The sequence below is a fragment of the Mesorhizobium sp. CA14 genome, from assembly GCF_020165195.1.
GTDB lineage: Bacteria > Pseudomonadota > Alphaproteobacteria > Rhizobiales > Rhizobiaceae > Mesorhizobium.
This window is the reverse complement of record NZ_JAIUHR010000008.1, coordinates 1-113,283: the sequence shown is the minus strand read 5'-3', so window position 1 is coordinate 113,283 and position 113,283 is coordinate 1. Positions and strand designations below refer to the sequence as shown.

110 protein-coding genes and 1 tRNA gene (1 of these 111 only partly in view) are annotated in these 113,283 nt (G+C 63.5%); 47 read left to right on the top strand and 64 right to left on the bottom strand.

Annotation, left to right across the window (positions count from 1 at the left end):
- The 17 genes from fliF to LB565_RS11790 all read right to left on the bottom strand — a co-directional run.
- Positions 1-70: the start of a flagellar basal-body MS-ring/collar protein FliF gene (gene fliF, locus LB565_RS11870; protein ID WP_224584046.1), read on the bottom strand. It extends 1,577 nt beyond the left edge of the window; the window shows 70 of its 1,647 coding nt (coding positions 1-70); the start codon lies at positions 68-70; its stop codon lies beyond the left edge, outside the window.
- 180 nt (positions 71-250) lie between these two features.
- The gene (locus LB565_RS11865; RefSeq protein ID WP_224584044.1) at positions 251-1,321 is read right to left on the bottom strand and encodes a flagellin; all 1,071 of its coding nucleotides are present in this window, start codon (positions 1,319-1,321) and stop codon (positions 251-253) included.
- A 360-nt stretch (positions 1,322-1,681) separates the two neighbouring features.
- A complete protein-coding gene (locus LB565_RS11860; RefSeq protein WP_140842058.1) occupies positions 1,682-2,677 on the bottom strand; it encodes a flagellin in 996 nt (331 codons plus the stop codon).
- A gap of 247 nt (positions 2,678-2,924) precedes the next feature.
- Positions 2,925-3,656 (bottom strand): flagellar type III secretion system pore protein FliP, encoded by a 732-nt coding sequence (gene fliP, locus LB565_RS11855; protein ID WP_095766375.1) that lies wholly within the window; start codon positions 3,654-3,656, stop codon positions 2,925-2,927.
- Complete coding sequence (gene fliL, locus LB565_RS11850; protein WP_224584043.1) at positions 3,653-4,147, bottom strand: flagellar basal body-associated protein FliL; 495 nt, start codon at positions 4,145-4,147, stop codon at positions 3,653-3,655. Before fliL ends, fliP begins: the two co-directional genes overlap by 4 nt.
- Before the next feature lie 18 nt (positions 4,148-4,165).
- A complete protein-coding gene (flgH, locus tag LB565_RS11845) occupies positions 4,166-4,870 on the bottom strand; it encodes a flagellar basal body L-ring protein FlgH (protein ID WP_224584040.1) in 705 nt (234 codons plus the stop codon).
- A complete protein-coding gene (locus tag LB565_RS11840) occupies positions 4,867-5,430 on the bottom strand; it encodes a MotE family protein (RefSeq protein ID WP_224584038.1) in 564 nt (187 codons plus the stop codon). Before LB565_RS11840 ends, flgH begins: the two co-directional genes overlap by 4 nt.
- 50 nt (positions 5,431-5,480) lie before the next feature.
- A complete protein-coding gene (locus tag LB565_RS11835) occupies positions 5,481-6,569 on the bottom strand; it encodes a flagellar basal body P-ring protein FlgI (protein ID WP_224584195.1) in 1,089 nt (362 codons plus the stop codon).
- A 149-nt stretch (positions 6,570-6,718) separates the two neighbouring features.
- On the bottom strand, positions 6,719-7,240 hold the full coding sequence (flgA, locus tag LB565_RS11830) for a flagellar basal body P-ring formation chaperone FlgA (RefSeq protein WP_224584037.1): 522 nt from the start codon (positions 7,238-7,240) through the stop codon (positions 6,719-6,721).
- A gap of 6 nt (positions 7,241-7,246) precedes the next feature.
- Positions 7,247-8,035, bottom strand: coding sequence for a flagellar basal-body rod protein FlgG (gene flgG / locus LB565_RS11825; protein ID WP_224584035.1), 789 nt, complete (start codon positions 8,033-8,035; stop codon positions 7,247-7,249).
- A gap of 7 nt (positions 8,036-8,042) precedes the next feature.
- Positions 8,043-8,372 carry a flagellar hook-basal body complex protein FliE gene (locus LB565_RS11820; RefSeq protein WP_224584032.1) on the bottom strand — a complete coding sequence of 110 codons (330 nt, stop codon included), beginning with the start codon at positions 8,370-8,372 and terminating at the stop codon, positions 8,043-8,045.
- On the bottom strand, positions 8,372-8,788 hold the full coding sequence (flgC, locus tag LB565_RS11815; protein WP_224584030.1) for a flagellar basal body rod protein FlgC: 417 nt from the start codon (positions 8,786-8,788) through the stop codon (positions 8,372-8,374). The genes LB565_RS11820 and flgC overlap by 1 nt, the downstream gene beginning before the upstream one ends.
- Positions 8,789-8,790: 2 nt before the next feature.
- Positions 8,791-9,171, bottom strand: coding sequence for a flagellar basal body rod protein FlgB (gene flgB, locus LB565_RS11810; RefSeq protein ID WP_224584028.1), 381 nt, complete (start codon positions 9,169-9,171; stop codon positions 8,791-8,793).
- An 86-nt stretch (positions 9,172-9,257) separates the two neighbouring features.
- The gene (locus tag LB565_RS11805) at positions 9,258-10,037 is read right to left on the bottom strand and encodes a hypothetical protein (protein ID WP_224584026.1); all 780 of its coding nucleotides are present in this window, start codon (positions 10,035-10,037) and stop codon (positions 9,258-9,260) included.
- Positions 10,018-11,424 (bottom strand): flagellar protein export ATPase FliI, encoded by a 1,407-nt coding sequence (gene fliI / locus LB565_RS11800; protein WP_224584024.1) that lies wholly within the window; start codon positions 11,422-11,424, stop codon positions 10,018-10,020. The genes LB565_RS11805 and fliI overlap by 20 nt, the downstream gene beginning before the upstream one ends.
- A 4-nt stretch (positions 11,425-11,428) precedes the next feature.
- Entirely contained in the window at positions 11,429-12,151 is a 723-nt protein-coding gene (gene flgF / locus LB565_RS11795; protein ID WP_224584023.1) for a flagellar basal-body rod protein FlgF, read from the bottom strand.
- Between the two features lie 7 nt (positions 12,152-12,158).
- Positions 12,159-13,280 carry a DUF1217 domain-containing protein gene (locus tag LB565_RS11790; RefSeq protein WP_224584022.1) on the bottom strand — a complete coding sequence of 374 codons (1,122 nt, stop codon included), beginning with the start codon at positions 13,278-13,280 and terminating at the stop codon, positions 12,159-12,161.
- 147 nt (positions 13,281-13,427) lie between these two features.
- Here LB565_RS11790 and motA point away from each other — a divergent pair, with 147 nt between their 5' ends.
- The 6 genes from motA to LB565_RS11760 are packed head-to-tail and all read left to right on the top strand — an operon-like array spanning position 13,428 to position 18,315.
- Positions 13,428-14,303 (top strand): flagellar motor stator protein MotA, encoded by an 876-nt coding sequence (gene motA, locus LB565_RS11785; RefSeq protein ID WP_095766389.1) that lies wholly within the window; start codon positions 13,428-13,430, stop codon positions 14,301-14,303.
- A gap of 34 nt (positions 14,304-14,337) precedes the next feature.
- Positions 14,338-15,276, top strand: a complete 939-nt coding sequence (locus tag LB565_RS11780; protein ID WP_318012149.1) for a FliM/FliN family flagellar motor switch protein — start codon at positions 14,338-14,340, stop codon at positions 15,274-15,276.
- Positions 15,277-15,306: 30 nt separating this feature from the next.
- On the top strand, positions 15,307-15,687 hold the full coding sequence (fliN, locus tag LB565_RS11775; RefSeq protein ID WP_095766391.1) for a flagellar motor switch protein FliN: 381 nt from the start codon (positions 15,307-15,309) through the stop codon (positions 15,685-15,687).
- Between the two features lie 43 nt (positions 15,688-15,730).
- On the top strand, positions 15,731-16,753 hold the full coding sequence (locus LB565_RS11770; RefSeq protein WP_224584020.1) for a flagellar motor switch protein FliG: 1,023 nt from the start codon (positions 15,731-15,733) through the stop codon (positions 16,751-16,753).
- 24 nt (positions 16,754-16,777) lie between these two features.
- Positions 16,778-17,860 (top strand): flagellar biosynthesis protein FlhB, encoded by a 1,083-nt coding sequence (flhB, locus tag LB565_RS11765; protein ID WP_224584019.1) that lies wholly within the window; start codon positions 16,778-16,780, stop codon positions 17,858-17,860.
- A gap of 17 nt (positions 17,861-17,877) precedes the next feature.
- Positions 17,878-18,315: a hypothetical protein gene (locus LB565_RS11760; protein WP_224584018.1), complete on the top strand. Its 438-nt coding sequence runs from the start codon at positions 17,878-17,880 to the stop codon at positions 18,313-18,315.
- 160 nt (positions 18,316-18,475) lie between these two features.
- Here the strand turns inward: LB565_RS11760 and LB565_RS11755 are convergent, their stop codons facing one another.
- From LB565_RS11755 to LB565_RS11740, 4 genes are all read right to left on the bottom strand, one after another.
- Positions 18,476-19,246 (bottom strand): helix-turn-helix transcriptional regulator, encoded by a 771-nt coding sequence (locus LB565_RS11755; protein WP_224584017.1) that lies wholly within the window; start codon positions 19,244-19,246, stop codon positions 18,476-18,478.
- On the bottom strand, positions 19,243-19,953 hold the full coding sequence (locus tag LB565_RS11750; protein ID WP_224584016.1) for a helix-turn-helix transcriptional regulator: 711 nt from the start codon (positions 19,951-19,953) through the stop codon (positions 19,243-19,245). Before LB565_RS11750 ends, LB565_RS11755 begins: the two co-directional genes overlap by 4 nt.
- A gap of 438 nt (positions 19,954-20,391) precedes the next feature.
- The gene (locus tag LB565_RS11745; RefSeq protein ID WP_224584015.1) at positions 20,392-21,423 is read right to left on the bottom strand and encodes a histone deacetylase family protein; all 1,032 of its coding nucleotides are present in this window, start codon (positions 21,421-21,423) and stop codon (positions 20,392-20,394) included.
- A gap of 42 nt (positions 21,424-21,465) precedes the next feature.
- Complete coding sequence (locus tag LB565_RS11740; RefSeq protein ID WP_224584014.1) at positions 21,466-22,119, bottom strand: TetR/AcrR family transcriptional regulator; 654 nt, start codon at positions 22,117-22,119, stop codon at positions 21,466-21,468.
- Between the two features lie 252 nt (positions 22,120-22,371).
- On the opposite strand from LB565_RS11740, the gene LB565_RS11735 reads away from it, so the two are divergent.
- From LB565_RS11735 to LB565_RS11700, 8 genes are all read left to right on the top strand, one after another.
- A complete protein-coding gene (locus tag LB565_RS11735) occupies positions 22,372-24,039 on the top strand; it encodes an amidohydrolase (protein WP_224584013.1) in 1,668 nt (555 codons plus the stop codon).
- Positions 24,040-24,179: 140 nt separating this feature from the next.
- Positions 24,180-25,280 carry an ABC transporter ATP-binding protein gene (locus LB565_RS11730; RefSeq protein WP_224584012.1) on the top strand — a complete coding sequence of 367 codons (1,101 nt, stop codon included), beginning with the start codon at positions 24,180-24,182 and terminating at the stop codon, positions 25,278-25,280.
- The gene (locus LB565_RS11725; protein WP_224584011.1) at positions 25,280-26,242 is read left to right on the top strand and encodes an ABC transporter permease; all 963 of its coding nucleotides are present in this window, start codon (positions 25,280-25,282) and stop codon (positions 26,240-26,242) included. Before LB565_RS11730 ends, LB565_RS11725 begins: the two co-directional genes overlap by 1 nt.
- On the top strand, positions 26,235-27,047 hold the full coding sequence (locus LB565_RS11720; protein WP_224584010.1) for an ABC transporter permease: 813 nt from the start codon (positions 26,235-26,237) through the stop codon (positions 27,045-27,047). The genes LB565_RS11725 and LB565_RS11720 overlap by 8 nt, the downstream gene beginning before the upstream one ends.
- A gap of 45 nt (positions 27,048-27,092) precedes the next feature.
- Positions 27,093-28,121: an extracellular solute-binding protein gene (locus tag LB565_RS11715; RefSeq protein WP_224584009.1), complete on the top strand. Its 1,029-nt coding sequence runs from the start codon at positions 27,093-27,095 to the stop codon at positions 28,119-28,121.
- Between the two features lie 67 nt (positions 28,122-28,188).
- Entirely contained in the window at positions 28,189-29,385 is a 1,197-nt protein-coding gene (locus tag LB565_RS11710) for a serine hydrolase domain-containing protein (protein WP_224584008.1), read from the top strand.
- A 28-nt stretch (positions 29,386-29,413) separates the two neighbouring features.
- The gene (locus LB565_RS11705) at positions 29,414-30,592 is read left to right on the top strand and encodes a serine hydrolase domain-containing protein (protein ID WP_224584007.1); all 1,179 of its coding nucleotides are present in this window, start codon (positions 29,414-29,416) and stop codon (positions 30,590-30,592) included.
- 122 nt (positions 30,593-30,714) lie between these two features.
- The gene (locus LB565_RS11700) at positions 30,715-33,036 is read left to right on the top strand and encodes a Tex family protein (RefSeq protein ID WP_224584006.1); all 2,322 of its coding nucleotides are present in this window, start codon (positions 30,715-30,717) and stop codon (positions 33,034-33,036) included.
- Here the strand turns inward: LB565_RS11700 and LB565_RS11695 are convergent, their stop codons facing one another.
- Positions 33,037-33,948 carry a LysR family transcriptional regulator gene (locus LB565_RS11695; RefSeq protein ID WP_224584005.1) on the bottom strand — a complete coding sequence of 304 codons (912 nt, stop codon included), beginning with the start codon at positions 33,946-33,948 and terminating at the stop codon, positions 33,037-33,039.
- Positions 33,949-34,053: 105 nt separating this feature from the next.
- Between LB565_RS11695 and LB565_RS11690 the strand changes: the two genes are divergently transcribed.
- From LB565_RS11690 to LB565_RS11640, 11 genes are all read left to right on the top strand, one after another.
- The gene (locus tag LB565_RS11690) at positions 34,054-35,250 is read left to right on the top strand and encodes an acyl-CoA dehydrogenase (protein ID WP_224584004.1); all 1,197 of its coding nucleotides are present in this window, start codon (positions 34,054-34,056) and stop codon (positions 35,248-35,250) included.
- A gap of 93 nt (positions 35,251-35,343) precedes the next feature.
- Positions 35,344-36,471 carry a hypothetical protein gene (locus tag LB565_RS11685; protein WP_224584003.1) on the top strand — a complete coding sequence of 376 codons (1,128 nt, stop codon included), beginning with the start codon at positions 35,344-35,346 and terminating at the stop codon, positions 36,469-36,471.
- A gap of 155 nt (positions 36,472-36,626) precedes the next feature.
- Entirely contained in the window at positions 36,627-39,977 is a 3,351-nt protein-coding gene (locus LB565_RS11680) for a DUF2126 domain-containing protein (protein ID WP_224584002.1), read from the top strand.
- Between the two features lie 6 nt (positions 39,978-39,983).
- Positions 39,984-42,395, top strand: a complete 2,412-nt coding sequence (locus tag LB565_RS11675) for a circularly permuted type 2 ATP-grasp protein (protein ID WP_224584001.1) — start codon at positions 39,984-39,986, stop codon at positions 42,393-42,395.
- 124 nt (positions 42,396-42,519) lie between these two features.
- Positions 42,520-43,404 carry a transglutaminase N-terminal domain-containing protein gene (locus LB565_RS11670; protein ID WP_224584000.1) on the top strand — a complete coding sequence of 295 codons (885 nt, stop codon included), beginning with the start codon at positions 42,520-42,522 and terminating at the stop codon, positions 43,402-43,404.
- Between the two features lie 106 nt (positions 43,405-43,510).
- Positions 43,511-44,446 carry a glycosyltransferase family 2 protein gene (locus LB565_RS11665; RefSeq protein ID WP_224583999.1) on the top strand — a complete coding sequence of 312 codons (936 nt, stop codon included), beginning with the start codon at positions 43,511-43,513 and terminating at the stop codon, positions 44,444-44,446.
- On the top strand, positions 44,446-45,318 hold the full coding sequence (locus LB565_RS11660) for a glycosyltransferase family 2 protein (protein WP_224583997.1): 873 nt from the start codon (positions 44,446-44,448) through the stop codon (positions 45,316-45,318). The genes LB565_RS11665 and LB565_RS11660 overlap by 1 nt, the downstream gene beginning before the upstream one ends.
- Before the next feature lie 170 nt (positions 45,319-45,488).
- The gene (locus LB565_RS11655; protein ID WP_224583995.1) at positions 45,489-46,580 is read left to right on the top strand and encodes a DNA topoisomerase IB; all 1,092 of its coding nucleotides are present in this window, start codon (positions 45,489-45,491) and stop codon (positions 46,578-46,580) included.
- Positions 46,581-46,690: 110 nt separating this feature from the next.
- Positions 46,691-47,065 (top strand): YciI family protein, encoded by a 375-nt coding sequence (locus LB565_RS11650; RefSeq protein WP_095766415.1) that lies wholly within the window; start codon positions 46,691-46,693, stop codon positions 47,063-47,065.
- Positions 47,062-48,336 carry an RNA polymerase sigma factor gene (locus tag LB565_RS11645; RefSeq protein ID WP_224583993.1) on the top strand — a complete coding sequence of 425 codons (1,275 nt, stop codon included), beginning with the start codon at positions 47,062-47,064 and terminating at the stop codon, positions 48,334-48,336. Before LB565_RS11650 ends, LB565_RS11645 begins: the two co-directional genes overlap by 4 nt.
- Positions 48,337-48,521: 185 nt before the next feature.
- Entirely contained in the window at positions 48,522-50,036 is a 1,515-nt protein-coding gene (locus LB565_RS11640) for an aldehyde dehydrogenase family protein (protein WP_224583991.1), read from the top strand.
- A gap of 81 nt (positions 50,037-50,117) precedes the next feature.
- On the opposite strand, the gene LB565_RS11635 is transcribed toward LB565_RS11640, so the two are convergent.
- The 6 genes from LB565_RS11635 to LB565_RS11610 all read right to left on the bottom strand — a co-directional run bounded on the left by LB565_RS11635 (position 50,118) and on the right by LB565_RS11610 (position 56,292).
- The gene (locus LB565_RS11635) at positions 50,118-51,194 is read right to left on the bottom strand and encodes an ABC transporter ATP-binding protein (protein WP_224583989.1); all 1,077 of its coding nucleotides are present in this window, start codon (positions 51,192-51,194) and stop codon (positions 50,118-50,120) included.
- On the bottom strand, positions 51,181-52,119 hold the full coding sequence (locus tag LB565_RS11630) for a PfkB family carbohydrate kinase (RefSeq protein ID WP_224583987.1): 939 nt from the start codon (positions 52,117-52,119) through the stop codon (positions 51,181-51,183). The genes LB565_RS11635 and LB565_RS11630 overlap by 14 nt, the downstream gene beginning before the upstream one ends.
- A complete protein-coding gene (locus LB565_RS11625; protein WP_224583985.1) occupies positions 52,119-53,135 on the bottom strand; it encodes an SIS domain-containing protein in 1,017 nt (338 codons plus the stop codon). The genes LB565_RS11630 and LB565_RS11625 overlap by 1 nt, the downstream gene beginning before the upstream one ends.
- Before the next feature lie 2 nt (positions 53,136-53,137).
- The gene (locus LB565_RS11620; protein ID WP_224583983.1) at positions 53,138-53,983 is read right to left on the bottom strand and encodes a carbohydrate ABC transporter permease; all 846 of its coding nucleotides are present in this window, start codon (positions 53,981-53,983) and stop codon (positions 53,138-53,140) included.
- Positions 53,983-54,867: a carbohydrate ABC transporter permease gene (locus tag LB565_RS11615; RefSeq protein WP_224583981.1), complete on the bottom strand. Its 885-nt coding sequence runs from the start codon at positions 54,865-54,867 to the stop codon at positions 53,983-53,985. Before LB565_RS11615 ends, LB565_RS11620 begins: the two co-directional genes overlap by 1 nt.
- 186 nt (positions 54,868-55,053) lie before the next feature.
- Positions 55,054-56,292 carry an extracellular solute-binding protein gene (locus tag LB565_RS11610; RefSeq protein WP_224583978.1) on the bottom strand — a complete coding sequence of 413 codons (1,239 nt, stop codon included), beginning with the start codon at positions 56,290-56,292 and terminating at the stop codon, positions 55,054-55,056.
- Between the two features lie 222 nt (positions 56,293-56,514).
- On the opposite strand from LB565_RS11610, the gene LB565_RS11605 reads away from it, so the two are divergent.
- Entirely contained in the window at positions 56,515-57,717 is a 1,203-nt protein-coding gene (locus LB565_RS11605) for an ROK family transcriptional regulator (RefSeq protein WP_224583975.1), read from the top strand.
- A gap of 14 nt (positions 57,718-57,731) precedes the next feature.
- Here the strand turns inward: LB565_RS11605 and LB565_RS11600 are convergent, their stop codons facing one another.
- A complete protein-coding gene (locus tag LB565_RS11600) occupies positions 57,732-58,595 on the bottom strand; it encodes a hypothetical protein (protein WP_224583973.1) in 864 nt (287 codons plus the stop codon).
- 101 nt (positions 58,596-58,696) lie between these two features.
- On the opposite strand from LB565_RS11600, the gene LB565_RS30035 reads away from it, so the two are divergent.
- The 4 genes from LB565_RS30035 (at position 58,697) to LB565_RS11585 (ending at position 62,004) form a co-directional block, all read left to right on the top strand.
- Positions 58,697-58,897: a hypothetical protein gene (locus LB565_RS30035; protein ID WP_411970638.1), complete on the top strand. Its 201-nt coding sequence runs from the start codon at positions 58,697-58,699 to the stop codon at positions 58,895-58,897.
- A 109-nt stretch (positions 58,898-59,006) separates the two neighbouring features.
- Positions 59,007-59,777 carry an SDR family NAD(P)-dependent oxidoreductase gene (locus tag LB565_RS11595; protein WP_224583971.1) on the top strand — a complete coding sequence of 257 codons (771 nt, stop codon included), beginning with the start codon at positions 59,007-59,009 and terminating at the stop codon, positions 59,775-59,777.
- Positions 59,778-59,854: 77 nt separating this feature from the next.
- Complete coding sequence (locus tag LB565_RS11590) at positions 59,855-60,610, top strand: SDR family NAD(P)-dependent oxidoreductase (protein WP_224583968.1); 756 nt, start codon at positions 59,855-59,857, stop codon at positions 60,608-60,610.
- Positions 60,611-60,822: 212 nt separating this feature from the next.
- Positions 60,823-62,004 carry an RsmB/NOP family class I SAM-dependent RNA methyltransferase gene (locus LB565_RS11585; RefSeq protein WP_224583967.1) on the top strand — a complete coding sequence of 394 codons (1,182 nt, stop codon included), beginning with the start codon at positions 60,823-60,825 and terminating at the stop codon, positions 62,002-62,004.
- A 42-nt stretch (positions 62,005-62,046) separates the two neighbouring features.
- On the opposite strand, the gene LB565_RS11580 is transcribed toward LB565_RS11585, so the two are convergent.
- On the bottom strand, positions 62,047-64,080 hold the full coding sequence (locus LB565_RS11580; protein WP_224583965.1) for a YgiQ family radical SAM protein: 2,034 nt from the start codon (positions 64,078-64,080) through the stop codon (positions 62,047-62,049).
- 473 nt (positions 64,081-64,553) lie between these two features.
- Between LB565_RS11580 and LB565_RS11575 the strand changes: the two genes are divergently transcribed.
- Positions 64,554-66,503: an AAA family ATPase gene (locus LB565_RS11575; protein ID WP_224583963.1), complete on the top strand. Its 1,950-nt coding sequence runs from the start codon at positions 64,554-64,556 to the stop codon at positions 66,501-66,503.
- A gap of 268 nt (positions 66,504-66,771) precedes the next feature.
- Here LB565_RS11575 and LB565_RS11570 read toward each other — a convergent pair.
- Positions 66,772-66,848 (bottom strand) — tRNA-Met (locus LB565_RS11570).
- A 251-nt stretch (positions 66,849-67,099) separates the two neighbouring features.
- Here LB565_RS11570 and LB565_RS11565 point away from each other — a divergent pair.
- The gene (locus tag LB565_RS11565) at positions 67,100-68,065 is read left to right on the top strand and encodes a Gfo/Idh/MocA family protein (protein WP_224583962.1); all 966 of its coding nucleotides are present in this window, start codon (positions 67,100-67,102) and stop codon (positions 68,063-68,065) included.
- A gap of 18 nt (positions 68,066-68,083) precedes the next feature.
- On the opposite strand, the gene mnmA is transcribed toward LB565_RS11565, so the two are convergent.
- Positions 68,084-69,274, bottom strand: coding sequence for a tRNA 2-thiouridine(34) synthase MnmA (gene mnmA / locus LB565_RS11560; protein WP_224583960.1), 1,191 nt, complete (start codon positions 69,272-69,274; stop codon positions 68,084-68,086).
- Between the two features lie 253 nt (positions 69,275-69,527).
- Between mnmA and LB565_RS11555 the strand changes: the two genes are divergently transcribed.
- Positions 69,528-69,803 carry a DUF1153 domain-containing protein gene (locus LB565_RS11555; RefSeq protein ID WP_006203587.1) on the top strand — a complete coding sequence of 92 codons (276 nt, stop codon included), beginning with the start codon at positions 69,528-69,530 and terminating at the stop codon, positions 69,801-69,803.
- A 66-nt stretch (positions 69,804-69,869) separates the two neighbouring features.
- Here the strand turns inward: LB565_RS11555 and LB565_RS11550 are convergent, their stop codons facing one another.
- Complete coding sequence (locus LB565_RS11550; RefSeq protein ID WP_224583958.1) at positions 69,870-70,796, bottom strand: NADP-dependent oxidoreductase; 927 nt, start codon at positions 70,794-70,796, stop codon at positions 69,870-69,872.
- 91 nt (positions 70,797-70,887) lie between these two features.
- Here LB565_RS11550 and LB565_RS11545 point away from each other — a divergent pair, with 91 nt between their 5' ends.
- Complete coding sequence (locus tag LB565_RS11545) at positions 70,888-71,289, top strand: winged helix-turn-helix transcriptional regulator (protein ID WP_224583956.1); 402 nt, start codon at positions 70,888-70,890, stop codon at positions 71,287-71,289.
- 83 nt (positions 71,290-71,372) lie between these two features.
- On the opposite strand, the gene LB565_RS11540 is transcribed toward LB565_RS11545, so the two are convergent.
- Positions 71,373-71,750 (bottom strand): flagellar export protein FliJ, encoded by a 378-nt coding sequence (locus LB565_RS11540; protein WP_040989842.1) that lies wholly within the window; start codon positions 71,748-71,750, stop codon positions 71,373-71,375.
- Between the two features lie 448 nt (positions 71,751-72,198).
- Between LB565_RS11540 and ctrA the strand changes: the two genes are divergently transcribed.
- The gene (gene ctrA / locus LB565_RS11535) at positions 72,199-72,894 is read left to right on the top strand and encodes a response regulator transcription factor CtrA (RefSeq protein WP_006203583.1); all 696 of its coding nucleotides are present in this window, start codon (positions 72,199-72,201) and stop codon (positions 72,892-72,894) included.
- A 69-nt stretch (positions 72,895-72,963) separates the two neighbouring features.
- On the opposite strand, the gene LB565_RS11530 is transcribed toward ctrA, so the two are convergent.
- Both LB565_RS11530 and chpT read right to left on the bottom strand, forming a co-directional pair.
- Positions 72,964-73,332, bottom strand: a complete 369-nt coding sequence (locus LB565_RS11530) for a response regulator (RefSeq protein WP_224583954.1) — start codon at positions 73,330-73,332, stop codon at positions 72,964-72,966.
- 222 nt (positions 73,333-73,554) lie between these two features.
- Entirely contained in the window at positions 73,555-74,184 is a 630-nt protein-coding gene (chpT, locus tag LB565_RS11525) for a histidine phosphotransferase ChpT (RefSeq protein WP_224583952.1), read from the bottom strand.
- Positions 74,185-74,565: 381 nt separating this feature from the next.
- Between chpT and LB565_RS11520 the strand changes: the two genes are divergently transcribed.
- Both LB565_RS11520 and LB565_RS11515 read left to right on the top strand, forming a co-directional pair.
- On the top strand, positions 74,566-75,102 hold the full coding sequence (locus LB565_RS11520; protein ID WP_224514585.1) for a DUF1134 domain-containing protein: 537 nt from the start codon (positions 74,566-74,568) through the stop codon (positions 75,100-75,102).
- A gap of 134 nt (positions 75,103-75,236) precedes the next feature.
- Positions 75,237-76,379, top strand: coding sequence for a hypothetical protein (locus tag LB565_RS11515; protein ID WP_224583951.1), 1,143 nt, complete (start codon positions 75,237-75,239; stop codon positions 76,377-76,379).
- 40 nt (positions 76,380-76,419) lie between these two features.
- On the opposite strand, the gene LB565_RS11510 is transcribed toward LB565_RS11515, so the two are convergent.
- From LB565_RS11510 to LB565_RS11485, 6 genes are all read right to left on the bottom strand, one after another.
- On the bottom strand, positions 76,420-77,217 hold the full coding sequence (locus LB565_RS11510) for a TrmH family RNA methyltransferase (RefSeq protein WP_224583949.1): 798 nt from the start codon (positions 77,215-77,217) through the stop codon (positions 76,420-76,422).
- Between the two features lie 52 nt (positions 77,218-77,269).
- On the bottom strand, positions 77,270-77,608 hold the full coding sequence (locus tag LB565_RS11505; RefSeq protein WP_224583947.1) for an ArsR/SmtB family transcription factor: 339 nt from the start codon (positions 77,606-77,608) through the stop codon (positions 77,270-77,272).
- 158 nt (positions 77,609-77,766) lie between these two features.
- On the bottom strand, positions 77,767-78,537 hold the full coding sequence (locus LB565_RS11500) for a HugZ family protein (protein ID WP_224583945.1): 771 nt from the start codon (positions 78,535-78,537) through the stop codon (positions 77,767-77,769).
- 36 nt (positions 78,538-78,573) lie between these two features.
- Positions 78,574-79,761, bottom strand: a complete 1,188-nt coding sequence (locus LB565_RS11495) for a CaiB/BaiF CoA transferase family protein (RefSeq protein ID WP_224583943.1) — start codon at positions 79,759-79,761, stop codon at positions 78,574-78,576.
- Between the two features lie 5 nt (positions 79,762-79,766).
- Positions 79,767-80,528, bottom strand: a complete 762-nt coding sequence (locus LB565_RS11490; RefSeq protein WP_224583941.1) for a 3-hydroxyacyl-CoA dehydrogenase — start codon at positions 80,526-80,528, stop codon at positions 79,767-79,769.
- Between the two features lie 27 nt (positions 80,529-80,555).
- Entirely contained in the window at positions 80,556-81,161 is a 606-nt protein-coding gene (locus LB565_RS11485; protein WP_224583939.1) for a GNAT family N-acetyltransferase, read from the bottom strand.
- A 306-nt stretch (positions 81,162-81,467) separates the two neighbouring features.
- Here LB565_RS11485 and LB565_RS11480 point away from each other — a divergent pair, with 306 nt between their 5' ends.
- Positions 81,468-82,454, top strand: coding sequence for a glutathione S-transferase family protein (locus LB565_RS11480; protein ID WP_224583937.1), 987 nt, complete (start codon positions 81,468-81,470; stop codon positions 82,452-82,454).
- 6 nt (positions 82,455-82,460) lie between these two features.
- Here LB565_RS11480 and LB565_RS11475 read toward each other — a convergent pair whose 3' ends face one another.
- Together LB565_RS11475 and LB565_RS11470 are read right to left on the bottom strand one after the other, a co-directional pair.
- Positions 82,461-82,943, bottom strand: a complete 483-nt coding sequence (locus LB565_RS11475) for an ABZJ_00895 family protein (RefSeq protein WP_224583935.1) — start codon at positions 82,941-82,943, stop codon at positions 82,461-82,463.
- 65 nt (positions 82,944-83,008) lie between these two features.
- Entirely contained in the window at positions 83,009-83,512 is a 504-nt protein-coding gene (locus LB565_RS11470) for an NUDIX domain-containing protein (protein WP_224583933.1), read from the bottom strand.
- Between the two features lie 170 nt (positions 83,513-83,682).
- On the opposite strand from LB565_RS11470, the gene LB565_RS11465 reads away from it, so the two are divergent.
- Positions 83,683-84,618: a metallophosphoesterase family protein gene (locus LB565_RS11465; protein WP_224583931.1), complete on the top strand. Its 936-nt coding sequence runs from the start codon at positions 83,683-83,685 to the stop codon at positions 84,616-84,618.
- Here LB565_RS11465 and LB565_RS11460 read toward each other — a convergent pair.
- The 4 genes from LB565_RS11460 to leuA all read right to left on the bottom strand — a co-directional run bounded on the left by LB565_RS11460 (position 84,608) and on the right by leuA (position 90,045).
- Positions 84,608-85,225 carry a hypothetical protein gene (locus LB565_RS11460; protein ID WP_224583929.1) on the bottom strand — a complete coding sequence of 206 codons (618 nt, stop codon included), beginning with the start codon at positions 85,223-85,225 and terminating at the stop codon, positions 84,608-84,610. The genes LB565_RS11465 and LB565_RS11460 overlap by 11 nt on opposite strands.
- A 157-nt stretch (positions 85,226-85,382) precedes the next feature.
- Positions 85,383-86,186: an alpha/beta fold hydrolase gene (locus LB565_RS11455; protein WP_224583924.1), complete on the bottom strand. Its 804-nt coding sequence runs from the start codon at positions 86,184-86,186 to the stop codon at positions 85,383-85,385.
- A gap of 207 nt (positions 86,187-86,393) precedes the next feature.
- Positions 86,394-88,175 (bottom strand): tetratricopeptide repeat protein, encoded by a 1,782-nt coding sequence (locus LB565_RS11450; RefSeq protein ID WP_224583923.1) that lies wholly within the window; start codon positions 88,173-88,175, stop codon positions 86,394-86,396.
- 193 nt (positions 88,176-88,368) lie between these two features.
- Positions 88,369-90,045, bottom strand: a complete 1,677-nt coding sequence (gene leuA / locus LB565_RS11445) for a 2-isopropylmalate synthase (RefSeq protein WP_411970640.1) — start codon at positions 90,043-90,045, stop codon at positions 88,369-88,371.
- Between the two features lie 505 nt (positions 90,046-90,550).
- Between leuA and LB565_RS11440 the strand changes: the two genes are divergently transcribed.
- The 3 genes from LB565_RS11440 (at position 90,551) to LB565_RS11430 (ending at position 92,861) form a co-directional block, all read left to right on the top strand.
- Positions 90,551-91,702 carry an ATP-grasp domain-containing protein gene (locus tag LB565_RS11440; RefSeq protein WP_224583921.1) on the top strand — a complete coding sequence of 384 codons (1,152 nt, stop codon included), beginning with the start codon at positions 90,551-90,553 and terminating at the stop codon, positions 91,700-91,702.
- Between the two features lie 5 nt (positions 91,703-91,707).
- Complete coding sequence (locus LB565_RS11435) at positions 91,708-92,484, top strand: esterase family protein (protein WP_224583920.1); 777 nt, start codon at positions 91,708-91,710, stop codon at positions 92,482-92,484.
- Positions 92,485-92,546: 62 nt separating this feature from the next.
- Positions 92,547-92,861: a nuclear transport factor 2 family protein gene (locus LB565_RS11430; RefSeq protein WP_224583918.1), complete on the top strand. Its 315-nt coding sequence runs from the start codon at positions 92,547-92,549 to the stop codon at positions 92,859-92,861.
- A gap of 15 nt (positions 92,862-92,876) precedes the next feature.
- Here LB565_RS11430 and LB565_RS11425 read toward each other — a convergent pair whose 3' ends face one another.
- The 7 genes from LB565_RS11425 to LB565_RS11395 all read right to left on the bottom strand — a co-directional run bounded on the left by LB565_RS11425 (position 92,877) and on the right by LB565_RS11395 (position 96,427).
- Complete coding sequence (locus LB565_RS11425) at positions 92,877-93,641, bottom strand: SDR family NAD(P)-dependent oxidoreductase (RefSeq protein WP_224583916.1); 765 nt, start codon at positions 93,639-93,641, stop codon at positions 92,877-92,879.
- Between the two features lie 148 nt (positions 93,642-93,789).
- Entirely contained in the window at positions 93,790-93,996 is a 207-nt protein-coding gene (locus tag LB565_RS11420) for an AbrB family transcriptional regulator (RefSeq protein ID WP_318012151.1), read from the bottom strand.
- 12 nt (positions 93,997-94,008) lie between these two features.
- Positions 94,009-94,395, bottom strand: coding sequence for a type II toxin-antitoxin system VapC family toxin (locus LB565_RS11415; RefSeq protein WP_224583914.1), 387 nt, complete (start codon positions 94,393-94,395; stop codon positions 94,009-94,011).
- On the bottom strand, positions 94,392-94,637 hold the full coding sequence (locus LB565_RS11410) for a type II toxin-antitoxin system Phd/YefM family antitoxin (protein WP_224583912.1): 246 nt from the start codon (positions 94,635-94,637) through the stop codon (positions 94,392-94,394). Before LB565_RS11410 ends, LB565_RS11415 begins: the two co-directional genes overlap by 4 nt.
- Positions 94,638-94,786: 149 nt before the next feature.
- Positions 94,787-95,098 carry a putative quinol monooxygenase gene (locus LB565_RS11405; RefSeq protein WP_224583910.1) on the bottom strand — a complete coding sequence of 104 codons (312 nt, stop codon included), beginning with the start codon at positions 95,096-95,098 and terminating at the stop codon, positions 94,787-94,789.
- Positions 95,099-95,150: 52 nt separating this feature from the next.
- Positions 95,151-95,924, bottom strand: a complete 774-nt coding sequence (locus tag LB565_RS11400; RefSeq protein ID WP_224583907.1) for an SDR family NAD(P)-dependent oxidoreductase — start codon at positions 95,922-95,924, stop codon at positions 95,151-95,153.
- A 68-nt stretch (positions 95,925-95,992) separates the two neighbouring features.
- Positions 95,993-96,427 carry a DsrE family protein gene (locus LB565_RS11395; protein WP_224583905.1) on the bottom strand — a complete coding sequence of 145 codons (435 nt, stop codon included), beginning with the start codon at positions 96,425-96,427 and terminating at the stop codon, positions 95,993-95,995.
- Between the two features lie 192 nt (positions 96,428-96,619).
- Here LB565_RS11395 and LB565_RS11390 point away from each other — a divergent pair, with 192 nt between their 5' ends.
- Positions 96,620-97,720 (top strand): hypothetical protein, encoded by a 1,101-nt coding sequence (locus LB565_RS11390; RefSeq protein WP_224583904.1) that lies wholly within the window; start codon positions 96,620-96,622, stop codon positions 97,718-97,720.
- 113 nt (positions 97,721-97,833) lie between these two features.
- Here LB565_RS11390 and LB565_RS11385 read toward each other — a convergent pair whose 3' ends face one another.
- The 5 genes from LB565_RS11385 to LB565_RS11365 form a co-directional block, all read right to left on the bottom strand.
- Entirely contained in the window at positions 97,834-98,763 is a 930-nt protein-coding gene (locus tag LB565_RS11385; RefSeq protein ID WP_224583902.1) for a cation diffusion facilitator family transporter, read from the bottom strand.
- Between the two features lie 31 nt (positions 98,764-98,794).
- Positions 98,795-100,984, bottom strand: coding sequence for an anthranilate synthase (locus LB565_RS11380; protein WP_224583900.1), 2,190 nt, complete (start codon positions 100,982-100,984; stop codon positions 98,795-98,797).
- A gap of 235 nt (positions 100,985-101,219) precedes the next feature.
- Positions 101,220-102,275, bottom strand: coding sequence for a succinylglutamate desuccinylase/aspartoacylase family protein (locus LB565_RS11375; protein ID WP_224583897.1), 1,056 nt, complete (start codon positions 102,273-102,275; stop codon positions 101,220-101,222).
- Between the two features lie 189 nt (positions 102,276-102,464).
- The gene (locus tag LB565_RS11370; RefSeq protein WP_224583895.1) at positions 102,465-103,841 is read right to left on the bottom strand and encodes an FAD-containing oxidoreductase; all 1,377 of its coding nucleotides are present in this window, start codon (positions 103,839-103,841) and stop codon (positions 102,465-102,467) included.
- Complete coding sequence (locus LB565_RS11365; protein ID WP_224583893.1) at positions 103,838-104,299, bottom strand: DUF4126 domain-containing protein; 462 nt, start codon at positions 104,297-104,299, stop codon at positions 103,838-103,840. Before LB565_RS11365 ends, LB565_RS11370 begins: the two co-directional genes overlap by 4 nt.
- A gap of 132 nt (positions 104,300-104,431) precedes the next feature.
- Here LB565_RS11365 and LB565_RS11360 point away from each other — a divergent pair, with 132 nt between their 5' ends.
- Positions 104,432-104,989, top strand: coding sequence for a sugar O-acetyltransferase (locus LB565_RS11360; RefSeq protein ID WP_224583891.1), 558 nt, complete (start codon positions 104,432-104,434; stop codon positions 104,987-104,989).
- On the opposite strand, the gene LB565_RS11355 is transcribed toward LB565_RS11360, so the two are convergent.
- Positions 104,976-105,962 (bottom strand): helix-turn-helix domain-containing protein, encoded by a 987-nt coding sequence (locus tag LB565_RS11355; protein WP_224583889.1) that lies wholly within the window; start codon positions 105,960-105,962, stop codon positions 104,976-104,978. The genes LB565_RS11360 and LB565_RS11355 overlap by 14 nt on opposite strands.
- A 127-nt stretch (positions 105,963-106,089) precedes the next feature.
- On the opposite strand from LB565_RS11355, the gene LB565_RS11350 reads away from it, so the two are divergent.
- The 3 genes from LB565_RS11350 to LB565_RS11340 all read left to right on the top strand — a co-directional run bounded on the left by LB565_RS11350 (position 106,090) and on the right by LB565_RS11340 (position 108,429).
- Positions 106,090-106,731 (top strand): cysteine hydrolase family protein, encoded by a 642-nt coding sequence (locus LB565_RS11350; protein ID WP_224583886.1) that lies wholly within the window; start codon positions 106,090-106,092, stop codon positions 106,729-106,731.
- Between the two features lie 162 nt (positions 106,732-106,893).
- On the top strand, positions 106,894-107,109 hold the full coding sequence (locus LB565_RS11345; protein ID WP_140543548.1) for a hypothetical protein: 216 nt from the start codon (positions 106,894-106,896) through the stop codon (positions 107,107-107,109).
- A 15-nt stretch (positions 107,110-107,124) separates the two neighbouring features.
- Positions 107,125-108,429 (top strand): hypothetical protein, encoded by a 1,305-nt coding sequence (locus tag LB565_RS11340; protein ID WP_224583884.1) that lies wholly within the window; start codon positions 107,125-107,127, stop codon positions 108,427-108,429.
- A gap of 68 nt (positions 108,430-108,497) precedes the next feature.
- On the opposite strand, the gene LB565_RS11335 is transcribed toward LB565_RS11340, so the two are convergent.
- The 3 genes from LB565_RS11335 to LB565_RS11325 all read right to left on the bottom strand — a co-directional run bounded on the left by LB565_RS11335 (position 108,498) and on the right by LB565_RS11325 (position 113,128).
- A complete protein-coding gene (locus tag LB565_RS11335; RefSeq protein ID WP_224583883.1) occupies positions 108,498-110,177 on the bottom strand; it encodes a formate--tetrahydrofolate ligase in 1,680 nt (559 codons plus the stop codon).
- 308 nt (positions 110,178-110,485) lie between these two features.
- Positions 110,486-111,610 (bottom strand): DUF2333 family protein, encoded by a 1,125-nt coding sequence (locus LB565_RS11330; RefSeq protein ID WP_224583881.1) that lies wholly within the window; start codon positions 111,608-111,610, stop codon positions 110,486-110,488.
- Positions 111,611-111,829: 219 nt separating this feature from the next.
- On the bottom strand, positions 111,830-113,128 hold the full coding sequence (locus tag LB565_RS11325) for a DUF6638 family protein (protein ID WP_224583879.1): 1,299 nt from the start codon (positions 113,126-113,128) through the stop codon (positions 111,830-111,832).
- Between the last annotated feature and the right edge of the window lie 155 nt (positions 113,129-113,283).

Here is a 113,283-nt window from a genome sequence, read left to right as displayed (position 1 = left end):
CCATGAGCGCCAGACGCTTCACGCCGAAGCTCTTCAAATTCGCGATGATGCTCTGGATCTGTTCCGGCACGTTTCAACCGCTCCCAGCATGACTGTCCGCCGGAAGACTAGACCGCGAAGCTTGTGCGAGGATGATAGGGCATGCCGCCGAGGGCCAGCAAAGTATTGAACGGGTAACTTCTTCCCCACCAACGCAAAAAAAGGCCGCGCTTCGGACGCAGCCTTTTCGTTGATCGAGCTATCAGGCGGCTTAGCCGTTCTTGAACAGCGCCAGGATCGACTGAGAGGAGCTGTTGGCGATCGACAGAGACTGGATGCCGAGCTGCTGCTGCACCTGAAGCGCTTGGAGGCGGGTCGATTCCTTGTTCATGTCGGCATCGACGAGCTGGCCGACGCCCCGGTCGATGGAGTCCATCAGGCTTTGGGTGAAGGTCTTCTGCAGGTCGATCGAGCTCTTGGCGGCGCCGAGCACGGTGGCGGCGTCAGTAAGCTGACTCATGACGTTGTCGATCTTGGTGACCATCTGCGTGATGATATCGTCGGTCACGCCCGTCGCCGTGATGTCGAGATTGAAGGCGGAGACGTTGTCGATCTTGATGGGCGTGCCCGACACAGCGGCCTGGCCCGCGGTGTTGGCGGCGATGTCGGTGGCGCCGCCGGCGATCGAGGCGGCATAGGCGGCGTCATATGCCGACTGGTCCGCAGCGGTGGAATAGATCGAAGTCTTGCGATCGAGAATGCCCTGGTTCTTGACGGCCGTCGCGAGGCCGGAATCGAACAGCTTGGTGCTCTCGACATGGATGTCGATAGTGCCGAGCGAGATGGCGCCGGACGAGGAGCGATTGAACGAGGAGACGATCTTGGCGTCGGGCTGGACGCCGTCATTGGCGGCCGCGACCTGCGTGGACGTCACCGAAAGATAATTCGAGCCCGAGAAGGTGGCGGCGTCGGCGAAGGATTTCATCTGCGCCTGCAGCGTGGTGATTTCGGTCTGCGTCTTGGCCTTGTTGGCACCCGACTGGCCGACAGCCGACAAAAGCTTGGTCTTGATCTGGCCGATCGTCGAAAGGACGTTGTTCATGCCGGTATAGGCGGTGTCGACCTTCGAGGCGCCGAGGCCGAGCGCATCCTGCACAGTCGACAGCGCCGAATTGTCGGAGCGCATCGTGGTAGCGATCGACCAGTAGGCGGCGTTGTCGGAGGCCTCGGAGACCCGGTAGCCGGTGGAGATCCGGGCCTGCGTCTGCTCGAGCGATTTGTTGGTGGCGTTGAGGCTTTGAAGTGCAGTCAACGCCGCAGCGTTCGTCATGATGCTCGCCAAGAAACTCGCTCCTTCTCAAAAGCCTGCATGCCACACAGGCCGGGTCTCGGCCTGCCCATCGGTTGCGATCGTGCCGGTCGGGCCGATTCGACAACCTAGTGATTGGTTAACCATACCTAGCGCGATATGGTTAATGGCCTGTTAAAAGTGGGCTTCGGAGAGGTTAAGGAACGAGGGTTGCGCGAGCCTTGAGCTAAGCAATTCCAGGAAAAGTGTGAAACGGTTTTCCGTACGGAATTGCTTCAAGCAAATAGAGATGGGGCGGTTCATCGTTTCCGTGAAACGGCGAACCGCTCCAATGAAAAATCGGGCCGCGCTTTTGGCGCGGCCCGACGCTTTGGTCCGGTCAGTATAGAGCGATCAGCCGCGGAAGAGCGACAGGATCGACTGCGACGAGCCGTTGGCGATCGACAGCGCCTGGACACCGAGCTGCTGCTGAACCTGCAGCGCCTGGAGGCGGGTCGATTCCTTGTTCATGTCGGCATCGACGAGCTGGCCGACGCCGCGATCGATGGAGTCCATCAGGCTCGAGGTGAAGGTCTTCTGCAGGTTGATCGAGCTCTTGGCGGCGCCGAGCTTGGTCGCGGCGGTCGTCATGTCCTTCAGCGCGGCGTCGACGACTTTCATCATATCCGCGATCTGGGTATCGCTTGCAGCGGTGGTGCCGGAGAAGATCTTCATCGTGGCGACCGAATAGGTGTCGCCCGCCGCAGCTGCCGCACCCAGGGTCGGGTTTTGCGCAGTGGTGGTGACAGCGCCAGTCGCACCGACGCGGTCGGCGTCGAGGATACCTTTCGACACGCCAGCCGCGGTGCCGGCTTCATACAGCTTGATGCTGTCGACCTTGACGTCGATCGTCGAGATCGAAACTGCGCCGGTGGCATCGCGGTTGAAGGCCGAAACGATCTTGACGTCGGCTGCGCTCGTGGCGGTGGCGCCGCTGTTGACCGACAGCATGTTCGTGCCGGAGAACGTGGCGCCATCCGCGTAGGCCTTCAACTGGTTCTGAAGAGCGGCGATTTCGACCTGGGTCTTTTCCTTAGAAGCATCGGTCTGGCCGTAGGAAGCGGTCAGCTTCTGCTGGATCTGGTTGATGGTCGAGATCGCGCTGTCCATGCCGGTGTAAGCGGTGTCGACCTTCGAGGCGCCGAGGCCGAGCGCGTCAGAAACGGTGGACATGGCCTGGTTGTCGGAACGCATCGTGGTGGCGATCGACCAGTAAGCGGCGTTGTCCGAAGCCTGCGAGACGCGATAGCCCGTCGAGATACGGGACTGGGTGGTGTCGAGGTTCTTCTGGGTGGCGTTCAAGCTCTGCAGAGCGGTCAACGCCGAGGCGTTGGTCATGATACTGGCCATGGTACTCGTACCTTGTTTTTACACGGATTTTTTTGACATACCGGCATGTCCGGTATGACGGTGCGGCATCATGCCAATGACCGCTCAGTTGGGTCACCCGCCATCTGCGAGCGACTATGGCGGCAAGTTGCTACCAAAGAGCTAAATCGGACGGTTAATCGAAAATAATGTTGGAAGGCTTGCGCGCACCTTCCTCAAGCCGTCGAGACGTGACGCGGGACGCTTGCGCGCGGTCCGGCGGAAACGATCAGGTGAAGGATCGTACCAGGCTGCCGACCAGAAGGTTCCAGCCGTCGATCAGCACGAAGAACAGGATCTTGAACGGCAGCGATACCACTGTCGGCGGCAGCATCATCATGCCCATGGCCATGGTGACGGTGGCGACGATGAGGTCGATGACGAGGAAGGGCAGAACGATGAGGAAGCCGATCTCGAAGCCGCGCCGGATCTCCGAGATCATGAAGGCCGGCACCAGGATGCGTAGGTCGACGGTCTCGCGCGACACGGTCTGGCCGCGCTCGCGGGCGAGGTCGGCGAAGAGGTCGAAATCCTTGTCGCGTACATTGTGCAGCATGAAGTCGCGGAACGGGCCGGAGATCTTCTCGAACGCCTCGCCCTGCGTGATCTGGTTGTCCATCAGCGGCTTGACGCCGGTATTCCAGGCCTGGTCGAAAGTCGGCGCCATGACATAGAAGGTCATGAACAGCGACAGCGAGATCAGGATCAGGTTGGCCGGCGTCGATTGCAGGCCGATGCCGGCGCGCAGGATCGAAAAGGCGATGACGAAGCGGGTGAAGCTCGTCACCATGATCAAGAGCCCGGGCGCCACCGAAAGCACGGTGAGCAGGCCGAACATCTGGATCAGATAGCCGACCGTCGTGCCGTCGGCCTTGCCGATGCCCCCAAGATCGAGCTGCTGGGCCGCGGCGACGGAGGTGGTGACGACGATCAGCGCCGTGGCTATGAGGAACTTTCTCATTCGAGCAGCATCGTCCTGACGAGAACCTGTTTGACGTGGCCGCCGCTGCGCAGCGCCGCGCGCTCCTCGAGATCGGCCTTGAGATGCTGGTAGCCGCTGGCGCCCTCGATCTGGTGCAGCTTGAGGGTGCGCACGAATGCGAGCAGATCCTGATGGACCTGCTCGGCCATCTCCGGCGGCTGGGGAGCATCATAAAGCAGCGACGCCTCGAGGCGGATCCAGACGTCCGACGGCGAGGCGAGATTGGTGGTGATCGGCGCCAGTTGCACCAGCGTCGGTCCGGCGGCGGCCTTGCCGCCCTCGGCGGGCTTTTCGGCGGTGCCGGCGTTTTCCGGCGCCGCGGGCACCGGCGCCGGCGTTTCGCCTTGCTTGAGATAGCCGCCGGAAAGCCAGCCCAGGCCGAGCGCCGCGCCCGTCATGACCAAGAGCATGGCGATCTGGATCACCAGGGAAGGTCCCTTCTTGGGCTGGACCTGCTCGACATTCGCCACGGCAGCGCTCTCCCGGCCCTAGAAAGGAAGAACCTGATCGAGGACCTGCTGGCCATAGGCCGGCTGCTGGACCTCGCTCACACGGCCACGGCCGCCATAGGAGATGCGCGCCTCGGCGATGCGCTCGTAGGGGATGGTGTTTTCCGCGCCGATGTCGGACGGACGAACCATGCCGGCGATGGTCAGCACCCGAAGCTCGTAGTTGACGCGAACCTCCTGCGAGCCCCTGATCATCAGGTTGCCGTTGGGCAGCACCTCGGTGACGACGGCCGCAACATTGAGCTCCAGGTTCTCCGAGCGTTTGATCTCGCCGTCGGCATTGGTCTCGGTGCTGGAGCTCAGGCCTGCGTCACCCTTGCCGCTGGTGCTCCTGCCGTCCCATCCGAGCGTGACGTCATAGCCGAGCTTGCGCGCGGCGGTGCGGCTGCGATCGTTCTGGTTCTTGAAATTGGCCTTGTCGTTGAGCTTGATGTTGACGGTCAGGATGTCGCCGGCGCGCAGCGCGCGCGGATCGGTAAACAGCCGGCTCTGGCGATCATCCCACAGCGAGAACTTCTTCGGCCGCGAGGCTGGCGGTTCGGGATAGCTGTAGGGGCCGGAACCGCCTTCACCGATGCCGGAACCGACGGGCGACAGAGCGGGTTCCCGGCCGATCTCCTTGAAATTGGTGCCGCAGCCGGACAGCGCCGCAACCGCGACAAGGACGAAGAATTGCAACTTCATGACGGATCAACCCTTCGCGCCGCGCTGGCCATGATGCCGGTGAGCGTCGCCGCCGCCTTCTGGTCCATTTCGTTCAGGATGACGCCGGCCTTGCGCGAATCGAGCTTCATCAGGATGGCGGCCGCGAGCTCGGCATTGACCATTGCCAGACGTTCGGCGGCGGCATCGGGCTTCATGCCGGCATAGATCTTGACGACGCCGTCCTCCGCGCGCGCCAGGAACACTTCGCGCCGCTTCAGCCATTCCTCGTACTCGGCCCGCTTCGCCTCCAGCGCCTTCATGCGTTCGTCGATACCGGCCTGCAGCTGCTTCAATTCCTCGGCCTGAAGAGCGTAGCGGCGGTCGCGCGCGGCGTCCGCAATATTGGAGCAGAAGCGCTGGACCTCGCTTTCGTCGGGCGCCTTCCCGGCCGCAAGCGCGGCCGGCTGAGCCGGCTTCCTCTCGCGGGTGAGTTCGGCCGGCTGGAGCGGGGCCTGCCCGCCAGGCAGAACCTGCCGAACTTCCTCTGCGCGGACGGAAGCGCCGCCAAGAAGTGCTGCCGCTGCCGCGGTAGCGATCATTGTGAGGAGGCGACGTGTTTTCGAGGAAAAAAGCGCGATCATCGGCGTGCCTATTGGAGAACCAGGTCGGCCTGCAAGGCGCCGGCCGATTTGATGCCTTGCAGGATGGCGATGATGCCGTCGGGCTTCACACCGAGGCGATTGAGGCCGGAAACGAGCGTTTCGAGGTCGGGGCCGTCGAGCACGGCGACGCGCGCGTCGGGCCGGCTCGCTTCGATGGCGGTGAAAGGCTCGACAGCGGTTCGACCCCTGGAGAAGGGTTCCGGCTGCACCACCTTCGGCGCTTCGGTGATGCGCACGGTAAGCGTGCCGTGGCTGATCGCAACGCGCGAGATCCTGACATTGCTGCCGATGACGATGGTGCCGGTGCGCTCGTCGATAACGACGCGGGCAGGGGCATCGGACTCGACGACGAGGTTTTCGATCTCGGCGTAGAAGCGCGCGGCGGAGACATTTTTCGGTCGCCTGATCTGCACGGTGCGAGCATCGCGCTCGGCGGCGACCCGCATGCCGAAGCGCTGCGAGGTATAGTCGTTGATGGCGTCGGCGATGCGGATGGCGGTTGAGAAATCCGGGTTTCGCAATTGCAGCGTCAACACGCCCTGGTCGTCGAACTCGGCCGGCACCGCGCGCTCGACGATGGCGCCGTTCGGCACGCGGCCGGCGGTGGGCACGCCTTGCGTCAGTTGTTCGGCCTGACCCTTGGCGGTGAAGCCGCCGACGATCACCGATCCCTGGCCGACGGCATAGATCTCGCCGTCCGCCGCCTTCAGCGGCGTCATCACCAGCGTGCCGCCGGCGAGCGAGCTGGCGTCGCCCATCGAGGAGACGTCGATGTCTATGCGAGCGCCCGACTGGACGAAGGGCGGCATGTTGGCGGTGACGATGACGGCGGCCACGTTCTTGGCGCGCGCGCTGCCGCCTTCTGTGGCGATGCCGAGATTCTCCAGCATGGCGCGGATCGACTGTTCGGTGAAGGGCGAGTTGCGCAGGCTGTCGCCGGTTCCGGCAAGGCCGATGACCAGGCCGTAGCCGACGAGCTGGTTGTCGCGCGCGCTCTGCAGCTGCGCGATATCCTTGATGCGGGCGGCGACCTGGCCGGGCGGCAGCGTGCTTGGGCCGCTCGAGACCCGGAACATGCGCTGGGTGGTGGCCGGATCATATTCCGGATCGTCGTAGACGCCGCCGTTTTTCTGCGCCAGCTCGCGCTTGGCCTTGGGCGTCAGCCCATCTGCCAATGCCGGCTGAAGGCCGATGGCGGCGCTCAGCAGAAGAACAAAGGCGCGCATCACGAAGCGCCGACCTTGATGCTGCCGTCGGCCATCACCGTGCCCGAGATGATCTTGCCGCTGTCGATGTTGCGGATCTTGATCTGGTCACCGGCCGCGCCTGGTTGCAATGTGACGCCGGCCGCCGAAATGGTGAGCGCGCCTGCGGTGAAATAGACCTGCACGGAAGCGCCCTGCTCGACCAGCCAGGCGTCGCGGATGGCGGTGACCGGGATGTAGCGTCCAGGCAGAAGCGTGCGCTTGGCGACCTTGCCCTGAAGCTCCTCCGAGCGCGTTGCCATGCCGTCCGGCTTGTGCTTGCCGGGGATGAGCGTCACCTGCTTGAGCGAGGAGGACTGGATGGTCTCGCCGGGATAGATTACCCGGTTGGGGATCAGCACGGCCTCGCCGACGGGCTGGCCGGCGGCGATCTGGCTCGCCGACTGGCCCGTCGCGTCCTGCGCGAAAGCCGGCATGCCGGCGGCCACCAGGGCGGTGGCCAGCGCGGCGCGACGGAGTGCGGAGGAGATCGGCCAGGCCATCATCCGTTACCTGATGTTCTTGGAGACCACGGAGGCCATGTCGTCGGCGGCCTGGATGACCTTGGAATTCATTTCGTAGGCACGCTGCGCCGAGATCAGCTCGGTGATTTCCTTGACCGGATCGACGTTGGAGGATTCCAGATAACCCTGCTGGATCGTGGCGAAGCCCGGATCGCCGGGCACGCCGACATTGGCCGGGCCTGAGGCAGCCGTCTCCTGGAAGAGGTTGTCGCCGAGCGGCGCCAGACCGGCTTCATTGGCGAAGTTGACGATCTGAAGCTGGCCGAGCAGCTGCAAATTCGTCTGACCGTCCAGGCGGGCAAAGACCTGGCCGGTCTTGTTGACGATGACTTCGACGGCGTTGGTCGGCACGGTGATGGCGGGGACGACGCTGGCGCCATCCACGGTCACCAGTTGCCCGGTGGCATTGGTGTTGAAGGCGCCGGCGCGCGTATAGAGGGTGCCGCCGTCGGCGCCCTCGATCTGGAACCAGCCCCTGCCGGTCAAGGCCAGGTCGAAGCTGTTGCCGGTGCTGGCCAGCTCGCCCTGCGTGTGGACGTTGCGCACCGCCGTCGTCTTGACGCCAAGGCCGATCGAGACGCCTTCCGGCACCAGCGAGGTGTTGGAGCGGTTGGGCACGCCTTGCGTGCGGTCGACCTGGTAGAGCAGATCGGAGAATTCGGCGCGCGCCCGCTTGTAGCCGGTGGTGTTGATGTTGGCGATGTTGTTGGCGATGACTTCCAGATTGGTCTGCTGGGCGTTCATGCCGGTGGCGGCGATGGCAAGGGCTTTCATGACGGTCCTAAATGCTCATGCGACTGATTTCGAGATAGGCCGAGACGACCTTGTCGCGGATGGCGATGGTGGTCTGCAGCGCCTGTTGGGCGCTCAGCACCGCATCGACGACCTGGCGCGTGTCGGCATCGCCCTTCAGCGCCTGTATCGACATCTGCTCGGCGCCCTGCAGCGTGTTGACGGTTTTCGTCGCCGCCTGGCTGAGGACTTCGGCGAAGCTGCTGCCGACGCTTTCGCCGGCCTGCGTTCCGATACCGCCCTGCAGCAGATTCGGTGAAGCCTGCTCCGCTCCGTCGACCGCCGTCTTGAATTGTATTGCCCCGATACCGCCGATCATTACTGGTTCCTCATCAGGTCGATGGTCATGGAAATCAGATCGCGAGCCTGCTTGATGACCTGCAGGTTGGCTTCATAGGAGCGGTTCGCCTCGCTCATGTCGGCCATTTCGACCAGCGTGTTGACGTTGGGCATCTTGACGTACCCCTTGTCGTCGGCGGCTTCGTTGCCGGGCTGGAATTCGATCGGGAAGTCCGAAGGATCGCGGGAGATCGCGCCGATTTCCACCAGCGAGCCGCCCGTTGCACGGTCGACCTCGGACTGGAAGGTGATCGTCTTGCGGCGATAGGGATCGGCGCCCGGCGTGTTGCCGGTCGACTGGGCGTTGGCAAGGTTTTCCGAGACCACGCGCAGGCGCTCCGACTGGGCGCCAAGGCCGGAGGCCGCGACTTTGAGGGCTGCGGTGAGGGCGTCCATGGTCAGCTCTTCACCACCATCGTCATCATCGAATGGAAGGCCTTGACGATCGCCGTGTTGAGCTCGAAGGAGCGGCGGACCTCGCCGGCCTTCATCAGCTCCTGTTCGAGGACCACGGTGTTCTTCGACGGCATGATCGCGCCATCGGGGTCCTGAGGCTTGACGTTGAAGCCGGCATTGGCCGTTTCGGCGCCGAGGTGGCCGGCCTGCGTGGCGGCAAGCGTCACCGCGGTCCGATCGAGGAGCTTTTCGAAGGGCTCGACGTCATTGGCCGTGTAGCCCGGCGTGTTGGCATTGGCGATGTTGGAGGCAATCGCCGACTGGCGCACGGCCAGCCATTGCGACTGCCGCGTGGCGAGATCGAAAAGATTTACGGGTTCCATGGGAATCTCCCGGGCAAGTACGCACAAGACTAGGCGGCCAGTCTTGCGCGGACCTTGCGCGGGGCGGGCCACTCGGCCCGGCATAATTACCTCGAGAGCTGGATCACCTTGTCGGTGCTGGTGACGATCACCCACTTGCCGCCGCGCTGCTCGATCGAGGCGACGCGGCTGGAATCCGGCAGGACAGAGCCGCGCTGGACGAGCCACAGACCTGTATCGTCCTCGATCATGGCGCGGCCGTTGGCGACATGCACCATCTTGAACTCCGACACGGCCGCGGGGAAGGGCTGGTCCCCGGGCGGCAGCGCAGGGTCGTTCTGCACCGTTCCGGTGGCAAAGAGGTCGATGTCGGCATTGGGAAGGTCCTTGGCCGTCAGCGGCCCGCCGCGTTCGGTCACGACGCCGCCGCCCTCGCGTCCGGAGTTGCTGCCGCTGCCGCCGAACTTGATGGCCTGAACACCGAACTGCTCCTGGTTGAAGAAGATGTACCAGGGAAACAGCGCGCAGATCAGGCCGAGCGTGATGCCGAGCGCGGCGATGACGAAATCGCTGCGGCGGTCGGCCCTCCTGTCGGCCAGGCGCGGGAACTGGGCTTTCGGCGGCTCCGGCCACTCGGTGCGGGGGAAAAGGCCGTCGAGCAAGGAATCGCGGCTGGTCTGCGCGACATCGGCGGTCTCGGCGGCGGATGTCCGCGGCGGATGCGGCCTGTCGGCTCTGGCCAGAAGCGCCGCTGTCTTCGGTGTCTTGGCACGCGTGGCCTTGTCCTTGGCAGTTCGTGCCGCGTCGGCCTCGGCCCTCTCGGCCTCGGCAAGCATGTCGCGCAACATGCGTTCGGTGTATTGGAGCTCAGTCTCCTTGATCGCCATTCAGCTTCCCCTTGAGATGGCGGGCGAGGTCGGCGAACGGATCGGCCGACGCGCGGTCCCTCGGCGATTGCGTGAGCGCCTCATAGATCAACGGCACCTGGCGCACCGCGTTGTCGAGCTCGGCGTCGGCGCCGCTCTGGTAAGCGCCCAGCAGGCGGATGTCGCGCGTGTCCTCGAAGCGGGCGATCATCGATTTCAGCTTTGTCACCAGCATGCGCTGCTCGGCGCTCCAGGCTTTGTCGGCAAGGCGTGAGATCGACGACAGCGGATTGACCGGCGGATAGCGGCCCTGCTCGGCGAGCGCTCGGTCGAGCACGACGTGGCCGTCGAGGATGCCGCGCACCGAATCGGCGACTGGATCATTATGGTCGTCACCGTCGACCAGCACGGAAATGATGGCGGTGATCGAACCCTTGCCCTCGGCTCCAGGCCCGGCGCGCTCGAGCAGCTTCGGCAGGTCGGTGAAGACGGAGGCCGGATAGCCGCGCGCGACCGGCGGCTCGCCCGTTCCGGTCGCCACCTCGCGCAGCGCATGCGCAAAGCGGGTGACGGAATCCAGCACCAGGAGCACGCGATGGCCCTGGTCGCGGAAATGCTCGGCCACGCACATGGCGGTGTCGGGCGCGCGCCGGCGCATCATGGCGCTTTCGTCGCTGGTGGCGACGACGGCGACGGTCTTGGCCATGCTCTGGGCGCCGATCGTATCCTCAAGGAATTCGCGCACCTCGCGGCCGCGCTCGCCGATCAGCGCCACGACCACCGTATCGAAGGCCGCGGCGCCGGCGAGCATGGCAAGCAGCGTCGACTTGCCGACGCCGGAACCCGCGAAGATGCCGAGCCGCTGGCCGAAGCAGAGTGGGGTGAAGATGTCGATCACCCTGACGCCGGTGAGGAAGCCGGTGCCGACGCGCTGGCGCGCCAGGGCGCCCGGCGTCGCGCCATGCGCGACCTCGGCGGCGTTCGGCCTGATCAAGGGCGGGCCGCCGTCGATGACACGGGTCAAGGCATCGATGGCGCGCCCGCGCCAGGAGACATGCGGGGTGATCGCGAGCGGGCCGCGGCGAAAGACGGCGTCGCCGATGCCCGCATCTGCGCTGCGTTCGAAGGGCGCGACCACCACCTCGTCGCTGCCGATCTTGACGATCTCGCCGCGTCGCGCGCCGGCCTTGCCGCGCTGCTCGACGATGTCGCCGAGCCTGGCAATCCCGGACAGGCCCCGGACCTTGTAATGCGTCGGCGATATCTCGGCGACGCGGCCGCCGCGTGCAAGCAGCGCCTGCGGATCGTCGAACCGCCGCCAGACGCGTTCGAGCGCGGCCAGCCTGTCGGTCCGTTCGGTATCCGGCGGGTTCTCGGAGGCGCGCAGCAGGGACGAGCCGGTCGTCATGCGGTCACTTCGAGCCGAGCGTCTTGATCGCGTCGTCGGTGGAGGAATCGGTCTGCCGCATCAGCGCCGCCGTGTTTTCGAAAGCGCGCTGCACCTGGATCAGCCGGGTCATTTCCAGCACCGGGTTGACGTTCGATTCTTCCAGAAATCCTTGAGCGATACCGACATCCGAACGATCGGTGACGGGTTCGGGCGTGCGCGCCGGAACGATGCCCGAATTGCCATAGCGCACGAAATTTTCGCCGGGGTCGAAATTGTAGAGGCCGATGGCGCCGACCAGCTGGTCGTTCTGCCTGAGCGAGCCGTCGGCGCCTGCCTTGGGCGGGCCGTTGCGCGGATCGAGCTGGATCGGAGCGCCGCCGCTGTCCAGCACCGGGTAGCCTTCGATAGACATCAATTCGCCGTTCTCGTTCATGGAGAAGCGGCCGTCGCGCGTCATCACCGTGCCGGCGGGCGTGTCAATGGCGAACCAGGCGTCGCCCTGCACGGCAAAGTCGAACGGGTTGCCGGTTTCGGTCAGCGCGCCATGCGCGCCGGAAAGATAGGTCTTGCCGGACGAGGCGAAGGAAACCGACTTCGGCCCGGTGCCCGAGACCACGTCCTCGAACTTCACGCCGGTGGCGCGAAAGCCGATGGTCGAGGCGTTGGCAACGTTGTCGGCTATGGTGTCGAGACGGCGCTCGAGCGCGATCTGAGAGGAAAGGGCGACGTAAAGGCTGTCCTGCATGATCTTCTCAGAACTTCAACTGCTGCATGGCCATCATCAGGTCGGTGGATATGCCGACACTGGTCGGCTGCGCGAAGAGCACGCTGACCGACGTCACCGCCGTCGAGGTGGGGTGGTTGATCTCGTACATGCTGGTGAAACGGGTCAGGAATTTGCTGAGCTTGTCGGGATCGGTGAAGTCCTTGATGTCGAGCTTCTGCTCGAACAGCTGCGCCTGCTTGTCGATGTCGGCGGTAGCGAAAGAGTCGGGCAGGCCGAGCGCGGTACGCGCCACGCTGGCCAAAGCGGTGTCGGCCAGCACATCGTACCAGCTGGTGATGTCCGGCGCCTTGCGCTGGAAATAGAGCGCCAGCCGCACGCCTTCGTTGGTCTGGCCGGCGTCCTCTTCCAAGGTCTGGCGCAGGTATTTGTCGACGGTCGGCTGCTGCGCTGGAACATAGGTGGTGGCATTTGCGCCGTACTGCTCGAAGTTGAGGGCCGAGGCCAGCCCGGTATAGGCCTTGTTGGTCTGCTTGTTGGCGACGCTGTCCGGATCGCGCACGCCGCCCTCAAGGACCTGCTTGATCAGGTCCTTGTCTTCGGTGGCGGAATCGAGACCGAATGCGGCCAGCGCGTAGGTGTAGAGCCGGTCGTTCGACATCAGGTCGTCGACCGATTTCACCTTGGTGATGTTGGCGAGATAATATGTCGTCTCGCCCTTCACATAGTCGGAATCCGGGTCGAGGCCGGCGATCTCAGCCTGGATTGCGTAATTCTTCGTGACCAGCTGCTGCGCCGGATTGTAGACCGTCGCATCGGCGCCATCCGCCGCGAAGTTGAATGCGCGGACGAATTGGGCGTAGCGCTTGTCGGTCAGCTTGTTGGCGAAGCTGTTGGGGTCGGAGACGCCTTCCTTGAGCGCCTTGACCATGAAGGCCTTGGCATAGTCCATGTTCTCCAGCCCGTAAGCCTTCATGGCGTATTTGAACAGGCGGTCGTTTTTGACGAAATCGTCGATCGATTTCACCTTGGTGATGTTGGCCAGATAGTATTGGGTGTCGCGATCGACCGTCGGCTGCTGCTCGATGCGGGCGATGGACTTGGGGATGTCTTTGGCGATCAACTGGTAGCTGAGGTAGGTACTAAGCAAAGGGCATGCCTCCGGCCGAAGCTATCCCCGCACAATAGCGTCACTTCCTTGCGCGAAGCTGAATCGCTTCCGCTGCCTGCGATTCAAGCCTCACACAAGGCACGGCGACTATTCCTGATCACGACGTGACATGCGGAAGGACCTGTCGTGGGCATTCTGATTGGACTTGTGGTGACGCTCGGCTGCGTTCTCGGCGGCTTCATGGCCATGGGCGGGCATCTGCATGTGTTGCTGCAGCCTTGGGAAGCGGTGGTCATCTGCGGCGCGGCGCTCGGCACCTTCCTCGTTGCCAATCCGATGAAGACGGTCAAGGACACCGGCAAGGGCATTCTCGAAGCCTTTAAGCAGGCCGTGCCGAAGGAGCGCGACTATCTCGAGACGCTGGGCGTGCTGCACAGCCTGATGCGCGAATTGCGCTCGAAGTCGCGCAGCGAGGTCGAGGCGCATATCGACAATCCGGAAGAGTCCGCAATTTTCCAGGCCTTCCCGACCGTGCTCAAGAACCATGACTTGACGCATTTCATCTGCGACTACTGCCGCATCATCATCATCGGCAATGCCCGCTCGCATGAGATCGAAGCGCTGATGGATGAAGAGATCCAGACGATCCGCACCGACAAGCTGAAGGCCTATCACGCGATGGTCGCGGTCGGCGACGGCCTGCCGGCGCTTGGCATCGTGGCGGCCGTGCTCGGCGTCGTGAAGGCGATGGGCGCGCTCGACCAGTCGCCGGAAATCCTCGGCGGCCTGATCGGCGCGGCGCTCGTCGGAACCTTCCTCGGCATCTTCCTGTCCTATGCGGTGGTCGGTCCGGTCGCCACCAAGATCAAGACGGTGCGCGAGAAGAAGAACCGCCTCTACATCATCGTCAAGCAGACGCTGCTTGCATATATGAACGGGGCCCTGCCGCAGGTGGCGATCGAATTCGGCCGCAAGACGATATCCTCCTACGAACGTCCGACGATCGATGCCGTGGAGCAGAGCACCATGAACGCCGGCACCGCCGAGAAGAAGGCGGCCTGAGCATGCAGCATCCGAGACAGGGCCGCCTGCCGTCATGACCAGTCCGGCCAGTCCGCCAGAAACGCGGGCCTTGATCATCGAGCGGCTCGTCGGCGACAGCGGCGAGGCCGCGCAGGTGATCGGCGCCGGCCGCGGCATGGCCGAGCGGGCGCTGCCGGTGCTGCAGAAAGCGCTTGCGGGCGAGCTCGGCGCGCCGGTGACGGTCGATCTGCAAGTGGTGGAGGTCGGCCGCGTTCCCGAGGCGCGTTCGCGCGCCGGCGATGCCTTCGCCCTGACCATCATTTCCTCACCTTCTTCGGCCGACGCCATGACACTGGTGATGGATGCACAAGCGGTCGCCGTCATGGTGAGCGCGCTGTTCGGCGGCGACCCCGACCAGCCGGTGGCGCCGATCGAGCGCGACCTGTCGCAGATCGAGGCCGATGTCGCGACCAGCGTGTTCCAGGAGGTCGCGACGGCGCTCAACGGATCCGGCAAGCGCTCGCTCGAGCTGCGCCTGCCGGTGCCGAAAGCCATGTCCGGCAACGAGGCGAGGCGGCGCGTGTTGCGCGACGGCGCCGCCGTGCGCATCGTCTATGGCCTGTCGATGCCGTCCGGAAGCGGCACGCTCACCGTGATGATTCCGCAGCGTCTGCTGCTTTCCTCGCGCAGCGGCGAGACCAGCACGGGCGAGGAGGGCGGGACCACGGAATTCGACTGGCGGGCCCGCTTCTCCGAAGAGGTGATGCGCTCGACCGTCAGGCTCGAAGCGACGATGCCGCTCGCCCGGCTGACGCTCGGCGACCTCGCCGCGTTCGAGCCCGGCCAGGTGATCGAATTGGAGGAGAACGCCCAGCTCAATGCCAGGCTCAGCGCCCGCGACAAGACACTGTTTGTCTGCGAGTTCGGCAAGTTGGGGCAGAACTACACCGTCCGCGTCAGCCATCCTCATGACGCCGGACAGGATTTCATCGACGGACTGATGCCGGGCTGAAGCCAGGCACGGGATTCATGGAGACGACAGATGGCAAAAACCAAGGTGGAAGCCGAACCCGATCAGCCCGACGAGCAACTCGACCGCGCCATCGAGGAACTGCGCGGCGTGCTGCGCGAAGAGGAAAGGCGTCCGGACGCCGCCCTTCAGTCGAGCGCCAATTCCTCCATCATCATGACCATTCCGGTCGACGTCCAGATCATCCTCGGCAGCACGGAGATGCCCGTGTCGGAGCTGATGGCGCTGCAGAAGGGTTCCACGGTCGCGCTCAATCGCCGTATCGGCGAACCGGTCGACGTCGTGGTCAACGGCCGCAGAATAGCGCGCGGCGAGATCACGGTGCTGGAAAGCGATCCGACGCGCTTCGGCATCCGGCTTACCGAGATCATCGCGGCGACGAAGAGCGCCTGACAATGGTCGGCGGGCGGACCAATCGACAGCGAGGGCAACACGCATGACGACGGCATTGGCGCTGACACGTCCGCAAAAGGCGGCAGCCATATTGGTGGCCATGGGCAAGCCCGCGGCCAGCCGCCTGCTCAAATTCTTCAAGCAGGACGAGCTGAAGGCGCTGATCGAGGGCGCGCGTCTCTTACGCACCATTCCGCAGGCCGATCTGGAGCGCATCGTCGCCGAGTTCGAAGCCGAATTCACCGAGGGCGCCGGTCTGCTCGATTCAGCCGACCGGATGGATACGATCCTGAACGAATCGCTGTCGCCCGAGGAGATGAGCGCCATCATGGGCGAGAGGAAGTTCGAGCCGGTCCCGGAAGGGCCGCCGCCGATATGGCCGGACCTCGAGAAGCTCGAGCCGTCGCGGCTCGGCAGCTTCCTTGCCGGCGAGCATCCGCAGACGTCGGCCATGGTGCTGTCGAAGCTGGCGCCGCAGACAGCCGCCAATGTGCTGCTGACAATCGAGAAGCCGATGCGCAGCCAGATCATCAAGCGCATGGTGACGATGGCCAGCATCCCGGACGTGGCGTCCAGGATCGTCGAGAACCAGCTGCGCGTGAGCGTGCTGTCGCAGAAGGCCAGCCGGGACACCACGGCCGGCCAGGAGCGCGTCGCCAGCATGCTCAACGAAATGGCGAAGCCCGAACTGGACGAACTGATGCAGGACCTGGAGCAGGCCGGCACGCCCGATCTCGCCGGCGTCAAGTCGCGGCTGTTCGCCTTCGACGATCTGCCGCTGCTGCCGCAGAAAGCCCGCGTCCTGCTGTTCGACGGGCTGTCGACCGAACTCGTCACGCTGGCGCTGCGCGGCGCGCCACCGGAGCTCGTCGAATCGGCGCTGTCGGCGATCGGCGCGCGTTCCCGCCGCATGATCGAATCCGAACTGGGACAGGGATCGGAAGGCATTGCGCTTGCCGACATCATGGCGGCGCGCAAGAGAATATCGGTCGCCGCCATCCGGCTGTCGCGCGAAGGAGCTTTCGAGCTGCCCTCGACGCAGACCGCCACCGCCGAAGCCGCCTGACGATAACCACCCGGTCAGAGCGCCATGGCTGAAGCGGTCGACAAGGATTCCAAAACCGAGGAAGCCACAGAAAAGAAGATCCGCGACACGATCGAACAGGGCAAGCTGCCCCATTCGCGTGAGACCGCGATCTTTGCTTCCTTCCTCGCCATATTGGTTTTCGCCGTTTTCTACGCCAAGGATGCGATCGTCGATCTCGGCATGTTCCTGTCGACGTTCCTGGAAAAGCCGGAAGCCTGGCCGATGGATACCGAGACCGACGTCATCTCGCTCTACAAGCAGGTGATGACCGAGATCGGCCGCGCCGTCGTCAGCCTGCTGGTGCTCTTGACGGTTGCCGGCATCGGCGCCTCGGTCTTCCAGAACATGCCGCAAATCGTCGGCGAGCGGATCAGGCCGCAGCTGTCGCGCATCTCGATCGCCAAGGGATGGAGCCGGATGTTCGGCATGCAGGGGTGGGTCGAGTTCCTGAAGTCGCTGGCCAAGCTCGGCTTTGCCATCGCGGTGCTGAGCTTCACGCTCTCGGAAGATCATCGCAAGCTGCTCGCCGGCATGATCACCAACCCGGTCTCGTTCGGGCTGGTCATCCGCGGCATCTTTGTCGACATCCTCGCGGCAATCGTCTTCGTCATGGGACTGATCGCGGTGGTCGACATCGTCTGGTCGCGCTTCCACTGGCGACGCGACCTGCGGATGACCAAGCAGGAGGTCAAGGACGAGTTGAAGCAGTCGGAAGGCGACCCGATCGTCAAATCGCGGCTGCGCTCGCTGGCGCGCGACCGGGCGCGCAGACGCATGATGACGGCCGTGCCGCGCGCGACACTGGTGATCGCCAATCCGACGCACTATTCGATCGCGCTGAAATATGTGCGCGAGGAGGATTCCGCGCCGATCGTGCTGGCCAAGGGGCAGGATCTTGTGGCGCTCAAGATCCGCGAGATCGCCAGGGAGAACAACATCCCGATCTTCGAGGACGTCGCGCTCGCGCGCTCCATGTACAAGCAAGTTTCGGTTGATAGCGTGATCCCGTCGCAATTCTACCAGGCGGTCGCCGAGTTGGTGCGGATCGTCTACTCGAAGAAGGCCGCGCGCAAAGCAACCCAATGAACGGACGCCGCTAACCCATGGACCGGCAACCACACGCCAACTCCCGCGAGCTGATCGTCGCCAGCGCCATCGAGCCGGTGGTGGGCGAATTGAGGCTCATCGACGTTGCCGACTATATCGCCTTCATCCGGCTCGAGCATCTCGCCTGTCTGTCGGACCTCGTGGATTCGGCGGTCGAGCTTTACTTCCGGCCGGGGACGCTTCGGCTCGGCCATGGCGCAGAGGCGCATGTCGACTGGAGCGGCAGCCCGCGCATCGTGCTCGATCTGGAGCTGCGGCCGCGCGGCGTGACGGTTTACTTCCAACTCACGCTGACCGAGCGCGAAGCATCCGTGACGGTCAATTACGTGTCGTTCGAAAAGCCTGGCGAGACGCCGGAGCACAACACGGCCTTGCTCGAGGACGCGATCGAAGAGGCTCGCATCCGAAGGACCGAGACGCTCGCATTCCCCTGAGATTTGATTGCAGGCGAGCCGACCTAAGCGCGTCGCGATCTTTCAGATTCGCTCCCTGCGCTTTAGGCTTTTGATTTGCGCATGTCTTTGCGCCGAAACCGGTTCCCACTTTCGGGAGACATGCTTTAGCCGCGGCACGTTCAGCGCCGCGGGCGTGACGTCACTCGATCAGGCCGAGCCGCAAAGCCTTGGCGACAGCCTGGTTGCGGTTGACCGCGTTGAGCTTCTGCGTCGACTGCGTGAGATACTGGTTGGCGGTATGCACCGACAGCTTGAGGAGCTTGGCGATCTCCTCGCTGGTGTTGCCGTTGGCGGTCAGTTTCAAGCATTCGAGCTCGCGCTTGGAGATCGAGCGCATCCGGCCGGTATCGCCGGGGCGGATGCGCGCGACGGCCGCGAAGAGATCGAAGGAGCGGGCGTGGATCTCGCAAAGCGTGTCGTCGGACAGCGCGATCTCCGAGCCCAGGAAGACGACCAGCCCGCATTGTCCGCGATCGGCATGCACCGGCAAGGCGATGCCGTTGGTGCCGGGCGCCAGCGGCGCGGTCGGCTCAGCCCAGGCGAGCGACTGAAAGGCCTGCCGCGATCCGGCGGCGCCGTCGTCGGCCCACCAGAGCGGCGCCGTCGAGAGGCGGCTGTGGCGCACCATATCCTCGCCATTGGCGCCGGAGATGAACTTCGTCGCGACCGCGGTGCCGGGATAGTCGGAATCGAAACACGCGACCAGCCGCGCGCGCTCGGGCGAGGGGCTGACGAAATAGAGGCCGAAGGCTGAGGCATTGATATCGACGGCGATCCAGCGGCAGCGGCGCACGGCATCGGGAATGGTGACGGCGTGGTGGGTCTCCGAGCCGAGCGAGAAGGCGCCGAAGGGATTGTGCTGATCGTTGAAAAGGGCGGCTGCCGCCTCTTTGACCTGTGCGTGCTTCAAATGATGCCGCTCCTGATCGCCGTCGCGATCGCCATCGCGCGGTTGCTGGCCGCGAACTTCTGGATGGCGTGCGTGATGTAGCTGTTGACGGTGTTCGACGAGACGCCGAGGATGACGGCCACCTCATCGGTGGTCTTGCCTTCCGAGACCCAGAACAGGCATTCGCGCTCGCGGTCCGACAGCGGATCCTGCATGGATGCCGCCGCGATCAACTGCGGAATGCTGGAAAGTGCATAGCAGCACTTGATCTGCGCCTTCATCAGGGCGGCCAGGTCGATCTTGCCCGCCTCGGCGGCCGAGAACAGCACGAACAGGCGCTGCCGGCCGACATTGAGCCGCAGCGAATAGATTTCGGCGTGGCCAAGCACGTCGAGCAGGCGGGCCTCCTCGCCGGTCAGCAATGCGCCGGCGTCGGGCGCGTGCGCGGCCACCAACGGTTTCGGACGCACGCCCGGTGCCACGGTCAAGGGACCCAGCGCCAAATTGGCAATCAGCCTTTTGCCGATCAGCTCTATGGCGTCGAAGATCCAGTTCGAGGACACGATGCGCGCATCGTTGCGGTCCTGGTCGTGCACGATGGCGACCAGCATGTAGCTGTCGGCGCCGATATCGGCGGCAAGCTGCATGAAGAAACTGGTGAGATCGCCGCGGGACGCCAGGCGCGAGCCTGAAGCGTCGGGTTGGAGAAGCGCGGCGGGACTGCTCATTTTAATTCTTGGGTTCTTGCCGGAATCGATCCTTGTGCCCGGTGCTGGCAAAAACCAACAGCCGGACCCGAAACGCGTCACGTTTACGAAGACACACTCACGGGCGCGAACGGCGCCCAACCGCGCCGAATCCTTCTAGGGAACGCGAAACCGTCCGCGTCTGGTACCGGCCTGGCGCCGGAACTTGAGACTTTGCGTGGTTGCCGCGCCCCCCGTGGACCGGCTGATTCGGGTCTAATCTACCCGCAGATGAATCTGACATCAAACGCGATTTGACAAAATCGAATCCGATGGACTCGCATTGCGACTCAGCAGCCGGTCTTCGCGTTATTTGGCGGTGGTTCAAGGCTGAATTGAGCCGATGATTTCGAGGCGAGGTCGTAAAAAAATACGCCCCCGGTTGCATCCGGGAGCGTACGGCCTTGAACAGGAGACGGCTTAGCGATCCTCGAAGCCGGTCAGCACGCCGACGGCGTTGAGGCCGATCTCTTCCACGGCGTAGCCGCCTTCCATGACGAACAATGTCGGCAGGCCGAGCTTGGCGATGCGGCGGCCGATCTTGGGATAGTCGACGCTCTTCAGCTTGAACTGGCTGATCGGGTCCTTCTCGAAAGTGTCGACGCCGAGCGAGACGATGACGACATCGGGGCCGTAGGCGGTGAGCTTGGCGCAGGCATCCTCCAGCGAGGCGCTCCAGCCGTCCCAATCGGTGCCGAAAGGCATCGGGTAATTGATATTGAAGCCTTCGCCTTCGCCTTCGCCGCGCTCGTCGGCATGGCCGAGGAAGAACGGGTACTCGATCATCGGGTCACCATGCAGGTTGAGCACCTGGACGTCGCCGCGGCGATAGAAGATCTCCTGCGTGCCGTTGCCGTGATGGTAGTCGACATCGAGGATCGAAACGCGCTTGGCGCCCTGGTCGCGGAACCATTGCGCGACCACGGCGGCGTTGTTGATGAAGCAATAGCCGCCCATGAAGGCAGCGCCGGCATGATGGCCGGGCGGGCGGCAAAGCGCGAAGGCGGTGCGCTCGCCGTCCTTGACCAGGGCGGCAGCGGTCAGCGCCACTTCATAGGAGGACTTGATCGCCGCCCAGGTGCCTTCGACGAAGGTGGCGCCGGCATCGAAGGAGTAATAGCCGAGCAAGGCATCGATGCGCTTCGGCGGCACGTCGCCGCGCAGGCCGCGCGTCGGCCAGGTGAAGCCCATGGCCGATCCCGTGAAGCCGGCGGCGACCCATTCCGGCCATACCGTCGGCAGGAAATCGATGTAGGGGGCTTCATGCACACGTTTTGCGGCGGCGAGGTCATGCTGGGTCGGTCCGATGATCGGGCCGAGTTTCTCGCTCTCCACCCGCGCCTTGATGAATTCGGCCCGCGACGGCTTCTCGAAACCCGGCACGATAGCCGACGTGACCAGTTCCATCTGGCCTGAATGGCCGGCATGAAGTGGCGAATAGACAGTTTTCATGGAAACTCCCCTGGAAATGCGAAATCGGTTGGAAGTGTGAAATCACTCGAGATTGAGATGAGGGCTGACCAGAGCGAGCCACATGGCTTCCACATCGTCCTCGATGAGGTTGTATGTCCTGCGATCCCTCTTCAGCCCGACAAGCCGGCAGACATGGCCGACTTCCATCATCAGCACGCCGAGCCGGCTGGCGACCTTGTCTTCGAGAGCCGGATTCACATGCTGCAGCCACGCGGCGTAAAGGGCGATGATGTCTTTGTCATATTCGTCCTGGATCGGCCTCAGGTCGGCGTTGCCGGATATGGCCTCGATCACCGGCATCAGCGTGGCGTTCTCGAGATAGAGCCTGGATGTGTCGATGAAGAGCTTGCGCACTTCGCGCCGGAACTCCTCACGGTTGGTCGGCCGGGGGGCGTTGATGCGTTTCCGGATCACCTCGGGAAAAGACGACAGCCAGCGCCGGGCCAGGTCCAGAAGAATGGCTTCCTTGTTGGGAAAGTATTGATAAACCGAACCGACCGACAGGCCCGCGCGCTGCGCGATGGCGAGCGTCGTCGGCGTTCTGGTTCCTTGCTCCCGCGTCAGGATCAGGGCCGCATCGAGAATCCTGTCGACCACCTTGCTTGACCGTTGCTGCCGCGGCTGCTTGCGCGGTTCGAGCGCTATTTTGGTCTTGCGGTCGAGACTGCGCTTCACTGCCCGTCGCCCCCGTTCCCCGCTCGGCCCCACCATCGGCGCGCGGTGCAGTCCACTATACATTCCAAATTCCGGCTGTTGACAAACGCGAATAAACAGTCGCATTCTTTATCCACGCTGTCTTCAACGATAACAAGGGGAATTTCGAAGACGGCGCATCGGCATCGATTTTTGTCCCATGGCGCCGCCCCCGGTAGAGCGGCAGCTCGTTGGACGTGCGCTGCCGGTCACTCAGCAAAATGTGGAGTCGCGATGTCGGTTGCGAATGGTGGTGCGGATCTGGTGGTCGTCAACGGCCGTGTGCTGACCATGGACGACGACAATCCCGCCGCCGAGGCTGTTGCCGTCAAGGACGGCGCCATCATTGCCATCGGCAGCCGCGCTTCCATCGAAGAGCTCAAAGGGCCGGCGACAAAGGTTGTCGACGCTCTGGGCGGCTCGGTCCTGCCGGGATTCATCGAAGCGCATATGCATCTGTTCGGCGGCGCGGCCGAGCTCGACAATCTGCATCTGGCCGGCGTGCATGGCTTCGACGCGCTGCGCGACGCGATCCAGGATTTCGCGGCGAAGCGGCCGGACGCCAGGCTTCTGATCGGCGCCGGCGTCGACTACGCCATCCTGCCGGAGCCGGTGACCCGCCACGATCTCGACCGCATCATTCCCGACCGGCCCTTCGCCATGTCGGCTTCGGATCACCACACGATGTGGGCGAACACCAAGGCGCTGGAAGAGGCCGGGCTGCTCCATGGCCGGCAGGTCGGACAGGGCAATGAGGTCGTCATGGGCGCCGACGGGCTTGCCGCCGGCGAACTGCGCGAAGGCGAAGCCTTCGGACCGGTCCTCGACCATTACGGGGCGAACCGGACACGGCTTGGCCTCGAGGGCGCCGAGCCGGATCCTTATCCTTCGGCGAAGGAACTGGCAGCCGATCGCGACCTGATGCACCGCGGGCTTGAATGGTGCGCCAAGCATGGCATCACCTCGATCCAGAACATGGACGGCAATCTCTACCAGCTCGAGCTGCTGGCCGGGCTGGAAGAAGAGGGACGGCTGCTGTGCCGCACCAAGATCCCTTTCCACTTCAAGAATTTCATGAAGCTGGACATGCTGGAAAAAGCCTCGCGGATGGCCCAGACCTATCATTCCGATTGGCTGTCGTCCGGCATGGTCAAGCTCTTCTATGACGGCGTGCTGGATTCCTGGACGGCGGTGATGGTGGACGACTATGCCGACCGGCCCGGATGGCGCGGCGAGCCGCTGTTTTCGCCGGAACATTTCGCCGAGGTGGCGGTCGAGGCCGACAGGCGCGGCCTGCAGATCGCTGTGCACTCGATCGGCGACGGCGCCGTGCGGGCGGTGCTCGACGGCTATCAGGCGGCGCTGAAGAAGAACGGTCGGCGCGACAGCCGGCATCGCGTCGAGCATATCGAAGTGATCACGGCCCCGGACGTGCCGCGCTTCGCCGAGCTCGGCGTGTTGGCGTCGATGCAGCCGGCGCATCCGCCCGGCGCCATGAACTTCCCGCTCGAGCCGACGATCTCGCGCATCGGCCGCGACAAGTGGCCGTTGAGCTATGCCTGGCGCACGCTGAAAAACGCCGGCGCGCGCGTGGTTTTCGCGTCCGACTGGCCGGTTTCGCCGGTCGATCCGATCCTGTCCATCCAGGCGGCAGTGATGCGCAAGCCTTGGGCAGAAGGCATGCCGGACCAGAGCTTCTCGTTGCAGGAGGCAATAGCGGGCTACACGGTCGAGGGCGCCTATGCCGAGTTCAACGAACATCGCAAGGGTCGCCTCAAAACGGGATATCTCGCCGATATCGTCGTTTTGTCGGCCGATATCGAGGCGACCGCGCCGGAAGCGCTGAACACCGTGCATCCGGTGACCACTATCTGCGGAGGGAGGATCACCTACCAAGCCTAACGATGGCATAGGAATTGCTTAATTGAATGGGGACTCGGATCGAGTCACTGCCGCGCAGTTGCCAAGCCGACCGGCTTATGGTGACAATCAAAACAGGAACACACCTGCCGACAAGAGCAGGCGCTCTCAATGGGGTAATCGTGCCGGAACAACCGGGTAAGAACGCGATCGAAGTTCGCGGTGTTCGCAAGGTTTTCGGAACCGGCGAAAACCAGGTAGCCGCCCTCGACACGGTGTCGGTGTCGATCCGCGAGAACGAATTTTTCACACTGCTCGGCCCCTCCGGATGCGGAAAGACGACACTGCTGAGATTGATTGCCGGCTTCGATTTCCCAACCGCCGGCGAGATCCTGCTGCACGGCCAGGACATCGCGCCGCTGCCACCCTACAAACGCCCGGTCAACACTGTCTTCCAGAGCTATGCGCTCTTCCCGCACATGACGGTGGCGCAGAATATCGGCTTCGGGCTGGAGATGCTCGGCAAGCCGAAAGCGGAGATCGAGGCGCGCGTCGCGCAGATGCTGAAGCTGGTCAAGATGGAGGCGCTCAAGGCGCGGCGCACCAGCCAGATTTCGGGCGGCCAGCAGCAGCGCGTGGCGCTGGCCCGGGCCTTGGCGCCGCAGCCGAAGGTGCTCTTGCTCGACGAGCCGCTTTCGGCGCTGGACTACAAGCTGCGCAAGGAAATGCAGATCGAGCTGAAGCGGCTGCAGCACGAGACCGGCATCACCTTCATCTTCGTCACCCATGACCAGGAGGAAGCGCTGACCATGTCCGACCGCATCGCGGTCATGTCAGCCGGCAAGATCCTGCAGGTCGGCACTCCGCGCGACATCTACGACCGGCCGGCCGAACGCTTCGTCGCCGACTTCATCGGCGAAACGAATTTCCTGCCGGGTACGGTGGTGTCGAAGCAGGGCGGCGTGGCGACGGTCAAATTCGCCAGCAGCGCCACGATCAGCGCGGGCTATCCGGAAGGCTTCGATCCGACCGGCGAAGTGACGCTGGTGGTGCGCCCCGAGCATGCCGATCTTGTCGCCGATCCGGCCAAGGGCACGATCGCCGGAACGCTGTCCAACATTGTCTATTTCGGCACCGACACGCATTATCACGTGAAGCTCGACGGCGGCGACAATTTCATCGTGCGCCATCAGAACAGCCGGTCGTCGCCGGTGACCTACGCGACCGGCGCCAAGGTCGGCATCCAGTTCGAGGAGGACGCCGCCCGCGTTCTGAAAGACTGATGACGACAGCCACGCTCTCCCCAACCCCGCTGTCGCCACAACCGCTCTCCAAGGCTGCGTTGTTCGAGGCCCAGGCGGTGAAAGCCGGCGCGCGGCGCAACCGGCTGCTGTCGCTGCCGGCGCTGATAATCATCGGCATATTCGGCGTGCTGCCGCTCATCATCATCTGCGTCTACTCGTTCCTCGTCGCCGCGCCCTATGGCGGCGTGCAATGGCAGTTCTCGACCGACGCCTATCTGAACTTCCTGTTCCAGCGCGACATTTTCGACGATACGCTGCAATTCACCCCGGACTTCCTGATCATCTACCTGCGCTCCTTCCTGTTCGCGGTGGTGACGACCATCATCTGCTTGCTGCTCGGGTTTCCGACCGCCTATTTCATGGCCACGCGACCGCCGGCGCAGCGCAACTGGTGGGTGCTTCTGATCACGATTCCATTCTGGTCGAACCTTCTGGTCCGCACGCTGGCGATCATGTTCATCATTCGCGACGAGGGCCTGATCAACGACGCGCTTCTGGCGCTCGGCGTGATCGAGAAGCCGATCACGATGCTCTACACCAACTTCGCCATTCAACTCGGCCTGCTCTACGCCTTCCTGCCTTTCATGGTGCTGCCGCTCTATTCGAGCCTGGAGAAACTCGACTTCCGCTTGGTCGAGGCAGCCTACGACCTCTATGCGACGCGCCGGCAGGTGCTGTGGCGGGTGATCATCCCGCTGTCCAAGCCCGGCATCATCGCCGGCTGCCTGCTCGTCTTCATCCCGGCGCTCGGCGCCTATGTGACGCCGCTGATCCTGGGCGGCGGCGTGCACCTGATGATCGGCGATCTCATCGCGCAGCAATTCGGTTCGGGCCGCAACTGGCCGCTCGGCTGCGCGCAGGCGCTGATCCTGATGGCGGCGGTGCTGGTGGCGTTGTTCTTCTATGTCCGCAACACGTCGGGGAAGGTGCAGCATGGCTGAGCCCCGCGTCATGGACATCAAGGACCAGCCGGGCTTCCGCTCGATCGCCATCATCTGCCTGCTGGTGCTCTACATACCGGTGCTGATCCTAATGATCTTCTCGTTCAACAGCGGCTCGCTGGTCACGCATTGGGAAGGCGTCACGCTCAATTGGTACGGCAGCGCGTTCCTCAACGAGGAATTCCACAGCGCCGCGAAAAACACGCTGATCATCTCGGTGACCGCGACGATCGTCTCGACCATCTGCGCGACGCTTGCGGCAATCGGCATGACAAGGGTGAAGCCATGGCGCGGGCTTGCCGCGGCGTTCATGATCATCAACCTGCCACTGATGGTGCCGGAGATCATCACGGCGGTGGCGACGCTTTCCTTCTTCGCGCTGATCGCCGGGACGCTCGGGCTGAATTTCGGCATCGGCAATCTGATCTTCGCCCACACAGTGTTCTGCATCCCCTTCGCCTATATGCCGATCAGGGCGCGGCTTGAGGACATGGACCTGACGCTGGAATATGCGGCGGCCGACCTTTATGCGACGCCGTGGAACGCCTTCAAGCGCATCACACTGCCGCTGCTGGTCCCCGGCATCATGTCGGGCGCGGCGCTGGCCTTCATCGTCTCCTTCGACGATTTCACCATCACGCAGCTCGTCGCCGGCCCCGGCCAGACGACGCTGCCTCTCTACATCTGGAACCAGATCCGGCGGCCGATGACGCCGGAGATCAACGCCATCTCGACCATCCTGCTCCTGGTGTCGATCCTGTTCGTCTCGGTCTCGTTCCTAATCGCACGGCGACGCGCAAAATGATCCAAGAACTCCAACACAACAATGGGAAGGCAAGGAGAACATAAAATGTCTGGAAAACTGATGGCGGCCGTTTCCGCGGCCGTTCTGCTATGGGCAGTACCGGCGCTCGCCGACGGCGAACTGCACATCTACAACTGGGGGGATTACACCAACCCCAAGCTGATCGACAAGTTCGAGAAGCAGTACAACGTCAAGGTGACTTTGGACGACTACGATTCCAACGAAACCATGCTGTCCAAGGTGCGCGCCGGCAATTCCGGGTACGACATCGTGGTGCCGTCCGACTACACCGTGAAGATCATGATCGAAGAGGGCCTGCTCGAAAAGACCGAGCCCAATGCGATGCCGAACGGCAAGAACATCGATCCGCGCTTCCTCGATATCTATTGGGACAAGGGTCGCCACTACACAGCGCCGTGGCAGTTCGGCACGACGACGTTCTCCGTAAACATGGACAAGTTCAAGGGCAACATCGATACGCTGGCGATCCTGTTCGATCCGCCGAACGAATTGAAAGGCCAGATCAACGTGCTCGACGATGTCAATACCGTCATGCACGCCGCCGAGCGCTACGCCGGCGTGCCGCGCTGCGGCGCCGACAAGACCAGCCTGAAGAAGATCAACGACATCCTCATGGCCGCCAAACCGTCATGGAAGACCTTCAGCTACGACACCATCACCAAGATCACCTCCGGCGATGTGATTGTGACCGAACAGTGGAATGGTGCGGCCTACCGCTCGCGCCAGAAGATTCCGGCGATCAAATATGCCTATCCGAAGGAAGGCATCGAAGGCTGGATGGACAATGTCGCAGTGCTGAAGGGGGCCAAGAACCTCGAGAACGCCAAGCTGTTCCAGGACTTCGTCATGGCGCCTGAGAACGCGGCGCTGATCTCCGAGTTTGCCGGGTACGACAATGGCATCGCGGGCAGTCACAAATTCCTGCCGCCGGAGTTCGCCAACTCGCCGGAACTCAATCCGCCGGCAGGCGCTCCGGCAGCGGAATTCGTGCCGCCGTGCCCGCCGGACGTGGTGGAGATCTACAACAAGATCTGGACGAACCTGCGCAAGTAATTTTCGCAGCCAGGTATGAAAGGAGGGGAGGCTCCGGCCTCCCCTTCGTGTGTCCAGGGAGGATTTGATGCAATCCTATCGCAACTCCGATCCGCGGCCGCCGATCATGCAGGGCTCGCCGCCCAAGCTGGTGCCGCCGAAGCTCGATTGGGATCGGCCGCCCTGGAACCGCTGGGCCTTCCAGCATATCCGCGAATTCCTGCCGACCATCGAGGTGTGGCGCGGTAGCGGCCATCGCCATCGCCTCGAGCGCGCGGAGGTGGATCTCGACGATCTGCCGGTGGTCGATAGCAAAGGCGCGGCGACGACGCTCGCCGGCCTGCTCGACGAAACCTATGCCGACGGCTTCCTGGTGCTGAAGGACGGCAGGATTGCCTATGAGCGCTATTTCAACGGCATGAACGAGCGCACGCTGCATCTGTCGCAGTCGATGGCGAAGTCGGTCACCGGAGCGGTGTGCGGTATCCTGGTTGGGCGCGGCCTGATCGATCCGGGCAGGCTGGTCACCGACTATCTGCCGGAGCTCGGCGAGACCGGCTGGGCCGGCGCCACGGTACAGCATGTGCTCGACATGACGACGGGCGTGCGCTTTTCCGAGGAATATACCGACCGCTATTCCGATATCGGCCAGGTCGATGTCGCGACCGGCTGGAAGCCGATCCCGCCGGGCAGCGATCCGGACTTTGCATGGCCGTCGCACCTCTTCGAGCTGATCCTGCGGTTGAAGGACAGAGTGCGCCCGCATGGCGAGGCGTTCGAATATCGCTCGATCGAGACCGACGTGCTCGCCTTCATCATGGAGCGGGTGAGCGGCAAGCGCCTGGCGCAGTTGGTCTCGGAAGAACTCTGGCAGAAGCTCGGCGCCGACGAGAGCGCCTGCTTCACCGTCGACAGCGCCGGCTATGCGCTTGCCGATGGCGGCTTCAATGCGACGCTGCGTGACTATGGCCGCTTCGGGCAATTGATCCTCGACAATGGCGGCGGCGTGATCCCGGCCGACTGGATCGAGGCGACACGCAACGGCAGGCACGGGCCGAATTTCAGCCCGAGCCTTCCGGACGGCAGCTACCGCAACCAGTTCTGGATCGAGGATTCGCGCTCACGCTCGCTGATGTGCCGCGGTGTGTTTGGCCAATTGATCCATATGAGCTGGGAACACAGGATCGTCGTGGTAAAGCTTTCGACCTATCCGGATTTCGTCAACTCCGTCTATTCGGTGGCGACGCAGAAGGCGGTGCATGCCATTGCCGCCGCGCTGGCCTGAAACCGCAAATAAGATCCGGGAGAGCATCATGAGCGGCAAGACCGCGTTCGAGGCCAGATACGGCTTTGCCCGCAAGGATGTGCGGCTCGACAACTGGCGGCTTTCGCCGTTCAACCGATGGTCCTTCCAGAATGTCGGCGAGCTGGTGCCGAGCGCGCATGTCGCGGCGGCGCCCGGCGGCGAGAGCCAAGCGAAACCGCTCGGCGCATTGCTTGAGGAAAAGATATCGCTTGCCGGCGGCAGTGAGACCGTCGAGAGCTTCCTGAAGCGTTCCGACACGGACGGGCTGACGATCCTGAAGGCCGGCAAGCTTGTCGGCGACTGGTCGGCGCCGCATATGCCGTTCGGAGCGCGCCACATCATCTTTTCGATCAGCAAGTCGGTGACGGCGATCCTCGCAGGCATACTGGAAGGCGAGGGTATATTTGACCTCGACGCGCCGGTTACAGAATACATCCCCGAAGCCAAGAGCTCGGCCTATGTCGATGCGAGCGTGCGCAACGTGCTCGACATGACCGTCAGCCTCGATTTCGAGGAAGCCTATCTCGATCCGGAAAGCGCCTTCGCCCGCTATCGCCGCTCGACGCTGTGGAATCCTGGCGGCGGGTCCGAGAGCCTCGCAGCATTCCTGATGACCATTCAGCGGCTTGCCGAGCCGCATGGCAAGACCTACCGCTACCGCTCGCCCAACTCGGACGTGCTCGGCATCCTGGTCGAGCGGGCTTCCGGCATGCGCGTCAGCGCGTTGCTCAGCGAAAAGCTTTGGCTGCCGCTCGGTGCCGCAAGCGAAATGTCGGTGACGGTCGACATGGAAGGCACGGCGCGCACGGCCGGCGGCATGTCGATGACGCCGCGCGATCTTGCCCGGATCGGCGAGATGATGCGGCAGGGCGGCACAGCGAATGGCCGCCGCATCGTGCCGGAAGCCTGGGTGCACGACACGATCGCCACCGGCGGCAGCTTTGAGGCCTGGCAACGCGGCACGATGGCGTTTTTGTTCCCGAAGGGACGCTACCGTAACAAATGGTACCAGACCGGCCACGACAGCGGCGCCTTCTGCGGCATCGGCATTCACGGCCAGTGGCTCTACGTCAATCCGAAGGCCGAGGTGGTCATCGCCAAGATGTCGTCGCAGCCGGAGCCCGTGGACGACAAGCTGGATGCGGAGCTCGTGGCATTCTTCAAGGCGTTGAGCGGCATGGTCTGAGCCGACCAGAGGCTGCTTCCAAGGGCTGTTTTCTGTGGACCTTCGGCGCGTGATGAAACCGTTGCGGTTGGCGTAGCAGTTCTCCCGGCCTATGGTCGCCGCTCTTTTCGACAGGGACGAGCATGGCATCGGATATCAAGCGCATCGCAGCAATCATCGCGGCCGAGATCGGCGCGCGGCCGGAACAGGCCGCAGCGGCAATCGGGCTGCTCGACGAAGGTGCGACAGTTCCCTTCGTGGCACGCTACCGCAAGGAGGTCACCGGCGGGCTTGACGACACGCAATTGCGCGACCTTTCCGAGCGGCTCGCCTATCTGCGCGAGCTCGACGCGCGGCGCGAGACGATCGTCAGCTCGATCCGCGAGCAGGGCAAGCTGACCGAGGAACTGGAAGCCAAGATCGCCGCGGCCGCCACAAAGGCGGAGCTCGAGGACATCTATCTGCCCTATAAGCCGAAGCGACGCACCAAGGCCGAGATCGCCAAGGAGCGAGGGCTTGGGCCGCTCGCCGAGGCGATCCTGGCCGACCGCTCGGCGGTCCCGGCCGAGCTCGCCCTCGCTTATGTCACCGAAGAAGTGGCCGACGCCAAGGCCGCGCTCGAAGGCGCGCGCGACATCCTGTCGGAGCAGTTCGCCGAAAATGCCGATCTGGTCGGCAAGCTGCGCGCCTATATGAAGGAACGCGCCTTCCTGCGCGCTCGGGTCGTTGACGGCAAGCAGGAGGCCGGCGCGAAATTCTCCGACTATTTCGACCATGTCGAGCGCTGGGCGGGTGTGCCCAGCCACCGTGCCTTGGCCATGCTGCGCGGCCGCAACGAAGAAGTGCTGTCGCTCGACATTGAGGTCGATGCCGACGACGCCTCGCCGGTCAAACCGGTCGAGCGCATGATTGCCAATGCCTATGCGATCGGCAGCAGCCTGCCGGGCGACAAATGGCTAATGGAAGTGGCCGGCTGGACCTGGCGGATCAAACTGTCGCTGCATCTGACGCTAGACCTGATGCGCGACCTGCGCGAGCGCGCCGAGGAAGAGGCGATCCATGTCTTTGCCCGCAACCTGAAAGATCTTTTGCTTGCGGCGCCGGCCGGTTCGCGACCGACCATGGGGCTCGACCCCGGCATCCGCACCGGAGTCAAGGTTGCGGTGGTCGACGGCACCGGCAAGCTGGTGGCGACCACGACCGTCTATCCGTTTCCGCCCAGGAACGACGTGCGCGGCACGCAGGCCGAACTTGCCGCCCTCATCCGCCAGCACAAGGTGGAATTGATCTCTATCGGCAACGGCACCGGCAGCCGCGAGACCGAGAAGCTGGTTGCCGACATGCTTTCGGACCTGCCGGCAGGTGCGGGGCCGAAGCCGCTCAAGGTGATCGTCAGCGAGGCCGGTGCTTCGGTCTATTCCGCTTCGGCCACGGCAGCGGCGGAATTCCCCGGTCTCGATGTCTCGCTGCGCGGCGCGGTGTCGATCGCCAGACGCCTGCAGGATCCGTTGGCCGAGCTGGTCAAGATCGAGCCGAAGTCGATCGGCGTCGGCCAGTACCAGCACGATGTCGACCAGTACCGGCTCGGTCGCTCGCTGGAAGCCGTGGTCGAGGATGCGGTGAACGCCGTCGGCGTCGACCTCAACACGGCCTCGGCGCCGCTGCTTGCGCGCGTGTCGGGACTTGGGCCGTCGCTCGCCGAGGCGATCGTTGCGCATCGCGACGCGGCCGGGCCGTTTGCCAGCCGCAAGGACCTGCTCAAGGTGGCGCGGCTCGGGCCGCGCGCGTTCGAGCAAAGCGCCGGCTTCCTGCGCATCCCGAACGGGACGGAGCCGCTCGATGCGTCATCGGTGCATCCGGAAGCCTATGGCGTGGCGAAGAAAATCGTCGCCGCCTGCGGCCGCGACGTGCGCGCGCTGATGGGCGACAGCGCCGCGCTGAAGGCGCTCGACCCGCGCGTCTTCGTCGACGAGCGGTTCGGCCTGCCGACGGTGCGCGACATCATCGCCGAGCTGGAAAAGCCTGGCCGCGACCCGCGCCCCGGTTTCAAGACCGCGACCTTTGCCGAGGGCGTCGATGACATCAAGGATTTGAAGCTGGGCATGCTGCTCGAAGGCACCGTCACCAATGTCGCGGCCTTCGGCGCCTTCGTCGATATCGGCGTCCACCAGGACGGGCTGGTGCATGTCTCGCAACTGGCCGACCGCTTCATCAAGGACGCGCATGAGGTGGTGAAGGCGGGCGATGTCGTGAAGGTGCGGGTCGTCGATGTCGACATCAAGCGCAAGCGCATCGGGCTGTCTATGCGCAAGGACGGCGGCGAGGGTGGTGCATCGAAAGCTGGCTCGCGCGATCACGGCGGCGGCAAGCCGGCGCCGCGATCTCAAGCGCCACAACGCCAGCCGGAGCGGCCTTCGCAGGGCGCATTCGGCGCGGCGCTCGCCGAGGCGATGAAGCGGAAGTAGCTACCAGGCGAGCACTGTGGGCTCTTTGCCGATTTGGCCCAGCAGCCAGTCGCGAAAACTGGCGACCGGCGGATGGCCACGCTTGTCGTGCGGCACGACTAGGTAATAGGCGCTGCGGCTCTGCATCGGCTGGCCGGGCGTGGGCACCAGCTGGCCGCGCTGCAATTCGCCGGCAATCAGGATTTCCGGCAGCAGCGCTACGCCGAGCCCCGCCATGCAGGCCTGGGCGACGGTGCCGAACTGCTCGAACTGCATACCGGGACCGGTCGGCGCCTCCAGCCCCTGATGCTCGAACCATTCGCTCCAGGCGCCGGGCCGGGTCGCCATGTGCAGCAGCGGCAGACGACTGATATCGGCCGGTGACACGATGGCGCGGGTGGCCAGGAATTCGGGCGAAACCACCGGCATCACGGCCTCGCGCATCAAGAGCGTGCAATCGGCGTCCGGCCAGTCGGGCATGCCGTGATGGATGGCGGCATCCAGCCGCTCGCGGGCAAAGTCGAACCGTCCGATGCGGGTGGCGAAGTTGATGGTGATGTCGGGGTGGCCGGCGACGAAATCCGGGATCAGCGGCATCAGCCAGCGCGTGCCGAAGGTCGGCAGGATGGCCAAGTTGAGAATGCCGCTATGCCGGTTGCTCATCAATCCAAGCGCGGCGTCGCGCAACTGGCCAAGTGCCGAGCGCACCGCTTCGACATAGATCTCGCCGGCCGGCGAAAGCCGGACATTGCGGCTGTCGCGTTCGAACAGCCGGCGGCCGAACTGCTCTTCCAACAGGTTGACCTGCCGGCTGACGGCGCCTTGGGTCAGGTCGAGCTCACGCGCGGCGGCGGTGAAGGAGCCGAGGCGCGCGACGGCTTCGAAGGCAGCAAGGGCGGCGGTGTTCGGCAAAAGACGGCGCTGGACGTTCATGATCCATTACTAACGCTCATTGATCCGTGATGCAATTTCGTTTGATTTTTTGCATGCGGAGGCCGATAAGCCGCGCAATCCAAGAATTTGCCGGGAGTGTTGGCCATGGCCGCCGAAAAGAACGCGTTCGTCTGGAACGATCCCTTCCTGATTGAGGATCAGCTTTCCGAGGATGAACGCATGGTGCGCGACGGCGCGGCAGCTTTCGCGGCCGACAAGCTGGCGCCGCGCATCGAGGAAGCCTATGCCGACGAGAAGACCGATCCCTCGATCTTCCGCGAGATGGGCGAGGCGGGCCTGCTCGGCATCACCATTCCGGAAGAATATGGCGGGCTCGGCGCCGGATATGTGACCTACGGGCTGGTGGCGCGTGAAGTCGAGCGGATCGATTCCGGCTACCGCTCGATGATGAGCGTGCAGTCCTCACTGGTCATGTATCCGATCCATGCCTATGGCTCGGAAGCGCAGCGCAAGAAATACCTGCCGAAGCTGGCGTCGGGCGAATGGATCGGCTGCTTCGGCCTCACCGAGCCGGACGCCGGCTCCGATCCGGGCGGCATGAAGACGCGCGCCGAGAAAACCGCGAATGGCTACAAGCTCTCCGGCTCCAAGATGTGGATATCGAATGCGCCGATCGCGGATGTGTTCGTCGTCTGGGCGAAGCTGAAGGGCGATAGCGGCAAGGATGAGATCCGCGGCTTTGTGCTGGAAAAGGGCATGAAGGGACTGTCGGCGCCGAAGATCGGCGGCAAGTTGTCGTTGCGGGCGTCGATCACAGGCGAGGTGGTGCTGGAAGGCGTCGAGGTCGGCGAAGACGCGTTGCTGCCCAACGCCAAGGGCCTCGGCGGTCCGTTCGGCTGCCTCAACCGGGCGCGCTACGGCATTTCCTGGGGCGCCATGGGCGCGGCCGAGGATTGCTGGCATCGCGCGCGGCAGTACGGCCTGGACAGAAAACAGTTCGGCAAGCCGCTCGCCGGCATGCAGTTGTTCCAGAAGAAGCTCGCCGACATGCAGACCGAGATCGCGCTTGGACTGCAGGGCTCGCTGCGTGTCGGCCGGCTGATGGACGAAGGCAAGATGGCGCCGGAGATGATCTCGATCGTCAAGCGCAACAATTGCGGCAAAGCGCTCGACATCGCCCGCCAGGCCCGCGACATGCATGGCGGCAACGGCATCCAGATCGGCTATCACGTGATGCGCCACGCGCAGAATCTGGAGACGGTCAACACCTATGAAGGCACGCACGACGTGCATGCGCTGATCCTCGGAAGGGCGCAGACGGGGCTGCAGGCGTTCTTTTGAGGCAGATGGCCCCTGTTGAGGCCGTGTCGCTAAATAAACAATACAGGATTTTTGGATAATCAGTGTTGCTCTTCAGTTGTTTCGGAGAGCGCAATGGCAATTCAGAGCAGCGCCGATGGTGTCCGTGAGGGACTCAAACGTTTTCGCGGCAAGCGTCTGGTGCAGAAGGACGGCTATCCGGGTCAATTTAGCTTCAACGGGGGGACCTGGGTTTCACACCCTGCAGGGTGCAGATTTTCGATATATCCCGGACACAATTGGACACTCCGCCTCAATTGCGGGGTCACCCGGACAATGTACGTCTGGGACGCCAATCTGGTTTTCGATGGTCTCGATAGCGTTCGTATTTCTATTAGCCGCTGGCTCGAGGAGATTGAGCGTCCTCACGCTCTTGCTGGCGGAGTTGCTGTGAGGCAGCGCTGGCATATTACGCGCCTGGTCAAGGAATTTGCCCTGCTTCCAAGCTCCGTGCGCTTCCTTCGCAATGAAGATCCCGCGGCGTGCTGTTCACATATCACCGTTGAACGGATCAACTACACGGATCCGTCAGGTGCCAAGATCGAAGACCTTTCGAATTCGGATATCGAACATATTCAGGCGCTGATCGAGAGGCCGATGCTGGACCTTCTGAGGCGGAGTGTCGAGGAGGTACATATCGACAGCCGGTATTACCAGGAGTTCGCTGTCCCGGTTGTCGGTGAACTGCACTGGAATTGGCGAAATCCGATGCCCGAGCTCTTGGCGATTCAGGACGCGATCCTGGATTTCGTCAGAACCTTCACGCCGGAAAGGGCCGCGAGCAGGCGTCTCTCTCGCTACAAGGTCGAAGCCAACAAGCTCGGCAACTGGTCTCACACCGTTATTGTGGAGGACCAGCCGGATGTCTCGATCCGGATTCCGGTTGTGAACCGTGAAGACCCCGATATCTATAAAGTGGAAGTCAGGATTGCCGGGCTGTCGTTTCCCCTGAGGCTTGAGGAATTGACCCCTGTCACCCTGGAGACAATGCCATTGCGCCCCGACGGGACGCCCCACGTACTTGAGTACTGTCTTCTTTTCCACCCATGTAGTGACCGCTTCGCAGCTTTTCCCAAAACCCCGCCAGGGCTGACGCCGGAGATCGGTGACCGCGCGGCGGAGCACCTAAAGAACGCTTGGCTTGCAGTTAATCTTGAGAAAATGCGCAAGTTCGGCAGGTTTGTCGACGTACTGATCATCTAGACGCAGGTACCGCGACCGTCGCGGATAGCAGGACGAATCGATGCGTCGAGACTTTCGATAGCCGCATAATTTAGGTGCAGCGCAACATCTCTGCTTGGAGAATGGCCGCCAGATGTGTCAGGGTCTGGCGATAAAACGCCATTCTCCGGGGCACCATGGCAATTCTGGCAGCCGTCCATCACCTGACCCATTACAGATATGACCGGCCTGTGGTGCTCGGTCCCCAGGTGATCCGGCTGCAGCCGGCGCCGCATTCGCGCACCAAGGTGCTCAGCCACTCGCTGAAGGTCGAGCCGGCAAACCACTTCGTCAATCTGCAGCAGGATCCCTACGGCAACTTCCTTGCCCGCTTCGTCTTTCCGGAGCCGGTGACGGAACTGAAGATCGAGGTCGACCTCGTCGCCGACATGACGGTCTACAATCCGTTCGACTTCTTCGTCGAGGAAAGCGCCGAGACCTTCCCGTTCGACTATCCCGAAGAGATCAGGGAAGACCTCGCCATCTACCGCACGCCGGAGCCTGCCGGACCGCTGTTGTCGAAATTCCTGGCAAGCATCGACCGCAGCCCGGCAAACACCGTCAATTTCCTGGTCGACCTCAACGCAAGGCTGCAGCGCGAGATCGCCTATATCGTGCGCATGGAGGCGGGTGTTTATTCGCCCGAGGAGACATTGGCGACGGGCAAGGGCTCGTGCCGGGATTCGAGCTGGCTCTTGGTGCAGATCCTGCGCAATCTCGGCATCGCCGCGCGCTTCGTCTCCGGCTACCTGATCCAGCTCAAACCGGATCTCGTCTCGCTCGACGGACCGCCCGGAACCTCGGTTGATTTCACCGACCTGCATGCCTGGTGCGAGGTCTATATTCCGGGCGCCGGCTGGATCGGCTTCGATCCGACTTCCGGCCTGCTCACGGGCGAAAGCCACGTGCCGCTCGCTGCGACGCCGCATTTCCGCAATGCAGCACCCATCTCCGGCATGGCGAGCTTCGCCAATGTCGATTTCAACTTCGACATGCAGGTCGACCGTATCGCCGAGCATCCGCGCATCACCAAGCCGTTCTCGGACGAAAGCTGGGAGGCGCTCGATCGACTGGGCGAAAAAGTCGACGCGGCGCTGAAAGACGGAGACGTGCGGCTCACCATGGGCGGCGAGCCGACCTTCGTGTCGATCGACGATTTTGAGTCCGCCGAATGGAACACGGCGGCCGTTGGCCCGACCAAGCGCGACAAGGCGGACCAGCTCATCCGCCGGCTGCGCGAGCGCTTCGCGCCGGGCGGCTTCCTGCATTACGGCCAGGGCAAGTGGTATCCGGGCGAGAGCCTGCCACGCTGGACCTTCTCGCTCTACTGGCGCACCGACGGCGAGCCGGTCTGGCGCGATCCGTCGCTGATCGCGCGAGAAAAGAGTGGCGCGGCCGTGGGACCGGAGCAGGCCGAGAGCCTGCTCAAGGCGATTGCCGGCGAGCTCGGTATCGACAAGGCGATGGTGGGCGAGGCCTATGAGGATCCGGGCGAGTGGCTGCTCAAGGAAGGCAAGCTGCCGGACAATGTCGACCCGTCCAATTCGAAGCTGGAAGATCCGGAGGAGCGCAGCCGCATGGCCCGCGTCTTCGAGCGTGGCCTGACCAAGCCGTCCGGCTATGTGCTGCCCGTGCAGCGCTGGAACAGCCAGGCCGCGGGACAGCGCTGGCGCTCGGAGAAATGGAAGACCAGGCGCGGGCGCCTGTTCCTGGTGCCCGGCGATTCTCCGGTCGGCTACCGTCTGCCGCTCGGTACGTTGCCCTATGTGCCGCCGGCTCAATTCCCTTATATCGTGCCGGTCGACCCCTCAGTGCCACGTGGCCCGCTGCCGGCGCGCGCCGAAATCCTGCCGGAAGCTCCGGCCGGCGGCGCGGACGAAATGGCGCGTCAGCAGGCTGAGGCCTCCTTCACCGCCGCCACGGCCCAGCAGGACCGGGTCGAGCAGCGACTGACCGAGATCGGCGGCGCGGTGCGGACCGCGCTCACCGTCGAGCCGCGCGACGGCCGGCTCTGTGTGTTCATGCCTCCGGTCGAGGCGCTGGAAGATTATCTCGAACTGGTGGCGGCGGCGGAAAATGCGGCGAAGGCCATCGGTCTGCCGGTGCATATCGAAGGTTATGCCCCGCCGCACGACCCGCGCCTCAACGTCATCCGCGTGGCGCCGGATCCAGGCGTCATCGAGGTCAACGTCCACCCGGCCGCCAACTGGCAGGAATGTGTCGCGACGACCACGGCCATTTACGAGGAAGCCCGGCAATCGCGGCTCGGCACCGACAAGTTCATGATCGACGGCCGCCACACCGGCACTGGCGGCGGCAATCATGTCGTGGTGGGCGGCGCGACGCCGAACGACAGCCCGTTCCTGCGCCGGCCGGACCTTCTGAAGAGCCTGGTGCTGCAATGGCAGCGGCATCCGTCGCTGTCCTACCTGTTCTCAGGGTTGTTCATCGGCCCGACCAGCCAGGCGCCGCGCATCGACGAGGCGCGGCACGATGCGCTGTATGAGCTCGAGATCGCGCTTGCACAGGTGCCGCATTCCGACAAGGGAGAGGCGCCCTTGCCGTGGCTGGTCGACCGGTTGTTCCGCAATCTCTTGACCGACGTCACCGGCAACACGCATCGTTCGGAAATCTGCATCGACAAGCTGTTCTCGCCGGATGGGCCTACCGGGAGGCTCGGGCTGGTCGAGTTCCGCGGTTTCGAGATGCCGCCCAATGCGCGCATGTCGCTCGCCCAGCAATTGCTAGTGCGCGCGATCATCGCCCGCGCCTGGAGGATTCCGCTCGACGGACGTTTCGTGCGCTGGGGCACTTCACTGCACGATCGCTTTATGCTGCCTCACTATGTCTGGGCGGATTTCCTCGACGTGCTGGAGGATCTGAAGCTGAACGGCTTTGACTTCCGCACCGAATGGTTCGCAGCCCAGCTCGAATTTCGCTTCCCGTTCTGCGGCGAGGTGCAACATGCCGGCGTCAAGCTGGAACTGAGGCAGGCGCTGGAGCCCTGGCATGTGATGGGCGAGCAGGGCGCCATCGGCGGCACGGTCCGGTTTGTGGACTCCTCGGTCGAGAGGCTGCAGGTGAAGACAGAAGGCCTCAATCCGGAACGCCACGCCGTCGTCTGCAACGGGCGCCTCGTGCCGATGAAGGTCACCGACAATCGCGAGGTCGCGGTGGCCGGCGTTCGCTTCAAGGCCTGGCAGCCGGCGTCCGGCCTGCATCCGGCCCTGCCGGTCAACACGCCGCTGATCTTCGACATCTACGACCGCTGGTCGGGCCGCTCGGTCGGCGGCTGCGTCTACCATGTCGCGCATCCGGGCGGCCGCAACTACGACACCTTCCCGGTCAACGGCAACGAGGCCGAGGCGCGACGGCTTGCCCGGTTCGAACCGCGCGGTCACACGCCGGGCGGCTATGTGCTGCGTGACGAAGAAGCCTCTGAAGAGTTTCCCATGGCCCTTGACCTCAGGCGGCCGGCGAGATTCTGATCGACGATGGCCAAGGGGAATCAGAGACGGGCGGGCGGCAGGCCGCGGGCGCAGAGCCTGCTGGAACGCTACCGGCCAATCGAAGGCGTCGTCGACGAGATGGTCGACGCGTCCGGCAGCCCCCGCCCGGCCTGGCGCTTCTTCATCGACGCGCTCGACGATCTGGGGGCGGAGCGGCTCGGGCAGCGCTTTGCCCGCGCCGACCAGTATCTGCGCGACGCCGGCGTCTACTATCGTGTCTATGAGCAGGCCGGGGCCAATGAACGCGAATGGCCGCTCGCGCATGTCCCTCTGCTGATCGACGAGAAGGAATGGGCCGAGATCAGCGCCGGCCTCGTCCAGCGCGCCGACCTGTTCGAGGCGATCCTGTCCGACGTTTACGGACCGAACCGGTTGGTCGAGCAGGGCATTCTGCCAGCCGGTCTGATTGCAGCCAGTCCGGAATATCTGCGCCCGATAGCAGGCGTCCGGCCGGCCAACGGGCATTTCCTCCACATGGTCGCCTTCGAGCTCGGCCGTGGCCCGGATGGTAGCTGGTGGGTGCTTGGCGATCGCACCCAGGCGCCGTCGGGCGCAGGCTTTGCGTTGGAGAACCGCGTCGCCACCACCCGTGCGCTGTCGGACATCTATGGCGAGATGCATGTGCATCGGCTTGCCGGCTTTTTCCGCCGCTTCCGCGACACGCTGAACGCCATGGCCAATGAGTCGGGCGGTCGCGTCGCCATCCTGACGCCAGGGCCGCTCAACGAGACCTATTACGAGCACGCCTATATCGCCCGCTATCTCGGCATCATGCTGCTCGAGGGCGAGGACCTGACCGTTTCCGGCGGCAGGCTGATGGTGCGAACCGTTTCCGGCCTGATGCCGATCGGCGTCTTGTGGCGGCGGCTCGATGCCGCCTTCGCCGATCCGCTGGAGTTGAGGCCGGAGTCGCAAATCGGCACGCCGGGCCTCGTCGAGGCAATCCGGCGCGGCTCCGTTTCGGCGGTCAATGCGCTGGGCTCGGGCCTGATGGAGACGCGGGCATTACTGTCGTTCCTGCCCAGGATCGCGCGGGAGCTGCAGGGCGAGGATCTCAAGCTGCCGAGCATCGCCACATGGTGGTGCGGGCAGGACGCCGAGCGCGCGCATGTGCTTGCCAATATCGACCGCATGGTGGTCGGTCCGGCGCTGTCGCCCCGGCTTGCATTCGAGGACGATGGCGCGACCCGGCTGGGATTGTCCCTTTCGGCCGGGGAGCGGGCCGATCTTGTCGCGCGGATCGAGGCGGACGGCGCCGGTTTTGTCGGCCAGGAAGCGGTGACGCTGTCGACCACCCCTGTCTTTGTCGACGGTCGGCTGGAGCCACGGCCCGCCAGCCTGCGCGTCTATCTGGCGCGAACGCCGGAAGGCTGGACCGTGATGCCCGGCGGCTTCGCCCGTGTGGGCTTTTCGCTCGACCCGACGGCGATCGCCATGCAGCGCGGCGGTCAGGCGGCGGATGTCTGGGTTGTCAGTGACACGCCGGTCGAGCGCGAGACGCTGCTGCCGCAGGAGCATGACGGCTTCACCCGCACCATGCCGGGTAGCCTGCCCAGCCGCGCCGCCGAGAATCTGACCTGGCTCGGGCGCTATATCGAGCGCTCGGAAGACACGGTTCGCGTGCTGCGCGCCTATCACGTGCGGCTTGCCGAGACGTCCGATCCGGATATGCCGCTGCTTGCCGATATTAGGGACTATCTGGAACCGTTCGGCATCGAGATCGAAACGGCGATACCACCGGGGCTGATCGGCACTTTGGACAGCGCGGTCTATAGCGCCGGCCAGATCCGCGACCGCTTCTCTCCCGATGGCTGGTTGGCGCTGAAGGATCTGTCCAAGACCATCCACAAATTCGCGGAGACGGTCGCGCCGGGAGACGACGCGACGCGGGCGATGACGGTGATGCTGCGCAAGCTTGCCGGCTTTTCCGGCCTGCTGCACGAAAACATGTACCGCTTCACCGGCTGGCGTTTTCTGGAAATCGGCCGCAGGCTGGAACGCGGCATCCAGATCGCCCGCACGCTCAGCCGGCTGACCAGGAACGGGGCGCCGGAAGGCGCGCTCGACATGATGCTGGAGATCGGCGACAGCGTCATGACCCATCGCCGGCAATATCCGGTGCAGGCGGGGCGGCGCACGGTGATCGACCTGCTCGCGCTCGATCCGCTCAATCCGCGCTCCATCCTGTTCCAGCTCGAGCGGCTGAAGGCGGAGATCGGCATGCTGCCTTCGATCGGCGGCGAGGGACATATGTCGCCCGCCGCCAAGGAAATCCTGCAGCTGAACACGGCAATCGCCGTCATGGAGCCGTCCGACATGAGCGCCAAAGTGCTCGACGACCTCGCCGGCCAGATCGGCGATCTCTATAACAGCCTGGCACGTGCCTATTTCGCTTAGAGCATTTCCAGCGAAAAGGATCGCCTCCAATGCTCTATCTCTCTGTTTTTGCGCAATTCCGGACGCAAGGCTACGGCGAAGCCGCCGAGCCCAACCGCTATGCACTTTTGCTGGAATTGCTCTAATGCTCTACGACATCAAACTCCTGTTGCACTACGATTATGCGGCTGCCGCCGGCGGCGGACGGCATCAGGTGCGCGTGATGCCGCAGACGATTGCCGGGGTGCAGCGCGTCATCGCGGCCTCGCTGTCCTTCCAGCCGCCGCCGGCCGAACGTGCCGATTTTTCCGATTTCTTCGGCAACAACGTCACCTCGATCGCTTTTCGCGAGGCGCATGAGACGCTCGACATCCGCATGAGCGCTCGCGTTTCGGTCTCGCGGCCGGAGCCGGGCCTCGATGTCTCGCCCGACATCGGCGGGCTGAGGTCGGAACTGGATATGGTGCGGTCGTTATCGCCCTCCGCGCCGCATCATTTCCTCGCCGCCAGCGATCATGTCGGCATTGATCCGGCGATCACCGTCTATGCGCGGGAAAGCCTGGCCTCCTCGGTGGTCGCCACGGCGACCGGTCTCTGCAACCGCATCCATCGCGATTTCGCCTATGACGGCAAGGCGACGACGGTTCAGACGCGGGCCAGCGACGCCTTTGCCCTAAAGCGCGGGGTCTGCCAGGATTTCTCGCATATCATGATCGCGGGCTTGCGTGGGCTTGGCATTCCGGCAGGTTACGTCAGCGGCTTCCTGCGCACGATTCCACCCAAGGGCAAGCCCCGGCTCGAAGGCGCGGATGCCATGCATGCCTGGGTCAAGGCCTGGTGCGGGCGCGACGCCGGCTGGCAGGAATTCGACCCGACCAACGGCATGCGGGCGAGCAACGACCATATCACGGTCGGCTACGGCCGCGACTATTCCGACGTGGCGCCGATCGTCGGCGTGCTGAAGACCACCGGCGGCCAGGTCGGCGAGCAAGCCGTCGACGTCATCCCGGTCGCCGTCGAAAAGGTGTAACGACAACCCGATCGCTTGTGGGCGCTTCTCAAATGCGCCTGCCGTCGGTATCCTGGGCACGGGATTGACGGGGGGCGCGCCTGCGTGGCTGTGGCGCGGAGGCGGATTGGAAGCGGTAAGCGTCATCATTCCGGCACATGATGCGGCTCGGACGATTGCCCGGACGCTCGCTTCGCTGGCATCGGAAAAAGAAATCATCGGCGAGGTGCTGCTGGTCGACGATTCGTCGTCCGACGCCACCGCGGCCGTCGCCTTGGAAGCGGCGTTGCGGTTTGCGTTGCCGCTGCGCGTCATCAAATCGAGCTGCCGCGACGCCGGCGGCTCCAGGAATCTGGCGCTGGAGCAGGCCCGCTTTCCCTGGATGTATATGATCGATGCCGACGACCTCCATTTGGAAGGTGGCCTGCGCGCACTGCTGGCCGAGGCCGTGGCGGAACCAGGGGCGGACTTGGTGGTCGGCGCCTACCGCCGGAGAGTCGATGGCGAGGAGCGGTCGACCAAGCTGCCGGGCGGCTACACGGCAAGCGGACCGGCCAATGCCTGCGCCTATCTCGAAGGGCGGATACGGTCGATCGCGGTCGGCAGCGCGCTGGTGTCGCGGCGGGCTGTCGGCGAAACAAGATTCGCGACCGGCCTTGCCTATGACGAGGACACGCTGTTTTGGGCGCGCGTGATGACCAAGGCTTCGCTCGCGATCGTGACACAGCCCGTCTTCGTCTATTTTGTGTCGGCTGAGCGTTCCGAAGATCGTTTCACGGTCAGGCCTGCCGCGCGCTTTCTCGAATGGCGCCTGGCGCTGCGCCGGCTCCGGTCCTGCGGCATCCCGGAGCGATCGCTCAAGACCAGGGAAGGCGTCGTCGCTTTGAAGATCGCGCGGGTTCATTATGCACGCGGCGATTTCGACATGGCGGCAAGATTCCTCCGCGTGGCCGAAGCCGCGCCAAGGGCGGGGGCGAATGTCTGGCGCTGCATGCGCTATCGGCTGAAGATCGCGCTGCGGCGCCGGATCTCGGCACCGGCCGCCCAACTGCAACGCGCCTGATGGCCGAGAGGCCGGATCTCGCGGTCGTGGTGATTGGTTTGCGGGCACCGGCCGCGCTGGCGGCCGCGGTAAGGTCCATTCTCGACCAGAATATTGCGCTAGAAATCGTGGTCGTGAATTCCGGCGGCGGCAACGCCAAGGCGCTGCTTGCCGATTGCGGTATGGACGCAACAGCGATCGATGTCGAGGAGCGATTGTTTGCCGGCGCTGCGCGAAATCGCGGCATCGCTGCAACGCAAGCTCCGTTCGTTGCCTTTCTCGCCGACGATTGCCTGGCCTGTCCGCAATGGGCTGAAATCCGGCTGCAGCATCACCGGGAGGGTGCTGCGGCTGTGGCGAGCGCCGTCCTCAACAGCCACCCGCGCAATCTGGTCGCCTGCGCGGCGCATCTCGTCACCTATATGCGACGCCTGCCCGGTCTTTCGGCCGGGAAGGCGCAGCGCTACGGCGTTTCGTTCGACCGGAAGCTGTTCGACCGATACGGGATGTTCGACGAGCGAATGACGTCTGGAGAAGACACCGAATTCATGGCCAGGCTGCCCGAGGCTTTGCGGCCGGTCTGGGAACCGAGGGTCCTGACCGTTCATCGCAACGAGACGAGCCTGTTCGGCTTGCTTGCCGACCAGTATCGCCGCGGGCGCCGCTATGGCGCCTATCTCCGGTCTATCCAGGCCGAAAAACCCGTGCGTCCGTTCCGGAAGGTTTTCCGCGACCGGCGCAATGTCGGCAAGCTGGTCAAGGAAGGGTTGTCCGGCAAGGATAGAACCTTCGCAAGGCTGTCGCTGCCGATCGTGTGGCTGGCATTGTTCGCCAAATCGCTGGGGGCATCGGTGGGCGCCCGGTATGGCGACACGACGAAGGGCAGGCGATGATCACCATCGAAATGAAGCCGCCGCCCCGGCGGCGTCGCCGATGGCTTTGGTCGCGGCGCAAGATCGTCGCCGTCTTCGGCGATCTATCCACCAACCATCGAGACTGAAACCCCTTTCGGAACCAGTCATCGGCGCGCGGCTTTATCTACGGGCCATTTCGCGGAGCCGGCATGTTGCAGCATTCACAATCGCCTTCGGACCGTTCGACGCGGGCCGAGGAAACACGAGGGAACGGCGCTAACAGCTCGGCCCAGAGCACGTCGCTCAACTATGTAAGCGATGCCGATCCCGGCATACGCAGATTGCGGAAAGGCACGGGATTTTCCTATCTGGCGGCCGATGGCGGAACCGTCGACGAAACGACGGTGGCCCGCATCAAGGCGATCGTCATACCGCCGGCCTGGACGGATGTGTGGATATCACCCGATCCGGACGGCCATATCCAGGCAACAGGCCGGGATCAGCGCGGCCGCAAGCAGTACCGTTATCACCCGCAATGGACCGAGGAACGCGACGGCGTCAAATATTCCAGCCTCGTTGCTTTCGCGGAAAGCCTGCCCACTCTCAGGCGGCAGATCGATGCCGATCTGCGCCGGCACGGGCTGCCGATGGAGCGCGTCGTCGCCTCGGTGGTCTGGTTGCTCGACAACACAATGATCCGCATCGGCAACGCGGCCTATGCACGCGATAACAAGAGCTTCGGACTGACCACGCTGCGCGACCGCCATGTCGAGATCACCGGATCCAGCCTGCGCTTCGCCTTCAAGGGCAAGTCGGGCAAGGAATGGAAGCTGAAGCTGGTCGATCGCCGCATCGCCAAGGTCGTGCGCGGCGCCCAGGATTTGCCCGGACAGAAGCTGTTCCAATATCTCGACGAGAACGGCGACCGGCGGCCGGTGCGCTCGGAGGACGTCAACCGCTATATTCGCGAGGCATCCGGCGCCGAATTCAGCTCAAAGCATTTCCGCACCTGGGGCGGCACGATCCATGCGGCGTCGCTGTTTGCCGGGACCGAGCTGCCGGAAAGCAAAACGCAGCAAAACCGGGTCATCAACAGCGTCGTCGACAAGGTCGCCGAGCGGTTGGGCAATACCCGGGCGGTTTGCCGCAAATGCTACATCCATCCGCTGGTGTTCGAGGCCTGGAGCAAAGGGCGCCTGCTTGACGAAATGGCAGAGGCCAACAAGCGCAAACGCCTGATACCCGGCCTGGACGAGGAAGAAACGCTGGTGCTCAGATGGCTGCAGGCGCGCGGCGCCTGACAGGCAGGCGCAAAGATCGCCAGATCCGTGATCCCTCGATTAATTTTTTTATCGACCTCGTGTCGGGAAGGGTCCTAGTGTCGCGTCCTTTGATACGGAAAGGACGCACCATGCTCTACGCCATCCTCTGCTACGCCTCCGAAGACGTCGTCTGCTCCTGGAGCAAGGAACAGGACGACGAGGTCATGGCAAAGCTCCTCAACGTGCAGGACAAATATGCCAAGGCCGGCCGGCTGGGGCCGGTGGCGCGGCTTTTGCCGACGACGGCGGCCACGACACTGCGAAAGGTCAAGGGAGAGTCGATCGTGCTCGACGGTCCGTTCGCCGAGACCAAGGAACAATTCCTCGGCTTCTACACGCTCGAATGCAACGATCTCGACGAAGCCGTCGAATTCGCGCGCGAGCTCTCCGAGGTCAATCCGAGCGGCGGCTCCTACGAGATCCGGCCGGTTTCGGTCTTTAATCCGACAAAGGTCGCGGTATGACAGAGCTCGCCTGGATAAGCACCGCAATCAGCAACGCCCGTCCGCAGGCGATGGGCGCGCTGCTGCGCTACTTCCGGGACCTCGACGCCGCGGAAGAGGCTTTCCAGGACGCGTGCCTGAGGGCGCTCAAGAACTGGCCGAAGAACGGGCCGCCGCGCGATCCGGCCGCCTGGCTGATCTTCGTCGGCCGCAACAGCGGCATCGACGCGGTGCGCAAGCGCGCCAAGCAGGCGCCGATGCCGGAGGAAGACCAGGTGTCCGATCTGGAGGACGCCGAGAGCGACATGGCCGAGCGGCTGGACGGCGCGCATTACCGCGACGACATCCTGCGGCTTCTGTTCATCTGCTGCCATCCGGATCTGCCGGCAACGCAGCAGATCGCGGTGGCGCTGCGCATCGTCTCCGGCCTCACCGTCAAGCAGATCGCGCGCGCCTTCCTGGTCGGCGAGAGCGCCATGGAACAGCGCATCACCCGCGCCAAGGCGCGCATTGCCGATGCCGGCGTGCCGTTCGAAACGCCGGGCGCGGTCGAGCGCTCGGAGCGGCTCGCCGCAGTCACCGCGATGGTCTATCTGATCTTCAACGAGGGCTATTCGAGCAATGGCGGGGAGGCGCCGGCCCGCGCGCCGCTGTGCGAGGAGGCGATCCGGCTCGCCCGGCTGCTGCTCAGGCTGTTCCAGCAGGAACCAGAAATCATGGGGCTGACGGCGCTGCTGCTTCTCCAGCATGCGCGCGCGCCGGCGCGCTTCGACGAGAATGGCGAGGTCGTGCTGCTCGAGGACCAGGACCGCTCGCTCTGGAGCCGCAAGATGATCGACGAGGGCTTGGCGCTGGTCGACAAGGCGCTGCGCCATCGCAAGCCCGGTCCCTACCAGGTGCAGGCGGCGATCGCGGCGCTGCATGCGCGGGCGGCGACGGCGGAAGATACCGACTGGACCGAGATCGACCTGCTCTACGGTCTGCTGGAGCAGATGCAGCCTTCGCCGGTGGTGACGCTCAATCGCGCCGTCGCGGTCAGCAAGGTACGCGGCCCGGAAGCCGCGCTTGCCATGATCGAGCCGCTGGAAGAGCGGCTGTCGGGCTATTTCCACTTCTTCGGCTTGAGGGGCGGGCTGCTCATGCAGCTTGGCCGCAACGAGGAGGCACGTGTCGCCTTCGACCGCGCCATCGCTTTGGCCAACACCGCGGCCGAGGCGGCGCATATCCGTATGCATATCGACCGGCTGATCAAGGAAAGCGCAGAGAAGTCCTCGATCCAGAAGGCCCGTTGATCCGGCTTCACCGCCTGGCCCAATTTTGCGATCCGGCCTTGGACCATGCCGGGGTGGCGGTTTTTCCCCGAAACGAGTAATGCCACGCCATGAAAAGGCGCCTGGACGTGTCTGATGGCACGGACAAGGCATGGCGCATGGTTTCACCGCCTCGTGAGGGGCGGGAATCTGAAAGGGATAAAAAAATGACATTAGCCAAGGAAACGGCCTCGCTTCTCGAGAAACTGGGCGTCGCCAGAGATGCGCTTGTCGGAGGCGACCTCATCGTGCGCAGCCCGGTGACGGGCGAACAGATCGCGGCGCTGAAGTCTATCTCGGCGGCCGACGCCGGCAAGGCCATCGATGCGGCGCACAAGGCCTTCCAGAGCTGGCGGCTGGTGCCGGGGCCGAAGCGGGGCGAGCTGGTACGGCTGCTGGGCGAGGAACTGCGCTTGCATAAGGACGAGCTCGGCCGGCTGGTGTCGATCGAGGTCGGCAAGATCCCGTCCGAGGGGCTGGGCGAAGTCCAGGAGATGATCGACATCTGCGATTTCGCCGTCGGTCTGTCGCGGCAATTGTATGGCCTCACCATCGCCACCGAACGTCCCGGACACCGCATGATGGAGACCTGGCATCCGCTCGGCGTCGTGGGCGTCATCTCGGCCTTCAATTTCCCGGTCGCGGTATGGTCATGGAACGCGGCCCTTGCCTTCGTCTGCGGCGATGCGGTGGTGTGGAAACCCTCGGAAAAGACGCCGCTGACCGCGCTTGCCTGCGAGGCGATCTTCAACCGCGCCGCAAGGCGTTTCGGCGCGGACGCGCCGGCAGGGCTGCTCCAGGTGCTGATCGGCGACCGCGCCGCCGGCGAGGTGATGGTCGACCATCCGAAGGTGCCGCTGGTCTCGGCCACCGGCTCGACGCGCATGGGCCGCGAGGTCGGTCCCAGGCTTGCCAAGCGCTTTGCCCGCGCGGTGCTGGAGCTCGGCGGCAACAATGCCGGTATCGTCTGTCCGACCGCCGATCTCGACATGGCGCTGAGAGCCATCGCCTTCGGCGCCATGGGCACCGCCGGCCAGCGCTGCACGACGCTCAGGCGCCTGTTCGTGCATGACAGCGTCTATGACGCGCTCTTGCCGCGCTTGAAGAAGGCTTATGAGACGGTTTCGGTCGGCAATCCGCTGGAAGGCAAGGCGCTGGTCGGCCCGCTGATCGACAAGGCGGCCTTCGACAACATGCAGAAGGCGCTGCAGGAAGCGCAAGCGCATGGCGGCAAGGTGACCGGCGGCACGCGCGTCGAAAACGGCCATCCGGACGCCTACTACGTGCATCCGGCGCTGGTCGAGATGCCGGAGCAGGTCTCGCCCGTGACGGAAGAGACCTTCGCGCCGATCCTCTATGTGATGAGATACACCGATTTCGACGAGGCGCTCGAGCAGCACAATGCGGTCGGCGCCGGCCTGTCGTCCTCGATCTTCACGCGCGACCTGCAGGAATCGGAACGCTTCCTCGGCGTCGACGGTTCGGACTGCGGTATCGCCAACGTCAATATCGGCACCTCGGGTGCCGAGATCGGCGGGGCGTTCGGCGGCGAGAAGGAGACCGGCGGCGGCCGCGAGAGCGGCTCCGACGCCTGGAAGGCCTATATGCGCCGCGCAACCAACACGGTGAACTATTCGAAAGCGTTGCCGTTGGCGCAGGGCGTGTCGTTCGACATCGATTGAGGACGAAGCGACGGGTCAGCCTCATCCGCGAGCTGACCCGCTCGACCATCGATCAGGCCATAAGGGTGGCCGGGCGATTGCTCAGAAAGCCTTGCCGGTAGCCGGATCGAACAGGCGCAACGCCGCCGCATCGAAGACAAAAGCGCATGGCTGGCCCTTGGCGACGCGGGCCTGCGGCGGCAAGGTTGCCGTCAATTTCTGCGCGCCGACCCGGGCTGTGGTAACCTGTTCCGGTCCCGTCAGTTCAACGACATCGATCTCGACCGGCAGCGACAATTCGGCGCCGCCGCCCAGACCAAGGCGGAGCGCCTCGGGCCTGATCCCGGCGACAACCGAAGCGCCGTCGCGGACCATGCCCGCGTAGCATGCCGGCAGCGCCAGCCGCGCATCCGTGCCGACGATCGCGAGCTTGCCGTCCTCGACAACCGCTTCCAGCATGTTCATCGAAGGCGCGCCGACGAAGCCCGCGACATAGAGCGTCGCGGGCTGGTTGTAGATCTCCTCCGGGGTGCCCAGCTGTTCGATGCGGCCGTCGCGCATGACGGCGATGCGGGTCGCCAGCGTCATCGCCTCGATCTGGTCATGGGTGACGTAGACGACCGTGGTGCGCAGCATCTCGTGCAGGCGCTTCAATTCGGTGCGCATTTCCAGACGCAGCTTGGCGTCGAGATTGGAGAGCGGCTCGTCGAACAGGAAGACCTGCGGCTTGCGCACCAGCGCCCGGCCGATGGCGACGCGCTGGCGCTGACCGCCGGAGAGCTGGCCGGGCTTGCGGTCGAGCAGGTTCTCGATCTGCAAAAGCTTCGCCGCCTCGCGCACCGCCTTGTCGCGCTCGGCGGCGGGAACCTTCCGCATCTCCAGGCCGAAGCCGATGTTGCGGCCGACGGTCAGGTTCGGATAGAGCGCGTAGGACTGGAAGACCATGGCGATGTCGCGGTTCTTCGGATGCACGCCAAGCACCGACCGACCACCGATCAGCACGTCGCCGCTGGTTGCTTCGGCGAGACCGGCGATGATGTTGAGCAAGGTGGACTTGCCGCAGCCCGAAGAGCCGAGCAGCACCAGGAACTCGCCGTTCTCGAGCGCGATGTCGATGCCTTTCAGCGTCTCGACGCTGCCGTAGTTCTTGCGGACATCGCGGATTTCAAGCGCGCTCATGGGCGGCATCCTCGAATTGGATCGGCCCGCCATAGTCGCGGGGCAGGGTTGAGATGGCGCGCGAGGCCACTTGAATGGCGGCGGACAGGCACTTTTCCAGCGATCGCCCCTGCGCCAGCGCAGCCAGGAACGCGGCGTTGAAGACATCGCCGGCGCCGATCGTGTCGATGACGGTGACGCGGGGCGCGGCCGCTTCGATGAGCTCGCCGTCGGCGCCGATGGCGATCGCGCCGTCGGGCCCGCGCTTGACGACGACCGTCGCGCCGTCCCTCATGCCGTCACGGATCTTGCGCGCCGCTTCCCCCGGGCTTGCCAGGCCGGCCAGTGTGGTCGTCTCGACCTCGTTGAAGAGCGCCAGTTCGCAGCGCGACAGCCAGCCGCGCGCAGCGGCGCAGTTCGCTTCCGTCCAGCCATCGATCGGCCAGCCTGTGTCGAGCGCGACGGCGATGCGGTGCGTCTCGGCCCAGTCGAAAAAAGCGTCGTAATCGCGCGTCAGGTCGTCGGTGAGGAAAGAGCCGCAGAGCAGCGCATAGCCATCGGAAAGCCGATTGCCATCCAGCACGGAGAGCACGTCGCCCAGGCTGAAGCGGGGCAGGTGGCCGCGCGTGGTGAAGAAGGTGCGCTCGCCGTCGGGATGGGTCATGCCGACCGACAATGTCGTGCCTTCGGGATGAACCGGCCATTTCTGCGCCCGGCGTCCGAAGGCTTCACTCAGCCAGCGCCCGAACTGGTCGTCGCCGAGATTGGCGGCAATCTCGAAATCGATGCCCAGCGCCTGCCAGGCAAGCGCCGTGTTGCCGGCCTGGCCGCCGACGCGCAGGTCGTCGTGGTCGACGACGGTCTCCGTGCCGGCCTTCGGCCAGGGTGCGACCGGCCCGACGATCAGATCGACATTGACGTTGCCGATCACCGCAAGCGGCCGCATCACTCGCTCCTGGTGATCTTGGTGGTGCGCACCGGCGTTCCGGCATTCTCGACGCGGGAATCGGCGAAGGCGATCATCAGGCGTTGCGCGACCGGCAGCATGGCAAAGACCGCCGCCATGCCCGTGGCGGGTTTGAAGGCGAGTGTCGCGGCGCCTGCGACCGGCGGCCTGCCCGAAGCGTCGAACACGATCAGCGGCGCCCCGGTCTCGACGACGGACAGGGCCATCGCGGTGACGAGGTCGGCGGTCGGGTCGTCGCCGCGGAAAAGCACGACGCCAATGCTTGAACCCAGCATCTCCATTGGCCCGTGGCGCAGCTGGCCGCCTTCGAGCGAGAAACAAGGCAGGCGCGACAGTTCGGTGAAGCCGAGCGCAAGGGCTTCAGCCACGCCTTGAAGCTTGCGGCCGGAAGTGACGATGGTCGTGACCGTGCTCAGCGCCGCGAGCGCGGCATCGATCTCGACCGCCTGAGACGTCTTGAGCACGGCGAGCGCGCCGGCGGGGTCATCGCCAAGCGCGGCCAGGATGGCGAGGTGCAGGGCGAAGGTCACGGTCAGGCTGCGGGTCGCGGCAAAGGCAAGCTCGGTGCCGCCGGCGCCGACGAGGCAAGGCACCGTGCGGCCGAGGAATGAGCCTTGCTCCAGCGTCAGGCCGAAGGTTGCGGCGCGATCGCCGGTCTCTGCAAACCAGCGCAGCACCTCGGCGCTCTCGCCAGACTGCGAGGTGACGACCACCGTCCTGCCTTCAAGCGGCAACGGCTGTCCAAGCTGTTCCGACAGCGGCAGCGCGATGGCGTCGATCCCATGCGCGCGATAGAGCGGCTCGACGGCACGGGCGACGGCGTGCGAGGCGCCCATGCCGAGCAGGAGGAGCCGGCCGGTTTTCCTGATCGAGGCGGCGACCTTGGCGGCGGCATCCGTGTTATTCTCGAAGGACGCTAGCGCGTCCTGATGCTGGCGCGCCATCTCGCGATCTATGGCGAGAAGGCCTGTCGGACGTTCTTTCCTTGCGGTCATCATTATCCTTTCACTCCGCCGCTGGTCAGACCCGAGATCAGCGCGCGTTGCATGAAGAGGCCGATCAGCACAGGCGGCAAGGCCGCGAGCACGCCGGCAGTGGCGATCAGTCCGTAGTCGGAGACGCGGCCGCCGGCGAGATCGGCGATGGCGACCGTCAGCGTCTTTGCCCGCTGGTCCGAGGTGAAGAGCAGGGCATAGAAGAACTCGTCCCAGGCAAGCAGCACCGCAAACAGCGCCGATGTCGCCACCACGGGCGCGGCCAGCGGCAAGGTGATGATGCGCCAGGTCTGGAGCAGTCCCGCTCCGTCGATCATGGCGGCCGCCTCGATCTCGTGCGGGATGGAATCGAAACCCGATTTCATCAGCCAGGTGGTGAAGGGCGCGAGGATGGTCAGATAGATCAACGCCAGGCCGAAGACGTTGTTGAGCAGGCCGAGATAGGAAAGGCTCATGTAAAGCGGAACTGAGAGCGCCACCGGCGGCAGCATATAGGTGGCGATCACCATCGACAGCGACCAGCCGACCGAAGGCGCGCGCGAAACGGCCCAGCCGGCCGGCACGGCAAGGACAACAGCGGCGAGCGTCGCCATGCCGGCGACTTCCAAGCTGTTGCGCAACGATGACGTGAAGGCGGCGCCCGCACTGTTCTCGGCCCTCGACAGAAGCTGCGCGTAACGGGAGAAGTCGGCCGCCTGCGGCCACCAGCGCAGCGGCTTGGCGGCAAGGTCGGCTGCCGGCGATATGCTCATGACGAAGAGCCAGGCGAGCGGCGCCAGGATCACGGCGGCGAGCAGGAGGGCGCAGACATAGACGAAGGCGGTGAAGACCGGGCTCTTGCGTTCCATCAGGCCGCACTCCCGGCGGTCTTCTTGACCAGCGTCGCATAAGCGACGGCCAGCACGGTGACGAGCAGGGTGACGATCAGCGCCAGCGAGGCCCCGGAGCCGGCGCGCTGGAAAGAGAAGGCTTCCTGGTAGACGAGGATCGACAGCGAGCGCGTGCTGTTGGCGGGGCCGCCGCGTGTCATCACCCAGATGATGTCGAAGACCTTGAACGCCTCGATGGTGCGCAGCACCAGCGCCACCATCAGCGGGCCTGCAAGATAGGGCAGGATGACGAAGCGGAAGCGGTTGAACGGCCCGGCGCCATCGACGAGCGCCGCGGCGGTGATATCGCGCGGCACCGCCTGCAGCGCGGCGAGCGCGATCAGCGCAACGAGCGGAAAATTCTTCCAGCAGTCGGCGACGATCAGCGCCGCGAGCGCTGTGCCGGGCTCACCCAGCCAGGAGCGATAGTCATCGATGAGATGGAGTTGCGTCAGCGCCGCGTTCAGCGCGCCATATTCGGGATTGTAGATCAGCCGCCAGAGCGTTGCGTTGACGACGGTGGGCAGGGCCCAGGGCAGGATCATTAGTCCGCGCAAGACAGCGCGGCCACGGAATTCCTGATTGAGCAGGAGCGCCGCAAGCACACCGAGCACCATCTCGGCGGCGACCGAGATGACGGCGAACCAGGTGGTGGTCGAGAGCGTGCGGGTGAAGTTCGAGCTCGTCAGCATCTTGGCGTAATTGTCGAAGCCGACGAAGTTGCCCGCCGTGCCGACCAGTTGAGCGTCGGTGAAGGAAAGCCTGACGGTATCGACCAGCGGCCAGCCGATGACGGCCACCATGATCACCAGAAGCGGCAGCATCAACAGCCACGCGCGAGTCGTCATCCAGGTGCCCGACATCAGAGGCGCCTCTCTCCTGTCATCCGGTCAGAGCGGCTCACCGTTTCACGGAAATGGCGAACCGCTCTATCTCTTTGTTTTTACGCAATTCCGGACGGAAAACCGATCACACTTTTCCTGGAATTGCTCTGGAAATAGCACGGGCGGCGCTCGTGGATGAGGCCGCCCGCGTGGAGGAACGCCTGATCAGAGGCCGCTGTTTTCGGCGGCGGTCTTGAGCGCGTCTTCCGGCGTCGCCTGGCCGAGCAGCGATTCCTGGATCGCCTGCTGCAGCGCCGTCGACAGTTGCTGGTATTTCGGCGTGGTCGGGCGCGGATACATCGCGGCGAGACCGAGCTTGGCGGCGGCGATCAGCTCTTCCTGGCCCTTGGTGACGGCCGGATCGTCATAGGACGAGGCCCAGATCGGCAGCGAGAGCTTGGCATACTTGTTCTGGGTCGCCTGCGAGGTCATGAACTCGATGTATTTCCACGCTTCGTCCTGATGCTTCGACACCGCCGTGATGCCGAGGCCCATCGAGCCGTTGACGGCCGAGACCTCGCTGGTGCCGGCAACGCCTGGCGCCGGCACGACGCCGACCTTGCCCGCGACTTTGGAGTCCTTCGGATCGTTGGCCATGTTGTACATGTAGGTCCAGTTCAGCGCGAAAGCGGCATCGCCGTTCTCGAACACCTTGCGGACGTCTTCCTCAAGGAATTCCTTGGAATTCGGATTGGTCAGGCCCGATTTGTAGCTGTCGACCATGTATTTCAGCGCCGAGAGGCCGCCGCCATTCTGGAAGTCGGGCTTGCCGTCCTCGAGGAAGTCGCCGCCATAGGCGCTGACCAGCGTGGTGTAGTCGCAGATGGCGGCTTCGGCCTGCGACCAGCTCCAGGCGATCGGCGTCTTCAGCAGCCCCTTGTCCTGGATGATCTTGGCCTGCTGGCCGAGCTCTTCCCAGGTCTTCGGCGGCGCCTTGATGCCGGCCTTTTCGAGGATCTCCTTGTTGTAGAACAGATATTTGGTGTCGAGGATCCACGGCATGCCGTAATACTTGCCGTCATACTGGACGGTGGTCCAGGCGCCGGGCAGCACGCCCTTTTTCATGTCGTCCGTGATCTTCGACGATACGTCGACCAGCACCTTGTTGGTCGCGTATTCGGCAGGCCAGATGACGTCGAACAGCACCACGTCATAGCCGCCGCCGGACCCTTGGGCGAGCACGGTCTTGTCGTGCAGGCCTTCATAAGGGACGAATTCGAGATTGACCTTGATATCCGGATTGGCCTTAGTGAAGGCCTCCGTCATGGAGCGCACGTCAGCCTCGCTATAGGCGGCCTGCGCCATGAAGAGCGCGTTCAAGGTGGTTTCGGCGAAGGCGTTGGGGACGAACAATCCGCCGACGAACACCGCGCCCAGAAGTGTCTTACCGATCGATTTCAGCATTTGTCTTCTCCCATTTTCGACAGCTGCGAGTGGGGCGGCCAAGACTATGCCGCTTCCTCGAATTCGCGTCGCGTATGACCGGATCCGTCCTCCACGGCGTGCAGCGGAGCTCGAAAGCCTTGCTGTCTTTTTGTGGAACCGTGCGGGTCGCATTCTATTAAGTCAATTCGCTTGACTTAATTAGTCGATCAATCCTTTAATGGAGTCAAGAGGGAAGCGACGGTGCACGACATTAGCCCGATCCGTGCCAAGAGCGGCACCAACCAGGAGGGTACCAGCGCGCACAACCGCCGCGTCATGATCGAGGCGCTGCGGCTCAACGGCGCGCTTTCGCGCGCGGACCTTGCGCGGGCAACGCAGCTTACGAAGCAGGCGGTTTCCAACATCATAGAGGATCTCGAGCGGGATGGCCTGGTCGTGGCGCTGGATGCGGTGCGCAAGGGCAGGGGACAGCCCTTCACGCCCTACCGGCTGGTCCCCGAGGGGGCTTTCGCCATCGGGCTGCAGATCGACCGGCATTTGACACGGGTAGTGGTGGTCGATCTCGTCGGCAAGGTGATCGCACGCGCCGAGGCGGGGCTGCCGTTCGACGAGCCTTCAGAGGGCGTGGAAATAATCCTTGGCTTGGTCGACCGTGTCAGAGGCGAGCTGGCCAGGATGTTTTCCCAATCCGAACGAAGGCTGGTCGGGCTTGGCGTCGCGATGCCGGGGCCGTTCGGGCTCAAGAACTCCGACAACAAATGGATGATGCCGGCCTGGCAGCAATTTCCGCTGGTGGAGGCGCTTGCAGCCGGTACCGGGCTCGATGTCGGCCTGCAGAACGATGCGGCGGCCTGCGCGACGGCGGAGCGGATTGTCGGCGCAGCGCATGGCGTCGATCACGCGGTCTGCCTCTATCTCGGTTACGGCATAGCCGCCGGGCTGATCCTCAACGGCGAACTCTACAGCGGCGGCAACGGCAATGCGGGCGAGGTCGGCATGGCGCTGCTTTCGCCAAGCGGCCCGGGCTCGACGCCTTTGGAACACCGCGCCTCACTCGCCTCGCTCTACCAGCATCTCGGCCTCGACCCCACCGAGAAGGGGATTTACGAGACGCTCGGTGCGCTGGCGCTCGCGCAGGATCCGAGGGTCATGGGCTGGATCGAGAAAGCCGCGTCCGACCTGCGCTGGAGCGTGCATCTGATCGAAACGATCTTCGACCCGCAAACCGTCATCCTCACCAGCAGCGCGCCCGAGGCGCTGGCCCGGCTGCTGCTTCAGGCCATGCATCCGCTGCTGCCGTCGATCGCGGACCGGCCCGTCCGGCGCTTGCCACGGCTGCAGCTCGGCACCACCGATCCATGGGCGATCGCAGTGGGCGCCGCGGCGGAGCCGATCAGCCGTGCCTTCGATCCGCGCTTTTCCGCTATCCTGAAGGCCGGATAGAAAGCCGAAGGCGGTTAGTCCGTCGCTTGCTTCGCGGCGGTGGCGAAAGCCGCGTCAACGACGGCGAGCTTGGACGCCTGGACGGCCATGTATTCATCGAAGAACTGCCGCGAAACCCACATCACGGAATGGCCGCGCTGGCCGACCCAGCCGATGCTGCCGAGCACCTCGGCATCATGGAGTTTGCGCGCCAGATGCGTGCGTGAGAGTTTTAGCCAGTGCGCGAACTCGCTGACCGAAATGACGCTGGTCGGTATCCTGTCGAGATGGACGTCCTCCGGATCAACGCCGGACATCAGCCAGTCCATGACGATGCCGCCGTTGTTCAGCCAGATAAATAACGAGAAGGTCGGCCCGGGTTCCCGCACGCCGTCGCTGGTGAGCAACCCGTCGGCGATCAGCGGCTGCAGGGTGGGCAGCATTTCGGGCCGGTCGAGGAAGGCTGCCAGCCGGGTTCCGCCATCTATGTGGTCGAGTGTTCTCAGATGAGCGTAGATCCAGCCGGTGAAGGTCTCGATTGTGCCCGCCGTGGCCCGCATTGGGTGTGCGCGGCCGTCGCCGCTGGCCGAGGTGTATTCGGCGATGTTGTAATGCAGCATCTCCTTGACGAAAGCCTCGGCGGTGTTGCGGCTGGCCACCGAATTGCGGCGCACGACCTCGATGAAACGCGCCATCGTCATTTCGGTGCGGCGGTCATTGGGGTCGCGCCGGAAATGCAGGGCAAGGCCGACATGGCCGAGGAGCCAGCGCTGCTGGGTGGCAAACACGGCGGCCAGCCGCGGGCTCGTTTCATAAATATGGATGAGCGCCTTGGCCTGTTCCTGGACACTGCGGAGCGTTGCCGGATGACGGACGATTTCTGCGGCGCTCAGCGGCATTTCCTGCGGTACTCCATGCGATTCCAAGCAACGACGAATGAAGATTCCCAATCTTGACCGGTCGTGTCCAGTTGCCCATTGGAACAACGAACGATTAGGCGGTGAATTCATTGCTAACTCCTTGCATAAGTTCGGGAAACCCGTCCCATATCGACGTGCCGGCCAGCCAGGTTCAATTCACCGCCCTGCTTCAGGCAGCCGGCATGGTTTCGGGCTTCACGAAGACACGCATGTACAAGGTCGGCAAGCCCGGCAATGCTCCGTCTACGGTTTTCGGTATCACGACGCTCGAGGTGGGATGATTGCAGGCGTCACGGCGCGCTGAGATCATCGTTTTGCCTGGCTGGCCCATGCGACATGGCCTAATGACGTGGTTGCCTTTGCCGAACTGCGTCTCGTGGAGCTTATCGAATGGCTGGCAGGACTGTCCTGATCGCCGGCGGCGCCGGAGGAATGGGGCTCGCTACGGGACTGCGTTTCGCCGCCGACGGCGAGCGGATCGCGCTCGCCGATCTTGCCGGCCCCAAGCTCGACGCCGCCGTTGCGACGATTGCCGCGACGGGGGCGGACGCGATCGGTTTGCCGCTCGATATCCGCTCCGTCGCCGCCTGCCGCGACGTGGTGGGCAAAGCCAGGGAGTGGGGCGGCGCGGTCGACATCCTCGTCAACGCCGCCGGTGTCTGGCTCGAGGGACCGGCGAGGGAGGTCGCAGAGGAGCAGTGGGACCTGGTGCTCGACGTCAATCTCAAGGGAGCCTTCTTCCTGATCTCGACGGCCATCCCGCACCTGTCGGCGGCTCAAGGCGTGATCGTCAACATTGCCTCCGACGCCGGCATCGTCGGCAATAACGGGGCGGCCGTCTATTGCGCCTCGAAGGGCGGGCTGGTGCTCATGACCAAGGCTCTCGCCCTGGAACTCGCCCCGCAAGGCATCAGGGTCAACGCCGTCTGTCCCGGCGACACGGCAACGCCGATGATCGAATATCAGGCCAAGACCTATGGTGGAGACGATCCCGACGGCTACAAGCGCCGGCTTCTCGGGCACTATCCGCAGGGCGACAAAGCAAGGTTCATCCGGGTGGAGGAGATCGCTTCGTTCATCCACTATCTTTGCCAGCCAGGCGCGGCGCCGATCACCGGAGCCGCGCTTTCGATCGATTTCGGCGTCAGCGCCGGTTATTGAACCGAGCCCTAGTTCCATTGCGGGTATGAGTGGCCGCGCCGGCATGCCGGCATTCCAACCGTGGAGAGGAAATGATCGTGTTTGGCAAATCCCGCAAGGCGCTGGTGACCGGCGCGGGCGCCGCCGACGGCATCGGAATGGCGATCGCGCGGGCGCTAGGCGAGGCCGGTGTTTCGGTCATCATCACCTCTTCCTCCGCACGCGTCGAGCAGCGTGCGGAAGAACTGCGGGCGGAAGGGCTCGATATAAGCGCATTGATGGCCGACCTGACACTCTCGCGGGATGTCGAGCATTTACGCTCCGAGGCCGGCGAAATCGACATCCTCGTCAACAATGCGGGGATGGGCACCGTTGCCCAGCCGGCGTTGCAGCGACGGTTTCTCGACCTCAGCGAAAGCGACTGGGACCGCGGCATCGACGTCAGCCTGAAAACCGCCTTTTTGAGCACGCGCGGATTTCTGGCCGGCATGGTGCGGCGCGGCCATGGCCGCGTCGTCAACATGGCTTCGGTGACGGGACCTTACGTGTCCAATGAAGGCGAGGCCGCCTATTCGGCGGCCAAGGCAGGCATGATCGGGCTGACGCACGCGCTCGCCCTGGAGGTCGGCCGCGATGGCGTCACGGTCAACGCCGTGGCGCCTGGGTGGATCGCGACGGGCGCCTCGACGCCGGAGGAGCTTGTCGCTGCCCGGAACACGCCGCTCGGCCGTGCCGGGAGCCCCGCGGAAGTCGCGGCCGCCGTGCTGTTCCTGGCATCCGACGCGGCGAGCTATGTCAACGGCGCCGTTCTGGTCGTGGACGGCGGCAACATCCTGCAGGAACGCAAAGGATGAGAGCGGGGGCGCGCGACAATGGTCAGGAGCAGTTCCGTCGACTATACAGGCGTTTTTCAGCCTGATCGCCGTTCCGTGACCCCTGCCGCCCGCCTGCAAGCCACAATCGAACTTATCATGAAGTCGACCGCGTTACGCGTCCCGCGGATGCTGTCGTCTCGGCCTGGTTTCGAGCCCGGCGCTATATCCGCGACAAGGATCGTGGTCAGATTTTGGAATTGCTCTATGCGCTTCTGCGGCACCATGCGCGGCTTGGTTGGTGGCTGGCCAAGCATGGGCGCGAGGACCTGCCGCGCAACCGGCTGCTTGCATGGCTGATGCTGAAGGAAGGCAAGGCGCTCGATCAGATCAAACGCTTGTTCAATGGCGCGAAATTCGCGCCTGCCAGCCTGATGGATCACGAGCACGCGCTGTTGGTCAAATTGCAGGGATGCACAATCGACCATCCCGGCATGCCGGAAGAGGTCAAGCTTGAATGCCCGTCCTGGGCGGCCGATCCCCTGCGGCGCCGTTTCAAGGAAGCGTTTGGAAACGAGATGGCCGCGCTTCTGACGTCGGCGCCGCTTGACCTGCGCGTCAATCCGATCAAGTCGACGCGCGAGGCCGTGCTTGGCGCCTTGAAGGATCTTGGCTTGCGGGCGGAGGCATCAGCCATGGCTCCGTACGGTATTCGTGTGAATGAACGCCCCTCGCTGGCGAGCCTGCCGATGCTGAAAACAGGCGAGGTCGAGATTCAGGACGAGGGCTCGCAGCTTGTCGCCATGCTGGTCGGTGCCCGGCCGGGCGAGCGCGTGGTCGATTTCTGCGCCGGAGCCGGCGGCAAGACTCTGGCCATCGCCGCGCAGATGAACAACAAGGGCCATGTTGTCGCCTGCGACGTCATGGACGGCCGCTTGAAGCGCAGTGCCGAGCGCTTCCGGCGGGCAGGATTGCACAATATCGAGACCAGGCTTCTGGCCAGCGAGACGGATCGTTGGATCAAACGCCACAAGGGCGGTTTCGATCGCGTGCTGGTGGACGCGCCATGCAGCGGCACCGGCACGTGGCGACGCAATCCCGACGCGCGCTGGCGCGCGCCGGAGGAGCAGGGTTTGGACAATCTCGTGTCGTTGCAAGCCCGGATTCTGGCGAGTGCGGCGCGTCTGGTGAAGCCCGGCGGACGGCTGGTCTACGCGACATGCTCCATGCTGCCCGCGGAGAATGAGGAGCAGATGGCCGCTTTCCTGGCGAGGCATCCCGCCTTTCGTGCCGTGCCGCTGCTCGAGGCCGCGCCGCAGCTGACGAATTCAGCCCATTCGGACTACCTGTCGCTGACGCCCGCCCGCAATGATACTGACGGCTTTTTCGCCGCCGTCATGCAGCGTGAGGCTACGCCTCCTCCAAGCGCGAGCTGACAAAGCACAATATAGAGGAGACCGCCCGACCTCGCAGGCGGCTCACTTCTTTGGCAGCGGAACGCCCTTGGTGGTGAATTTCTGTCCTCTGCCGATGGGACGCAAGGGGCGCTTCGTGCCGGCAGCCTTGCCGGTTCCGGGCGGCTGGTGGGCGGGCACGAGCTGGTCGGGGCGGGGACCGATAAGGTCGGCGCGCCCCATCTCCTTCAAGGCATCGCGCAGCAGCGGCCAATTGTCGGGGTCATGGTAGCGCAGGAATGCCTTGTGCAACCGGCGCTGCCGCCCGCCGCGAACGGTCTCGACCTTGTCAGTCGCGCCGCGCCGGACGCCCTTCAGCGTGTTGACGCCGGTATGGTACATGGCCGTCGCCGTGGCCATAGGCGAAGGCAGGAAGGTCTGCACCTGGTCGGCACGGTAGCGGTTCTTCTTTAGCCAGAGCGCTAGGTTCATCATGTCCTCGTCGGTCGTGCCGGGATGGGCGGCGATGAAATACGGAATGAGATAGTATTTCTTGCCAGCCTCCTTGGCCGCGGCGTCGAACATCTCCTTGAAGCGGTCATAGGTGCCGATGCCGGGCTTCATCATCTTGTCGAGCGGCCCGCGCTCGGTGTGCTCAGGCGCGATCTTGAGGTAGCCGCCGACGTGGTGGGTCACCAATTCCTTGACATATTCGGGGCTCTTGACGGCCAGGTCATAACGCACGCCGGAGGCGACCATCACCTTCTTGACGCCCTTGACCTCGCGGACCTTTCGGTAGAGTCGGATCAGGTCGTCATGCGAGGTATTGAGGTTGGGGCAGATGTCGGGAAACACGCAGGACGGCAGGCGGCAGGCCGCCTCGATCTTCGGGTCCTTGCATGCCATACGGTACATATTGGCGGTCGGTCCGCCGATATCGGAGATCACGCCGGTGAAGCCCGGAGTCTTGTCGCGGATCTTCTCGATCTCGCGCAGGATCGAGCCCTCGGAGCGGTTCTGGATGATGCGACCTTCATGCTCGGTGATCGAGCAGAAAGTGCAGCCGCCGAAGCAGCCGCGCATGACCGTCACCGAGAACTTGATCATGTCCCAGGCGGGGATTTTGGCATTGCCATAGGATGGGTGCGGGGCGCGCGCATAGGGCAGGTCGTAGACGGCGTCCATCTCTTCGGAGGTCAGCGGGATCGGCGGCGGATTGAGCCACAGGTCGCGGTCGCCATGGCGCTGGACGAGCGGGCGGGCATTGCCGGGGTTGGCCTCGCGATGCAGCACGCGCGAGGCGCGGGCATAGGCATCGCGATCGTCCTCGACCTGTTCGAAGGATGGCAGCCGGATCACGATGTCGCCAGGTTTGCGGCTCGCGCCCTCGTCGGCGGAATCGAGATCGTCGGCATTGAGTTCCGTGAAGTGCTCGGGCACGCGGCGGAACAGGGCGACGCCCCTGATGGAGTCGAGCTGGCGCGGCGTTTCGCCGGCCGCAAGCCGGTTCGCCACCTCGACGACGGCGCGCTCGGCATTGCCGTAGATCAAAAGATCGGCCTTGGCATCGGCCAGGATCGAGCGGCGCACCTTGTCGGACCAGTAGTCGTAATGGGCGATGCGGCGCAGCGAGGCTTCGATACCGCCCAGGACCACCGGCACGTCCTTGTAGGCCTCACGGCAGCGCTGCGTATAGACGATCGTGCAGCGGTCCGGCCGCCTGCCGCCCTCACCACCCGCCGTATAGGCGTCGTCATGGCGGAGCTTGCGGTCCGAGGTATAGCGGTTGACCATGGAATCGAGGTTGCCCCCGGTGACGCCGAAGAACAGCCTCGGCCTGCCCAGCGCCTTGAACGGCTCCGCCGACTGCCAGTCGGGCTGCGAGATGATGCCGACCCGGAAGCCTTGGGATTCGAGCAGACGGCCGATGATCGCCATGCCGAAGCTCGGATGATCCACATAGGCGTCGCCCGTGACAAGCACGATGTCGCATTCATTCCAACCGAGCGCCGTCATCTCGGCGCGGCTCATCGGCAGGAACGGCGCCGCCGATCCCGCATGAGGCTTGCTCCCGGACAGCGGAACTATATTTTTCTGGGCGCTTGCTATGGTTTCCATGGCCGACGTATAGGCCGCCGCCAAAGCGAATTCAATTAAGCTCGATTTGGGCCCGGAAGGATGCATCGGGACGTGTCGGGACGCGCCGCTTCGGTGTCCCGGTGACTTCATTAGATTTTTGGATGCCCTGAAAGGGCTGGTAGCGGGGGAGGGATGTTAATCGTCAATCAAATCATTATTTAGACGATTGGAGGTCAGCATTTTGCAAGAAACGAGTCCACAAACGACGTAAGATGTATTGGATTTCCGGTATTGGCAGCGCCGGGCGTGAAGTCTTAGACTTGGTTCGGTCAAACGAGTTTCCGGCTACGTGGGAAGCTCCTCCGTATGACCTTTGCAGCTCCGCTGCTCGCCGCGAGGCAGGGGTTCAGGCAAGCTGAACGCCAAATATTCACAAGGGACGATTCTCATCCCCTCTTTGAAATTGCCCACTCCTGTTCGATATTATTGGTTGGGCAGGCAGAGGGGCACGTATGCAAATTCGAAGATTAGCAATTGAGAATGTTCGCAGTTTTTTCGACCGGAGAGAAATTTCCTTCGATGGGCAGATTTCTATTCTCATTGGCCCGAACGGCGGCGGCAAGACAAACCTGCTGGACACACTTGTCATTATGCTCCGGCGATACATCTTCAACTCGCCCTACTACCGTCATGCCCCAACTGCCGACGAACCTGATCGCTGGGAAGAGCAATACAACGATCAACTCAACCAACTCTTTTTTGAAAAGAACAGCGCAGGCGGAGCCCATGATCAGGTGGTCGAACTTGAGATTGAGGTCACTCAAGACGACATCGACAACATGCAGTTAATCCAATCCGAGGCGGGCCAGGTGCTTGCCGCACAGAAGCGGCGCTTCATCAGCAATCCTTGGCAGGGAGTTGAAGATTGGGATATTGCTGCAATCGTGCCTGGCGCGCGCGTCGTGGCGACTTGGAAGAATGGCACGATCGTGCCGCCGCCGGAAGCTTGGGCGCAACACTTCCTGCGGTATCTTCACGTTTTTGAAACAGACAATAATTTCAGAGCGGAAGCCGGGATGAGCACGCTCCGAATGCCTATGGTTTACTTGCCCGTGAACCGCACAACAAGTGGTTTCAACTCATCTATCGGCCTGTCAGGTTACAATGACTTTGATCAGAAACGTTCGTCTGACGCCGTGTCGTCAAGATCAGGGTCAAATCTGATCCCGCTCGCGATTGGCCGCTTGGCAAAAAAGTACCGGCTTTTGCAGGAGCAATCGAACATCGAGGTCAAAGATATCTTCTACAAGGACGAGAATTTGATCGCCCTGTCCCGCGATTTGGGGGACCTTAATTACAGCTGGGAATTGGTCACGGTCGATCCCCTGAGCAACACATACGACGTGCGGCTCACCAAACAAGGATCGTCCTTCCTTGTGGGCGCGGCATCTTCGGGCGAGCGAGAATTGCTAACCTACCTTTTCGCCATCTATGCCCTGAACGTTAGGAACGCCCTCATCATCGTGGACGAGCCAGAACTCCATTTGCATCCACGCTGGCAGAGCGCGCTATTTGCGCTGTTCGAAAAGCTCTCGAAGACAACAGGCAACCAATTCGTATTGGCGACCCACTCGCCGACCTTTATCTCCCCGGCGTCGATTCAATATGTGTCCCGTGTTTTCTCCGAGAACCAGAAGAGCGATATCGTCCGGCTCAACTCGACGGCACTGCCAAACGCCAAGCACCTGTTCAATGTTGTCAACACTCAGAACAACGAACGCGTCTTCTTCACGGACAAAGTGATCCTTGTGGAAGGGCTCTCGGATCGGATCGTTTTTGAGAGGGTACTGGAGATCGTGGCCAAGCAGAACGGCATACAGGGGATACCATCACTTGAGGTTGTAAGCGTCGGCGGCAAAGGACTGTTCACGGCCTATCAGAAATTGCTTGAGGCGTGCCACGTCAAATGGGTCGTAATCGCCGACCTCGACTATATCGAGCAGGTAGGCAGCGGCGACGTCAAAAACCTGTTCGTCCTCAATGCCGATGAAATCAAAGACGACGTGATTGCCAACGTCAAAAGTCTTGATGGCGCGGCCCTCGTTGAGCGCATTGAGGAGGCTCTATCCTCGGGGGATTGGAAGGACGCGCAGGATCTGTGGGCCTACATCAAATCGCACCGCGTGCGTTTGCGGCCCAACTTGGACGCCGCCGACCAAGCTATTCTCGATACCTTCATTGGCGCAAAAGAGGCGGACAACATGTTTATCCTGAGGAGAGGGGCGCTAGAAAACTACCTACCCGAAGGTCATAAGAGCAAGGATATGGGCGCGTTGATAACACTCGTATCCTCAAATGATTTTTGGGACCAGATTCCTCTGGAGCCGCGTGCCGACCTTGAGCGCATCGCCAGGGTCGTCCTCGGAATTCCGCCAGCGCCGCCAGAAGCAGCCAAGGCATAGACGCCGCGAATGGCTTATCGTGACATGCAGACGGCGCGTTGGGCCGCTGCGAGGTTGCTTAGTTGAAAGTGTGCGCTTCGTCCGCGCCCTTCATGACATCGCGTTTCTGTAACGCCTGAAGCGGAAGGCGTGAGCGAAAAATGTGGAGTCGGGACGAGGGAAGCATACCCACAAATGAGTCCACACCAGCGGACAAATCGATTTAAGTCCGTGCGTACTAAGTTTAACCTATTGATTTTATTGAGTTTCACTACATAAAATTTGAAACTGGTAGCGGGGGAGGGACTTGAACCCCCGACCCCAGGATTATGATTCCCGTGCTCTAACCAACTGAGCTACCCCGCCAGGGTGGCAAATGGCCCGGAAAACCGTCCTTGATGGACGGCGTATCGAGGCGTTTGCCGAGGTCGCGCGGATATAAGGTTGCGAGGGTGAGCCTGTCAAGCTTGGATAAGGCCGACATGCGGGCATAATCCGGCCGGCATAATCTCATCCCGGAAAAGCTTTGCCGGGCAGGCACTCAGCTTATGTCGCGGGGTTGAGTTCGGCGGGGCACGTCGCTATGTCTCGGCCAAGAAATTCTAGAGTTTGAACGAATGAAGCCGCGCATCGCCGTCCTCGGTTGCGGATACTGGGGCAGCAACCATATCCGCACCCTCAAGGCGCTTGGCGCGCTGCATGCCGTTTCCGACGTCAACCGCGCCCGCGCCGAAGGTTTCGCCAGCGAGCAGGACTGTCTGGCGATCGAGCCGGACAGACTGTTCGAGCGGACCGACATCGACGCCATCGTCATGGCGCTGCCGCCGCAATTCCATGCCGACACCGCGGTGCGCGCCGTCGAAAGCGGCAAGGACGTGCTGGTGGAAAAGCCGATCGCGCTGACGGTCAACGACGCCGAGCGCGCGGTGAAAGCGGCAAAGGACAATGGCCGGATTTTCATGGTCGGCCATGTGCTGCGCTTCCATCCCGCTTTCGAGACGCTGAAGGCGCTGATCGACAATGGCGAGCTCGGCGAGGTGCGCTACATCCACTCGCACCGGCTCGGCCTCGGCAAGTTCCATACCGAAAACGACGCGCTTTGGGACCTTGCGCCGCACGATTTGTCCATGATCCTCGCCATCACCGGCACGGAACCGATCGAGGTCAGGGGCGAGGGGGCGGCACTCCTCGACAATCTCAGCGACTTCGCGCATCTGCATATGCGTTTCCCGAACGGCCTGCGCAGCCATCTCTTCGCCTCGCGCCTCAATCCCTATCGCGAGCGGCGGCTGACGGTGGTCGGCACCAAGGCGATGGCGGTGTTCGACGACGTCGAACCCTGGGAGCGCAAGCTTGCCGTCTACCGCCACGCGGTCTGGCAGGACAGTGGCCAGTGGGCCTTCACCGCCAACGAGCCTGCCTATGTGGCCGTCGGCGAGGGGATGCCGCTGACGCGCGAGCTTGCCCATTTCATGCAGTGCATCGAGACGCGCGCCGAGCCCCGCACCGATGGCGAGGAAGCGATCCGCGTGCTGCGCATCCTGACCGCCGGCACGGTGATCCACACCGGCTCGTCTGCATAAAGCAATCAGATCGAGAATTTACTCGGCGGGAATCTGCGCCGGCCTGGCCGCCAGCCTGGACAGCATCGCCTCGGCTTCCGCGCCGCGCTCGGAGCGCTCGATGAAGCCGCCGCCGAAGACACGCGCCTCGTTGCCGTCGTCGGAATAGAGCACGCAGGCCTGCCCCGGCGCGATGCCCGATTCGCCGTCGGCCAGCTCGACAGAGGTCACGCCGTTGCGGTGGTGCAGCACGGCCGGACGCGGCGGCCTGGTCGAGCGGACTTTCGCGAAGAGCTCGATCCCGCCGGCCGGAACATCCGACAGCGACCCGTCGCCCAGCCAATTCATGTTGCGCAGATAGATCTTGTGCGTCTCCAGCGCCTCGCGCGGGCCGACGATGACGCGCGCGCGGTCGGCGTCGAGGTGGACGACGTAGAGCGGCTCGCCGGAAGCGATGCCGATGCCGCGGCGCTGGCCGATCGTGTAGCGCAGGATGCCTTCATGGCGGCCGAGCACGCGGCCGTCGATATGGACGATGTCGCCGGGATTGGCCGCGGCCGGCTTCAGCTTGGCGATGATGTCGGAATATTTGCCCTGCGGCACAAAGCAGATGTCCTGGCTGTCCTGCTTGGCGGCGACGGTGAGCCCCATTTCCTCGGCGATGGCCCGGACCTGCGGCTTCGACAGGCCGCCGAGCGGGAAGCGCAGATAATCGATCTGCGCCTGCGTGGTGGCGAACAGGAAATAGCTCTGATCGCGGTCGGCATCGACCGGCCGGTAGAGCGCGCGATGCGCGCCATTGGCGCGCGAACGGATGTAGTGCCCGGTGGCCAAAGCGTCGGCGCCGAGATCCTGGGCGGTCGCCAGAAGATCGGCGAACTTCACCGTCTGGTTGCAGGACACGCACGGGATAGGCGTCTCGCCGGCGACATAGCTCTCGGCAAAAGGATCGATGACCGCCTTGCGGAAGCGCTCCTCATAGTCGAGCACGTAATGCGGGATGCCGAGCGTCTCGGAAACGCGGCGGGCATCGTCAATGTCCTGCCCGGCGCAGCATGAACCGGCGCGATGAGTGGCCGCGCCGTGATCGTAAAGCTGCAGCGTCACCCCCACGACGTCATAGCCTTCGCGCTTCAGGATGCCTGCGACCACAGACGAATCGACACCGCCCGACATCGCGACGACGACGCGGGTTTCTTCTGGGCGGCGAGGGAGATCGAGGCTGTTCATGATGCTTTCACTGTGCGGCGCTCAATGCCAATGGCCGGAATATAGGTCAAGCGCCACGTCTGCGCCAGCTTGCCACCCAGGACGAGATTACCGGCAATTTCAGGGCCTGGAGCCGGTGTTTCAAATTCTAAACGATATCCTAACCGGGCGTTCACGATCCTTACCTAGTGATTAGGGTTCGCTTAGGCAATTTTTAAAGCTGTGGCGGTACTGTGGCGGGGATTGGGTCTTTGAGTTTTTAGTAGAGAGTACGATGACCGATCTGGTTAGACCTAGAGTCAAGTATGTTATTGGGCCCGACGGCAGCCCTCTTACGATCGCCGATCTGCCGCCGACGAACACGCGGCGCTGGGTTATCCGGCGCAAGGCAGAAGTGGTCGCCGCGGTGCGCGGCGGCCTGCTCAGCCTTGAAGAAGCCTGCCAGCGCTACAAGCTCACCACCGAAGAATTTCTCTCCTGGCAGGCATCGATCGACGAATACGGCCTTGCCGGGCTCCGCACCACGCGAATCCAGCAATACCGGCATTAAGCTGCCGGCCGAAAACGAGCGAAGGGCGCGGGACTCCGCGCCCTTCGCGTTTGAAGCACCTTCCATTCAAACAGTCAGCACGACCTTGCCGATGGGTCGGGTCGCAAGGAAGGCATGAGCGGCGGCCGCCTGGTCGAGCGGGAAAGCTTTGGCCACATGCGGCATCAGCTTTTTAGCATCGACCAACCTGGCGAGTTCGACAAGGCCCTCGCGATCAGGCACTACAGACATGCGCTCGACGCGAACACCGCGCGCGCTGGCCTTCGCCCTCGTAGCGTCGTGAACGTCGAGCAACGACACCAGAACGCCGCCATCACGCAGCACTTCCAGCGACTTGTCGGCATGGTCGCCGCCGATCGGATCCAGCACCAGATCGACATTGCCGACCTTCCCGGTGAAATCGTCGCTGGTATAATCGATCACCTCGTCGGCGCCGAGCGAACGGACATAGTCGGTTTTGTCCGGACTGGCGGTCGAGGCCACCCAGGCGCCGCGCGCCTTGGCGATCTGCACCGCCAGATGGCCGACGCCACCGGCTCCGGCATGAACCAGCACGCGTTGCCCCGCTTGCAGGCCGCCATGGCGGACGAGGCCTTGCCAGGCCGTCAGACCGGCCAGCGGCAAGGCCGCGGCATGCGTATGGTCGATGGCTGCTGGTTTCGCGGCGATCTCGTTCGCCGGCGCCGCGGCAAGCTCAGCATAGGCGCCCGCCTGTTTGGGGAAGCGCGGCATGCCGAACACCTCGTCGCCGAGCTTGAAGGCGGTCACGCCGGGGCCGAGCGCCGCGACGGTCCCCGAAATATCCCAGCCAAGGATGAAAGGCGGTTCGCCGAGCAGCGGAACGAAACCGCCGCGCACGGCGCCATCGACCGGGTTGATGCCGGCCGCCTTGACGCGGACGAGCACTTCACCGGGCTTTGGCGCGGGGTCGGGCTGCTCGGCGGCGAAAAGGACCTCGGGTCCGCCGACGGAAGTCTGAATAACGGCACGCATGAACGCCTCCTGTTCGAGTGAATGTGCCACTATCATTTGGATAGTAATATTCGATTGTCGAGTATGTACTTTTTGTATATATAGGCACCTTATGGATAGCGAGGACATATCCCCCTGTGGCTACGACGCGTTCCGGCGCACCTGCCCGTCGCATACCGTGCTCGAAATGCTGGCAAGCAAATGGGTGTATCTCACCGTCTGTGCGCTGCGGCGGGGCCGGCTGCGCAATGGCGAGCTGGCGCGCAAGCTGGAGGGCATCACGCCCAAAATGCTGACCCAGACGCTGCGCGTGCTGGAGCGTGACGGCCTTGTGCGGCGCGAGGTGTTTGCGGTCATTCCGCCGCGCGTGGAGTATGAGCTGACGGAGCTTGGCCAGAACCTCGCGGGCCTGCTCAGCCAGATCCGCTCCTGGGCGGAAGGGCATGCATCCGAAATCAAGGATGCCCGAGCCCGGGCATCGGCCGATCACAGCGAGAAGGCTGCTATGCCGTGAAGACGGCGAGACCGGTTTCCGTCGATTGCCGGTTCTGAAGATGCCGGAAGGTCTACCGGCAGGAGTGCGAATATGCCCGGCGATCAGCCGATCATGGCGCTGCGGCCGCCTGTTTCGGCCTCGCGGATCTTGGTATCCCGCGATTCCAGCATCTCCGCCTTGGACAGCTCCGCTTCAGCTTCGCCGAGTAATGATTCGGCGGTGCTTCGCTGCTGAGCGAGGTCGCTTTGTGAGTTTCTGAGGTTGTCGCGGCGCAGGCGGGCCGCCTTAGCGAAGGTCGGATAGGCGAAATGGTTGATGTCGGTGATGCCGGCTTTTTTCTCTTCGGCGATGATCTGCGCTTCCAGCTCGACGGCCATGCGCTCGAACTCGGCGATCATCATGTCCAGCTGCAAGAGCTGCCGCCGCTTCTCATTCACCTGAAACTGCTTCAGTCGAACGAGGTTTTCACGTGACTTCATGACTCGATACTCCGCAAACGCACACCTGCATACCGCCCAGTCCGCCCGGAACGATCCAAGCGCCGCCCGTTTCCCCCGGCTTTCCCTGGGCTATGGGAAACAAAGCCCTAAAGATTTTTGCCGGCGGTAACCATTCGTTTACGGGCATTGTTAATCATACGGGCGAGGACTTAAGGCCGGGTAAAAATTCCGGCTGCGGCGGGAAGCCCGGGCCAGCGAGTCTCTGGAGTCACTTAGGCTTACTTATTAATGTGGTGCATTAGCGGTTTTGGTCTGTGATTCGTTATTAAATTCAAGTGGGTGTAGAAAGGGGTTAAAAAATCTGGTATCGTGGACGACACGAAATTAGGATTTGTTAACCACTCGGTGTCACCTTCTGTTCAGGCAATCACTGCTCCGGGTCCCGGACGGGTCGTGAGATGGTCCGGCAGCAGAAAAGGGGAATGAAATGCGTGTTCTGCTGATTGAAGATGACAGTGCAACCGCACAGAGCATCGAATTGATGCTGAAATCGGAGAGCTTCAACGTCTATACGACCGATCTCGGCGAAGAGGGTGTCGATCTCGGCAAGCTCTACGATTACGACATCATCCTTCTGGACCTCAATCTCCCCGACATGTCGGGCTATGAAGTCCTGCGCACGCTGCGCCTTTCCAAGGTCAAGACGCCGATCCTGATCCTCTCCGGCATGGCCGGCATCGAGGACAAGGTGCGCGGCCTTGGCTTCGGCGCCGACGATTATATGACCAAGCCCTTCCATAAGGACGAACTGGTGGCGCGCATCCATGCGATCGTGCGCCGCTCCAAGGGCCATGCCCAGTCGGTCATCACCACCGGCGACCTTGTGGTCAATCTCGACGCCAAGACGGTCGAGGTCGGCGGCCAGCGCGTGCACCTGACCGGCAAGGAGTATCAGATGCTGGAGCTGCTCTCCCTGCGCAAGGGCACGACGCTCACCAAGGAAATGTTCCTCAACCATCTCTATGGCGGCATGGACGAGCCGGAGCTGAAGATCATCGACGTCTTCATCTGCAAGCTGCGCAAGAAGCTCGACGCGGCGTCCGGCGGCCAGAACTATATCGAGACGGTGTGGGGCCGCGGCTATGTGCTGCGCGAGCCGGAAGATATCCGCGTCAGCGCGTAGGCGGTCCAGGTAATTCGAACGAAAAACCCGGCTCCGGCCGGGTTTTTTGTTCGAATCGGTTGCCGCGAATCAGGCGGCGATTTTGAGGAAACGGAAGCTTTCGAGCAGTTGCGCGCGGTTGAAGGGCTTCAGCAGATAGCCTTGAGCGCCAGCGCGCTTGGCGCGCATGATCGCCGCGACGTCGACCTCGACCAGCGAGACCAGGATCTGCGGCTTGACGGGAGCTTCGATGGCGCGGATGCGGCGAATGAGGTCGACCGCCTGGATGTCGGCAAGACCACCGTCGATGACAATCACGTCCGGCATGTCGCCTGCGCAGATTTCGGCAGCCTCGACCCCGGTCGACGCCTCGATGACAATCAGATCCGAGCCGCCAAGAATGCGTTTTGCGACCTTCCTGATGACGCTCGAATCATCGACGAACAGGCAGCGCTTCATGTCCGGGTCCTCTTTGCCATCTGCAGAACCGGCAACCTCCGGGTAACCGGAAAGCACCATAGCCCAATCCGGTAAAGAAGCCGAAAAGCCGTTAGGTAAAGTTTTTCCAAACAGGCATATCGCGCGGTTTGGCTCGCGGCACCGTTACACGGACTGCGGCTGGCATTGCTCGACCTGCACTGCCAGCACAAATATCAGCGGTAAAGGATATTTCGGCTTTTCTTATGCAGCCGTCAGCACGATCTCGTCGGCTGTCGCGTGGATCGAGATCGTCATATTGGCCTCACGCGCCAGAAGCAGCGTGTAGTAAGGCTGGACCGAATGGGCGTCGATCGGCTCCTCCGGCTTGTGGCCGGAATGCAGTTCGAGGAATTTCGGCGGCACGCGCAGCATCGGGCCGCTGGCCGATAGCGAAAAACGCGGCTCGGTTTCGAGACTCTCCAGCGTGATCACCAGTTTGCCGCCGCGCGGTATGGCCGCGTTGGCGACGAGAATGAGGTTGAGCAGCAGCTTGACCTTGTTCTTGGGCAGGAGTGCCCGGGGCCCGTTCCAAACCAGTTCCGGCTTTTCGTTCTTCAAGAAAGCAATGGCCACGGCCTCGGCATCGCCGGTGTCGATCATCATGCCGGCGGAGCCCGCGGCGCCGAAGGCAATGCGGGCGAACTGCAGCCGCGCCGAGGCGTTTTTGGCGCTCTGGCGAATGAGCTTCATGGCGTCTTCGTCGGCGCCGCCCTCGTCGAGCAGTTCGAGGCCGTTGTTGATTGCGCCCACCGGCGAAATGATGTCGTGGCAGACGCGGCTGCAAAGCAGCGCCGCGAGATCAGGCGCGGAAAGGGTGAAAAGCTCGGCCATCGGCGAAATCCCTGCTTAAGTCACTTGTTCATGGCCGAGCGACCGTTTCGCGCCTGCCCACACGAATCACGCTCTTTTCCAAGGCTTTCTGAATACACAGGGCCCGAGCGCGCATCAACAAATCCAAAATTGTCGAGGGCGAAAATGGTGTATTCGCGGGGGAAACACGCCGCCGAGGCGCAAGCGCAGCCTTCGAACCGCCATCTTCGTGTGGGAGCTTAATGGTTGAAAAAGGATTACGGCATAATTTGCGTGGGATAGCCACCCTGAACGGCCGGCAAGAGCCGCAGGGGTGCGAGGCGTCGGCGAAAGTGCTCCCTGACGGAGATTGGAAGCATGTTTTCCCGATACTACGACCGGACGTTCGTCCGCGTCCTCACCATGACCATCACACTCCTTGCGGCTTTGGTCCTTTCGACCTCAGCGTCGCGGGCTCAGCAGTACACCGCTCAGGAAATCGTCGATTCCGGTCATAAATTCTTCGGCGAGACGTCCGGCGGCCTGGCCACCGTCGTCGAGAAGATCTTTGCCTCCTACGGCCTGCCCAATGGCTACCTGCTCGGCGAGGAAGGATCCGGCGCCCTGATCGGTGGCCTGACCTATGGCGAGGGGACGCTCTACACCAAGAACGCCGGCGACCATAAGGTGTTCTGGCAAGGTCCTTCGCTCGGCTGGGATTTCGGCGGCGAGGGCTCCCGGGTGATGATGCTCGTCTACAACCTCGACGACATCAGCAGCCTCTATAACCGCTTCGGCGGCGTTGCCGGCTCCGCCTATGTCATCGCCGGCGTCGGCTTCAACGTGCTGCAGAGCAACCGGGTGCTGCTCGTGCCGATCCGCACCGGCGTCGGAGCTCGTCTCGGGGTCAATCTCGGCTATCTGAAGCTCACCGAAAGGCCGACCTGGAACCCGTTCTGATCGGATTGCGCTCGCGACAACCGCTCGGACTGTGCTGATCGCGCCGCGGCAAGCTCTTGCCGCGGCGTTGAATTTCCGCCATGCCAAGATGGCACAATCCTGCGATTGCCGCTCCGTAAAGTGGATAGCACGCCTTGGTCCAGTCGGTCCTGTTCTTCGTACTCGGTTTCCTTTGCGCCGTTTTTCTCGTGACGCTGGTCGCGCCGGCGGTCTGGCGGCGGGCCGTTGTCCTGACGCGCAGGCGCATCGAGGCTTCATTGCCGCTGACACAAGCCGAGATCCAGGCGGACAAGGACCGGGTCCGCGCGGAATATGCCATGACGACGCGCCGACTGGAGATAATCGTCAAGAATCTGCAGGAGAAGGTGGCCGAGCAACTGGTCGAGATTGGTCGCGGGCGCGAGGCCTTGAAGGGGCTCGCGGTCGAACAGAAGGACAAGATCCAGGCGCTCTCCGATCTGCAGGCCAAAAATGCGGAGCTCAGGCAGCGCGAGGAGGATCTGCACCGCCTGTCGGAAAAGCTCGCACAGGCGGAGCGGGCTTTGGAGAAGCGCACGCTGGAGCTGCAAAAGCTCGAGCAGATGTATGACGACGCCAGTTTCTCGTCCTCCAACCGCCAGATCGAGCTGGTCGCGCGCGAATCCGAACTGGAAAAGCTCGCCAGCGACATCGCGTTGCTCAAAGGCCAGCGCAAGGAGGCGGATCGGCGCAACCAGGAAATCGCGTCGGAAAGCAAGGCTGCGCGCGAAGCGTTGAAAGTCGAGAAGAAGAAAACGGCCGAGCTCGAGAAGAAGGTGGAGCGGCTGCTCGCCACGCTTGCCGACCGCGAGGAAAAGCTCGACCGGCGCGAGAAGGACCTCGCTCGAATGCGCGAACGTTCGAAGGAGACGGCTGCGGCAAACGGCGTCGCGCGGCTGGCTGCCGGCTCGGATGCGAAAAGTGACGATGTCGACAAGGCAATCGCCAAGCTCGAGGGCGACCGGGAACGGCTGGAGACAAGGCTGACGGCGCTGGCGCGTGAAAACAAGCGGCTGAAAATCGATCTTGCCGCCTCGGGGACGGCAATGCCGGAATCGGCGGGCGATGCACGTTCCGGCGCCGGCCTTCGCGAACAGATGAACGAACTGGCGGCCGAGGTCGTCAATCTGACGATGAAGCTCGATGGGCCGGATTCGCCCATCGCCAAGGCACTGGCGGGCGAGGAGCAGCAAACTGGCCGCGGCGTCAGCCTTGCCGACCGCGTGAGGGCTTTGCAGAAGGCCGGCTCGTCCAGCTGATGAAGACGATTGCAGGGCCCCGGGTCGTTTCTGCGGACTGCTAACGGTCGGAAAAATGATGCAGGGCGATCGCCGAGGCTGCCGCGACGTTGAGGCTGTCGAAACCTTCCGCCATACCGATCCGAAGCGTGTGCAGCCTGGCAAGCAGGTCTTGCGGCAGGCCTTCGCCTTCGGTGCCGAGATAGAGCGCCAGCCTGGCCGAATGTTGCGCGGCCCGGATGTCGGTGGTGCCGCCCGGCGATAGCGCGAACTGGCTGAAGCCAAGCCGATCGAGCGTCGCGGTGAGGGTCGCGGTATCGCCGAAGAAGGCGAAGGGAACCTTCAGCGCCGCGCCGACCGAAACACGGATTGCCTTGCGGTAGAGCGGATCGCAGCAGGTCCGGTCGAGCAGCACCGCGTCCGCGCCGAAAGCCGCTGCATTGCGGAAGATCGCCCCCATATTGTCGTGATTAGATATGCCGACCAGGACGACGGCCAACGCCCGCCGGGGCAAGGTTTCCACCAGAATTTCGGCGGGCGCCGGCGCGCCTCGCATGCCGATCGCCAGGATGCCGCGGTGCATGTGGAAGCCGGCGATCCGGTCCATGACGTCACCGGCGGCGAAATAGACCGGAAAATCCGGCGGCGCCTTGCGCAAGATCCCCTGGACGCCAGCCAATCTGTTTTGGAGGATGAGGGCAGACTCGGCGGCGAAGCGTCCCGTCGACAACAGGAGGTCGAGCACCACCTTGCCTTCGGCGACGAAACGGCCCTGCCGGCCGACGAGATCGCGCTCGCGGATGTCAAGATAAGCGGCGACGCGCAGGTCCTGGGGATCGTCGATAGGGATGAGGTTCATGCATGCCTCGCCGAAGAGTGGTCGGCGAGGTATGAGCGACTGGAACCGCGGGTCAAGCCCCGGCGCGGCGCAACCGGTAGGCCATCTGGGAAAGATCGCCTTCGCCGAAAATGCTTTCCAGCATGCGCAGCAATTCGCGCACCGCTTCGGACTTGCAGGAATAGTAGATCATCTGGCGGTCGCGCCGGGTCTCGACGAGATCGAGTGCCCTCAGCTTGGCGAGATGCTGCGACAGAGCGGACTGGCTGAGCTGCACCTTCTCGGCGATGGCGCCGACCGACATTTCGCCATCCATCAGATAGGCCACGATCAGGAGGCGCTTTTCGTTGCCCATGAGAGTGAGAAACGCGGCTGCCGATTCCGCATTGGCGATAAGCTTATTTGAGATCATAGATCCCCCAAGGGTCCTGGCTCATCCTGGCGCCAGGGGGCAATGGCGCCTGATTCCACAATGTTCAGATGTCGACGGGCGCTTCTGAATCAGCGCCATAACAAAGGTAGATCATTTCGTTTAAATCTCAAGCGTTGCTTTCGCCGGCTTGCGATCAACTATCGCTCTTGCTCCGCCGCGCGTCCCGCCTTGGCCATCTCGACCAGCACGGAACGCAATTCGCGCGCGGTCTGCAAAGGCTGGGGAAAGAAGATCCGGCAGGTCGCATCCGGAGCGGCGAGATCCATGCCGTCGGGATCGAAGCCGGTGGCGATCCAGCCGTCACCTTCGGCACGACCGAAATGGCGGGCATAAAGGGCAAGCGCGTCGCGATGGTCGGCATTCATGTGATCGAGTGCCGCCTGCTCGCTGCCGGCGAACTCCTCGACAAGTGCGGCGTCGTTGATGAAATCATCGCGGTCGAGAAGAAAGGCCTTGCCGAAGCCGCCGTTCAGGCTGGCGCTCTCCGGCTCGAGCCGGAAGAAGGAGAAGTCGCCGAGCCCGGCATAGAGCTTCGCTTTCGGATTGCGGTTGAGGTAGCGCCTTTCGGCTCGGATCTGACCGGCCGATCCCCGCTCCAGCCGCAGGGCACGGCACGCCAGGCTGATGCGCGGATGCGCCAGCGGATCGCCCTTGCCGGGCTCGCCGAGCAGCAGCGAACAGCGCGGATCGGCGAGCAATGCCCCGGTGTGCGCGGAGAGCATCGAGATCAGGATCAGCGGCGCGCCATCGATGTCGGTGGCGATGCCAACCCTGCTCGCCAACGGCGCGCCGGTGCCAGGCTCGATCGCCGCGAGCGCGCCGAACCGCGCCGAGCGGATCAGGGTTTTCGCCAGCCTGATCGCCTCGGCGTCGGTCTCGCGGATGACATCCTTCTTCGGTTCGGTCACAAGCTCACCCGAGATAAGTTGATTTCTGTTCTCCGGTTATCGGCCGATTACATCCGCCTTTGCAAGGGCTCCGACTTCCTCTTCGCTCAAGCCGAAACGGGTCAATATGCCCTCGAGCTGGCGATCGGCGGCCGCCGGCGCCGCGGCAAGCGTCTGCGGCTTTTGCGAGAAACGCGGCGCGGGAGCCGGACGCTCGAGTCCACCCGACGTCACGAAGCTTTGCCTGGCGCGATTGTGCGGATGGTTCCTGGCTTCGACCAGGGACAGCACGGGCGCCACGCAGGCATCGGTCGCGGCGAAAAGCGCGGCCCAGTCGTCGCGCGTTCTTTCCCTGACCCGGCCGGCAATGGCGGCGCGCATCGCGGGCCACGACGATTTGTCGTACTGGCTGCGGACAAAATGACTGTCGAGCGGCAGCAGCCTCGCGAATTCGGCGAAGAAGCGCGGCTCGAGGCAACCGACGGCAATGTGCCTTGCGTCAGCCGTCTCATAAGTATCGCAGAACGGCGCACCGGAATCGAGCAGGTTCTCGCCGCGCCGGTCGCTCCAGAGACCCGCCGCCATGTAGGCGTGGATCGGCGCGGCGAGCATCGAGGCTCCCTCGATCATCGAGGCATCGATCACCTGACCCTTGCCGGTCAGGGAACGCTGGAAAAGGGCGGCGAGCACACCTGCGATCAGCATCATGGCGCCGCCGCCTTGATCGGCGACGAGGTTGAGCGGCGGCACCGGCGGCGTGTCCTGCCTGCCGACCGCATGCAAGAGGCCTGCATAGGCGAGATAGTTGATGTCATGCCCGGCTTGCCCGGACAGCGGTCCGTTCTGGCCGAAACCGGTCAGGCGGCCATAGATCAGCGCGGGATTGCGCTGGAGAACGACATCCGGCCCGAGGCCGAGCCGTTCCATCACGCCGGGGCGGAAGCCTTCGACGAGGATGTCGGCCTTTGCCGCAAGGCGCAGCAGCAGTTCCGCGCCCGCCAGACGCTTCAGGTCGAGCTTGAGGATGGAACGGCCGTGGCGGTCGAGATCGTATTCTTCCGGCAGGCTCAGAAGCGGCTGGCTGGCATCGGCGCGTTCGATGCGAAGCACCCAGGCGCCCATCTCGGACAGCATCAGGGCGGCAAACGGCACCGGACCAAGCCCGGCCATCTCGATCACTTTCAGGCCGGCGAGCGGGCCGGTCTTTTCGGCAGAGGCACCGGCGCTTGTCGGCGAGCCAGCCATCCCGCTTATTTCGGCGCCATGCGGATGGCGCCGTCGAGGCGGATGGTCTCGCCGTTCAGCATCTGGTTGTCGACGATGTGGAGGGCAAGCGCCGCATATTCCGACGGCTCGCCGAGCCGGGGCGGGAAGGGGACGGAGGCGCCGAGCGAATCCTGCACTTCCTGCGGCATGCCGGCCATCATCGGTGTCTTGAAGATGCCGGGCGCGATGGTGCAGACGCGGATGCCGGACCGCGCCAGGTCGCGCGCCACAGGCAGCGTCATGCCGACGACGCCGCCCTTGGACGCCGCGTAGGCGGCCTGGCCGATCTGGCCGTCATAGGCGGCGACGGAGGCGGTGTTGACGATGACGCCGCGCTCGCCGCCGGCGAGCGGTTCGAGCTTCGCCGCCCGGTCGGCGACAAGGCGGATCATGTTGAAGGTGCCGATCAGGTTGATCTCGATCACCTTGCGATACTGGTCGAGCGGATGCGGTCCGTCCTTGCCGATCGTCTTCACGCCGATGGCAATGCCGGCGCAATTGACCAGGATGCGCGGCTGCCCAAGCTTTTCAGCCACTTCGGCGATCGCGGCTGTCGCGCTGTCGCCGCTGCCGACATCGCATTGGACGGCAACGCCGCCGATCTCGGCTGCAACTTTCGCCGCGCGCTCGATGCCCACGTCGAGGATGGCGACGCGGGCGCCTCTGGCCGCCAAGGCGCGCGCCGTCGCCTCGCCAAGGCCCGACCCGCCGCCGGTGACGATCGCGATTTGGCCGTTCGGGTTCATGAAGGCCTCCCAGAATTCCCGATTATGCTACGAAGCGCGCAAAGGAGGCGCAACCGCAATAGGCGGGTCGATCGACGGCTGCACACTCGCGGTCGAACGCGACACGGCCGGGGCAAATTCCGCGACCCTTGCCGTGTTGGCGTGACAGACATCGCCGGCAAAGCGGGCGACCGCGCCTGGCTTGATCTCGTGATATAGTAGCCGGTCGAGATCGACCGGGCGCGGCATGGTGATCTGTCCGCGCGGAAAGCGCTTGAACCCAAGCGGTCCATAATATGGTTCGTCACCAACCAGAATGACGGCAGGCGCACCGGCCTTCCTGGCCGCCTCTAGCGCGATCGCGACCAGCTTGCGGCCGATGCCGAGATTCTTGAAGACGGGGCGCACCGCAAGCGGGCCGAGCATCATGGCGCGACCGGCGCCCGCGGCCACGCGCGTCATGCGCACCGAAGCGATCACCGTATCGTCCTTGACGGCGACAAAGGACATCGAGCGGTCGTGCCCGCCGGCCTCACGGATCTTGTAGGCGGCAAGCACGAAACGACCGGGGCCGAAGGCCTCGTCGTTGATGGCTTCGATTTCGGCATCATGCGCCGGGGTTTCCGGCAGGTATTTCACGTCGGCAAGGTTCATGGTCTTTGCGTTCCGGTATGCGAGGAAGGTTTGCTGCAAGCGGCAGCGTTCGCCAGTTAGCGCTTCTTAAGCGCGGGCGCCCTTTCGTCGTCGGTCGAACCGGATCGAGGCAAAGTCGAACATGGGCGCCTCCGCTAGCACCAATTTTGTGTCGCTGCAATCGGTGCCTTTGCCTTTCTTTGCCCAGTTGACGAAAGGGTTCGTCATTTAACGAACTGGTTCGTCGTTTGACGAACTGTTCAGTGCCCGAAGGCTTCGCCAGCCCGGTTATTGATCTAGATATGTGTGAGCACAGGGAGATTTTCGATGGGATTGCTGATCGAAGGCAAATGGCGGGATAGCGCGCCCAACACCGACAGCGGTGGGCGGTTCGTGCGGACGGAGTCGCAATGGCGCGACTGGATCACGCGCGACGGCAGGCCGGCAGAAGGGCGAAAGCGCGGCTTCAAGGCGGAACCCGGCCGCTATCATCTCTATGTGTCGCTCGCCTGTCCGTGGGCACACCGCACGCTGATCTTCCGCGCTCTGAAGAAGCTGGAAGGCATCATCTCCGTTTCCGTTGTGCACCATTTCATGGGCGAAAACGGCTGGACCTTCAAAGCCGAGGACGGCGCCACCGGGGACACGCTCTACGGCCTCGATTTCCTGCACCAGATCTATGCCAAGGCCGATCCGGCCTATTCAGGCCGTGTGACGGTGCCGGTTCTGTGGGACAAGCGACAAAAGACGATCGTCAACAACGAGTCTTCCGAGATCATCCGCATGCTCAATTCCGCCTTCGACGAATGGGGCGATGCGCGTCTCGACTTCTACCCGGCAGCGGGGCGCGCGGAGATCGACAAGATCAATGCGCTGGTCTATCCGGCGATCAACAACGGCGTCTATCGCGCCGGATTCGCCACGACGCAGAAAGCCTATGAGGAAGCGTTCGGCGAATTGTTCGCGGCGCTCGATGCGATCGAAGAGCGGCTTTCGAAGCAGCGCTATCTGGCCGGCGAACACATCACCGAGGCGGACTGGCGGCTGTTCACGACGCTGGTGCGTTTCGATCCCGTCTATGTCGGCCACTTCAAATGCAATTTGCGCCGCATCGCCGATTATCCGAACCTGTCGAACTACCTGCGCGATCTCTATCAGGTGCCCGGCGTCTCTGGCACAGTCAACCTGCATCACATCAAGGCGCATTATTACGGCAGCCACGGATCGATCAACCCGACGGGGATCATTCCGGCAGGGCCGGAACTCGATTATGCCGCGCCGCATGACCGGAACAGGTTCAGGAAGGCGGCGTGACCCGATCTAACGGAAAGCCTCGGTATCGCTGCGGGCTCGCCTGGCAAGTTCGACTTTCAGCAGAGTTTTGCCAAATCGGCTTGAATACCAGGCGGCATTCAAGCCAAACGTCAACAGGAAAGCGAACAGAACGCTTCCAACCCACACGGCCGAGGGAACGCCGCTCAGGTCATGCTGTTTCGCTTCTCCTAGGATGGCCAACCAACCCAGCGGCGCCGAAATCAAAAAGGCTGCCAGGGTTGAGAGCAGAACTATCGTCCAATATTCCCTGCGAATGAACAATCGGCCGTTTCTTCTTATGAACTTATGGAGCGCGAAATTGGCCGATCCGAAACTTATCGCAAATCCGGCGGCCTTGCCGATTACCTCTGAAAACGCTGGGACAGCGACGACCAATATACCAAGTGCGATCGTCAACGCCACCATCGTTAAAGCATAGTATCCAACATAAGGCCAGACGCTTATGGAAGTCTCATCGCTGTTGCTCACTGCTTGCCCCAATCCCCACGTTTACTGAAGTAGAGCATAAAGTTTTTGCAAACAAGAAAGCAAGCCTACCAAAACTCTGATACAGGCTGGCTCTCAAAAATCTCCGCGATCCGTCGAAGTGTCGCCGGGGTCGCGCCTTCCGGCAACCGGTCGATCGGGAAGAAACCCGTTTCGGCGATCTCGTGGTCCGGCAGTTTCGGCGCCGTCTGGCGGAAGGCTTCGATCAGATAAAGGCCGACATGGTCGCGCTTGCTGGGGCGGCGGTTGAAATGCATCGACTTCAACACCGGCGGAGCGGTCAGAGCGATGTTGCCTTCCTCGGCCAGCTCGCGCACCAGCGCTTCCTCAAGCGTCTCGCCGACCTCGACGCCGCCGCCGGGGAGCTGCCAGCCTGGAACATAGGTATGGCGGATCAGGAAGACGGAGTTGGAGGCGCGGTCATAAACCAGCCCGCGGACGCCGAGCGTCATCGGGCGGCGCAGCAGGAAGTAAAAATGGAATAGCCTTGCCCGCAACCCCGGCCAGCCGGTCTGGCGGAATGCCTCTTCCGGATCGGCTCGGCGAATCATCCGACGGTCCCCAAGCATATGTCCATGGGTTGCCCCACGGATATCTGCTTGGCTTTCCTTGTTTTTCGCAGGTTCTGGCCGCAAAACCGTGAGGCACTTTTGCGGAACCTGCTTGGGCGAACAGCAAAGGGTGAGTGGAAAGCCTCGCCGGCGTCGCTTAAGAATGGGCCATGTTCAGGCTCGCGCATATTTCCGATGCTCATCTGGGACCGCTGCCCGATGTAACCTATCGCGACCTCGCCTCCAAGCGCGTGCTGGGCTATGTCAACTGGCAGCGCAACCGACGCCGCCATATGCATGACGCGGTGATCGACACCATCGTCGCCGACATCAAGGCCGGCGCGCCGGACCATCTCGCCGTCACCGGCGACCTCGTCAACCTGGCGCTCGACGGCGAGATCGAGATGGCCAAGCACTGGCTGGAGACGCTTGGATCGCCGCATGATGTTTCCGTGGTCCCCGGCAATCACGACGCCTATGTGCCGGGCGCCTTCGACAAGGTCTGCCGGTCGTGGGCTCCCTGGATGACGGGCGACGGCGTCAACAGTCCGGTCGACCGCAATTCCTTTCCGTATCTGCGCGTGCGCGGCAATGTCGCGCTGATCGGCGTCACCACGGCGCGCGCCACCGCGCCCTTCATGGCCAATGGCTTCTTCATGGAGGGGCAGGCCGAGCGGCTCGGCAGGATTCTCGACGATGCGGCGAAACAAGGGCTGTTCCGCGCCATCATGATCCACCACCCTCCGGTGCGCGGCGCCGTCCAGCAACATAAGCGGCTGTTCGGCATCGCTCGTTTTCACAAGGTCGTTCGCAGGCATGGCGCGGAGCTCGTCCTGCACGGCCATTCGCATCTGCCGTCCTTGTTCACCATCGGCGCACGCGGCGCCAAAGTGCCCGTGGTCGGGGTTGCCGCCGCGGGCCAGGCGCCGGGCGGCAAGCATCCGGCCGCTCAGTACAATCTGTTCGAGATCGACGGCGAAAAAGGTGCTTGGCGCGTACGCTTGACGCGGCGCGGCCTGACCGGGCCGGCACTGCCGCCTTCGGATCTGCAAACGACGGATCTCGACGTGCCGGGCGTGAAGGACCGCGAACTCGTCAGAAGCTGATCTTCATGTGCACGATGCGATCCCAGAACATGGCCAGCGAAACCGCCAGGCCGACAAGGGCACCGGCGGCTATCAGGCCGAGGCCGGCGAAGAAGGTCGTCCAGCCACTGAGGCGGCTTTCGGATTGAATGGGCGGCTCCGCCTCCCGGACCACGGGACGATGCAGGCCGGGAACAGCACTCTCCACGCCGCCCTCCATCATGTGCTGCCGCTCGACGACACGTTCCGCCACGTAGCGCGTCACCGCATCGGCGACGGCTTTCATCTCGGTCGTCTCGGCCAGCACCACACGGCCGACGCGCGTATCCTTGAGGAAGCGGTAGGTGCGGCGGTCGCGCCCCATGGCGACGTGGCTCACCGCATCGATCCATAACCGGGGCTGCAGGCCAGACGAGACGGCGAAGTCGAAGCTGTCCATGTCGGCCGGGACATCGGCAAAGACCGGGGCAAGCTCGGTTGCCAGCAGGTCGAGCCGCATGCGATGCGCCTCGCGCATGTCGACGACCACGTCATCGCGGTCGGCGAAGGCGTTTTTGACGTCGCGTATGGCATCCGAGAGCTTTCGCGACGGCTCCATCGGGGTGATTTTGTCGCCTGCATCCTTCATGGCGGCTGTCTCGCTGTTGGTTAACAGCGAATTAACACAGTCGCCGGAAAAATGCACTGCCGACGATGAGCGGCGCGGCCGCCCCGGTCCGCATAAAGCGCGTTACGGATGCGTCGAGGTTGGCCGGGAGAGCCGATCCCGGCAAGGTACTCAGCAATCAACTCGCCGCGGCGCCCAGCGGTGGACGCAACCGTCTGCGCCGCCGTCGCGTGTTGCGACGCACGATTTCGGCAACCAGGTCCGGGGCTTCCTCGATCAGCATATGACCTGCGTCAAGGACATGGTGCAGATGGAAATGCGACGGGAGCGCCTCGGCCTGCTCGACGGGCAGCAGCGGATCCTCCGCTCCCCAAACGACCATCACCGGCATGTCGAGGGTATCCAACTGGGCGCGTGGGATGACCCCTTGCCGGTCATCCGTGGTCATCGCCGCCGCCATATCGATCAGGGTCTGCAACTGGCCCGGCCGCTTGCGCATCCGGCATAGTGCATCCACCACATGGTCGGGCGGCACGCTGCGCGGACCCGACATGGCGGCAAGGCTGGCGCGGACTTCTCTCCTGCCGGCCGCGGCAGCATAGCGGCGCAGCAAGTCTGCGTTGATTTCCGGGCCGAAGCCGCCGGGCGCCAACAGAGTGAGCGATGCAACCCTGTCGGGATCGGCAAGTGCCATCAATGTCGCGATCGCGCCGCCCATGGAATGACCAACGAGATGGACCTTGCCCAACCGGCGCCCGGCCAGATCGGCGAGAATGGCTCGCGCGGCCGGCTTGGCGCCGCCCATGCCTTCGCATTCCAGGGAATGTCCGTGGCCCGGCAGATCATAGGCCAAGACTCTCGCCTGCGCCGCCAGCGGGGTCGCGACGTCACGCCAGATCTCACCACAGGCTCCGAAGCCGTGCAGAAGGACGATCGTCCTCGGACCAGCGCCACATTCGACGGCATAAGGGAATGGAAGCATGAAAAATGGAGCGGTAACCAAGACAGGCAGCTACTTCAAATTGTGGCTGAATTGCTCCCGAACCAGACCGATGGCCAGTAAAATTTTCGCGACTGCGGCGTCCCGTCAGCGCCCGGCGCGCAAGCATGACTGAATATTTGGCGGATCACAGCATCATACTTCCGCGCTCCAGCGATCATGTGGCCCAAATGCTCACCAAGAGCTGGATTAGCTCGGGTTGCCGATCCCGGCGGCGCGCAAGGACTGGACCAGCCGGTCGGTGAGATCGGCGGGGTATTTGCGGTCGACGAATGTCGCGCGCGGGTTGGCGACAAAGTTCGGGAATTCGGCGGTGAGTTCGTTGGCAAGCTCGCCCGCCAGCTTCTCGCGCCCGGAAATCCTCGCGCCGATCAGGCGCGCGGCCAGATAATGCGACTTGGATGACGTCGTGCGCAGTGACTCGCTGGCGATCGCGGCCTTCTTCATATCGCCCTGCATGAAGGCTCCGATGAACAGGCCATAATCCCACCAGGTCGGATGGCCGCTGAAGGTTTCGACCGCGTGGCCCAGGATCGGCGTTCCCTCATCATATTTGCCGGCGAAGATCAGCCCGTAGCCATAGGCGGCGGCCATGCCGAGATCATACGGGTTGAGTTCGTAAGCCTTGCGCATCAAGCGGATCGCTTCGTCCGCGTTGCCGAGGCGCGAGTTGAGGTAGCCGAAGGCGCGATGCGCGTGCGGGCTCATCGGCCCCATCTGGACGGCGCGATGGGCAAGCGACATGGCCTTTTCGAGCGTCGCTTGCGGTGGATAGGCATAGTGCGCGGTGACGGCTTCCACATGAAGCGCGGCCAGCTCCGCGTAAACAAGTGACGATTTGGTGCCGTCGCTGACCAGCTTCTCCAGGCAGCGATATGCAATTTCGTGCGTCTGGGCGCTCATGTCGAGATAATAGCGGTCGTCAAGCACCAGACACCCGATCTGGCTGGTCCGAATGTCGCTCTGGTCAATGTAGCTGTAGATCGCGCCCGAAGCGGGAACGGTCGAGGTGAGAAGGCTGGCGATGTTGCTTTCAACCGCGCCAGGGGCGCTTTCGGCCGATGTCAGGTTGCGCGACAGGAGGACCCGCCCGGTCGCGACGCTCTGCAATTCCACCGTGACGTCGCCGGCAGCGGGCCCCGGAACAATTTCGAAAACGAAACTGATCGGATCGGCGGACCGATCGCGGGTCGAATCCGCATCGCGCCCGATAAAATCGATGGTGTCGAAACCGGCAAGCCCGGCGCGCAGCGACGATGCGACGCGAGCCGCTTCCGCTCCATCGGCTTTCACCGCAATGTAGATCAGCGGCAGGGCGTCGAATGTCGGCTGGGCAGCGATGCTCGCCGTGCCTGCCGTTTCAACCGTGTCGCCGCCGTCAAGGAAGGCATTGCCTTGACGTACTATAAGCACGCCGAGCATGACAATGACGAGGACCATGGCAGCCCAGAAGAAGCGCAGTTGGCGGGTGAGCGAGTGCGCAGGTGCCGCCGGCGCCATCAGCGCTGCAGGTTCGCTCGGCGCGGAGGTGTCCAGGTGCCCGGTCGCGGCCGGAGCGGCTTCGGCCAAAGCGTCGGGCCGCTGCGCGATGTTGCCGGAGTCGGACCTGGCGTCGCCAGGCAGCCGGATCGCGTTCAGCTCATAGGAAGGGACATAGCCGCCGCGCGGGATCGCGATGCGCACTGGCTCGGCGACGCCTTCATTGGCGAAATACTGCTCCAGAAGTTCGCGCAGACGTCCGGCCTGGACCCTGACCACGGCATCGGTGGAGGCATCGAAATCGCCGTCCTTGCCAAAGACGTCCATGGCGATCGAAACGCCTTTCAGCCTGTCGGCCTCGCCGGCCTGCTCGCGTTCGACCAGATAGCGTAAAAGCCTGCGGGCACGCTCGGATCGTCCGAACGTTTCGCTGGCAAGCAGTCGCTCCAATGTCTCGCGCACTGCGGGGGCGGCAGGCGGGGCATGCTCCAAGTGTCGAACCTTTCGAAGTCGGCACAGGTTAGGGCGCGATAATATAGCGCTCGCGCCGGCGCACAAGGATGCTTGTATTATGCGATCGCGTAAGCCACCGGAAATTCCTCCGGCGGTTAACGAATGGCAGGTTCGCGTGCGCGTATGCAGCGTGGCGCAATTGGAATGCGCCACGCTGCATCACTGGATCAGATCAGCCGGCTTTGCGGCCAATAATGCGGTTGGCGGCCGAAACAACGGCCTCCAGCGAAGCGGCGACGATGTTGGTGTTGATGCCGGCGCCGAACAGCTTGCCGCCCGGATGCTCCATTTCGACATAGGAGATCGCCGAGGCGTTGGAGCCGCGCTGCAGGGAATGCTCGGAATAGTCGAGCACCGACATGTCGACACCGACATGGCGCGAGAGCGCATCGACAAAGCCGTCGATCGGGCCGGTGCCCGAGCCGGTGATGGTTACTTCCTTGCCGTTGTCGAGGATCTCCGCCTCCACGATACGCCGGCCCTTCACCTCGGTATCGGGGAAGGTGCGATGGTCGAGGAATTTCAGCCGCGCGCCGGGCTGGTCGACATAGGTTTCGAGGAAACGTTCGTGGATGCGCCTGGCCGGCACTTCCTTGCCTTCCGCATCGGTGATCGCCTGGATCGCCTGGCTGAACTCGATTTGCAGATTGCGCGGCAAATTGAGGCCGTAATCCGCCTGCAGCACATAGGCGATGCCGCCCTTGCCCGACTGCGAATTGATGCGGATGATTGCCTCGTAGGTGCGGCCGACATCGGCCGGATCGATCGGCAGATAGGGCACTTCCCAGATGGGGGTATTGGCCTTCTTCAGAGCTTTCATGCCCTTGTTGATGGCATCCTGATGCGAGCCGGAGAAAGCCGTGTAGACCAGTTCGCCGACATAAGGATGGCGTTCCGGGATCTTCAACTGGTTCGAATATTCGTAGACGTCCTTCATCCGGTTGATGTCGGAGCAGTCCAGTTCCGGATCGACGCCTTGGGTGAACATGTTGAGCGCCAGCGTGACGATATCGACATTGCCGGTGCGTTCGCCATTGCCGAACAGCGTGCCTTCGACGCGGTCGGCGCCGGCCATCAGGCCGAGCTCGGTGGTGGCGATGCCGGTGCCGCGGTCGTTGTGCGGATGCAGCGAGACGATCAGGTTCTCTCTGGCGTCTAGATTGCGGCACATCCACTCGATGCGGTCGGCATAGACATTGGGCGTCGACATCTCGACCGTCGACGGCAGATTGATGATCAGCTTGTTGTCGGCCGTCGGCTTCACGATCTCGGTGACGGCGTTGCAGATCTCCAGCGCGACTTCGAGCTCGGTGCCGGTGAAGCTTTCGGGTGAATATTCGAAGCGGTAGCCGCCGCCGGCCTTGGCGGCCATGTCGGTGATCATCTTGGCGGCGTCGGTGGCGATGCGCTTGATCCCGGCGACGTTCTTCTCGAACACGACGCGGCGCTGCAACTCGCTGGTCGAATTGTAGAAATGCACGATCGGGCGGTGCGCGCCCTTGAGCGCCTCGAAGGTCCGCGTGATCAGCTCGGGACGGCACTGCACCAGCACCTGGAGCGACACGTCGGCGGGCACGCCGCCTTCCTCGATGCACCAGCGGGCAAAGTCGAAATCCGTCTGCGAGGCCGAGGGGAAGCCGATCTCGATCTCCTTGAAGCCCATGTCGAGGAGCAGCGCGAACATGCGCGCCTTGCGTTCATGGCCCATCGGGTCGATCAGCGCCTGGTTGCCGTCGCGCAGGTCGACCGAGCACCAGATCGGCGCCTTGTCGATGATCTTGTTCGGCCAGGTGCGGTCGGTCAGGCCGACTGTCGGGTAGGCTTGGTATTTACGTGATGCATCCGGCATGTGGCCGGCCGCGCGCTTCCGGCTTTCAGCCTCGCCGGCGCGGATTTCTTCTCGTGCGTTCATCGTCGTTTCTCCCGGCGGCCCGCATGCCCGCTTCAGGCGGATGGGTGGCGAGCGTCGCCTCTACCAAAAATTCGTTCGCTTGATGTGACTTTGCCAAAGTCTGGCCAAGGAGCATGCGCCTTAAGCGGCGGTTTCGACCGCCGGGCGCTCCTTCAGCGAACCCGGCGATCGCCGATAAGGCCGAGAAGAAGCAGGGTCGAGGCGAGCGCGCGCGCGGTCTCGCCGGCAAAGCCGGTGCGAGAGGAGGCGACGGAGCGGACGCGCGGGGTCATGGCGGCTCTCTTACAGGAGCGGCCCGCCGGAGGCAAGCGGGACGGAAGGGGCGAATGCGCCGAGCCTGGTCTCTCGTCGCCGGCACTGGCGTCTTCCCCACGGATCGCAAATGCGCCAGACTTGCCTTGAAGGCTTGGCTACCGAGCGAAGCTCCGGGGAGAGGTCGTCCATGAATTTCGTGTTCTTCTCGCCGCATTTTCCGGCCAACGGCGCCGATTTCTGTGACCGGCTGAAGAAGGCCGGCGCCACTGTGCTCGGCATCGGCGATGCGCCTTACGAGACCTTGAACGCCAAGCTGAAGGCGGCGCTGTCGGAATATTACCGGGTCGCCGACATGGAAGATTACGACGCCGTTTTCCGGGCGATGGGGCACTTCATACACAAATGGGGCCGCATCGACCGCTTCGAGTCGCTCAACGAGCATTGGCTGGAGCTCGAAGCCAACATCCGCACCGATTTCAACATCTTCGGCACCAAGGTCGACTTCGTGAAGAATTTGAAGCGGAAGAGCCGCATGCGCGCCTTCTTCCGCAAGAGCGGCGTCGAGACCATCCCGCAGCGCAAATGCTCCGACCGCGCCGGCGCCATGACCTTCATCCGCCGTGTCGGCTACCCGGTTGTGGTCAAGCCGGATTCGGGCTCCGGAGCTTCCAACACTTTCAAGATCTCCAACGCCAAGGAGCTCGACCAGTTCTTCAGGGACAAGCCGGAAGACGTCACCTTTGTCATGGAGCAGTTCATCGAGGGGCTGGTGGTGACCTTCGACGGGCTGGTCAACCGCGACGGCGAGGTGGTGCTTGCGGCGAGCCACCGCTACGATCAGAGCATCATGGAGGCGGTCAACCGCGACCGCCACATGAGCTACACCTGCTTTCCCGAGATCAGCCCGGAGGTCGAGGAGGCGGGCCGCAAGATCCTGAAGGCCTTCGATGTGCGCGAGCGTTTCTTCCACATCGAGCTGTTCGAGACCAGGGACAAGCGCATCATCGCGCTCGAGGTCAATATGCGCCCGCCGGGCGCCATCAACTATACCTTCGACATCGACGTCTATGCCGCCTGGGCCGACATGGTGGTCAAGGACGCGGCCGGCGGCCCTTACAAGGGCAATTATTTCACCGCCTATGCCAGCCGCAAACGCCATATCGACTATTTGCACAGCCATGCGGACGTGCTAGCCGCCCATGGCGACAAGATCGTCCATCACCAGGCCATTGAAGAGGTCTTCAGCCGCGCCATGGGCAATTACGCCTACCAGATGCGTTCGAAGGATCCGAAGGCGCTGCGCCAGGCGGTCGACTATATCCACGCGGAAAAGGCCTGAGCCGGATGGACGTCTCCTACCACAAGGGCCATGCCCGCAATCTCGGCCGCGACATCGAATACAAGCGCTATGGCCATGCCGGGCGTCCGGTGGTGGTGTTTCCGACCTCGCAAGGGCGGTTCTACCAGTTCGAGGATTCGGGCGGGGTTGCAGCACTTGCCGAGTTCATCGACACCGGCCGCATCCAGCTCTTCACGCTGGACGGTATCGATTCGGAATCCTTCTTCGACAAACATGCCGACCCGGCGCAGCGCGTCGCCCGCCACGAAGCCTATTTCCGCTATGTGCGCGAGGAGGCGCTGCCGGAACTGCAGGCGGTTGCCGCCAAGTCGAACGGCGGACGCGCCTTGAAACCATTGTTCTGCGGCTGCTCGATGGGCGGCTACCACTCGTCGAATTTCGTGTTCCGCTTTCCGGAGCTGGCGAGCGGCGTGATCTCGCTGTCCGGCGTCTATTCGGCCCGCGACTTTTTCGGCCGGGCGCTGGAAGGCAATATCTATTTCAACTCGCCGCTCGACTATCTGCCCGGCATCGTCGACCAGAAGCTGCTCGGGCGGCTCAGGACGCTCAGGCTGATCTTCTGCTGCGGCCAGGGCGCCTGGGAAGAGCGCATGCTGGTCGAAACGCGCGAGCTGGAACAGGTGCTGCGCGACAAATCGATTCCTGCCTGGGTCGACTATTGGGGCGGCGACGTCAGCCATGACTGGCCGTGGTGGCATAAGCAGCTTGTGTATTTCTTCGGCCGCTGGCTGGATGACGATCTGATGCACAGGTTGGACTGAGGTTGCGTTGATATTCAGGCGAGGCCGGCCTGACCTGATTTTCAGCTTGAGGACATAGACTAATGACCACACCCGATCCGATCCGTCGCGTTGTCGAAGCGACCAACGCAGCCGATACTGAAGCCTTTCTGGCCACATTCACAGACGATGCTTTCTTGAGCGACTGGGGTCGCGATTTCCATGGCCGCGACGGAGTTGCGCGGTGGAACCAGTCGGACAATATCGGCGTGCAGTCCAATCTTCGCATCATTCGCGTCGCGCAGCGCGACGGCGTCTATCATGCCCGCGTCGCCGTGACCGGCAACGGCTTCAATGGCGAAGGCGACATGGCCTTCACGCTCGACGGCGACCGGATCGCAAGCCTGGTCATCAGCTGAAATCGAAGTTTGCGGTCAATAGGTCGCGCGGCCGCCGGAGAGATCGAAAGTCGCGCCGGTGGTGAAGGAGTTCTCGTCCGACAGCATGAAGGCGACCATGGCGGCCGCCTCCTCGACCTCGACGAAGCGGCCGCGCGGCACTTTGCCGAGCATGTAGGCGACCTGCGCCTCGGTGAGTTGCTCGAGGATACGGGTGCGGGCGGGCGAGGGCGTCAACGCGTTGACGGCGATGTCATGTCCGGCAAGTTCCTTGCCGAGCGACTTGGTCAGCGCCAGCACGCCGGCCTTGGCGGCAGAATAGGCGGCGGCATTCGGGTTGCCTTCCTTGCCGGCCACCGAGGAGATGTTGACGATGCGGCCGTAATTGCGCGCGACCATGCCGGGCACCAGTCGCCGGCAGCAATAGAAGACGCCGTTGAGGTCGATGTCGACGATCTGGCGCCATGCGGCAGGGTCATAGTCCGCCACCGTCGCCGCCGGCCCGGCAATGCCGGCATTGTTGACCAGGAGATCGACGGGGCCGAGCGTTCGCTCGGTCTCGGCGGCGGCGCGATCGACGGCCTCGATCTGCGACTGGTCGCAAAAGATGGCCTCGACGCGGCCGAGCGACGCGAGTTCGGCGGCAGCTTTGCGCATTGCCGTCTGGTCGACGTCCCAGATGGCGACGCTCGCGCCCGACGACAATAGGCGCCGGGCGACCGCAAGGCCGATACCTTGCGCGCCGCCCGTCACCACGGCGATGCGGCCAGACAGGTCGACGGCGTTCTGACGGCGTTCCATGGGCACTCTCCTCCGTTCCCTTAGAGCAATTCAGCATCCTAATTTAATAGGATTGCTGACCTCCTCTGATTTTCTGTTTTTACGCAATTCCGGACGGAAAGCCGCTGAGCATTTTTCCTGGAATTCCTTTGGCATTGGATAGCCCGGATCAGGCCCCGACGTTTCGCGCCACCAGCCTGGCTACGCTTGGCCCAATGAGCAGCACGGCCTGGAAGCGCGCCGACTGCAAGGTCATGATGAAGCATGATGAAGGAGGTGTCGACGTTCTGCGCAGCGGGCGGCGATGATGGGCGACAGTGTCCACGCCGACGGGGCTGGTCGCCAGATAGGCGGTCAGCGGATCGATGTCGAGCAGGCGGCTGGTCCGTCAGAGCTTTCGGATCGGGCCTGGATAGCGGGCCACCACATCATCCACCGTAAGCAAGGTAACGCCTTCCACAATGGCCTGGGCAACGAGGATACGGTCGAACGGGTCCTTGTGGATGGGTGGAAGTCCGTCAATGGCCACGGCATGTTCACTGGTGATGGGTAATTCTTGATAGCCGTTGTCCAGAAGGCCTCGCCGCAGCAAACGCGGATCCACGGTGAAGCCGGCTCTCCCAAGTCCACGTTTGATTGCGACTTCCCAGAGGCTGACGGCACTGAACAGCAGCTCGTTTGACGGATCTTCCATTTCGGCCAGGGCCGGAAGCGGCAGCTGATCCGGCTCACCGGCCGCCCACAACAGTAAGTGGGTGTCGAGCAACAACTTCACGCTTTGAGGCCGAACAGCTGCTCGATCTCATCGCCACCCATGCGATCGAAATCATCGGGCACGGAAAACTGGCCGGCCATGAAGCCAAGCCGTTTTATTTGCGACGCGGCGGGCTGATCGATGGGCACGACCTTGACCAACGGCTTGCCCGCCTTGGCGATGATGAACGGTTCACCTTTGGCGGCCCGGTCGACCAGGCGCGAAAGATTGGTCTTCGCGTTGTGGATGTTTACAGTCTGCACGTTGGCTGCTCCAATCAGACTTAGTCCATTGAACTTAGCCTATCTGCTTGGATATTACAAGCGGTCGGAAATGACCCTAGAGGTGTGCCATCAACAGCGCTGTTGCAGAAAGCCGCGATCTGCGGACGAATGTTGAGACTGCCAGGAGGTCAGCCAGCTTTGTTTGGCGCAGGAAGGCCGAAGCCGCCCACGGGATGGGTCTCGATCTGGAATTCGAAGCCGGCGATGAAGGGACGCGCCTTGGCGATCGCCGCCTGGACTTCCGGCAACTGCAGCGAGGCCTTGTGGCTCGCCTGGTCGGTCCACACTTCGGTGACCCAGATCGCGTCGGCGTCGGCCGGATCGGTGGCGATGATGTAGCTCAGGCAGCCGGGAAGCGCGGCGGTGCTTTCGCGCAGCACCTCCATGACCGCATCGCGCTGGCCGCGCGCCGCCCGCATCTTGCCGATCAGTCCGTACATGCCGTTGCTCTCCCTCCAGGTTGCACGCTGCATCCACTATGCAATCGCCAGCTCACGGCATCAACTGGCCGCCATTCACCTCGATCACCTGGCCGATGATGTAGCCGCTCAACAGATCGGATGACAGGAACAGATAGGCGCCGACGCAATCCTCGGGCGTTCCGGCACGCCCTTGCGGAATGGTGGCGACCATGGCCTTGATCTGCTCGGCGCTCGAATAGCGTTCGTGGAACGGCGTCAGGATCGTGCCGGGCGCCACCGCGTTGACGCGGATGCCGAAGCCGATCAGTTCCTTGGCCATGCCGCGCGTCACGTTGGAGACGAAGGCCTTGGACGACCCGTAGAGGCCGGCGCCGCCGCCGGCGCCGTTGCGGGCGGCGATCGAGGTGGTGTTGATGATGAAGCCGCCCTGCCGCTTCAGCCATGGTATCGCCTTGCGCGAGGCGGTCAGCACCGAGCGCGCATTGAGGTCCATCACCGCGTCGTAATGCGCTTCATCCTGCTCGGCATAGGCGACGCGGCCAAGCATGCCGCCGGCATTGTTGACCAGGCCGTCGAGCCGGCCGAAATGGTTTGCGCTCTCCTCGACGACGCGTTCGACATCGGCAGGTCTCGAAAAGTCACCCTGGACCAGAAACACCTCGCCGCCGTCGTCGCGGATGGATCCGGCCAGGTTCTCGGCGGCCTCGCGGCTCTCATTGTAGTGCAGCGCGACACGGCACTTCTGCGCCGCGTAGGCACGAACAAGTGCTGCGCCTATGCCGGTCGAAGCGCCGGTGACCAGCACCGCCTTTCCGGCAAGATCGGGGATGGCAAGTGTCGTCATGTCGGCTGGCCTCCGGGTTGCCATCCTTCGTAGGCCATTGCCTGCCTGCCGTTCAAGCCCGGTCGCGCTCAGGGCCTGAGATAGAGATAGCCCTGCTGCTGCAGTTCGGCGAGCTTCACGACGCCGCCTTTCTCGGCAAGCTCGAAGCCCGCCAGCAGGTCGGTCAGTGTGATATCCATGCCGTGCAGGGTGTTGCCGCAGGCTTGCGGGACGAGTCCCTGCTGAACAAGGCCGGCAAAGCGGCTGGAAACCGCACCGGAAGCCCCCTTCGACTTGAAGGCGGCCAGAGCCGGACCGTGCACCACAAGCACGATGTCGACATTGCCGCCGGTACCTTCATAGTGGTTCTTGATGTTGCCGAGGACGAAGTTGACCTTGTCGGCGTCGCTGAGGTGATAGGCGACTTTCAGCCTTCCCTCAGGCGTGGCCGCATTTGCACGGCTCAGGCCGAACAGGCCCGCGGCCCCTGCGAGACCGGCACGAAAAATGTCACGGCGCAGCATCCTGTCCTCCCTTGCCTTGCCCGTTCGCACAATTTTGCATGGTCCGGGCGGCGCTCCTAGATTACTGCGTTTCACGGAAACGGCGAAACGCCTATCTCCTTGTTTTTACGCAATTCCAAACGGAAAACTGCTCACACTTTTCCTGGAATTGCTCTAGCATAAAGCCAGTCCTGTCGGCGGGAGGAGGATCACATGGCATCGAGGACCGTTGTGGGGAGGGCCATGACGGGCGCGATGCTTTGCGCCGCCCTTGCCGCTTTTTCCGGCGCGGCGCGCGCCGAACAACCGCCCAAGCTTCCCGAGCTCAGCCCGACCGGCGCCGACGCCTGCTTCGGCCGCGTCTACGACGCTGCCCATCTCAAGGCGCATCCGAACCAGAAGGTGGGGCGTATTTTCTTCTTCTACGGCCATGACCCGGTGAGCCGGCCGAACGAAGAACCTCCCGCCAACCAGGATAATTCCTATAACGGCTTCCTCACCACCACGGTTCGCGGTGCCAGGCAGCCCGAATGGGCGAGCAGTTGGTGCAACAAGGAAGACCCGAGCGACAAGGCAAGCGGCATCCGCTGCGGCATGGATTGCGACCGGACGCTGGCTTCGCTGAAAGTCGACGACAAGGGCAAGCTTCTGCTCTCCGGCCTATCGCCGGACGTCTATCTCGATCCCGACGCGTCGGAGTCGATGAGCAAGGCAGAGTACAACAAGCAGGCGCTAGGCAGTGAGGATGACAATTTCAAGCTGGACCCGATGCCGACCGAGACCTGCAAGGCGGAGTTCGCGCGCATCGACCCGATCGATCCGGCGCTTGGGGACCCGCTGCGCGTGCGGCTGAAGCCCGATCAGCCCTTCTGTTTCGGGCGCGACTACGACGATGCGCATCTGAAGTCGCATCCCAACCAACTGACGCAATCGATCCGCGTTTTCCGCGGACCGATAGAGCTTGCCTCCTTCGCCGCCGGCGGCGATGCCGCGAACTGGCCCGATGGGGCGGATATCGCCGTTTCGGTGACGACGAGGCAGAAGGGGAAAAAGGTCACGCAGACCTATTCCTGCCAGGGCGAGGCCGACCAGTGGCGTTGTTCGGCCAGTTCGAAGATGAGCGACTTTTCCTGCGACATCTCGCAGAAGGAGATTTTCCTCAAGCGGGGCGCCAACGGCACAGTGATGGTCGCGAACCCCAACAATGCGGTGGCAATTGTCGATCTCTGCTCGAAGGCGGCGGATGGCAAGACGAAATCCGACGACAAGGTCTACCGGCTGAACCCCATGCCGCAGTCGGCCTGTGCGCCATGACCAGCGCTTCGTCATTTTAGGGTCTTCGCGACGGAGCTTCGCTCCTGCTCCGCCCTAGAATGACGAAGTTGAGACGCTCCGGCCAATCTCCAACGTCTGCCATGCTGGCACCATCAGGCGAAAGGCACCGCCGTGGTGCCCTTCGGCAGCTTGGCCTCGTCATCCGGCTCGACATGGATGGTGACGCGCACCGAGGGGATCTCCGCCTTCAGCGCATCCTCGATGCGGTCGCAGATGACATGGCTGGCGCCGACGGTCATATCGGCGTCGACGACGAGATGGAACTCGATGAAGGTGGCGCGGCCGGCAATGCGCGTCTTGAGGTCATGCACTTCGAGCGCGCCCTTCGAATTGGCAGAGATGATGTCGCGGATCTGCATGTGCTCCTGGGTGTCGACGGCGCGGTCCATCAACCCGCTCATCGACGAGCCGATCACATGCCAGCCCTGCCACAGGATGTTGAGCGCGACGATGACTGCCAGCGCCGGATCGAGGATCTGCCAGCCGGTCAGCACCGCGCCGACAAGTCCGCCGAGCACACCGACGGACGTCACCACATCGGTCATGATGTGCTGGCCATCGGCCACGAGCGCCGGCGACTTCGCGCTGCGGCCGGTGCGGATTAACGTCCAGGCCCAGATGGCATTGATGACCGTCGCGACGCCGTTGACGGCAAGGCCCTGCCAGGGCTGCTCGAGCGGGGCCGGATGCTGCCATGACTCCCAGACCTCGTTGAGGATCAAGAGCGCCGCGACGACGATCAGCACCCCTTCCAGCACGGCAGAGAAGTATTCGGCCTTGTGATGGCCGAAAGGATGGTCCTGGTCGGCGGGCTTGTAGCTGACCTGGATCGCCCAGAACGCGGCGGCCGAAGCAATCACGTTGACAATCGATTCCGCCGCGTCCGAATAGAGCGCGACCGAGCCGGTGATGTACCAGGCGACAAGCTTGAGGGCGAGCACGACGCCGGCGACGACGATCGACCAGAACGCAAGGCTGGCGACCTTTTGCCTGGCCGCCGCCTTTGCTTCCGCCGTTGTCATCGTCGTTGCCGCATTCATCCCAACGCGCCGCCTAGGCGGCCTTTTCCTTGGCCTTGCGCGGCAGATGCGCGACGATGTTCTCGATGATGCGCATGCCGGCATTGTGACCGAGCGTCATGATCGATTCAGGATGGAACTGCACCGCCGCGATCGGCTCCTTGCGGTGCTCGAAGGCCATGATGATGCCGTCCTCGGTCTCGGCGGTGACCACGAAGCCATCGGGCAGGCGCACCGGGTCGGCGAAGATCGAGTGATAGCGGCCGACGGTCACTTCCTTGGGCAGTCCTGAGAAGATGATGCCGGGCTTCGAAACGCGGATGCGCGACGGCTTGCCATGCATGGGGATGTGCAACTGCCTGAGCTCGCCGCCATAGGCTTCGGCCAGCGCCTGCAGGCCGAGACAGACGCCGAAGATCGGCAGGTCGCGGCTGCGCGCTCGTCGGATGGTGGCGGCGCAGTCGAAATCCTTCGGCGTGCCCGGGCCGGGCGACAGCACGACGAGGTCGGGCCGCAACCGCTCGAAGACCTCCTCCGGCACCGGCGTGCGCACCGTGGAAACATTGGCGCCGGTCTGGCGGAAATAGTTGGCTAGGGTGTGGACGAAGGAGTCCTCATGGTCGACGAGCAGGATGTTGACGCCATCGCCGACGCGCGCGGTGGTGCGCTCGGTCCCGGTGGCGTTGCCGGTCTTGGCGTCGCGGATGGCGGAGAGCATGGCGGATGCCTTCAGTTCGGTTTCGGCTTCTTCTTCCTCGGGCAAGCTGTCGAAGAGCAGCGTGGCGCCGGCACGCACCTCGGCGATGCCGTCCTTGATGCGGATGGTGCGCAAGGTGAGCCCGGTGTTCATGTCGCCGTTGAAATTGACCATGCCGATCGCCCCGCCATACCAGGCGCGCGGGCTCTTCTCGTTCTGCTCGATGAAGCGCATGGCCCACAGTTTCGGCGCGCCGGTGACGGTGACCGCCCAGGCGTGGGACAGGAAGGCGTCGAAGGCGTCCATGCCTTCGCGCAGCCGCCCCTCGATGTGGTCGACGGTGTGGATCAGGCGCGAATACATCTCGATCTGGCGGCGGCCGATGACGCGCACGGAACCCGGCTCGCAGACGCGCGACTTGTCGTTGCGGTCGACGTCCGAGCACATCGTGAGCTCGGACTCGTCCTTCTTCGAGTTGAGCAGCTTCAGGATCTGCTCGCTGTCGGAAATGGCGTCGTCGCCGCGCTTGATGGTGCCAGAGATCGGGCAGGTCTCGACGCGGCGACCGTTGACGCGCACGAACATCTCCGGCGACGCGCCAATCAGATATTCGTTTTCGCCAAGATTGATGAAGAAGGAATAGGGCGAGGGGTTGATCGACTTCAGCTTGCGCGAAATGTCGGAAGGCTGGGTCTCGCAGCGCTCGTAAAACATCTGGCCAGGCACGACCTCGAACAGGTCGCCGCGCTTGAAGCTCTCCATGGCGCGCCGCACCAGGTTGGCGTATTCGCCCGGCTCGTGGTCGCCGCGCGGCGGGATGCGGTCGGCGGTCCTGAACGGCTCGGCGGTGGCGTCGCGGGCCATGCCTTCGGTCGAAAAGCCTTCGCCGGAATAATCATAGCGGTCGGTCCAGGCCTTGGTCGAATAGTGGTCGACGACGAGGATCTCGTCGGGCAGGAACAGCACCAGGTCGCGTTGGCTCCCTCTGCGCTCGAGCTTGTAGTCGACAGGGTCGAACTGGAAGGCGAGATCGTAGCCGAAGGCGCCGTAGAGGCCGAGATTGGCGTCCTCGGCGGTCTTGAACAGGGCGGTGATGGCGCGCAGCACCGTGAACACGGACGGAACGCGGCTGCGCTCCTCCTCGGTGAAGACGCGACCGGGTCTAGCGACATCGAGGCGGATGAGCGTCTTGGAGGTTTCGACGACCGTCACTTCACCGAGTTCGCCAAGCGCTTTGCCGATCACCGGCAGCAACACTTCGCCGCGCTTGTTCAGCGCTTCGATGCGCATCGTGCGTCCCCGCGCGGAAATCACCAGCGGCGGATCGATGATGGCCGTATCCCAGCGCGTGTAGCGGCCCGGATATTCGTAGTTGGAGGAGAACACGGCGCCACGGCGCGAATTCAGGCCGTCGACATAGGCATCGATCGCGCCTTCGTAGGGCCGGTCGTGCCGCTCGCGGGTGATCGTCACGCCGCCCGCGGTGACGAAGCGCTCGGCCCCGTTGTCCAGAACTTTAGTCGTCATTGCCGTCTCCATCAGCGTCTTGGGCAACGGACCTGGGAATGGCGTTAAAAAACAAATGGCCGCCCGGACATTCCGTTGCGGCCACCCTCTTTTTCACGCGCACACGCACGAACAGGCCGCTGTCAGCGAGCCCACCACCAAACGGTCTTGTTCGAACGCATGTTCATGGGGACTCCCATAGCGGCGAATGGAGGTCCATGCAACTGGATTTCACGCCGATGCCGAACGCGCGGCCTCAGTCTTCCAGCGTGCCAGAGCGCGCGTCGCTGCTCCTGGCGTCGCCGGCGAGCTTCAAAAGATCCTCGCCAGCGCGGATGATGCGACGCGAGCGGCGGGTGAGGATGAACCCCGATTGCGGGGCAAACACTTCCGTGCGGCCGCCGGCCTCGCCGGGCGCGTGGACGATCGTCGCCAGCCTGTCGCCTTTCTTGACGCGGTCGCCGGGTTTGACGTCGTAAAGGATCGCGCCGGCTCTGGGCGAAGGCATCATGTCGATATTTTCCAGCGGTACGACCGGTCCGGAAAATTTCTGGAATTTCGGCACGGATGAATCCTGAACGACGCCGCGCGTCACCAGCAGTCGGTAGAGTCCCGCGGCATCCGACGCAGCGAGGGCGGCGTCGACGTCGAGTATGCCGCGATATTCGACCGTGGTGACGGCGCGGCGATCGAAGCGAGCGACGCCCGCAGGCACGTTCTGATAGGGCATGATCGAGGCGCCTTCGAACGTGCCGCTGTTGTCCTCGCTCCACAGCAGGACAGCTTCGGCGCCCATGGCGGCGGCGCAGTCGGCCATATGCGGCCACAGGCTGGTGTGGATGTAGAGATAGGCGAGACCTTCGTCGTCGCAGTGGAGGTCGAGGACGATGTCGTTGCCGAGCGAGAGCTGGACGAGCCGGTTCTTCAACCGGCGATCGGCACCGCCCAGGCTGACATCCGGCAGAAGCCTGGCGTCGGGCGCGGCAAGCAGCGGGAAGGAGCGGTTGAAGTTGGTGCGGGTGCCGAGATTGAAGCGGCCCTGGTGCTCGCCGAAATGATATTGCGCGCGGCCGATCGGGTTGGCCCAAGGCACGATGGTGATCGGACCCTTGATGCGGCCCTCGGCCTCGGCCCTGGCGAGCATCGGCATTAGCGCGTCGATGGCGACGACGCCCGGCAGCTCGCCGGCATGCAGCGCCGCCTGCAGATAGGCGGAAGGAGCCGCGTTGTCCTTGCCCTCGAAACGCAAGACCGGAAATTCATAGGCGACGCCTTCGCTGTCGCCGGCGATGCGTTCGATCGTCTTCTGCATGGGATACTCCGCGTGAAGAGCTTTCACCCATGCATTTTTGCGATCGGGCTGTCGAGTGGTCCAGCCGCGCCGGGCTGTCGGGGCAGGGGTGGCTACGGCGAAGACGCCGAGCCTTGCTACGGCGAAGACGCCGAGCCTTGCTACGGCGAAGGCGCCGAGCCTGACCGCTGCGCCCTTTCCTGGAATTGCTTACTCCAGCGGCTTCAGCTCCTGGGCGATGGTCGGCAGCAGCTCCGAGACGTTGGGGTGGATGTGCATGGCGCGCGCCAGCGTCGATATCGGCGCCTTGGCATACATGAGGTCGAGCACGCAGTGGATCGCCTCGTCGCCGCCCGGTCCGAGCACGGCGCAGCCGAGGATTTCGCCGGTGTCGGCATCGGCCAGAATCTTCATAAAGCCTTGCGTCTCGCCCTTTTCGACCGCGCGGCCGACACGCGTCATCGGCCGCTGTCCGACCAGCGCGCGGCGGCCGGATTTCTTCACGGCGGCTTCCGTCATGCCGCAGCGCCCGAGCGGCGGATCGATATAGAGCGCATAGGCTTCGACGCGGTCGCTGACCTTGCGCGGGTCATTGTCGAGCAGGTTGGCGGCGACGATCTCGAAATCGTTGTAGGAGGTGTGGGTGAAGGCGCCTTTGCCGTTGCAGTCGCCCATCGCCCAGATGCCCGGCACGTTGGTGCGCAACTGGTCGTCGACGACGATATAGCCGCGCTGGTCAACCGCGACGCCGGCCTTGTCGAGGCCGAGATCGTCGGTGTTGGGCGTACGCCCCAGCGCCAGCAGCACATGCGAGCCGACCGCTGGCGGCTTGCCGGCGGCGAAGGTGACGGCGATCCCATTGCCTTGCCTGGCAAAGGCGATGTCGTCCGCGCCGACATGGACGGCGATGCCTTCGTTTTCCAGTATCGATTGGATGGCGGCGGAGGTGTCCTCATCCTCGCGGCCGGTCAGCCGCGGCGCCTTCTCGATCACCGTGACCTCGGAGCCGAAGCGGCGAAACATCTGCGCGAATTCGAGCGAGATATAGCTGCCGCCGACGACGATCAGATGGCCGGGCAGCACATCGAGATCCATCATCGAGGAATTGGTGAGATAGGGCACGTCGTTGACGCCGGGCAGATCGGGCACCGAGGCGCGGCCGCCGGTGTTGAGGAAGATCTTGGGCGCGGTGAGCAGCTCGTTGCCTACGCGCACCGTGTCGGCGGTGACGAAACGCGCATGGTCGCGATAAAGCGTGCAGCCCTTCATGCCGGCGATCCATTTTTCGAGATTGCCGCGGGCGTCGTTGGTGACCTTGTCCTTGCGCGCCTTGATGCGTTTGTAGTCCACGCCGACGGGGCCTGAGAGCGCGACACCGTAGTCGGCGGCGCGGCGGGCGAGATGCGCGGCATAGGCGCTCGCCACCATCGTCTTGGTCGGCATGCAGCCGGTGTTGACGCAGGTGCCGCCGATGAACTTGCGCTCGATCAGCGCGACCTTCATGCCGGCGGCCTCGAGCCGTCCGACAAGCGGCGGGCCGGCCTGGCCGGCGCCGATGACGATGGCGTCGAAACTCTTTGCGCTCATGCGACCGCCGCCACGACGAGCAGCCCGCCGATGATGGCCACCGCATCCTCGATGAAGGCGGCGGGCTGATCCTTGCCGAAGGCGGCGGCGAGCCGGCCGCGTGCTTCGGCGCCGCCCAGCGTGCCGATCACCGCGCCGATCGCGCCTGCGACCAGGCCGCCGATGGTGGCGCCGGCGGTCGCGCCGATCACCGCGCCGCAGAAGGCGCCGACGACGATGCGCGCGCCGAATTGCTGCGGAACCTTCCGGCTCGGCGTCGACGGCAGCTGGTCGGTGACCAGCTCGACGATGGCCAGGATGGTGAAGATGCCGACGGCAATCCAGTGGCCCATGAAGCTCGCCCAGGTGCCTGCGACCGGTAGCCAGCCGAGATAAGAACCCCAGGCGACGGCGGCGGGCGCGGTCATGGCGCGCAGGCCGGCAATGACGCCTATCAGCAGTGCAAGAATGTAAAGCATGATCGACCCTCAAACGAGACCGCCGCATGGTTTCGCAACGGCAGGCTAGCACAAGCCAGGCGTTTGGCTACGGGGCTTTTGTCAGACGATCGATTATGCTTTGGCAGCAGACGAAAACCTGGAGGTGCCACCATGACGACAAGCGAACGCATAAAAATGGCGGCGGGCGAATGGTACACCTGCATCGACAATGAGCTGGAGGCGTTGCGCATCGCCGCGCGCGATGCGGTGTTCGAGCACAACAGCCTGCCGCCCCGGCAGCGCGGCGATATCGCCCCGGCCCTGCAGGCGCTGCTTGGCGGTGCGGGCGAGGGGGCGCGCATTGAGGCGCCGTTCCACTGCGCCTATGGCTTCAACCTGTTCCTCGGCGAGGGCGTCTTCCTCAATGTCGGCTGCACCATCCTCGACACGGCACCCGTGCGCATCGGCAAGGGGACGATGCTCGGGCCCAATGTGCAGATCTACTGCGCCGAGCATCATCGCGAAGCTGCCGGCCGGCTGGCCGGACTGGAGGTCGCCAGGCCCGTGACGATCGGCGACAATGTCTGGATCGGTGGCAGTGCGGTCATCCTCGCCGGCGTCAGCATAGGCGAGGGCACCATCGTCGGCGCGGGCGCTGTGGTGACCCGCGACGTGCCGGCCAATGCGACCGTCGTCGGCAACCCGGCACGGGCCATTACAAGAGGCTGAGTTTGTCTGACGCTTTGGTGCTTCGGGAAAATTCGCGCCGGTACTGCCTCGGCGAGGTTCTGAGCCGCGCGGCAAAATGCTGGCGCAGCGAGGTGGCGCTGCCGAAACCGGCTTCGAAGGCCACGATGTCCATCGATTTGTCCGTCTGTTCCAGCAGCCTTTGCGCCAGCGCGACCCGTTGGTCCGCAAGCCAGTCGCCGAAGCTGGTGCCGGTGGTTTTCTGGAAGCGGCGCGTGAAGGTTCGGCGGGTAAGGCCCGCTGCGTCGGCGACACTGTCCAGGCTGTGGGCTTCGCCGAGCGATGCCCGCACTTCATCGAGGGTCTTGGCGAAGCGGTCGGCGTTCGGCGTCGGCGCAAGCGGGCGCTCGATGAACTGCGCTTGCCCGCCCTGCCGGTGCGGCGAGAGCACGACATGGCGGGCAAGCCGAAGGGCGGCCTCCGCGCCGTAGCGAGCGCGCACGATGTGCAGACAGCAGTCGAGCCCGGCGGCAACGCCGGCCGAGGTGATGATGTCGCCCTCGTCGACATAGAGCACGCCGGCGTCGATCGCGATGTCGGGATGAAGCATGTGCAATCGATCGGTATAGGCCCAGTGGGTGGTCGCCTTGCGTCCGGCGAGCAATCCGGCGCCGGCAATGGCGAAGGTGCCGAGGCACAAGCCCACGATCAAAGCGCCACGCCGATGCGCGCGTTGCAGAGCATCCTTGAACGGCGCGGCCAGCGGATCCTCGAGATCCTTCCAACTCGGGATGATGACGATGTCGGCCTCGTCGAGCGCCGAAAGCCCATGCGGCACGACGATGCTCAGCCCGGCATCGGTATGAATGGTTCCCTCCTCCATCGCGCAGACGCGGAAGTCGAAGCGCGGCAGCCCAAGCTTGGTTCGATCGGCACCGAACACCAGGCACGGCACAGAGAGATGAAACGGGCTGATGCGGTCGAAAGCGACAGCAGCGATGATCGGGTTCTTCATGGCAGATATCGTTTTGTTGAACGCCGAATGTCCCAATTCTTTCGATCGATGTCAATCGGGCCACTTTCCCGACCTGAAACATCCGCCTAGCTTTGCGCCATCAACCCGGTCGAAAGGAAAAACCGCCATGTCAGCACCAGCCACCCAGCCGCGCCGCGCGCTTGTCGTCGTCGACGTCCAGAACGACTATGATGGCGGCAATCTCGCCATCCAGCATCCGCCCTTCACAGAGACCGTCGTCAATGTTGCGCGCGCCATGGATGCCGCCGCGGCAGCCGGTATTAAGATCGTCGTCGTCAAGCAGATGGCGCCCGAGACCTCGCCGATCTTCGCCAAGGGCAGCCATGGCGGCGAGTTGCATGCCGAGATCGCCAGGCGCGGCCGCGACCACTATGTTGAAAAAACGCTGCCGTCGGCCTTCACCGGCACCGATCTTGAAGACTGGTTGCGCGCCAACGCCATCGATACGATCGCGGTCGTCGGCTACATGACTCATAATTGCGATCTGTCGACCATTATCCATGCGGTGCATATGGGCTTTGCCGTCGAATTCCTTTCGGATGCCAGCGGCTCGGTGCCTTATGCCAACAGCGCCGGCTCTGCATCGGCCGAGGACATACACCGGGTGGTGAGCGTGATTCTGCAGTCGCGTTTCGCGGCGGTGCTGAAGACCGCCGAATGGGTCGATTGCCTGAAGACCGGGAGGCTGCCCGAGCGCGACACGATCTATGCATCGAACCAGCGGGCCTTGCAGCGGAACGCCGCCTAGCTCCCCGCTTTCGAAGGGCAAAGGGGCGCCGCCAGGATGCGGCGCCTTTGCTTTGGCGGCCGATTTCCAGGGCAGAGCGTGAGCCATTTCACGGAAGCCGTTCCGATTTTTTCGGAAAGTCACCGCGCATGTGAGTTGCGCGGTTGGCTTTTGGGGGCTGGATTGAAGGCGCGCGTTGCACGAACCTTGGTCGTCCTAGCTCTCGCCGTCGGCGCGGCGCTGCTGCCGTGGCCCGCCTTCGCGCAAGTTCCGCCGCATGCGCCAGGCACGATCTGCTTCACCCAATTCTTCTGGTGCTGGGCGCAACCGCCAGGGCCGGCCGGCTATCCCTGCGGATGCCCGTCGCAATATGGTTTCGTGCAGGGTTATCTGGGCTAGTCGTCGGGGGGCGCGATGACGACATTCCATGATCCTCTTGTCTCCGGGTTGCTTGCCGACGCCAAGCTGGTTGCCGGCTACGGTCGCTATGGCGTGTTCAAGGACAGCGCGCTCTTCGCCGCGATCGGTGACGCGGAAAAACTCAGTGACGCGAGCGCAAGCCAGCCCGAGGTCGTCAAACTTCAAACGGTGCTCAACGACTGCTCCAACACCGTGCCGTTTTCAACCCTGGCTGCGCTGCGCACCGGCTGGTCGCCGGGCGACACGTCGCGCCGGACCGCGCTCGCGACCTATTTCCTCATCGCCCTGTCGGTGACGATGATGATCGTCATCGGCAAGCTGACCTATGTCTACAATAGGGGCGTCTCGATCAACGCGGAGATGCAGGAGATCGACAACAACGATTTCAGCATCCGGTTCGGGCAGTCGATCAGGCAGGTCTGGGCGACCAAGAAGCAATTGAGCTCGGCCGCCGCCCAGCAGGCGTCGGCGACCGATCTGACTCTTCTGAAGGACGCCTATTACAATTCCGTCGACAGTCTGCATTCGCTCGACCAGCGTTTTTCGTCGTTGCTGGTGCGGGCGCAGGGATTCATGACGCAGGAGGCGCCGTTTCCGCTCTGGGGCATGCAATGGGCCTATTGCAAGCTCTCGGCTTCGCCGGGGAAGGCGGGCGCGCCGCTCGATTTCTCGAATCTCAGGCAGATGGCCATAGACCAGTTCTGCAGTCAGCAGGTCGCGCTGGCGCAACAGCAGAGCGGGGCCGAGAACAGCCAGCCGCTCAAGCAGTCGGACTTCGATTGCAGGAACAACGGCAACACTCAAGGCGGCATGCAAGTCGTCAGTTCTACCGGCATGGTCGAAGACGTGAACGCGGATTTCGACGAGGCGACACGCGATCTGCAATGCGAAGGCGTCATCACCATCACGCCGAATTCGATTTCGACGCTGACATTGCAGGCCAAGACGCTGAGCGAGGTCCTCAGCCCCTATGCGCTGTGGATCCTGCCCGCGCTTTACGGCGCGCTTGGCGGCATCATGTTCCACATGCGCATGATCCTGAATCCGCTTCTGCCCAATCCGCCGCTATCCCGGCTCATCCACCGGATCGCGCTCGGCGGGCTTGCCGGTATGATCCTCGCCTGGTTCATGGCGCCCGGCACCAAGCTCGGCGGCGAGGTCACCGGCATAGGCTTCAGCCTGTTCACCTTCGCTTTCCTGTTCGGCTTCAGCCTAGATATCTTCTTTGCCATCCTCGACCAGTTCGTCTCGATGTCGGTCGCCGGCATCAAGAAGTTCGGCTCGCCCACGGTGGCATGAAAGCCGGCGAAGCAAAAAGGGCGCCGCGATGAGACGGCGCCCTTGATCGTTTCCAGCCTGAAGGATGTTTAGAACAGGCCTTCGATCTGACCCTGCTCGTTGAGGAAGATCTTTTCCGAAGACGGGGACTTGGGAAGCCCCGGCATGGTCATGATCTCGCCGCAGATGATGACGACGAAGCCGGCGCCGGCCGAGAGCCGGACCTCGCGGATCGGCACCGTATGGCCGGTCGGCGCGCCGCGCAGGTTCGGGTCGGTCGAGAAGGAGTACTGGGTCTTGGCCATGCAGACCGGCAGGTTGCCGTAGCCGGCCTGTTCCCAGGCATGCAACTGGTCGCGGATCGATTTGTCGGCGATCGCCTCGTCGCCGCGATAGATGCGCTTGACGATGGTGTTGACCTTGTCGAACAGCGGCATGTCGTCGGGATAGAGCGGCGAGAACTGCGAGGCGCCGGATTCGGCGATTTCGACGACTTTCCTGGCGAGGTCCTCGATGCCGGCCGAGCCTTGCGCCCAGTGCTTGCACAGGATCGCCTCGGCGCCCTGCGCCTTGACGAAGTCCTTCATCGCCTGGATCTCGGCTTCGGTATCGGTGGTGAAGTGGTTGATCGCCACCACGGCCGGCACGCCGAACTGCTTCACATTCTCGATGTGGCGGCCGAGGTTGAGGCAGCCCTTCCTGACCGCCTCGATGTTTTCCTTGCCGAGGTCTTCCTTCTTGACCCCGCCATTCATCTTCATGGCGCGCACCGTGGCGACGATGACGGCGGCAGCCGGCTGGAGCCCGGCCTTGCGGCACTTGATGTCGAAGAATTTTTCAGCACCCAGATCCGCGCCGAAGCCGGCTTCGGTGACGACGTAGTCGGCAAGCTTCAGCGCAGTCGTGGTGGCGACGACCGAGTTGCAGCCATGCGCGATGTTGGCGAACGGGCCGCCATGCACGAAGGCCGGGTTGTTCTCCAGCGTCTGCACCAGGTTGGGCTGGATGGCGTCCTTCAAAAGCACGGCCATGGCGCCGTCGGCCTTGAGGTCGCGGGCATAGACCGGCGACTTGTCGCGGCGGTAGGCGACGATGATGTCGCCGAGGCGCTTCTCGAGATCCTTGAGGTCGGTGGCGAGGCACAGGATCGCCATCACTTCGGAAGCCACGGTGATGTCGAAGCCGGCCTCGCGCGGATAGCCGTTGGCGACGCCGCCCAACGAGCAGATGATCTCACGCAGCGCCCGGTCGTTCATGTCCATGACGCGGCGCCAGGCGACGCGGCGGGTATCAATGCCGAGCTCGTTGCCCCAATAGATGTGGTTGTCGATCAGCGCCGAAAGCAGGTTGTGGGCGGTGGTGATGGCGTGGAAGTCACCGGTGAAGTGAAGGTTCATATCATCCATCGGCACGACCTGGGCCAGGCCGCCGCCGGCGGCGCCGCCCTTCATGCCGAAGTTCGGGCCGAGCGAGGCTTCGCGGATGCAGATGATCGCCTTTTTGCCGATGCGGTTGAGGCCATCGCCGAGACCAACCGTGGTGGTCGTCTTGCCTTCGCCGGCCGGGGTCGGGTTAATGGCGGTGACAAGGATCAGCTTGCCGTTTTTGTTGCCCTTTACCGACTTGATGAACTCGGCCGAGACCTTCGCCTTGTCGTGGCCATAGGGTAAGAGATGCTCGTTCGGGATGCCGATCTTGGCGCCGATCTCCTGGATCGGTTTCTTCCTGGCGCCGCGCGCGATCTCGATGTCGGACTTCACTTCGGCCATGACGGCTTTCCTCTGGATTGGACGGTGGAGGGTTTGATCATCTGTGCATGTTCGAAACGCCGCGCGGACGCAAGGGCAAGTTCTAACCCTGTCGCAGCCGCGGCGTCAACTTCCATGCAACTAAGTTTCCTGCAAAGAAAGTACTGCTGTTCCCGTTCCGACCCTGTTCGGGTCTTCGGCCCGGTCGCTTGCGGCGTATAGAAGCCAGAGCGAAGGCCGTTCCGCCGTCTCAAAACAGCCGCTGAATACGCGAAAAGCGACAGAGGCGACGGCGCAAATCCACCATCGCCGTCTTGGCTTGAAACGCGCTACTGCGTCAGCACGTTGCTGATCTCGACCATGTTGGAGCGCACGCGCAGGATGTAGAAGCCCATCGTCGTCAGATGCGTCGGCAACAGCCAGCCATCCTCGCGGCCATTGGCGATGATGAAGGGCTGGATGCGCAGCGCCGAGACGAACTGCTGGTCCATCGTGTCCCACAAATTCTGCAGGTGCTTTTCCTTGATCACGCCCTCGAAGTCGGCCTGGGCGCCTTTCATCAGGCCGTAATAGGCGTAGAGCTGGCCATAGGCGAACCAGAAGCGGTCGTCGGCGCGGGTGTCGAACCAGCCATTGTTGTGGTTTTCGGCACGTTCCTTGAGGATGGCGGATGTCGAGCCGATGTCGCTGGCGATGCGGTCGATATATTGCTTGAGATTGTCGGCGCGGGCGTCGAAGGTCGCCTGGCAAGTGGCGAGACGGGCGTTGAAGGAGCGCAGCTTGCGCACCGCGTCGCGATAATAGCTCGGCGTCGGCGTCTTGGGCCCGAACGGATTCAGGCCGAAATACCAGGTGTACTCATCGAACTGCAGATTGCCGCGCGCGTCCTGGAGATCGGCATCGATCTGCGAGGTCGTGCGCACGCGGCCGAGATTGTCGGCAAGCTCGGTCGCGGTGCGCCGCACCGCCTGGTTGATGCCGCGCTGGAAGGACGCCTTGTTGTCCATCCACGGCGTGTTGTCCCAGTTGATGCCGAACAGGCCGAGCTTGTAGAGGATCATCGACGAGACCCAGGCATTCTGATTGACGTTGAAATCCGTCAGATCGGCGGCGACCTGGGCGATCGCCGAGTTGCCGCAGGTCTTGGCCGTGTCGGTGCCGCTGCCGGCCGAAACCTGCTCGCCGGCGGAAACGCTGCGCTTCTCGAACGTGTAGGTGTCGGGATAGTTCGGGTTGAAATTGTTCCACCACTGGGTGGCGTAGAAGAAATTGGCGTAGAGCCCAATCAGCACCAGGAGGGCAAGGCCGACCACGGCCTTCAGTATCCAGCCACGCTGTCCGTACCAGCGGCTAACCCACATGAACGGCCACAGGATGACGCCGATGGCGAAGCCGATGCCGCGGCCGATCCATTGGAAGATCCGGGTGAAGAAGTTCACGATCGGGTCAAGCATGGCTCTCGTCACCCCCTTAGAGCATTTCACCGTTTCAAGGGAAACGGCGATCTGCCTTATCCCTTTGTTTTGGTGCAATTCCGGGCGGAAAACCGTCCATACTTTTCCTGGAATTGCTCTGGATCAGAATAACGTTTCGTCGAAACGTCATCCTGATCTAACTCTTTGTTGGAGCATGATTTCCCCCGAAAACCGGTTCCCACTTTTCGGAATCATGCTCTAGTCAGTCAAACCGTAAAGGCGCGCGCGGAACGCCGCCTTGTCCTTCAGATATGTGGTTTTCAGAACGTCCACAACATGGCTTCGCCAGGCTTCGCTGAAGCCGTCATAATCCTTGTAGAAGCCGGGCTTGTTGAAGACGTAGCGCGAAACAAAGTCCTGCGGCACGAAATCCGAGATCAGCTGGTTCGTCAGCCAGGCATCGGGGTGATCGGGCTTGGCGCGCACGACCAGGAAGCGCTGGCGCGGCGGCACGTCCTCGATCTTGAGATGGCCGAGTTGGGCGATCTCGCGCTTGGCGGCGTTGAGGAACGGGAAATTGCCGTCACTGGCGATCAGGTCGGCATGGCCGTGGATCCAGGTCTGCAGCCAGACCTTGTCGACATCGGTCAGGTTGCGATTGGGCTCGGCATCGCGGATCAGCGCGCGCACGACCATTTCGGCGCGGTGCTCGAGATAGCCGGAAGTCTCGATCCAGGAGGCGCGCGGCAGGTCGAGGCGGCCGGTGGCGGCCAGGAAGCCGAACACCTTGTCGGCGTCGTTGATCGACAGATAGCTCACCTGCCAGGGGCGCGAGCGGCGGAAGCCGGGAGCGGCCGGGTCGCTGATCACCGTCGTCATATCCCGGTCGACGAAGACATAGAGACCGCCGAAATGGCTGGTCCAGTAGGCGTTGTGGCGGAAGATCACCTGGTCCGGCACCAGCGCGTTCTCGCGGATGTCGCCGCAGACCTTGGCAAGATCGACCATACGCTGGAGCATGGCATTGTCGCGCCAGACGTCGGGCTCCTGCTTCAGCCGGTCGACCAACTTGCCGAGCTCGGCCGCCTTGCCCAGCACGTCCTCGGCCGACAGCACCTTGAACTCGACCTGGTTGATCGACAGCAGGTCCTCGATATCGTTGACCTTGGGAACCGAGTCCTCGATCTCGCCGTAGATGACGTCCTTGATGGTCAGCGCGTCGATGGCGCGCCGGTTCTTCGACATGAACTCGAACATCAGCTGCGAGGTGTTGGAGAAGGCGGTGTGCACCACCGGCAGGTCGATCTGCGACGGCATCAGGATGATGAAGCGGCGGTTGACCTCATTGGGATCGAGATAGTCATAGTCGCCGCACTCCTCGGCGATTTCGGGCGAGAAGCCGGTGCGGTCGATCTGGAAGCTCTTGAGCCTGGTGGGCTCGAGGCCGAAAGCAGCAAGCGCCTTGTTGTAGCGCTGGATGAGATGCGGCTCGTCCACGGTCAGCAAGCGGCCGTAGATCAGGTCGTTGTCGCGCAGGAGGTCGGGTTTTTTAGTCAATATTCTTCTCCCCGTTCACGGGGAGAAGGTGCCCGAAGGGCGGATGAGGGGCGGCGCAGCCTTCCCTTCTCCCCTTGTGGGCCTGTTGCGTAATTGGCTGGTTGTGATTCTCTGAGAAGGAAGCTCGGAGGGAATCGCAATGGCGGTGAAGCAGA

Bases quoted from the DNA above. Each gene is read 5' to 3' on its own strand.
- LB565_RS11565 (WP_224583962.1), top strand. From the start codon at position 67,100: ATGAAGCCGCGCATCGCCGTCCTCGGTTGCGGATACTGGGGCAGCAAC.
- LB565_RS11660 (WP_224583997.1), top strand. From the start codon at position 44,446: ATGGCCGAGAGGCCGGATCTCGCGGTCGTGGTGATTGGTTTGCGGGCA.
- LB565_RS11375 (WP_224583897.1), bottom strand. From the start codon at position 102,275: ATGCAGAAGACGATCGAACGCATCGCCGGCGACAGCGAAGGCGTCGCC.
- LB565_RS11385 (WP_224583902.1), bottom strand. From the start codon at position 98,763: ATGACAACGGCGGAAGCAAAGGCGGCGGCCAGGCAAAAGGTCGCCAGC.
- LB565_RS11430 (WP_224583918.1), top strand. From the start codon at position 92,547: ATGACCACACCCGATCCGATCCGTCGCGTTGTCGAAGCGACCAACGCA.
- LB565_RS11480 (WP_224583937.1), top strand. From the start codon at position 81,468: ATGGGATTGCTGATCGAAGGCAAATGGCGGGATAGCGCGCCCAACACC.
- LB565_RS11365 (WP_224583893.1), bottom strand. From the start codon at position 104,299: ATGCTTTACATTCTTGCACTGCTGATAGGCGTCATTGCCGGCCTGCGC.
- LB565_RS11510 (WP_224583949.1), bottom strand. From the start codon at position 77,217: ATGAACCTCATCCCTATCGACGATCCCCAGGACCTGCGCGTCGCCGCT.
- fliI (WP_224584024.1), bottom strand. From the start codon at position 11,424: ATGACGACCGGCTCGTCCCTGCTGCGCGCCTCCGAGAACCCGCCGGAT.
- LB565_RS11520 (WP_224514585.1), top strand. From the start codon at position 74,566: ATGACCATCACACTCCTTGCGGCTTTGGTCCTTTCGACCTCAGCGTCG.
- LB565_RS11770 (WP_224584020.1), top strand. From the start codon at position 15,731: ATGACGACGGCATTGGCGCTGACACGTCCGCAAAAGGCGGCAGCCATA.
- LB565_RS11650 (WP_095766415.1), top strand. From the start codon at position 46,691: ATGCTCTACGCCATCCTCTGCTACGCCTCCGAAGACGTCGTCTGCTCC.
- LB565_RS11555 (WP_006203587.1), top strand. From the start codon at position 69,528: ATGACCGATCTGGTTAGACCTAGAGTCAAGTATGTTATTGGGCCCGAC.
- LB565_RS11335 (WP_224583883.1), bottom strand. From the start codon at position 110,177: ATGGCCGAAGTGAAGTCCGACATCGAGATCGCGCGCGGCGCCAGGAAG.
- LB565_RS11760 (WP_224584018.1), top strand. From the start codon at position 17,878: ATGGACCGGCAACCACACGCCAACTCCCGCGAGCTGATCGTCGCCAGC.
- LB565_RS11685 (WP_224584003.1), top strand. From the start codon at position 35,344: ATGGCAATTCAGAGCAGCGCCGATGGTGTCCGTGAGGGACTCAAACGT.
- flgH (WP_224584040.1), bottom strand. From the start codon at position 4,870: ATGAAGTTGCAATTCTTCGTCCTTGTCGCGGTTGCGGCGCTGTCCGGC.
- LB565_RS11725 (WP_224584011.1), top strand. From the start codon at position 25,280: ATGACGACAGCCACGCTCTCCCCAACCCCGCTGTCGCCACAACCGCTC.
- LB565_RS11470 (WP_224583933.1), bottom strand. From the start codon at position 83,512: ATGATTCGCCGAGCCGATCCGGAAGAGGCATTCCGCCAGACCGGCTGG.
- LB565_RS11390 (WP_224583904.1), top strand. From the start codon at position 96,620: ATGGCATCGAGGACCGTTGTGGGGAGGGCCATGACGGGCGCGATGCTT.
- LB565_RS11370 (WP_224583895.1), bottom strand. From the start codon at position 103,841: ATGAGCGCAAAGAGTTTCGACGCCATCGTCATCGGCGCCGGCCAGGCC.
- LB565_RS11735 (WP_224584013.1), top strand. From the start codon at position 22,372: ATGTCGGTTGCGAATGGTGGTGCGGATCTGGTGGTCGTCAACGGCCGT.
- LB565_RS11550 (WP_224583958.1), bottom strand. From the start codon at position 70,796: ATGCGTGCCGTTATTCAGACTTCCGTCGGCGGACCCGAGGTCCTTTTC.
- LB565_RS11630 (WP_224583987.1), bottom strand. From the start codon at position 52,119: ATGCGGCCGCTTGCGGTGATCGGCAACGTCAATGTCGATCTGATCGTC.
- LB565_RS11530 (WP_224583954.1), bottom strand. From the start codon at position 73,332: ATGAAGCGCTGCCTGTTCGTCGATGATTCGAGCGTCATCAGGAAGGTC.
- LB565_RS11745 (WP_224584015.1), bottom strand. From the start codon at position 21,423: ATGAAAACTGTCTATTCGCCACTTCATGCCGGCCATTCAGGCCAGATG.
- LB565_RS11330 (WP_224583881.1), bottom strand. From the start codon at position 111,610: ATGCTTGACCCGATCGTGAACTTCTTCACCCGGATCTTCCAATGGATC.
- LB565_RS11640 (WP_224583991.1), top strand. From the start codon at position 48,522: ATGACATTAGCCAAGGAAACGGCCTCGCTTCTCGAGAAACTGGGCGTC.
- LB565_RS11710 (WP_224584008.1), top strand. From the start codon at position 28,189: ATGCAATCCTATCGCAACTCCGATCCGCGGCCGCCGATCATGCAGGGC.
- LB565_RS11575 (WP_224583963.1), top strand. From the start codon at position 64,554: ATGCAAATTCGAAGATTAGCAATTGAGAATGTTCGCAGTTTTTTCGAC.
- LB565_RS11380 (WP_224583900.1), bottom strand. From the start codon at position 100,984: ATGACGACTAAAGTTCTGGACAACGGGGCCGAGCGCTTCGTCACCGCG.
- LB565_RS11495 (WP_224583943.1), bottom strand. From the start codon at position 79,761: ATGGCTGGCTCGCCGACAAGCGCCGGTGCCTCTGCCGAAAAGACCGGC.
- LB565_RS11720 (WP_224584010.1), top strand. From the start codon at position 26,235: ATGGCTGAGCCCCGCGTCATGGACATCAAGGACCAGCCGGGCTTCCGC.
- LB565_RS11840 (WP_224584038.1), bottom strand. From the start codon at position 5,430: ATGATCGCTACCGCGGCAGCGGCAGCACTTCTTGGCGGCGCTTCCGTC.
- flgC (WP_224584030.1), bottom strand. From the start codon at position 8,788: ATGGACGCCCTCACCGCAGCCCTCAAAGTCGCGGCCTCCGGCCTTGGC.
- LB565_RS11675 (WP_224584001.1), top strand. From the start codon at position 39,984: ATGGCCAAGGGGAATCAGAGACGGGCGGGCGGCAGGCCGCGGGCGCAG.
- LB565_RS11440 (WP_224583921.1), top strand. From the start codon at position 90,551: ATGAATTTCGTGTTCTTCTCGCCGCATTTTCCGGCCAACGGCGCCGAT.
- LB565_RS11405 (WP_224583910.1), bottom strand. From the start codon at position 95,098: ATGTACGGACTGATCGGCAAGATGCGGGCGGCGCGCGGCCAGCGCGAT.
- LB565_RS11425 (WP_224583916.1), bottom strand. From the start codon at position 93,641: ATGGAACGCCGTCAGAACGCCGTCGACCTGTCTGGCCGCATCGCCGTG.
- LB565_RS11655 (WP_224583995.1), top strand. From the start codon at position 45,489: ATGTTGCAGCATTCACAATCGCCTTCGGACCGTTCGACGCGGGCCGAG.
- LB565_RS11485 (WP_224583939.1), bottom strand. From the start codon at position 81,161: ATGAACCTTGCCGACGTGAAATACCTGCCGGAAACCCCGGCGCATGAT.
- leuA (WP_411970640.1), bottom strand. From the start codon at position 90,045: ATGCCGGATGCATCACGTAAATACCAAGCCTACCCGACAGTCGGCCTG.
- LB565_RS11680 (WP_224584002.1), top strand. From the start codon at position 36,627: ATGGCAATTCTGGCAGCCGTCCATCACCTGACCCATTACAGATATGAC.
- LB565_RS11360 (WP_224583891.1), top strand. From the start codon at position 104,432: ATGACGACAAGCGAACGCATAAAAATGGCGGCGGGCGAATGGTACACC.
- fliN (WP_095766391.1), top strand. From the start codon at position 15,307: ATGGCAAAAACCAAGGTGGAAGCCGAACCCGATCAGCCCGACGAGCAA.
- LB565_RS11780 (WP_318012149.1), top strand. From the start codon at position 14,338: ATGACCAGTCCGGCCAGTCCGCCAGAAACGCGGGCCTTGATCATCGAG.
- LB565_RS11750 (WP_224584016.1), bottom strand. From the start codon at position 19,953: ATGAGCAGTCCCGCCGCGCTTCTCCAACCCGACGCTTCAGGCTCGCGC.
- LB565_RS11465 (WP_224583931.1), top strand. From the start codon at position 83,683: ATGTTCAGGCTCGCGCATATTTCCGATGCTCATCTGGGACCGCTGCCC.
- flgA (WP_224584037.1), bottom strand. From the start codon at position 7,240: ATGGCCTGGCCGATCTCCTCCGCACTCCGTCGCGCCGCGCTGGCCACC.
- LB565_RS11540 (WP_040989842.1), bottom strand. From the start codon at position 71,750: ATGAAGTCACGTGAAAACCTCGTTCGACTGAAGCAGTTTCAGGTGAAT.
- LB565_RS11705 (WP_224584007.1), top strand. From the start codon at position 29,414: ATGAGCGGCAAGACCGCGTTCGAGGCCAGATACGGCTTTGCCCGCAAG.
- LB565_RS11340 (WP_224583884.1), top strand. From the start codon at position 107,125: ATGACGACATTCCATGATCCTCTTGTCTCCGGGTTGCTTGCCGACGCC.
- LB565_RS11350 (WP_224583886.1), top strand. From the start codon at position 106,090: ATGTCAGCACCAGCCACCCAGCCGCGCCGCGCGCTTGTCGTCGTCGAC.
- LB565_RS11490 (WP_224583941.1), bottom strand. From the start codon at position 80,528: ATGAACCCGAACGGCCAAATCGCGATCGTCACCGGCGGCGGGTCGGGC.
- LB565_RS11355 (WP_224583889.1), bottom strand. From the start codon at position 105,962: ATGAAGAACCCGATCATCGCTGCTGTCGCTTTCGACCGCATCAGCCCG.
- LB565_RS11625 (WP_224583985.1), bottom strand. From the start codon at position 53,135: ATGACCGCAAGGAAAGAACGTCCGACAGGCCTTCTCGCCATAGATCGC.
- LB565_RS11435 (WP_224583920.1), top strand. From the start codon at position 91,708: ATGGACGTCTCCTACCACAAGGGCCATGCCCGCAATCTCGGCCGCGAC.
- LB565_RS11545 (WP_224583956.1), top strand. From the start codon at position 70,888: ATGGATAGCGAGGACATATCCCCCTGTGGCTACGACGCGTTCCGGCGC.
- LB565_RS11400 (WP_224583907.1), bottom strand. From the start codon at position 95,924: ATGACGACACTTGCCATCCCCGATCTTGCCGGAAAGGCGGTGCTGGTC.
- LB565_RS11695 (WP_224584005.1), bottom strand. From the start codon at position 33,948: ATGAACGTCCAGCGCCGTCTTTTGCCGAACACCGCCGCCCTTGCTGCC.
- LB565_RS11690 (WP_224584004.1), top strand. From the start codon at position 34,054: ATGGCCGCCGAAAAGAACGCGTTCGTCTGGAACGATCCCTTCCTGATT.
- chpT (WP_224583952.1), bottom strand. From the start codon at position 74,184: ATGGCCGAGCTTTTCACCCTTTCCGCGCCTGATCTCGCGGCGCTGCTT.
- LB565_RS11670 (WP_224584000.1), top strand. From the start codon at position 42,520: ATGCTCTACGACATCAAACTCCTGTTGCACTACGATTATGCGGCTGCC.
- LB565_RS11620 (WP_224583983.1), bottom strand. From the start codon at position 53,983: ATGGAACGCAAGAGCCCGGTCTTCACCGCCTTCGTCTATGTCTGCGCC.
- LB565_RS11635 (WP_224583989.1), bottom strand. From the start codon at position 51,194: ATGAGCGCGCTTGAAATCCGCGATGTCCGCAAGAACTACGGCAGCGTC.
- LB565_RS11395 (WP_224583905.1), bottom strand. From the start codon at position 96,427: ATGCTGCGCCGTGACATTTTTCGTGCCGGTCTCGCAGGGGCCGCGGGC.
- flgG (WP_224584035.1), bottom strand. From the start codon at position 8,035: ATGAAAGCCCTTGCCATCGCCGCCACCGGCATGAACGCCCAGCAGACC.
- flgB (WP_224584028.1), bottom strand. From the start codon at position 9,171: ATGGAACCCGTAAATCTTTTCGATCTCGCCACGCGGCAGTCGCAATGG.
- LB565_RS11505 (WP_224583947.1), bottom strand. From the start codon at position 77,608: ATGATCTCAAATAAGCTTATCGCCAATGCGGAATCGGCAGCCGCGTTT.
- mnmA (WP_224583960.1), bottom strand. From the start codon at position 69,274: ATGAACAGCCTCGATCTCCCTCGCCGCCCAGAAGAAACCCGCGTCGTC.
- LB565_RS11805 (WP_224584026.1), bottom strand. From the start codon at position 10,037: ATGGCGATCAAGGAGACTGAGCTCCAATACACCGAACGCATGTTGCGC.
- LB565_RS11645 (WP_224583993.1), top strand. From the start codon at position 47,062: ATGACAGAGCTCGCCTGGATAAGCACCGCAATCAGCAACGCCCGTCCG.
- LB565_RS11615 (WP_224583981.1), bottom strand. From the start codon at position 54,867: ATGTCGGGCACCTGGATGACGACTCGCGCGTGGCTGTTGATGCTGCCG.
- LB565_RS11860 (WP_140842058.1), bottom strand. From the start codon at position 2,677: ATGGCCAGTATCATGACCAACGCCTCGGCGTTGACCGCTCTGCAGAGC.
- LB565_RS11820 (WP_224584032.1), bottom strand. From the start codon at position 8,372: ATGATCGGCGGTATCGGGGCAATACAATTCAAGACGGCGGTCGACGGA.
- LB565_RS11610 (WP_224583978.1), bottom strand. From the start codon at position 56,292: ATGCTGAAATCGATCGGTAAGACACTTCTGGGCGCGGTGTTCGTCGGC.
- LB565_RS11835 (WP_224584195.1), bottom strand. From the start codon at position 6,569: ATGTTCCGGGTCTCGAGCGGCCCAAGCACGCTGCCGCCCGGCCAGGTC.
- LB565_RS11580 (WP_224583965.1), bottom strand. From the start codon at position 64,080: ATGGAAACCATAGCAAGCGCCCAGAAAAATATAGTTCCGCTGTCCGGG.
- LB565_RS11460 (WP_224583929.1), bottom strand. From the start codon at position 85,225: ATGAAGGATGCAGGCGACAAAATCACCCCGATGGAGCCGTCGCGAAAG.
- flhB (WP_224584019.1), top strand. From the start codon at position 16,778: ATGGCTGAAGCGGTCGACAAGGATTCCAAAACCGAGGAAGCCACAGAA.
- LB565_RS11715 (WP_224584009.1), top strand. From the start codon at position 27,093: ATGTCTGGAAAACTGATGGCGGCCGTTTCCGCGGCCGTTCTGCTATGG.
- flgF (WP_224584023.1), bottom strand. From the start codon at position 12,151: ATGCAGGACAGCCTTTACGTCGCCCTTTCCTCTCAGATCGCGCTCGAG.
- LB565_RS11700 (WP_224584006.1), top strand. From the start codon at position 30,715: ATGGCATCGGATATCAAGCGCATCGCAGCAATCATCGCGGCCGAGATC.
- fliP (WP_095766375.1), bottom strand. From the start codon at position 3,656: ATGAGAAAGTTCCTCATAGCCACGGCGCTGATCGTCGTCACCACCTCC.
- LB565_RS11455 (WP_224583924.1), bottom strand. From the start codon at position 86,186: ATGCTTCCATTCCCTTATGCCGTCGAATGTGGCGCTGGTCCGAGGACG.
- LB565_RS11600 (WP_224583973.1), bottom strand. From the start codon at position 58,595: ATGCCGCTGAGCGCCGCAGAAATCGTCCGTCATCCGGCAACGCTCCGC.
- LB565_RS11595 (WP_224583971.1), top strand. From the start codon at position 59,007: ATGGCTGGCAGGACTGTCCTGATCGCCGGCGGCGCCGGAGGAATGGGG.
- ctrA (WP_006203583.1), top strand. From the start codon at position 72,199: ATGCGTGTTCTGCTGATTGAAGATGACAGTGCAACCGCACAGAGCATC.